The organism is Williamsia sp. Y712, from assembly GCF_059445525.1.
Genome location: NZ_JCAIUN010000001.1, coordinates 2,271,131 through 2,385,819, shown reverse-complemented (window position 1 = coordinate 2,385,819; position 114,689 = coordinate 2,271,131). Strand labels below are relative to the sequence as shown.

The following is a 114,689-nucleotide window of genomic DNA, read 5'->3' as shown; positions in this document are numbered from 1 at the left end:
ACCGGGTGCAGTGGCGCCGGTTCGTGTTGCGGCTCATCACTATTTTCTTCCTCGGACTCATCGGCTACGTCCTGGTTCCCGCGGCTCCTCCATGGGCGGCCGCCAAATGCACCTCGGCCGAACTGGTCGGCGGGCCGGCCTTCCCGTCGTGCATCACCACACCCGAGCAGATCGTGCCCGACAACATCCTCGGTCAAGTGGAGCCCGAACACGAAGGTGCTGCCCCCTACATCGAGCGGATCTCCAGCCGCGGCTGGGAGGTGCTGCACATCGGTCCGGTGCGGGACGTGATCGAGGTCGGACAGGACAAGTCCAATCAGGTCGCCGCGATCCCGTCCCTGCACGCCGGGGTCACCGCGTTGCTCGCCATGTTCATGTGGGGCCGGACGAGAGCGTTCGGGCGCACCGTCTACACCGGCTACGCGATGGTGATGGCGTTCACCCTGGTGTATTCGGCCGAGCACTACGTGATCGACCTGATCCTCGGGTGGGGTCTGGCCGCATTTGTGATGGTGATCTGCCACTACGGCGAAAAAGCCTGGTACAAGCGGAAAGGGCGCGATCCGGTGAGCACCACCGCATCCGCGGCGGCCGAACCTGCGAGGGTGGAACTCAGTCCACCGGATCAGGCAACACTCGAAGGTGTCCACGTCGACCCGGTCGCGGGCGCGGAAGCGGGTCGGGACCGTTGACCGGGGTCTGCGCCCGACTCAGATGAGGCGCAGAGTCGGCGCTGGGGACGGCGGAGACGTGCGAGACCAAGGAGCCACCGGAGGCTTCGCGAACGGCCTCGGCCAGCGCCGTCAGATCGTCCTCATCACGTCCAGGCGCGGCGAATCCACCCGCGCTGCGCAGCATCTCCCAGCCACGCGGAACGGTGATGCGGGTTGCGTGGGTGTCGCACAGATCCCACGAGTGCGGTTCGGGAGAGGTCGCCAACGGCCCGACCACCGCGGTCGAATCTGAATACACAAAAGTCAGCGTTGCGACCGCCGGGTTGGCGCAGCCGGGCCTGGAACACTGACGTGGAAGCCTCACGGGTGGAAGATTATCCCTATCCCCTGGCGGGTCGAAGTAGGACACACCGCACAGACCTGCCTAGACTTGCGACTTATGGCACCCATTCGTCCTCCGCTGGTCCGACCACGGCGTCGACGATCGGTTCGAGGTGTTCCCCGGGTCCGCGATCGTCGTGGTCGTGGCCTGCGATCATCCCTGCTCCCGGTCCACGTGCCGGCCTGGACGAGCCGCTCACAGTCGTTCGACGCGGTGGTTCTGGAAGCCTTTGCCGAGATCGATGCCCGCTGGCACGACCGGCTCACCGGACTGGACATCGCGGTCGACGAGGTGCCGCGGATGCTTCCCCGGGATCCCGACACCGTGCAGTGGCCTGCCGAGGTCACCGCCGACGGCCCGATCCCGCTGGCCCGACTGATCCCGCCGGGCATGGACGCGGACGGCCGGGCGACCAAGGCCCGCATCTTGCTGTTCCGGCGACCACTGGAGAGTCGCGCCAAGAAGGGCGCAGACCTGTTGGACCTCGTCCACGAGGTACTCGTACAGCAGGTTGCCGCCCACCTGGGCGTCGACGAAGACACAATCGACCCGCCGCCCCAATAGGGACAGACGGGTCGCCATGTGCCATAACCGTGACCAGGAGTCGCGGTGTGCAGAAATTATCTTGCAATTGGTTTGTGCCGAAAAGCCAATTGGTTTGTGCCGAAAAGCATTGTGCCGCAACAGTTAAAACTGCGCGGCCATCCCCCGATACCACCCCGTGAACATCACCGACGATCGGTGACCGAACCCCGCCGAACTAGACGATGCCGCGCTTGATGCGCCGGCGCTCGCGCTCCGACAAGCCGCCCCAGATGCCGAACCGCTCATCCTTGTGCAGCGCATACTCGAGACACTCCGCGCGTACCTCGCATCCCTGGCAGATCCGCTTTGCCTCGCGGGTCGAGCCACCCTTCTCAGGGAAGAATGCTTCGGGATCGGTTTGGGCACAGAGCGCCCGGTCCTGCCACTGATCTTCGACGATGTCGAACATCTCGTCGAATGCAGTGGTGACCAAGCTCAGTCTGGGACGTTCGTTCTGACGGTCCTCGGGTGCGTTCAATTGCGAATCGACTTGCGGTTCAAGGCTGTTGGTAGCCATGTGTTCCAGAGCCATCGCCCCGCCTCCTCATCTGGACTTCGAATTGTGCAGTTGGTCAGTCATATTCGAACAAGTGATCGATTCCTATGCCCCGCAACAATTCTCGTTGTCAAAACTGGGAATGACACTGATGTGATTAGACACGGTTTCGGGGGTCCAGGTCAAGCCGCGAGCGAAATTGCTTTACCACCCCATCGGGTGATTCCAGAGTCTCGACACGGCGTTGATGGCCAAAAAGACACTCGTCACGATTCGAACAGTTCGAACACCGCGCAATCGCCGACTGGGGCGCGACCCACCCGATGTTACGTGCCCGCAGTGGCGATGCGGGAGCGAAAGCAGCGGGCAATCCGAGTCCCCGGCGGGCGGCACTAGGGTGGTTCCTTGTGAAGGTGACCGTTCTTGTTGGTGGCGTCGGTGGCGCCCGATTTTTGCAGGGTGTTCGTGAACTCCTTGGACACACGTCGTTCCCCGACGTCCTGGCGGAGGGGCGACCTCCCTCTGAACATGAAGTGACGGCGGTGGTCAACGTCGGCGACGACGCCTGGATGCACGGCGTGCGCATCTGCCCGGACCTCGACACCTGTATGTACACCCTCGGCGGCGGCATCGACACCGATCGCGGGTGGGGCCGCCGCGGCGAGACGTGGCATGCAAAAGAAGAACTGTCCGCCTACGGCGCCGACCCCGACTGGTTCGGGCTCGGTGACCGCGACCTGGCCACCCATCTCATCCGCACTCAGATGCTCGACGCCGGATACCGGCTCAGCGACATCACCGCAGCCCTGAGCAAGCGGTGGGATCCGGGGGTACGTCTGCTGCCTGCCACCGATGACCGGCACGAGACCCATGTGGTGGTCACGCGAACCAGTTCGATCGGGACCGAGGTTTCGGAAGAGAAGGTGGCGATCCACTTTCAAGAATGGTGGGTTCGCCACCGCGCCCAGATCCCGACGCACGGCTTCGCGCAGGTGGGTTCCGACGACGCCAAGGCTGCTCCCGGGGTGCTCGAGGCGATCGCCGAGGCCGACATCATCCTGTTCGCCCCGTCGAATCCCGTGGTCAGCGTCGGCGCCATCCTCTCGGTGCCAGGCATCCGCGGAGCCCTGCGCACCGCATCGGCACCGGTGGTCGGCATCTCCCCCATCATCGGCAACAGCCCGCTGCGCGGCATGGCCGATGAATGCCTGTCGGTGATCGACGTCGAGACGACCGCCGAAGCCGTCGGCAGACACTATGGCGCCCGCAGCGCCAACGGTGTGCTCGACGGCTGGCTCATCGCGCCCGGCGACTCCGCCGACGTCCCCGGCGTGAAAGTCGCCTCAGTGCCACTGTTGATGACCGATCCCGCAACCACCGCGCAGATGGTCCGCGACGCCTGCGATCTGGTGGGTGTGTCCTATGAGTGAGTCCGCGTCGATGAATGAGTCCGGGCCCGGGCCTCACGCCCCTCAGGACCATGCCGCCCCGGGCAGCATCGAGATCATCCCGATCCCGGGTCTGCCCCGCTTCAACCCAGGCGACGATCTCGCCGCGGCGCTGGCCGAGGCCGCCGGATGGATCCGTGACGGCGACATCCTTGTCGTCACGAGCAAGATCATCTCGAAGATCGAGGGCCGCATGGTCCCGGCGCCCACCGATCCGGACGAGCGGGACGCCGCGCGCCGCGCTCTGGTCGACTCCGAGGCCGTCCGGGTGGTCGCGCGCAAGAACCGCACGTTGATCACCGAGAACAAACTGGGGATCATCCAGGCGGCTTCCGGTGTCGACGGATCGAATGTCGGCAGCGACGAATTGGCGTTGCTCCCTGTCGATCCCGATGCCAGCGCGGCCGCCCTGCGGGCATCGCTGCGTGAGCGTCTCAGCGTAAACGTGGCTGTGTTGATCACTGACACGATGGGACGCGCGTGGCGCATCGGACAGACCGATGCCGCAATCGGGGCCGCAGGAATCGCCGTCACGCACCCCTACGAGGGGTCGGTCGACGAGTACGGGAACCCGCTCGTCGTCAGCGAGATCGCTGTCGCCGATGAACTGGCCGCCGCCGCCGACCTGGTCAAGGGCAAGCTCGGTGAGATTCCGGTGGCCGTCGTCCGCGGGCTCGATCCGCGCGAAAATGGAACCACGGCAAGGGATCTCGTACGCCCCGGCGAGGAAGACCTGTTCTGGCTCGGTACTGCCGAGGCACTCGAACTCGGCCGCAGGCAGGCATTGCTGATGCGACGGTCGGTGCGCACGTACACCGACGAGCGGGTACCGGAACAGATCATGCGGGCCGCTTTTGCCGAGGCGCTGACCGCTCCGGCTCCGCACCACAGCCACCCGGTGCGGTTCATCTGGCTACGAGACGACACTCGCCGCACCGCACTGCTCGATGCGATGGCCCGACGCTGGCGTGAGCATCTGACCGACGACGGCAAAACCGAGGTGTCGATCGGCAAGCGTGTGGCCCGCGGTCAATTGCTGTACACCGCACCCGAAGTGGTGATCCCGGTCCTGACCGGCGATGGCCGTCACGACTACCCCGACGATGAGCGCACGGCCGCCGAGCACACCATGTTCACCGTGGCAGGCGGCGCCGCGGTCCAGGGTCTGCTGGTCGCGCTCGCAACGCGGTCGGTGGGTAGCTGCTGGGTGGGGTCGACGATCTTCGCTCCCGAACTCGTCCGCAGCGAACTCGACCTGCCTGCCGACTGGGAGCCGCTGGGTGCCGTGGCGATCGGCTATCCCACCGACCCCACCGACCGGCCCCGCCCGGCCGCGGCCATCGATTCACTGGTGGTGGAACTGTGAGCGGAAAGACCCTGCACGCATCGGCCACCGACCTCCTCACCCGGTGGCAAACCACTGATCCACACCAGGATTCGCTGCGGCACACGGTCTTGGCGTTCTTGGCAGCCGCGCCCCGCGGATGCCTGCGTGAATGCGCTGCGGGCCACATCACCGCATCGACGATCGTCTTCAACTCGGCGCGCACCCATGTGCTGCTGACGCTGCATCCGCGGGTCGGCAAATGGATCCAGCTCGGTGGCCATTGCGAAGAGGGCGACACCACGATCACCGACGCGGCCACCCGCGAGGCCCAGGAAGAGTCCGGTATCACCGACCTGCGGATCGTCGACGAACTCGTCCAGATCCACACCCATCCGATCACCTGTTCGCTCGGGGTCCCGACCCGGCATCTCGACCTGCGATTCGCCGCCTTCGCCGACGATCTCCCGGACGGCTCACTGCCCGAGTTCGTTCAGAGCGACGAGTCCGTCGACCTGGCGTGGTCGCCGATCGACGCACTGCCCGACAACACCGAACACCCGGCGATACCGGACCTGATCACCGCCGCCCTCAACCGGTTCTGACCGCAGGCCCCCGGGCCCCGCGGATCAGACCCGGATACCTTTTCCGATCGCGACCACACCGCCTGCGCTGAACGCGAACCGTTCGCGGTCGCGGGTTTCGTCGACGCCGACGATCTCGCCGTCCGTGACCACAACGTTCTTGTCCAGGATGGCTTTACGGACCACTGCACCCTTACCGACCCGGACACCGGGCATCAGCACACTGCCTTCGACGGTGGCACCGTCCTCGATGATCACGTTGGAACTGACCACCGAGTTGCGGACGGTGGCCGCGGAGATGATGCTGCCCGCCCCCACCATCGACTCCTGCGCGAGTCCGCCTTTGACGAACTTGGCCGGCGCCACGAGGTAGTCGGCCGAGCCGTGGATGGGCCAGCGCCGGTTGTACAGGTTGAAGATCGGGTGCACCGAAACCAGATCCATGTGGGCGTCGTAGAAGGCGTCCAACGTGCCGACATCACGCCAGTAACCGCGGTCGCGGTCGGTGGCGCCGGGAACCTGGTTGTCCTTGAAGTCGTAGACGAACGCCTCGCCCCGCTCGACGAACGCCGGGATGATGTCGCCGCCCATGTCGTGGTCGGAGTCGCTGTTGTCGGCGTCGAGTTTGATCGCCCGCACGAGGGCATCGGCGGTGAAGACGTAGTTGCCCATCGACGCGAAGGTGGCATCGGGGTCGTCGGGGGTGCCGGGCGGATCGGCGGGCTTCTCGAGGAACTGGGTGATCCTGCCGCTGTCATCGGCATCGATGCAGCCGAAGGCGGTGGCCTCACTGCGCGGGACGCGGATCCCGGCCACCGTGCATTCGGCACCTGAGGCGATGTGCGCCTCCACCATCTGCTCCGGGTCCATCCGGTAGACGTGGTCGGCACCGAAGACCACGATGTAGTCGGGCTGCTCGTCGTAGACCAGGTTCAACGACTGGAAGATCGCGTCGGCGCTACCGGTGTACCACCGCGGACCGAGCCGTTGCTGGGCCGGGACCGGCGTGATGTATTCACCGTTGAAACCGGACGGCCGCCACGTCTGGGAGATGTGCCGGTCGAGTGAATGGGATTTGTACTGGGTGAGCACGCACAGGCGCGAGTACCCGGCGTTGACGAGGTTGCTGAGCACGAAATCGATCAGACGGTATCCGCCACCGAATGGGACGGCTGGCTTGGCGCGGTCCAGTGTCAGGGGAAAGAGCCGTTTGCCCTCGCCGCCCGCAAGAACGATCCCAAGGACGTGGCGCTGTGAAATCACCCTCTCAACCTATCCGCCAACCGACTGTGCGGCCATAGAGAGGTGCAGATCTTTTCGAAATCGTTTGGCCCCACCCGATTACACCTGCCGTCCCCGGGCTCTGTGATCTTTCCTGCCACCATTGGCGTACCGCTGTCCACCCGGCTAGCGTCAAGGTCATGCGCGTGGCAATGATGACCAGGGAATATCCGCCAGAGGTATACGGCGGGGCCGGGGTTCACGTCACCGAACTGGTCCGGCACCTGCGCACATTGGCCACCGTTGACGTGCATTGCATGGGTGCACAGCGCCCCGGCGCCGAAGTCCACGGCGTCGATCCGGCGCTGATCGGCGCCAATCCGGCCATCACCACACTGTCGTCGGATCTGCGGATGGCGGTTGCCGCCGAAGGCGCTCAGGTCGCGCACTCCCACACCTGGTACACGGGCCTGGCCGGACATCTCGCCGCGCAATTGCACGGCATACCCCATGTACTGACGGCACATTCACTGGAACCACGCCGGCCATGGAAAGCCGAACAGCTCGGCGGCGGCTACCGGGTGTCGAGTTGGGTCGAGAAGAACGCCATCGAGTACGCCGACGCCGTGATCGCGGTGAGTTCGGGTATGCGGATCGATGTCTGCGACGCCTATCCCCGCCTGGATCCGGAAAAAGTACACGTGGTTCGAAACGGCATCGACACCCAGATCTGGCACCCGGCGGATCCGGCGGAGTCGGATGCCACACTGACCGCACTCGGTGTGGATCCACACCGTCCGATTGCTGCGTTCGTCGGCCGGATCACGCGACAGAAGGGTGTACGCCATCTGGTCGCGGCCGCCCACCACATGGATCCCGATCTGCAGCTCGTCCTGTGCGCAGGCGCACCCGACACCCCCGAGATCGGAGCCGAGATCGCCGCGGCCGTCGACGAACTCTCCCAGACGCGCTCGGGGGTGTTCTGGGTCCGGGAGATGCTGCCCACCAACAAGATTCGCGAAATACTATCTGCGGCAACGGTTTTTGTCTGCCCCTCGATCTATGAACCACTGGGCATCGTGAACCTGGAGGCCATGGCCTGCGGGACGGCGGTGGTCGCCTCAGATGTCGGCGGGATTCCCGAGGTGGTGCGCGATGAGGTCACCGGCCTGCTGGTTCACTACGACGAAGACAAAACCCGCGACTTCGAACACGATCTCGCCCACGCCGTCAACCGGGTGATCGCCGATCCGGAATTGGCCCGGGCGATGGGTGAGGCAGGCCGAGCGCGGGCGATTGCCGACTTCTCCTGGGATTCGATTGCCGAGCACACCCTGCGGATCTACGAATCCGTCTGCAAGACCGCCTGATACACCGCGACGGTCACCGACGCGGTGACGGTCACCGGATCAGGCAACGTGGACAGTTTCGTATCGACCTCGGCCCTGGTGAGATGAAACGCCGACGGGCCCATCAGCACCACGTCCGCGACGTCGTCGTGCGTGAGTTCGATCTGGTATTCCACCAGTGCTCGGTCGGTGCGGACGAAATGCCCGGACATGCTGTTGCCGATGCGTTCTGACTTGTCCTTGTCGACGCCGATCATCCCGACCTCCGACACCAACTCACCCAGGTGCCGCGGCGTCGGGGACACAACCACCAACATTCCGCCCGGGCGCAGTACCCGCGCGAACTCGGAGACGTTCCGAGGCGAAAAGATCGACAACGCAACGTCGATCGCGTCATCGGCGATCGGAAACCGCTGCCATCCGTCGGCCACCACGGCTCCGATGGAATCGGATAGACGACTCAGCTGACGCGCAGCCGACTTGGAAAGATCAAGTCCCACACCGCGTCCGCGGCAAGCCTTGACGGCGGCGGCGAGATAGTGTCCGGTGCCGGCACCGACATCGAGAATTGTTGCCGCAGGAGGGCATTGCCGCGCGACCGCCGACATGATCGGATCGAAGAATCCTTTGTCGAGGAATCGGGTTCGCGCGGCGAGCATGTCGGTGGTGTCTGAGCGAAAATTGCTACCGGCCCCGCCCAACAGAGTGACGTACCCCTGTCGAGCGAGGTCGAAGCTATGGCCCGCCGGGCACCACAGGGTGCGGTCGGCGAGTTCAAGCGATCCTCGGCACACCGGGCAACTCAACAGATCGACCACAGCGGTCAACACGCGTTCGATCGTCTCCTTCAGTTGCCTTTACGGCGTGGCAATCAGGCGGTCACCCCGCGCAATTCTTCCCCCAGTGCTGCCGCCTCGTCCGAGGTCAGCTCGACAACCAGTCGGCCACCGCCCTCGATGGGGATGCGAACAACGATTCCTCGCCCCTCCTTGGTTGCTTCAAGGGGACCGTCCCCGGTCCGTGGCTTCATCGCCGCCATTTCTGCTCCCTTCAGGTTCGCTGCCGCAGTCGGCGTCGAAGTCTGATCTTATTAGGTCGATACCAGTGTTTGCTGACACCGCACGTTCGGTGCTGCGTGGTCGCGCTCCATACTACGGACCGCGGAGCCGTTATTCTTCCCGTTGCGCAGGGCTTTCGGCCTCTTCACGAGCTTGAAGATCGTGCAGTGCGTTCCGAAGCTCGTCGAGTTCGCGGGCGAGTTTCTCGAGCGCCCAGTCGACCTCACCGGTTTTGTAGCCACGGGTCACCTGTGCAAAGCGCAGTGACCGCACGTCCTCACCGGTGATTCCGGCCCGGGGTAGACGGGTCAGAGTGGTCCCCCGCTCCAGCGGGGGAAGATCCTCTGAACGACCGAAGACCAACCAGACGACGGCGAACACCACACCGATCACGACGACCATGATCAGCAGGTACAGCAGAAGTGTCAGCACGTCATCCACTATTCCAGGTCAGCCGGAGTGGTGTTGCGGACCGCTACGCTCCTCGGCATTTTCGAAGGTCATCTCGATGTGACCGACCGACGAGGTCATCAGCGCATGCCGACCCAGCTGCAGTTGCCGTAGCTCGTCTGCGATCGGATGTGACCCGAGTTGCAACCGCGCACCCCCGAGCCGGGTTCGCGTCTCTGCGGTCCGATTGAGCACCCAGGGCGTCTCACGCGTGACACCGCCGATGTGCGAGTACGCGCGAAGCACCGCGGTCGCATCAGAATCCGGAACCTTGAACCCCGGCCGGACCGTGAGCGCGACAATCAATTTTCCCGCTTCGCTCACGGCACCCCTCTTAGTTGCCGACGAATGGTCGACGTCGAAGTCTGCCAACGTTTTCGGAAAACCCCAGATCGCACGGCCTGCGGCGAGTGTGAAGTCACCGTCGACCGGGAGACGATGCACCAGGGCGCGAGCCTGCCCGGTCGCCAGCGCCCGGAGATTTCCCAAAATCGTCGACTTCCCGGGCGTGTCGGGATCTTCGAGCAGCATGCACACCCCAAACTCGTTGTACGGGCCGAGATCTCCGTCCACGTAGTCGACGAACACCAGCATGCACATCGTCCTACCCGGCCTGACCTGCATCACCCGGAGGCCGGTGTCGTCGATCATCGCCTGTGCCGCAACGGCAGAAGCTGTGAACCCGGCCACAAAACAGCTCGCATGACGGATCCGGACCGGCATCTGGACCTCGGTACCGAGCACCTCATAGGACGTCACGAGGTCACCGCATCTGTTGAAATGGTCGAGGTGTCGACGACGCCACGCAATCCTTCAGTGCCGAAGAGTGGTTCGAGCATCGAACTGAAGTCCGGCCCACGACGCAACATCTGGCCGCCGTCGACATTGATCACCTGCCCGGTGATCCAGGTCGATTCGGCGCCGAGCAAGAACAGAGCCAGACCAGCGACATCCTCGACCTCACCCACCCGCTGCAGCGGAGTACTGATCCGGTAGTCCTCACTGAGTGCGGGATCCTGTGTGACGAGCCCGACCAGCTCGGTCCGCGTCAGTCCGGGGCGGATGCCGTTGACGCGAACATTGCTCGCGCCCAATTCGTCTGCGGCCAACGCGACCAGATGATCGACCCCGGACTTGGTGACCCCGTAGGCACCGAACCATCGGTGCGTATTGCTCGCAGCGATCGACGAGATCGCGACGATGGAACCGCCACCGCCCCGAACCAGTTCGCGCGCACCGTGTTTGATCGTGAACATCGTGCCGTTCAGATTGAGGTCGACGGTTCGCTTCCACGCCTCGGTGTCCATCTGGGTGATCGGCCCGATGGTTTCGCTGCCACCGGCACAGGCGACGATCCCGTCGAGGCGGCCGGTACGCTGCGTTGCCGCGGCCACCGCCCCGGCGACCTGCTCCTCGGACGTGATGTCCGCGGGGTGCGCGAACACAGCGCCGTTTCCGGCGCCCGCGTTGAGCGTGGCGGCCACCCTCTCGAGTCTCTCGGCTCCGCGGCCGACGATGGTGACCTGCGCGCCGCGCTCATAGAGCAGTGCCGCGATCCCCTCCCCGATCCCGCTGCCACCACCGGTGACCAGAACTGACTTACCCACCATTGAATCCGACATCGACCCACTCCCCGTAGAACTAGAACATGTTCTAACTACGGTAGCTCGCAAAGCCCGCATACGCGCCACATACACGAAGACGAGCCGCATGAATGCGGCTCGCCTTCGTGGTACCGGCTCGTCTTTGGGGCGCTATGAAGCCCGGCGACCACGGACAGGGACCGGTGGGCGCAGCGTGTTCATCGCCGGCCGATCGGTCAGGTGGACTTCGGTGGTCTTCGGGATGAAGGTGCCATCGGGCTGGATCTTGAACTGTGTGAGGCCCACGCCGGAATCGACTATCCCGCAGCGACCCATCAACGTGCCGACGATCTGACGGCTCATCACTCCGAGCTCCACCAGCGGACGATTGCGGTGTGTCCGAACGCCCAGGTTCACCTGGCCGATGCCCGCCATGCCGTAACGGTCATAGGTGTCGACCAGCAGGCCGATCTCCACGCCGTAACCGGGCGCGAACGGCACCGCACACAACAACTCGCGAGTGCCTGCGTACTCCCCGCCCAGCGGCTGCAGCACCGCGGTCAGTTCGGGTTTGAACGAGGCCAGCAGCGGGCGGGCGACGAGTTCGGTGACCCGGCCACCCCCATTGGCGTCCTCGCCCGCTCCGGTGCGCAACGGACGACGGTAGAACCCCTTCACCAACTGGATCTCGGGGTTGATGAGAAGTGGGCCGAGCAGCTTGGGTACGAACATCGGATCGGGATCGATCAGATCGGAGTCGACAAATGCGATCAGGTCGCCGGTGGCCGCAGCCAGCGAACGCCAGAGCACCTCGCCCTTGCCACGCACGGGTTCGATCTCCGGGACAGCCTCTTCTCGGCTGACAACGCGAGCACCCGCTGCGGTCGCCCGCTCCGCGGTGGCATCGGTGGATCCGGAGTCGAGCACGATCAGTTCGTCGACGAGGGTGCCGAGCAGCGGGCGAATCGAGGCGATCACGTCCGCGACGGTGTCTTCTTCGTTCAATGCCGGCAGTACAACCGACACGGTGCGGCCGTTCTTGGCCGCGACAAGTTCCTCGACGGTCCAGTCAGGACGGTCCCAACTGTGGTCGGCGGCCCAGCGGGCCGAAGGTGAGTCCTGCGGTGCCGATGCGATCGGCGCCCATGCACGTTCGGTTTTTCCGGTGACTTGCTTCCCAGCGGTCATGCCAAACCCCTTACTGTTCGGGCAGGTGGCCTGGTGCCCACTATCGCGGCCACCATGTCGACCACCCTTCGTGTGGCGGCTACCTCGTGGACGCGAAACACCCGGGCCCCCGAGGAGGCTGCCAGTGCCGTCGCGGCCAGAGTCCCCTCCAACCGATCTTCCAGGCCTACACCCAGAGTCTCCCCTACAAAATCCTTGTTGCTGAGCGCCATCAGGACAGGCCAACCGGTATTAACGAGAACGTTCACGTGACGTAACAAAGTCAGCCCGTGATGAGTATTTTTGCCGAAATCGTGAGTCGGATCGATCACAATTGAGTCGCGATTCACGCCCGCCGCGAGGGCTCGATCGGCGGCACCGGTCACCTCGGCGAGGACGTCGGAGACCACATCGGGGTACCGCACGCGGTGCGGGCGGGTACGCGGGACCGCACCCCCGGTATGCGAGCAGACGATCCCGACGGACAGCTCTGCCGCCACCGACACCAGGTCGGGATCGGCTCCGGCCCACGTGTCGTTGATCAGGTCCGCCCCCGCCGCAACCGCCTCGCGGGCCACATCGGCCCGCCACGTGTCGACGCTGATGATGAGGCCGGGGTGCGCGTCGCGGATCCAGGCGATCATCGGCAGCACACGCCGAATCTCTTCAGCAGCGTCCACGAGGTCGCCCGGACCGGCTTTGACACCCCCGATGTCGACGATGTCGGCGCCCTCGGCGACCACCTGATCGACCCGCGACTTGGCGGCATCGTCGGTGAAGCTCGCGCCACGGTCATAGAAAGAATCCGGAGTGCGGTTGACGATGGCCATGACCAGCGCACGATCAGTGGCAACCGGACGGCCACACAGAGTGGGTGACACCGCGACCTCCGGCAGCGGCGCCCCCGTTGTCGGTGTCCCGGGCGGGCCGGAACCCGCCCCGGCAGCACTGGGACGCAAGCTAGCCTCTGGGTACTTTCGCTCCGGCGACATCATTTGGATAGTCATCGTAGAACTTGACATACCCTTCGGCACGTCCGGTCAAAACATAGAGATCGTCATCGCCCACATCGGTGAAACCCTGTTCACGAAGCTCGACCTTTCGGTTCTTGAAGGTCGACGTCTGTTCGAGTTCCGGCACGACCCGGACGAACAGCGGAATCGCATACGACGGCAACTGCTCGTACAGATAGGTGCCCAATTCCTTCGGGTCGAGTTCCGCGCCGTCGCGCAGGGTGATGGCCGCCATCCCGGCTTTGCCGTCGCAGCCGGGGACCTCGACGCCGTAGACCACCACATGGTCGATCGAGCTGACCCCACCCAGCGCGGCCTCGATCTCGGTGGTTGCCACGTTCTCACCCTTCCAGCGGAAGGTGTCGCCGAGACGGTCGACGAATGCGATGTGATTCATCCCGAGGTCGCGGACCAGATCACCGGAGTTGAACCAGCGGTCGCCGGATTTGAAGGCATCAGTGATGATCTTCTTGTTCGACGCGTCGGAGTCGGTGTACCCATCGAACGGAACCTTCGACGAGATCTCCGAGATCAGCAGGCCCGCTTCACCTTTGGCAACCTTGGCCAGCCGGCCCTGTGCGTCCCGCGCGGGTTCACCGGTCTCGTGGTCGTATTCGACGATCTTGAACGGCAGCGGGCAGAACCCGGCAGTCCGGTCGATGTTGAAGACATTGATGAAGGCCAGGTTCAGCTCTGAGGCACCGTAGAACTCAACCACCCGTTCGATCCCGAAACGCCTGGCGAAGTCGTCCCAGATCTCCGCACGCATGCCGTTGCCGACAATGGTCTTGATCCCGTTGGTGGCGTCGGTGGGCTTCTCCGGCTGCGCCAGCAGGTAACGGCACAACTCGCCGATATAGCAGAACGCGGTCGCCCCGTTGAGTTCGACGTCGTCCCAGAAGCCCGAGGCCGAAAACGACTTGCCGATGGCCAGGCAGGCACCAGAGGCCAGCACCGATGACAGCGCGACCGTCAGCGCATTGTTGTGATAGAGCGGCAGCGGCGAATACATCGTGTCGGTGTGCCGGAGGCGCACGCCCATCCCGCCGATACCGTCCATGCTCGTCATCCAACGGTAGTGCGACATGATGCTGGCCTTCGGCAAACCCGTTGTGCCGGAGGTGAAGATGTAGAAGGCCTTGGTCGACGCCGGGAGCTCGGCCGTGACCTCGGGATTGCTCTCGCTCAAACCCTCTGCTTGCGCATCGAGTTCGGTGAAGTCGACTGTGACGGAGGGTAGTTCCGACTTGTCGACGGATTCGAGCACGTCGGACACCTGCGGGTCGACCACCAGCACGACCGCATCCAGGATCCCCACGCTGTGGGACAGGACCTGCCCACGCTGGTTGTAGTTGAGCATCCCGGCCACCGCACCGAGTTTCACCGTCGCCAGCATCACCATCAATGTCTGCGGATGGTTCTTGGCCAGGACCCCGACCACATCGCCGACACCGACACCTTTGCCCGAGAGGAAGTCTGCGTACCGATTGATCTGACGGTTTGCCTCACGGTAAGTGATCGACTCGCCCTCGAACCGGACGAAGGGACGATCCGGGTGCTTGGCGACCACTTTGTTGAAGACCGAGCCGATGGTGCCCTGCGCCTTCGGCCGTCGCAGAACGAGTCCAGGCGCATGCCGGATGACCCCGGGAAGATCCGGGACCATCGCAACGGCGCCCCTGGCCACGTCGACTAGTCCAACACTGGTCCGGTTCTCGCTGACCACATAAGCTCCGATGCTCGTGATTTGTCCTGGCCCAACTATCGGGGTGCTCGCTGAACTATCACGGTAAAGCCCCCGGTGATGAAGGTTACAGATAATCAGAGAGGAACCGCACAACCTGCCAGGGCCTCGGCCACCGTCTTGGTCCGCACCAATCGGTCCAGCGCTGATCTCGAGACGAAACCCGATTCGATCAGGGTCTCCAGCCAGTCGAGCAGCGGCGCATAGTGACCGTCGGGATCGAGCAGTACCACCGGTTTGGTGTGCATCCCGAGGTATCCGGCGGTCCAGGTTTCGAACAGCTCTTCCAGGGTGCCGATGCCACCGGGCAGCGTGATGAAGGCGTCGGCCTTGTCCTCCATCAACTGCTTGCGCTGGCGCATCGTGTCGGTGACCACCAACTCGTCGGCGTCGACATCTGCTACTTCCCTCTCCACCAACGCCATTGGGATGATTCCGATGGTGTGTCCACCGGCCGCGCGGGTGGCGTGGGCGACCGCACCCATCATCGAGACGTTGCCACCACCGGAGACCAGCGTGTGCCCGCCCGCACCGAGTGCGGTGCCCAGTTCGGTGGCCAACGCCAGATGGTGGTCGGCGACCGGGCCGGATGCGCAATACACGCAGATCGCGCTCATGCCTGGTCCTCCGGTGTGCCGGTCTGCTTCTGCACCTCGTGCTCCCGCTGCCGCGACGCCTTGACGATTTCCACCGCTTCGGCGACGGAGTCGGTCACCTGCAGCAACTCGACGTCCGCCACTGACACAAACCCCTGTTCGGTCAGCGTTCCCTTGATCCAGTCGAGCAGTGGTCCCCAGAACTCGGTGCCCAGCAACACGATCGGGAACTGGGTGACCTTGCGGGTCTGTACCAGCGTGAGCGCCTCGAACAGCTCGTCGAGCGTGCCGAAGCCGCCCGGCAGACAGACGAAGGCCTTCGCATACTTCACGAACATCGTCTTGCGGACGAAGAAATATCGGAAGTTGACCCCGAGATCGACCCACTCGTTCAGCACCTGCTCGAACGGGAGCTCGATGCCCAAACCGATGGACAGTCCCTCGTTCTCGCAGGCACCCCGGTTGACCGCCTCCATCAGGCCCGGTCCACCGCCGGTGATCACCGGATATCCGGCCTCGGCCAGCGCGGCACCGAGTTCACGGCCCAGGTTGTAGTACGGGGTGTCGCGCGCGGTCCTGGCCGACCCGAACACCGTGACGGCAGGCGGCACCGTCGACATGTTGTCGAAACCCTCGACGAACTCGGACTGGATGCGCAGCACCCGCCAGGGATCACGCGCAGAGTCCGCCGACCTCAGCAAACGCTGATCGGTGGTCTGGGTTGGGGAGGACGGATCTTCGCGGATCCGCGCTGCTCCGCGATAACTCAGCCGGGTGTCGCGATCAGGAGGTGCCATGACAAAGACGCTAGCAATGTGCAATGCGTCGCGTCCGACAGGCAAGCTCGGCGCAGCCGACCTCAGCCGAGCAGGTACCGCCGCAAGATGTCGGTCACCTCGGTGATCTGCGCGGTGGGCACCCGCTCGTCGCGCTTGTGCGCAAGGTTCGGGTCACCGGGCCCGAGATTGACCGCCGGGATACCCAGCGCAGAGAACCGCGAGACATCGGTCCATCCGTACTTCGCGCGGAACCGGCCGCCTGCCGCGGCAACCAGCTTCGCGGCCGCCGGATTCGACAACCCCGGAAGCGCACCGCCGGCCGCGTCGGTGATCTCAAAGGTGACGGCACCTGAATCGATTGCGGCGGCGAAGACTTCACGAACGTGCGCCGTGGCCTGTTCCACCGAGCGGTCCGGCGCGAACCGGAAATTGACGTCCACGCTCGCCGCGTCGGGCACCACGTTGCCTGCGACCCCGCCGTCGATGCGGACCGCGGACAGGCCCTCGCGATACTCGCATCCGTCGATGTCGACCCAGCGCGGCGAGTAGTCGGCCATCGTCTGCAATACCGAACCGAGTTTGTGGATGGCGTTGTCCCCCAACCACGAACGGGCCGAATGCGCGCGGGTGCCCGATGCGGTCAGGCGCGCCCTCAGGGTGCCCTGGCAGCCGGCCTCGATCTGACCGGCCGTCGGCTCACCGAGGATCGCGACGTCGCCCACGAGCCAGTCGGGCAGCTCGCGTTCGATGAATCCCAGGCCGTTGTACTTGGCCGCGATCTCCTCGCAGTCGTAGAAGATCAAGGTGAGGTCGGCGGTCGGTTCATCGAGCGTGGCCGCCAGATGCAGGAAGACCGCGTTGCCGGATTTCATGTCGACCGTTCCGCAGCCATGGAGCACATCGCCTTCGGGGCTGTTGTGCTCGCGCCGACTCGGCACGTTGTCGGCGATGGGGACTGTGTCGAGGTGTCCGGCGAGCACCACGCGCCGATCGAGACCGCGGTTCGTTCGCGCCAGAACGCGGTTGCCGTGGCGGAGCACCTCAAAACCCTTGGTCTGCTCCCGCAGCGCCGCCTCGACCGCATCGGCGATCGCGGCCTCGTCGTGGCTCTCGCTGGCGATGTCGACAAGCGCTGCCGTCAGGTCGATCGGATCGGCATGCAGGTCCAGGGCTGGGGTGGTCACGGTGAACACCGTAGTCGCCGACCCATGGCGGTCACGAGTCCCCTGATGTCCGAAATGTTCATGACTCGTCACCGCAGCCACAGATAACGTCGATGCCATGACGTCTTCCACATCACCTGTGCCGACCCTCAACGCGATCTCGATCGTTGTCGACGACATGGCCGCGACACTGGCGTTCTACCGCGCTTGCGGCCTCGACTTCCCCGCCGACGCCGACGCCGCCCCGCACGCCGAGACCACTGCCGCCGGCGGGTTCCGGATCCTCTTCGACACCGCGGCCAGTGTGGCCACGTTCAATCCGGGCTGGTCGGCTGCTGCCGGCGGCCAGCGCATATCCCTGGCCTTCGAGTGCTCCGGCCCGTCGGAGGTCGACGCCAGATACGCAGCGTTGACCGCAGCCGGTCATACCGGAGAACTCGAACCATTCGACGCTTTCTGGGGTCAGCGGTATGCGTCCGTCCAGGACCCGAACGGCAACGGCGTCGACTTCTACGCCGCACTCGGCTGATCACCGAACTCCGTCGGTGATCGGTGCGTCACCGCCCGGAACTCGCGGAACATGTGGGCATAATCCGCGTATCCGCAGTGGTGTGCGGTGTCTGAGAGAGCGTGGCCGCCGCGAATCCGCGCCATCGCAACGTTGACCCGCAGGATCCGCTGCAACGACTTGGCGCCGAAACCGTAGTGATGTCGCGACCAGCGTTGCAGCTGGCGGGGACTGGCGTCGATCCGCTGCGCCACCTGCGTGACCGGGGCGCCCGCCACCAACAGCGCCGTGGCCGGTTGCAACCAGCGTGGCGGTGGCCTCACATCGAGTTCGGCGGCCGCATGACGTTGCAATTCGGCGGCCCGATCGGCGGAATCCGCCACCCGCTGGTGCAGGCGGCGGGCCGGACCGGCTCCGACAAGGTCGGCCAGCGCGATCCGCCTGTTCACCAATTCATCTGCGGCGCAACCGAGAACAAGCGGCGCGATTCCGGGATCAAAACGCAGCGCCACCATCTCATCGGCGCCGGACGCGGCCATCGGAGACGTATCCGGGCCGGCGACGAGCAACCCACCGGGTGTCCAGATCAGGTCCATGCAGCCGTCCGCAAGATCTCCGCCACCTCGGATCCACCGGTCCGCGACCACACCGTCGCCGGGACCAGCGTCGATCGCCATTCCTCGTAGGTCACTACGGAAACGGCAACCACCGGTCGAGCTCCGCTCCGCTGCGTCTCCGCCGACATGCTCTCCAGTATCCCGCCACCAGATGCCACGCGTAAACTCCTGCGCGTGACCAATGCATCTGGAGCCTCCGCAATCGGCATCGCCACCATCACCGACTCGGGCGCAGTGCTCGACACCTGGTACCCCTCACCCGAGCTGGGTGAGCAGTCCGCGTCCGGGACCACCGAGCTCGCCGCCGACGAGACCCCCGCCGAACTGACCTCGCTGGTGGGCACCGACGCCGACCGCGGTGTGCGGACCGTTGCCGTCCGCACGTCCATCGTGCTCGCCGACGCCCCGGCCGACGCCCACGATGCGTACCTGCGTCTGCACCTGCTCTCGCACCGGCTGGTCATCCCCCACGGCCTCAACATGGATGGTGTCTTCGGGAAACTGTCGAACGTCGTGTGGACCAATTTCGGTCCGTGCGCCGTCGAAGGGTTCGAGGTGACCCGGGCCAAGCTCAAGGCCCGCGGCCAGGTGACCGTCAACGGTATCGACAAGTTCCCGCGCATGGTCGATTACGTTGTGCCGAGCGGAGTTCGGATCGCCGACGCCGGCCGGGTGCGCCTCGGAGCACATCTCGCCGAGGGCACCACCGTCATGCATGAGGGCTTTGTGAACTTCAACGCCGGCACCCTGGGTGCGTCGATGATCGAGGGCCGCATCTCGGCCGGTGTCATCGTCGGCGACGGCTCCGATGTCGGTGGCGGCGCCTCGACGATGGGCACCCTGTCCGGCGGCGGAAAAGAGATCATCTCCCTGGGCAAGCGCTGCCTGCTCGGCGCCAACTCCGGCTGTGGCATCGCACTCGGCGACGACTGCGTCATCGAGGCCGGCCTCTACGTCACCGCGGGCAGCAAGGTCACCGGCCCGGACGGCACCGTCATCAAGGCGCGTGACCTCTCCGGCAAGAGCAACCTGCTGTTCCGCCGCAACAGCACCACCGGTGCCGTCGAGGTCGTGCCGTGGAAGGGCGACGGCATCGAGCTCAACGCCATCCTGCACGCCAACTGATCGCTGCGAACGAATATCCGCTCGGAATCCACTCCGCCCACCGGCAATTGCCGGTGGGCGGAGTGAACTCGGGTGTCTCGGCGGCCGACCGGACGACGCGGGAGTCAGCAGCCACCACCTCCGCCTCCGCATCCCCCGCCACCACCACAACTGCCGCCGCCGCAACTGCTGCCACCACCACAACTGCTCCCCGACGCCCCACTGTCGCCGCCGAAGGAATCACTGCTGCCGGACGCCCTGGTACGTCGGCGTCGTTGTGGCTGCCCGCTATTCTGCGCGGTCGCGACAACTGACCTGATGAACAAACCGATCAGACCCAGCAGCGCCAGGACAATCACCAATGCGGTCATGACAATCCCTCCCTATCACCTTCTCTTGGTTGTGTAACAGCAAAAACCCTTGTTCTCGAACCGATTCCGACGATCAGTTCACGTCGACCGCGGTGACGGACCCAGGCCCAACGGCGGGTGCTGTTGTAGACCCGTTCCACCGCGAGCCAATCACGCGTGCGCCGGTCGAGGTCGCTGCAGGCTTCCAGCCAGCGCGTGAAGGCGGCGACGTCGTCGTGCGCACACCCACGGACGGGAGACTCATGCGAATAACGCCGAAACCAGGTGCGCCACATATGCAGTTCCGCGAGTTGCGGTCCGGCCCGCAGCGCCGACGAGGCGCGTTTGCCGGTGAGGATATCGCTGGTGAGTGCAGACCCGACCGAGTCGAATCCACTCGGTACCCGCCCCGCCAATAGATCGCCGACGACCTCGCGCTGGCGCTTCGCGAGCGATGCCCTGGCCTCCTCAAGCGCGGATTGTGTGTGCATCGACCCGACCCTTCTCGAGAACTCGGTTGATCACTTCCAGGTCGGCCATCACTGCCGATTCCGTTACCGCACCGTCGCGTTCAAGCAGGATGCCCGGTACCGACAAACCCCGCAGCCGGCAACCGTCGATAAATGCCGAGAGCAGGTCGACCACGTCATCCACCATGTGATCAGCATGCGTGTCGATGTATCTGCCCTCCCGGTAGCAACCACCGGCGGCGTGCACATAGGCGATGGCCGCCAACGGAAATCGGTCGAGTTGCGCGGCCGGATCGCTGCGAAAGGCAACCGCGCAGGCAAACAGGTTCGCCACGTCGAGGACGAGGGACGCCCCGGTCCGTCGCACGACTTCTGTCAGGTACTCCGGCTCGTCGAATTCGTCTTCCGGCCAACTGATCAGAGCGGCGATGTTCTCCAGTGCGAGGGGCACGCCCAGGACATCTTGTGCGCGGGAAATGTTGTCGCACAGCACGGTCAGTGCGCCGCGAGTGCGCGGCGCCGGCAGGAGGTGACCGGCTTCGAGGACGTCGCCGTGCACCGGGTCGGGGGTATCGGCGGCCCGCACAAAGGCGATGTGTTCGCTGACCAGCGGCGCACCGAGTTCGCGGGCCAGATCACGCAGCCGGGCCAGCCGGCCGGCATCGGGGAGGTCGGCACCTGCGAGGCCGAGACCCACACCGTGCGGAATGACCACAACACCCTGATCACGCAGGGCGAGCAGCGATTCGGGCAGGGCGCCGGGTCTCACGTTCTCAGCGACGACCTCGGTGAAATGGAGCGTTCCCGACGCTGCCAGACCGCCCAGTGTCGCGGCTATCGGAGCGCGCCAGGCAATCGACGAACCGGCGATCTGTGTGGCCATGACCCCGCCTCCCACCCGTAGGGAGTGGACAGCGGCGGCCACTTTCAAATCCGTTGTACCGCTGACAATTTCGAAGCTCCATCAGCCGTTGACACAGCTTCTCCGAAAGTTGGCGTTCCGGGGTGACGGAATGGCCTCAGATTCGTAACAAGTGGGAACTACGCAGGTCAGGCGGACAGTCGCTCGGCCGCCGCAGCGATCCGTTCGTCGGTCGCGGTGAGCGCCAACCGGACGTGTTTGGTGCCACGCGGTCCGTAGAAGTCACCCGGCGCCGCCAGGATGCCCCGATCGGCCAGCCAGTCGACCGTGGCGCGACTGTCTTCATCGCGGGTGGCCCAGAGATACAGGCCTGCCGCCGATTCGTCGATGCGCAGTCCGGCACCGAGTACGGCCGCGCGCAGGATCTCGCGTCGGGCCCGGTAACGCTCACGCTGCGCTGCGGTGTGGGTGTCGTCGTCCAGTGCCGCAGCCATCGCACCCTGCACGGGGAACGGCACGATCAGGCCCGCATGCTTGCGGACTGCGAGCAGTTCACCGATCAGCGCCGGGTCTCCGGCAAGGAAACCGGCCCGGTAGCTCGCCAGGTTCGAGGTCTTCGACAGCGAGTGAACGGCCAGCAACCCGGTGAAATCGCCGTCGGTGACCCGTGGATCGAGGATCGACACCGGCTCTGCATCCCAGGCCAGGCCCAGGTAGCACTCGTCGGAGACGACGATCGTGCCGCGTTCGCGCGCCCACTGCACCACCTTGCGCAGATGCTCGACGGGCAGCACCTTGCCGGTGGGATTGGACGGCGAGTTCAGATAGATGAGCGCGGGCGTGCTCGGTCCGAGCTGGGTCAGGGAATCGGCCCGAACCGGTCGAGCGCCTGCCAGCAACGCGCCGACCTCGTATGTCGGATAGGCGATTTCCGGGATGACCACGTCGTCACCGGCACCGATACCCAGCGTGGCGGGCAAACCGGCGATGACCTCTTTGGTGCCGATCACCGGCAGGATCATCGAGTTGTCGAGCCCGGTGACGCCGTGCCGTCGCGCCAACGATTCGCAGGCCGCGGTCCGGACCCTGGCGGTACCGATGGTGACCGGGTAGCCGGGGAAATCCGATGCCGCGTACAGCGCGTCGCGAATCAGCGGGTCCACCGGATCGACCGGGGTACCGACCGACAGATCGACAATGCCGCCGGGATGCCTGCCGGCACGCTCCTTGGCGTCGGCGAGGGTGTCCCACGGAAACACGGGCAACCGCGACGACACCGGGGTCCGCCCCCGCATCGACGTCATCGGTGGTGTCATTCCTCGGTGTTCATGGGTGGCAGTGCCTTCACAAACGGCGAGTCGTACGCGACCTTGCCCAGTTTGCTGGCACCACCCGGGGAACCGAGATCGTCGAAGAAATCGACGTTGGCGTTCACGTACGGCTCCCACTCGTCGGGCACATCGTCTTCGTAGAAGATCGCCTCGACCGGGCACACCGGTTCGCAGGCACCACAGTCGACGCACTCGTCGGGCTGGATGTAGAGCATCCGTTCACCCTCGTAGATGCAGTCGACGGGGCATTCCTCCACGCAGGCCTTGTCCAGGACGTCAACGCAAGGCTCAGCGATGATGTATGTCACCGACAACCCCTCCTCATCATTCAGTTCGGTGCGCGTGGGCTGTACGCGCTCAAAAGCGGGCATGCCTGGCGACTCGAAGGACGACGGCTGCCCGCTTGTCGCCTTCCAGTATCCGGGTCGCCGATTCCAAGTCAAAACCGGCCCCACCGCCTCTGTACCGGGGCGACGGTGTTCGCCACCCGTCGACGGGCGTCGGTTCAAATCAGAGGGGGCCTAAATCTGGACCGAAACACGTTCAAAAGGCACTGTGGTGAGCGTGACCGTGCGACCGAATCTCCAGTGGAACCGAATGTGTTGTTGCTGACCGCAACCTCTCCTCCCCTCATTCGAACCACGTCCAGGAGTCCAACACCGCATGACTTCCACCTTGTCCCGGCCGTCTGCTGCCGGATTGCCCAACCACCACCTGCCGACGCGACTGCGACCGGCTGATCTGCTCCGTCTGACAGATCAAAGTGCCTCCGACGTGCTCGACGGCACCTACGACCACCTCTTGCCGAAACGCTGGGATCGCGAGAACCGCTGGGCCACGCGACTGCACTACGACGACGACGTCGACGTCTGGTTGATCAGCTGGACCCCTGACGAGTCGACGGATCTGCACGACCATGCCGGCTCACTCGGCGCGCTGACCGTGCTCTCGGGCGCGCTGACCGAGTACCGCTGGACCGGGAACCAACTGCGGGCCCGCACACTCGACGAGGGTGATCAGGCCTCATTCCCGCTCGGCTGGGTGCACGACGTGGTCCGCAATCCGAACCTCCCGGTCACCAGCGAACCCACCCTGAGCGTCCACGCGTACTCCCCGCCGCTGACCGCGATGTCCTACTACGAGGTCACCGACGCCCAGTCACTTCGCCGGACCAAGACGGTTCTCACCGACGGCGGCGCGGCATGAGTGTGCAGTCACTTCGCCGCACGAAGACCGCTCTCACCGACGGTGGGGCAGCATGAGCTCTGTGACCACCATCGACGATCTCCTCCTCCGGGCCCGCGCCGGTCTCGACCGGATCAGCGCCCCGGATCTACCGGCGGCACTCTCCGGCGGCGCACTGGTCGTCGACATCCGGCCGGCTGCGCAGCGGGCCGCCGAAGGTGAGTTCGACGGTGCACTGGTGATCGAGCGCAACGTCCTGGAATGGCGTCTCGACCCGGCCTCCGATGCGCGGATCCCCGAAGCCGTCGACCACGACGTCCCGTGGGTCGTGATCTGTTCGCAGGGTTATACGTCGAGTCTGGCCGCGGCGTCGTTGCAACTACTCGGACTGCACCGCGCCACCGACGTGATCGGTGGGTACGAGGCGCTGGTCGCCGCGGGTATCGACGGAATCTAGCGATCGAACGTCAAACGACCTCGCGGACAACGGCATCCGATGCCCGCCGGAGAGCGCCGGACTCCCCGATATAGCTGGCGACCGCACCGACCAGCGGAAGTCCGGACAGCAGTCGCCATGGCTGTTTCGACGACGGCCGCCGCTCCAGTTCACCGAGCACCGCACGCGATTTCTCGAGACCGGTCCACAGCTCCTTCACGAGCGCATCGTTTTCGGCGCTGCGATCGAGTTCTTCGGTCTCGCCGGTCAGCAGCGTCCGCGAGTTAAGGGTCCGACGGCACAGAACTTCGGCCAGCAGGTCGGTCTGCCGATACCGGTCGTCGACGCCGTAGGCGCGGGCGACCGCACACAGCAGGATCGCCTGGTGGCCGAATCCGAGCACGGTCTGAATCGGCAAGCGGTTCACCAGCGCACCGAAGACACCCGGGTACGCGACTCCGGCCGTTGTGATGGCCCCGACCCGGCCGATCCACCAATCGCGACGCTGGTCCGGCGTCCAGTCGGACCACTTCGCGGTACCCGGCAATCCGGTGGCATCGGCTGCCCACACCAGTGGTCCGTCGATGGTGCCGATGGCCTTGGCGACCAGCGCCCGGTCTGATTCCTCCGACTGCCGCTGCGCACCATCGAACGTTCGCCCTTTGATGCCGAACGGATCACTGTCGACCACATCGAGGAGTAGATCGACCACTCCGGTGGTCTGGTAGAGCATGCGCGCAACATCGTTGTCCGAGAGTGCTTTCACGGGCGGCAGCGGAAGTTTCATGCGGTATGCAGACCTTCGCCGACCGGCTCCCGGTCGTCGCCCGATTCGCTCCAGGGACGACCGGTCGGGAGTACATCGGCAGCCAACCCGGTCACCGGGTCGGCCAGTGCCCACACGTGACCGCTGATCCGCTCGTCGATCCATGGGGCGCCTGCCAAGACGTATCTCGGTTGGGCCGCAACACGTTCGGTCAGGACATAACCGGTCTCGGCGGTCATCTTTGCCAGCGAATCCAGATGGGGCCAGGGCCGTTCGGGATTGACGTGGTCGGGGGTCAGTGGTGACACCCCACCCCAATCGTCCACGCCGGCGCCGACCAGCGCCGCACATTCGGCAGGCGACACCAGATTCGGAGGGGCCTGAATCCGCATTCCTGGGCCCAGGATGATCCGGGCCACCGCGACCGCTGCCAGGAACTCGTCGAACTCGGCATCGGCGACGCCGCGCATCGCGGTATCGGGTTTGGCCCGGAAATTCTGGACGATCACTTCCTGGATGTTGCCAAAAGTGTTCTGCACCTTGTGCAACTCGATCAGAGAATCAGCACGTTCGGTGAGGTTCTCCCCGATGCCGACGAGGATTCCCGTGGTGAACGGGACCGAGAGCCGGCCCGCGTCGATGAGCACCTGCTTGCGGACCTCGGGGTCTTTGTCGGGGCTGCCGTAGTGCGCGTTGCCCTTGTCGGTGAAGAGTCGGCGCGCGGTGGTCTCGAGCATCATGCCCATCGAGGGTGCAACCGGTTTGAGGAGCGCCATTTCGTCGGCACTCATCACACCGGGATTGAGATGCGGCAGCAGCCCCGTCTCCTCGAGCACCCGGATCGAGGCGGCCCGCACATAGTCGAGCGTCGAGGTGTACCCGCGCTCGGTGAGCCATTGCCGGGCTTCCGGCCAGCGCTCCTCCGGACGGTCACCGAGTGTGAACAACGCTTCTTTGCAACCCATCTCGGCACCGCTGCGGGCGATCTCGAGTACTTCCTCGATCTCCAGGTACATGCCGTGGCCGTCGCGGGCGAGCTTGCCCGGCACCGTGACGAACGTGCAGTAGTGGCACCGGTCCCGACACAGGCGGGTGAGCGGGATGAACACCTTGCGCGAGTAGCTGATCTGACGCTCGCGGCCTTCGGCGATCAGCCCGGCGTCACGGATATCCGCCGCGATCGCGCAGAGTGCGGAGAGTTCGTCCCCGCGGGCCGCGAGCAGGGTCGCAGCCCGGTCGACATCGAGTTCGATGCCCTCGCCCACCTGGGCGAGCACCTGTCGGATCGCATCGCCATCAGGGCGCACCTCCTCCGTGGCTCCGGTGACGCGCGGCGGCATGGCCGGATCAGGCAGCAGCGTCCGATCCGGTGTGGCAGCGAGAGCTTCGGGGATCTTGGAGGTCACCCTTTAGATAATGCGTCATCGGCGCCGGATCATTCCCCCGACCCCTTCACCACCGGCTTCGGAGTGGCCGTGGCGTCCGACTCGGGGTCGGGCAGCATGCCGGCAAACGCGGCGAACACCGGCACCACCAGACCCAGGCCGAGTAGCAAGAACACCGTCAGATCCTGCGGCACCACGATGTCCCCTCCGGGACCTCCTGCGGCCAACACAAAGAACGCGATCATGAAGGCGATCAGTGCGCCGAAGCGGGCGAACCCTTCAACCAGGGTGGCGCTGCACCACAACAGGATGTAGTTGGCGATCGCCGCGAGCACCGCGCTGATGGGGAACGGAACCGACCCGATGTGTAGCGGCAGAAACGCGAGGGCCAGAACTCCGACCAAGAAGCCGTCGACCCACAGCAGACCCAGCAGGGCCCAGCGCCACCACGTCGAGGCCATCACAGACCACCGAAGAGATCTGTTTCCCGCCCGGACTCATCGGTCGGTCCCTGCTCCCCGGCGACCAGCATGAAGTGTTCCTCGGCAAAAATCGGCTGGATGATGTTGTTCGACAGCGCATATTCGGTGCCCGACGCGGATACGGTCACCTGCGTTGCATGGGCGCTCAGCGCCCGCACCTTGCGATCGTAGACCTCGCGGACGTCGATGGCGGTGGTGATCTCCGCATCCGGGTGACTGGGCAGCTCCCCCGGCTCCGGCATCCGCCAACCCTTCGGCACCCGCGCCACCGCCGCTGCCAGGCCCTCCTCGAGTGCGGACTTCTCGGTGACGGTCCAGTAGAGCTTCGACACCGACCAGCCCTGCTCACCGGTGGCCGCTAGTTCGACGGCCGCGTGAGCGATGGCATGGACCTGGATGTGGTCGGGATGACCGTAACTGCCAACGGGGTCGTATCCGACGACCACCTGTGGACGCAGCTCGCGGATCAGGTCGGCCAGCACCTGCGCCGGCTTCTCGGCGCCCGCGGCGATGAAGGCACGCTCGTGCTCGTTCGATGGTGCGCCCGACATCCCGGAGTCGCGCCAGCGACCGGCACCACCGAGGAACTTCGGTTCCACCGGGGCGAACGGATCGGGGCTCAGTTCGGCCAACGCGTCGGTCAGCTCCATGATCCGGTAGCCACCGAGCTGATCGGCACCGCCGTCGGCGACCAGTCCACTCCACCGGTCACCGATCACCTCGCCCTCCTCCCCCAGCGTGCAGGTGACGACGGTGACCTCGGCGCCGGCGTCGAGATACGTGGCGATGGTGCCGCCGGTGGTGATGGTCTCGTCATCCGGGTGGGCATGAATGAGCAACAGACGATTCATGGGATTTCGGGTTCGCTTTCAGTTACCGGTCTGCTGGCGCCAGAGGGCGGAGTCACCGTAGATGCCGGTCTGCACCGGACCCGTGACCGGGACGCCGGCGACAAGAGGAGAGACGGCGGTGGTCAGAACATCTTGGTACACCGGCAGATACACGGAGCGTTCATCGAGCAGGCGCTGAGCGGTTCGCAGGTCCTCGGCCGGATCTTCCGCCGAGATGGCGCGGGTCGCGATCACCTGCAATTCGGGGTCACACAGGCCCGAGACATTGCTCGTGTAACGCGGTTCGCTGCGTTCGGCCTCTTCGGTCTTCGATGTGGGGGCCTGCGAAGAGGTGGCGGATGGCTCCGCGGCCGACGTGTTCGACGGCTCGTCGCCCGAGTCCGGCGATGCACTCGTCTCGGCGGATTCTTCGGTGCTCAGACATTCGGTGTTCGACGCGAGCGCGGTGGCCGGTGATTCACCGGCCCGGCTCCAGCCAACCACCAGATCGACATCTCCGCCGGTCAGGCTCGAGCTGTACAACTCGGCGGTCGACATCGCGATAGTCGTGGCGCGAATTCCCGCACGGTTCAGCTGGTCGACGATGTTGGCTGCCGCAGCGCCCGTCCGAGGATCTCCGGTGACCGATCCGACCCGGACCACCAGCGGCTGCCCGTCCTCCTGCTCGACCGGCTGTGTGCCGGCAGGCAGTGTCGGCAGATCGCTCGGCGCGGTCGTCGATGTCACCTCGGTGGTGGTCGTCGTGGTCGTGGGGGCTGCACTGGTGCTCGGTGCGCCCGAAGATGTGGGCGGATCGGGTTCCGGCGTCGCCGGGCCGCGCCGGTATCCCGCGGCGGCCAGCCATCCTTCGATCTGCTCGGGGGCAACCACCGGGCGCGGCACCGGGTAGTAACCCGGGTCGGACGGCGCGTAGACGGAGTTGGTGTCCGGGAGCACCTCGGTGTCGTCGGCGGCGGCGAAGGTCACCAGGGCCGTGTCGATGGTTCCCAGAACCGCACGGCGCAGGTCGATGTTCGCCATCGACTCCGTGCGGGTGTTGAGTGTGATGCCCAGGGTCCGGGATTGCGCGACGCGGCCGGTGAGTACGCCACCGATACTGCCGAGAGTGGCCCCGAGTGCCTCGCCTGCGCTGACCGCCACGACCCGGGTGTCGCCGGAGCGCATCGAATCAGCCAGTTGGCTGGTGGTGCCCGCGCGGCGCAATGTCATCCGGTCGACACCGGCCGGTGTCAGCCAGAACCTGTCGTTGCGGATCAGCCGGACCTCGTCACGGCTGTGATCGATGCCGCTGATCGTGAAGGGCCCTCCGGAGGCCGGGAAACCGCTGTCCATGCCGGTCTGGAAACCACCGGGTGCGCCTTTGAGGACGTGCGAGGGCAGCAGGTCGTTGAACAGTTCACGCCAGGCCGGGTACGGCGCCGCGAAGGTCGCGGTGACCTCTTTGCCGCCCGCCGAGCTGCGGACGTCGGTGATCATGCGGTAGCCGGCCGGTGCGCTCACGTTGGGTTGCCGGGACATCTGCTGCCAGAGATAGATGAAATCCTCTGCGGTGATCGGCAATCCATCCGACCACTGCGCGTCCTCGTGGATTTTGTAGGTGACCGCGAACGGGTCGGTACCGGTGACCTCGGCGCTGGTCAGCAACGCCTCGTCCATCAGCCATTCGACCCGGCCGTCCTGCGCTGTCGGCCGGAACGAACTCGGCAGGGTCATCGCCGCCACCGCCGTGGTGACCGCCGACTGATCGGCGGCCAGATGCGGGTTGAACCCGTTGCCGATCGAGTCGGTGGCCACGTACAGCACCCGGCCCGAAGGCTCCGCGGGCTCCGGTGGCACCGAGTTCGTCTGCTGAACCGGCGGCGGCGGATCGGCGACACAAGCTGTCAGAAACAGCAGGCAGGACAGCGCGACCGCGGCCATCGAAGTCGCTGTTGTCCGTCGTCTACCCAAAACTCGATTCCTCTGTCCGCCGGTCAAGATCAGTCGGCCATCGGCGGTCGGTACTCGACCGCCGATGGCGTCCCTGCTAGCTCACGCTCTGGTTACGAGACTTCGCCTTGGACCGCTCGCGGGCGCGGGTGTTGGAGTCGAGATTGACCTTGCGCACCCGGACCACCTCAGGGGTGACCTCGACGCACTCGTCGTCGGTACAGAACTCCATCGCAGCTTCGAGTTCGAGCTTGATGGGCTTGGCGAGCGTCTCCATCACGTCGGCGGAGGACTGACGCATATTGGTCAGCTTCTTCTCCTTGGTGACGTTGATGTCGAGGTCTTCCATACGCGGGTTGATACCCACGACCATGCCCTCGTAGGTGTCGGCGCCCGGCTCGACGAAGAACGTTCCGCGATCGGCGAGCTGGATCATCGCGAACGGGGTGACCGTTCCCGCTCGGTCGGAGACCAGCGAACCGGTGTGACGGGCACGGATCTCGCCGGCCCACGGGCCGTAGCCCTCGAACACGGCGTTGGCGATACCGGTTCCGCGGGTTTCGGTGAGGAAGTCGGTACGGAAACCGATCAGGCCACGCGAGGGGACGACGAACTCCATGCGGACCCAGCCACTGCCGTGGTTGGCCATGTCGCCCATGCGGCCCTTGCGGGCGGCCAGCAGCTGCGTGACCGCGCCGAGGTACTCCTCGGGGACGTCGATGGTCAGGTGCTCGAACGGTTCGTGCAGCTTGCCGTCGACCTGCTTGGTGACCACTTGGGGCTTGCCGACGGTCAGCTCGAAGCCTTCGCGACGCATCTGCTCGACGAGGATGGCCAGCGCGAGCTCACCACGACCCTGGACCTCCCAGGCATCCGGACGACCGATGTCGAGGACGCGCAGCGAGACGTTACCGATCAGCTCGCTGTCGAGGCGGTCCTTGACCATGCGCGAGGTGAGCTTGTGGCCCTTGACGCGGCCGACCAGCGGCGAGGTGTTGGTGCCGATCGTCACCGAGATGGCAGGCTCGTCGACCGTGATCCTCGGCAGGGCGACCGGGTGGTCGACGTCGGTGAGGGTGTCGCCGATCATGATGTCCGGCATACCGGCAACGGCGACGATGTCGCCGGCGACGGCGGTCTCGGCGGGCGTCCGCGCGACGCCGACGGTGATCAGGAGCTCGGTGATCTTGGCGCGCTCGGTGACGGGCTCGCCGTTGACCTCGCGCAGCCAGGCCACGGTCTGGCCCTTCCTCAAGGTGCCTGCGTACAGGCGGACCAGCGCGAGACGGCCAAGGAACGCCGAGGCGTCGAGGTTGGTGACGTGGGCCTGCAGCGGTGCGTCGAGATCACCCTTGGGGGCGGGCACGTACGACAGCAGCACATCGAACAGTGCGTCGAGGTTCTCGGCATCCGGGACCTGACCGTTCTCAGGAGCGACCGTGCTGGCGACACCCGCACGCCCCGAGGCGTAGAGGACCGGCAGATCGAGTGCGAGCTCGGCGGCCGCGGCGGCCTCGTCGTCGACATCCGATGCCAGGTCGAGCAGCAGGTCGTGACTCTCCTCGACGACCTCGGCGATGCGGGCGTCGGGACGGTCGGTCTTGTTGACCACCAGGATGACGGGCAGCGACGCGGCCAGGGCCTTGCGCAGCACGAAACGCGTCTGCGGCAGCGGACCCTCGGAAGCGTCGACCAGCAGCACAACGCCATCGACCATCGACAGGCCGCGCTCGACCTCACCACCGAAGTCGGCGTGGCCGGGGGTGTCGATCACGTTGATGACAACCTCGGTGCCGTCAGGCTGCCGACGGTGCACCGCGGTGTTCTTCGCGAGAATGGTGATGCCCTTCTCGCGCTCGAGGTCGCCCGAGTCCATGACCCGGTCGACGAGTTCCGCGCGTTCCTCGAACACTCCCGATTGCCGCAGCATCGCATCAACCAGGGTCGTTTTCCCGTGGTCGACGTGCGCAACGATCGCAACGTTGCGGAAATTGGGGGCAGAAGTCACTGAAGTTCTCCGGACGTGAAGTGGGCATGTCAAAACAGTCGAGCCTGGTGCTCAAACCACTCAAGGATACGTGGTCCCGCAATGAGAGCGGCGTCACAACCACTGAAGCCCTCAAATTAAGGTGGTGCTAACCTAACTTTCCACTAGGTGCGGGACCTTTGGAAGGCGGATACATGGGCAAGAAGAAGGCGGCAGACGTCTGCGATATGAAGCCGAAAAAGAAGTGCTGCCGCAGTTCAACCCGCTGTCTTCGCTGCCCCGTGGTCATCCACAAGATGCAAAAATACTCCTCTGCGGGCCTATCGAACAAAGAGCTGACCAAAGCCCTCAAAAAAGTTCGAACGCGCGCCGCCTGAGCGTCACCACCGCCGCGGCCCGGATCAGCGCAGCAGCGCGATGAGGTCGTCGAGCCACACCGCATCGGCAGGTACCAGTTCCCCGGCGTCTGCCATCCGCCGGAGGTTATCGGCATCCACCCAGCCGACCGCAGAGTGTTCGTGCGGATGCGGCTCGCCGGCGAGCAGTGTCGCGGCCATCGCGACCAGAACCAGATCCGGGCCCAGCGGTACGGGCTCCCCGATCTGGTCGGCGACCGCGACCGTGATCCCAAGCTCTTCGGCGAGTTCACGTTCGAGCGCCTGGGCCCGGGTCTCCCCTACCTCGAGCTTGCCTCCTGGCAGTTCCCACAACCCGGCCACCTCGGTCGGATACGTGCGCTGGGCAAGTAGCAACCGGCCTTCGCCGATGACCGCGCCTGCCACGACCTCACGCATTGCGGCCCGCTGTTCCCTGTTCCTCGGTCTCCGACTTGGTGAGTGACCCGGCGGGCGGGCCGGAGATGATCGCGATCCGGTTGCGGTCGAGCGCCACCGAGACCTGATCATCGACCGCGAGCCGGGGATCGGCGACGGCATCGACTTCCAGACCGGCGACCGTCACCCGCACCCGGGTCCCCTCGGGCAGTGATGCGACATGCCGGACGACGCCGCGGGCGCCGCCTGCCCCGTCGACGATCGGTGCGGCCAGGACCGCCTCGGGGCGCAGTCCGACCCGAACGGCACCGTCGGGCAGATCGACCGCAACCCGACCGAGCGGGCTGTGTAGAACACCCGCGGAGATGTTTGCTTCGCAGATCGTCGTGCAGCCGATGAACTGTGCGATCCGTTCGGTCCGCGGTGCACGCCAAAGCTTTTCGGGATGATCGTCCTGAACGATCCGACCATCGTCCATCACCGCGATACGATCGGCCATCATCGCGGCCTCGGAATGGTCGTGGGTCACCATGATGGTCGGAGTGCCGGTGGCACCGATGATCTCGGCGATCTGCAGTGCGAGGCGATCCCGCAACTGCCGGTCGAGCGCAGAGAGCGGCTCGTCCAGGAGGAGCAGCCGGGGTCGTGGGGCCAGCGCCCGGGCCAGCGCCACCCGCTGTTGCTGACCACCGGACAGCTCGGCCACCTTCCGGCCGCCGAGGCCGGGCAGGTCGACCAGCTCGAGCAGGTCGGCCACGCGGCGGGTGATGTCGGGCTTGCGCCAGCGCCGGACCCGCAGTCCGTAATCGACATTGTCGGCGACGCTGCGACCGGGCAGCAGCTGACCGTCCTGGAACACCACTCCGAAGTCGCGACGGTGGGTCGGGGTCGGCGCGAGGTCGATCCCGTCGAACGTGATCGTCCCCCCGGACAACGGCTCCAGTCCAGCGATGGCACGGATCAGCGTCGACTTGCCACATCCTGACGGCCCCAGCAACGCCGTGATGGTCGCACCCCCGGTCCCGATCGCCAGATCCAGATCGGAGATGACCACTTCGGACCCATAACCCACTGTCACAGAGGACAATTCGAGCACCTAGAACTCACCTCCCTCGTCCCGGCGGACAACCTCGATGAGGGCCACCACCACCACGGTCACCACCAGCATCATCACCGAACAGGCCATGGCAGTGCCGAAGTTACCCGCACCGGGCCGCGACAGTGACTTGCCGATCAGCACCGGCACGGTGGTGGTGTCGGGGCGCGCCACAAAGCTGGTTGCGCCGAACTCACCGATCGCGATCACAAACGCGAAACCGGTCGCAGCACAGAGCGCTCTGGAGATGATCGGGAGATCAACGGTGCACCAGACCCGCAGGGGCCCGGCACCGAGGGTTGCCGCCGCCTGCCGAAGCCTCAGGTCGACCAGACCCATCGCCGGCACCAGGATGCGGATCACGAGTGGCGTCGCGATCAGCGCCTGCACGGCCGGGACCACAGCGGGCGACGTCGCGACCTCACGAGGCATCGAGCTCAGGATCACCAGATAGCCGAGACCGACCGTCACGGCGCTGACGCCCAGCGGGAGCATCGCAACCCCCGTCGCGACCCCTCCGAACACGCCACGGGCACGGGAGAGAGCCAGGGCACCGAGTAGACCGAGGACCAGCGCGATCAGGGTCGCCCAGAGCGCGCTGATCAGGGAGTACTGCATGGTCTCCCAAGGCGTTTCACCGTTGATCGGTTCCGTCAGCGCCCGGTAGCCGTCCAGATTCCAGCTTCCACCGACCGTGGGCCGGACCGAACGCCAGACCAGGACGGCAAGCGGGGCCAGCAGTACGACCAGGACGAACGTGACGATGGCACCGACCACCACACGCTGCGCCCCTTGCGGTCGGCGGCGACGCCGGGGCGCACCGGCTCCCCGCACTCGGCGGCTCAACACCGCGCTGATCGCGACCACCACGGCGACCACGAGGATCTGGATCATCGACAGGGCCACGGCGGCAGGCAGTTTGAAGAACCCGATCGCCTGCCGGTAAATCTCGGTCTCGAGGGTGTTGTACCGGCCGCCACCGAGGATGAGGACCACACCAAAGCTGGTGGCACAGAACAGGAACACCACCGACGCCGCCGAGGCGATCGCCGGGGCGAGGGCCGGCAGGGTGACCGTTCGCAGCACGCGCCAGCGGTCGGCGCCCAGCGTCCGAGCGGCCTGTTCGGCACGCGGATCGAGTTGGCCCCAGACCGAACCCACGGTACGCACCACAACCGCGATGTTGAAGAACGTGTGCGCCAACAGGATCGCCCACACCGACGATCCGATGTCGAGCCATCCCAGCGGGCCACGCTCGCCGAGTAGTGCCGTGAACGCGATACCCACCACCACGGTGGGCAGCACAAAGGGAATCGTGACGATGACCCGTAGCGCCAGCGCTCCCCGCAGCTCGAAGTTGGCCAGTACCCATGCCACCGGTAGGCCGACGATCAGGGTGAGCACGGTGCTCGCCGCGGCCTGGGCAACGGTGAACCACAACAGATGCGCGGCATTGGCATCGTCGAGCAACCCGACGAGGTCGATGCCCGAGTGATCGCCGAATGCACGAACGGCCAGAGCGACCAGCGGCCACCCGAACATCACCCCCACGAACAACAGCGGAAGCGCGCCCGCGACGGCCACGACGCCTGTTCCAGACCCCCACGCCGAGGGTGGGCGCCGAATGGTTGCGCGAAGGGCCACCGCGGTCAGCGACCCATGGCGGTGCGCCACTCCTGCTGCCAGGCTTCGCGGTTCTCGGCGATGACCTCGAGCGGCATCGTGACAGCAGACTCGGGCTGGGGTGCGAATTGCGCCCAGTCGGCAGGCAGCGGCGTTCCGGTACGGACGGGGTACACGTACATGGATTCGGGCAGAGCGGCCTGGACCGGTTCGCTGAGCAAGAAATCGACCACCTGTTGGGCGCCGTCGACGTTCTCCGCGCCACGCAGGACGCCTGCGTACTCGATTTGCGCGAAGCACGTGTTCAACAGGGCCTTGGTGGTCGGCAGGAAGGCAGGCGACGACGCATACGAGACCACGATGGGCTTGCTGCCCTGTCCCTCCCCTGCGGTGAACTCCTGGTTGTACGCCTCGGTCCAGCCGGGGGCCACACTCACGTCGTTGGCGCGCAGGCGCTCCCAATACCCTTCCCATTCACCGTCGGCCGGATGGGCGGCGATCGTGGCGAGCAGAAATGCCATGCCGGGCGACGAGGTGGCCGGGTCCATCACGACGGTCAGACCCTTGTATCGGGAGTCGGTCAGATCATCGAGGTTCGCGGGCGGTGCGACGTCGCGTTCGGTGAACCATTCGGTGTCGACGTTGACACACACGTCGCCGCGGTCGATCGCGGTCAGCCGATTGGGTTCGCCGAGCGCATATTCCTGCGGTCCGAGGTTGTTGTCCGGGCTCGTATAGGGCTCGATCGCGTCGGCGTCGAGAACCCGGGAGGCAAAGGTGTTGTCGATGCCGTAGACCACATCACCTTGGGGCGAGCCTGCGATGAGCGCGATCGACGACGACAACTGTCCGGCGTCTGCCTCTCGGACCACCTTGAGGGTCAGCCCCGTCTCGTCCTCGAACGAGGCCAGCAGTTCGTCCGGCAGCTCGAAGGAGTCGTGCGTCAGCAGGACCACTTCGTCCGAGGAACCGGAATCGCCACATGCGGTCAGGGCACCGGCCCCGACCGCGAGTGCAACGAGCGCTGCGGCGAGCTGGTTTCGTCGAAGCATCGACCCTCCAATTGGGTTTTTGGTCAGCGAGAACAGCAGGTTGGTTCCGCACACCGCGTGTTCGTCCCGTCATCGTGAATCTAAGCAGGCCCGGGAAGGTTGCCTGGAGTCGGAGCGTGACGATCACATCTGATGCGCCATCAGCGACTTCGGATCGGGCCGACCCTCACTTTCGTGCCCTCAATGTGACATCACAATTGCATCACCGGCACCACTGGTAACTCCAGTCACACGGTATGGTCCCAGGGCGACGAGAACCGGTCCGCCTGCCGACTAGGGCTACTGGCGGCAGAGGAATGAAACGGTTACCGTCAGCACGGCGATAGACTTGTCGAGCCGTGATCAGTCGGGCTCAACGCGAGATGGGACACCACGAACAGTGCTTTTGAACCAGCAGGCAGACCGCAGCCGCGGGCGCTTCCACAAGGCCTCCACAGGCCTGAACGTCCGCCGCGCGGTCACGGCCGTGGCCATCGCCGCCACCGCGGCGTTGACACTGCCCGCTGTCGCATCCGCTGACGAAGCCGCCTTCCCGCCGATACCCGCCAACCTCGAGATCGACGAGGCCACCTTGCAGTCGCTCGGCGCGTTCGTGCCGGCGATCATCGGTTCGGCCGCCACCCCCGGCGCCGACGGCAAGGTCGACGCCAGCCTGCTCTCCAACGCCAAGGTGCTCGCAGCCGATCCGGCGCTGCCGCCGGAACTCGCCGTCATCTGGGACAAGGTCGTCAGCTTCCTCGACGGCTCGGGCGGCGGCGGCCCGGACATCCCGTCCGGCCCTGGCGCACCGGTCATCCAGCAGTTCCTCTACCCGACCATCGGCCAGGGTTGCATCCCCGGCGGCAACTCCATCGGTTCCGCACTTGTGACCGCCGGACCGCAGCAGGCACCGGCCCCAGGCCCCAAGAAGGGCGAGGCCGGATACGTCTACACCAGCCTCGGCACCGGCCCGGCCTTGAACAACGACGCCGCTCCACTGACCGTTGCGTGGATCAACATCGACACCGGTCAGACCGGTCAGCAGAATCTGCGCCGCAATGACCGGATCAATGCCGCAGACGGCCCCGGCACCTTCACCACGATCGTGAAAACCGGTCAGGGCCGCGTGATTTCGGCAATCTACGGCAACGTGACCACCAAGACCGAGGACAAGACCGTGAGCTGCACGATCGTCCCCACAGTCGGACTGGCAGTCATTTAGCCACCCGAGAACTCCACAGCAGGCGTCGACCTTCGGGTCGGCGCCTGTTTTTGTGGCCCGCCACACTCAGCCTGCCACCCCAGATCTGTTGATGCACAGCCGAACACCGGAACGGTCGCGGTTGAGTCACAGGTTGAACTCGCAACTTGCACAGAGCTCCCACACCGTGGTCTTGTGTAACAAGAGCACCATTGGTCACACCTGTCACAGACGTAACAGGTGCGACCCCGCGTCTGTCCAAGGAGATCCATGCCCAGCTCAACGATGATCCGCCGCAGCGCCGCCACACTGGCGGTGGTGGCCTCTGCCGCCCTGCTGTCCCCGGCCATTGCCATCGCGGAACCGGTCGCACCCGACTCGGTGACGCTGACCGCACCAAAGCAGGCCCCTGGCGACGACGCATTGAAGGCCGCGATCGCCGAGCTCGGAAAAGCTGCGGGCGATCCCGCCGCCCTGGCTGCCGCAAAGGCACTCTTGGGAGGCACCGCGCAGATCGAGTCCACACCGGCTGCCGAGATCACAGCGACGCCGGCCGCAGACGCCACCGACCTCGTCGGCTCACTGGCAGCGGCTGACGAGGCTTTGCGCAAACTGGGCATCCAATCCTTCATCAACCCGACCGTCGCCTTCAACTGTGTCGAGGCGACCGAGGACAACCCATTCGGACTGGTGCCTGCCGTCGGCGGCGCCGCACCCGGCCCGTATGTCATCCCCGGAGTGAAGATCCCGGACCTGTTCAAAAACCTGCTTCCCGCGACCTTCTCACCCAACATCGTCGACGACGGTGAAACGCTGTTCGGCTTCTTCCCGTCCGGGATCACCGCCGACGGCGAAGCCACCGGCATGCAGGTCGCCTGGTTCAACGTCAACACGCTCCAGGGTGGGTTCGAGGACATGGCCCCGGTGGGCACCACGATCGTCGACAAACTGATCGAACAGGTGAAGAAGGTCCGCAGCCTGACCCCCGGCGAAGAAGCAACGGTCCGCGCAGTCATCAACCCTGCGGCAAAGGCCATGAGCCTGCCCGGGTCGCGGCTGGCACCGGTCCAGACCGGCAACGGCACCGTGCTTTCCGCCGTATTCGGCACCGTGCAGAACGGTGGCCGCAGTTGTTTCTTCCTCCCGATGATCGGGATCACGCAGGTTTAGTCCGCGTACGCGGACCTTGGTAGGAGAAGTAGTCATGAAGAGTGTTCACAAGCAAGCACTACGCCGGATCGGTACCCGCAGCCTCACCGCCACCGCACTTGCCGCGGTGGTCGCTGGCGGCCTGGGAGCCGCCGGTGTCGCCACCGCAGCCCCGGTCCCGACGGGCGGAACCGCAGGCAAGGTGTTTGCCAACATCGGCCTGCCCGACGATCGTTGGGTGACCGGCGCGGGATCCGCCGACCGCTTCACCTATTGGACGAATGCCGCCACCGACCGCACCGAGCTGAGCAGTGCCGCTGTCTATCTCCCCCGCGGAGAAGCACCCGACGGCGGCTGGCCGGTGGTGGCCTGGGCCCATGACACCGTCGGATTGGCCGACAAGTGCGCACCGTCGTGGTCGGGCAAAACCGAATCGGCCGCAAATTGGAACGACATCACGCCGTGGCTGCAGAAGGGCTATGCGGTTGTCGCCTCCGACTACGCCGGTCTCGGCGTCGAGGGTGCACTCCCCGACCTGCAGACAACCATCAAGGCCCACAACATCGTTGATGCTGTGGAGGCTGCCCATGACATCACCGAAGACCTCTCGGATCAGTGGGTTGTGAACGGGAACGGCAGCGGCGCAACAGCTGCGCTGGCCACGGCCCGCAGCGCAACGCAGATCCAGGGCCCGGAACTGGACTTCCGCGGCGCAACGGTCACCAGTGTTCCGGCCAACCTCGGCGAGCTCGTGCTCAACGCAGGCCCCGAATTCATCCCGGTGCCACTGCCTTCCGACCTGACCGCCGAGGTGCTGTATGCCATCGCCGGTATCCGCGGGTCGCATCCCGAGCTGAACCTCGACTCGTACCTGACCGCAGAGGGCAAGTCGCTGGCCGACAAAGCTGTGACGATGTGCTCGGCCGAGTTGCAACGGGCTGTTGCAGCAACAAGTTTGAATGAGCTGTTCAGCCGGCCGGTGCTGTCGGTCCCGAATCTTCGTCCCATCGTCGAGGCCTACCTCGGAGTGCCCGACACCGGGTACGTCAAGCCGGTGTTCTTCGGCCAGGGCCTGCTCGATACCCAGGTGATCCTGCCGTACACCCTGGAATTCCTGGGCCGGGTCGAGACGTCTAGCCAGTCGACAACCATCCGTACCTACCCGGTGGACGGACAGGGTACGGCCGCGGCAGCATTGCCTGACGCTTCCGCTTTTGTGACCTCACTGTTCGCCCGGTAGACAAGCAGATGCGCCTACCGGCTTGGGAGTTCCCCGAGCGAAAAGTGTTCGTCGCTGCGACGCTGGCGGTTTCGGCCGCCGGCGCCGCGCGGTGGCGGCCCGGTGTGGCCGTCGCCAAGCCCGCCGCCCTGGCCGCGCTGGCCGTCGGTATCGCGCGCGGTGCGCGTGAACGGTCCGGAGTCGACAATGCACTGTTGACCGCGGCCATCGCCGCGTCCGCTGCGGGCGACTACTTCATGTACCGCGAGGAGTTCGCCACCGGCCCCGAGAAGGATCGACAGATCCAAACCGGTGCAACGATGTTCGGGCTCGCGCATCTGTCCTATCTCGGTGTGCTGACGCGGCACGGAGCCCGGCCGGGCAAACGTCGACTGCTCGCGCGCTTCGGGCTGATGAACGAGGTCACCGCACTGCTGGTGCTCAACTCCCCCCGCCTGCTCCCGGTCTTGGGAACATACGGCGCGACGTTGGCGACCATGGCGGCGACCGCAGGCGATCCGGTACTCACCGGCGGGGACTCGAATGACCCCACCCGCCGACTGGTCGTCGGCGGAATCACGTTCATGGCTTCCGATGCGATCCTGATGAATCGTCGATACCTGCTGCGCAACAGGGACGGTCTCCGCGCGGCCGGTGAGGCCTTGGTTCTCTCGACATACTTCGTGGCGCAGATGTTGCTTCTGGACGGCCTGGACAGCGTCAGCCGACGCGCCCACGCCGCCAGGTGAACTCACGCCGGGGCGCGCTAATGTGCCTTCTTCTGCCTCTTGATAGCCGCCTCCACCTCTCCGAGTGAATCCATGTCTTCGAGCTCCATACCCTTGGTCTCGGGCACCTTGCTGTGCACATAGAACCAAGAAGCGAACGCGCAGAATGCAAAGAATCCGTAGATCCATGCCAGTCCCAGCACGCTGTTGAGTTCGGGGAAGAGCAGCGAGATGGTGAAGTTGGCAAGCCAGTTCACGCCCGTGCACACACCCAATGCCACCCCGCGGATGCGGTTGGGGAACATCTCTCCGAGCATCACCCACATCACCGGGCCCCAGGTGGCCGCGAATGCGACCACAAACAGGTTGGCACCGATGAGTGCGACCACACCCCACGGGTCAGGCAGCGAGATGTCGTCACCGGACCCGACCTGCTGCGTGAACGCGACACACGCCATCACGAGTCCGATGAACATGCCCACAGAGCCGATCAGCAACAGCTGTCGCCTGCCGATCCGGTCGACGAACATGATCGCAACGAAGGTCATCACCACGTTGATCACGGCCGTGATGACCGAGGTCCGGAACGATTCGCTTTCGCTGAATCCGACCGACTGCCACAGCGTGGTGGAGTAATAGAAGATTGCGTTGATCCCGACGAACTGCTGCAGCACAGCAATCCAGATACCCACCCACACCAGCGGATGCAGGCCGAACGACGGGCCACGAATGTCCTTGATGGACACCGCAGATTCGCGTTTGAGGGTCAACCGGATCTCTTTGACTCGGGCCAGTGGATCGGCCTCCCCCGTCACTTCGGTCAAAATGCGCGCGGCCTCTTCATCGAGATTGCTACCCACCAGATAGCGCGGTGACTCCGGGATGAGGAGCGCCAGCAGCCCGTAGACCAGTGCCGGGATCACGCCGACGATGAACATCCATCGCCAGGCCTCGAGACCCAACCAGAAATCGTTGGAGGCATTGCCTGCGCTGTCGGCGATCAGTGCGTCCGAGAGCAGGGCAACAAAAATGCCCATGGTGATGGCCAACTGCTGCAGTGATCCGAGTGCACCGCGGTAACGGGCCGGGGCGATCTCCGCGATATACGCCGGGGCGATCACCGACGCGATACCGATCCCGAGGCCGCCGATCACACGCCAGAACAACAGGTCTAGGACCGCAAACGCCAGACCGGTGCCGATCGCCGACGCGATGAACAACGCCGAGCCAAGCAACATCACTTTCTTGCGACCCCAGATGTCTGCCAGCCGACCCGCGAACCAGGCACCGAGGGCACATCCGAGCAGCGCGATCGCGACCGCGAAACCCTGCATGAAGTGATTCAGCTCGAACTGATCGCGGATGGAGTTGACGGCGCCGTTGACCACAGAGCTGTCGAAGCCGAAAAGAAAACCACCCACTGCAGCGGCCACGGTGACCCCGATGACCTTGGCCACGTGGGCTTCTCCGGCCGCCGCCGACGTGGGGTCCTTCGCAGCACCAGTGGACATAGGAATTACACCTACCTTCCGGGCGGAGGCTGTCAGCCCTGACAGGTTTCGCCACCAGCTGACGTTACGCCCTCACTCCACTACGAGTCCGTAAGTCGGTAGAAGACAATCCATCTCTGGCTCGATCACCACCGACCGACGACCCGAGTGTCAGAGGGTCGCCGGTCCGGAGCACGACCGAGCACTGCGGATTGACCTGACTCTTCTGCATTCAACCAGTTCGCCGGGACGCTCTGGGCCCCTCGCGGCACTGCCGATAAGCTGGACCGGCAGTATTTTCCCGGCCACCGGAGGTCCGCATGACCCGCCACATCTGTATCGCGCAAGAACCAGAAGCCGACAAGCTCCTGTCCGTCGACGACTTCGCGCTGGTTGTCGGTATGACCCTGGATCAGCAGTTCCCGATGGAAGCGGCATTCAAGGGCCCGCAGAAAATCGCCGAGCGGATGGACGGCTTCGATCTGCAGAAGATCGCCGCCTCCGATCCGGATGAGTTCGTGGCTCTGTGCTCGCAGACCCCGGCCATCCACCGCTTCCCCGGTTCGATGGCGAAGCGCATCCATGATCTCGCGGTTTTCATCGTCGACAACTACGACGGCAACCCTTCGGCCATCTGGACAGAGGGTGATCCGGACGGCAAGACGGTGCTCAAACGCCTCAAATCCCTACCTGGCTGGGGCGACATGAAAGCCCGCATCTTCCTGGCACTGCTCGGTAAGCAGGTGGGTGTGCAACCGGAGGGCTGGCGCCAAGCTGCCGGGGATTACGGCAACGACGGCGAACGCCGATCGGTAGCCGACGTCGTCGACAATGTGAGCCTGCAGGAAGTCCGGGAGTTCAAGAAGCAGGCGAAAGCTGCAGCGAAGGCTGCCAAGACCGGCTGAGCCGGGCCAAGGCGGTGAATGTGTCCGCGAGTTACGCCAACCCCCTAGGGTGAAGTCATGGATGCCAGATTGGTGATCGAGATCCCGACGCGGTTGGGGTTTGCGGTGGCAGGCGCCGCGCTCAGCGCCGTCGAAGCCACCGTTGCGCTCAGCCGGATCGCCGTGGAGAACGCACACCACGAAATCGCCGTCACGATGGGCATGCGGGCCACACCTGCGTTTCGCAGTCCGTTGCAGCTGCTCAACCAACTCGGTGAACTACTCGAAGAAGACCGCTCACTCGGACGAATACTCTCGCGCGGCGGCCCACTCGACCGACTGCTCGCCGAGGACGGCCTGGTCGAACGCGTCCTCGCCGACGATGGAGTGCTCGATCAGATGACCGAGGCCGGTGGCCCACTCGACCGGTTGCTGTCCCGGGGCGGTCCGGTGGATCGCCTGCTGTCCGAGGACGGAGTGCTCGCCAAACTCACCAAAGAGGGCGGTCTACTCGACCGGATCTCCGAGGACGAAGGTTTCCTCGATCGGCTGACCGTCGAAGAGGGCCTGCTGGAACAACTCGTCGGCGAAGGCGGCGCCCTGGAACGGGCGATCGCACCGGGCGGCCCCATCGACCGCCTGTCCGAACTCGTCGAGATGCTGGCGCAGCTGCCCCCGAGTATCGCGAGCCTCCAGGAGACGGTGCTCGAACTCAATACTGCCGCCGAGGCGCTCAACGAGGCCGTCGCACCGCTCGGAGAACTCGTCGGACGGTTGCCGAAACGGTTGGTGCGCAGCAAGAACGGCCATGAAGAGCGCGACACGCGGCACTAGCGGCCAGAAGCCCTGACGATCTGGTTCCAGGCGATCGAGGCCTGCAACATATCCATGTAGCTGTCGATGTCGTCCATCGCCGACGCAGCGGCATGGACGCTGATCGCAACTGCGTCGCCGATGCCGTGCACACCGTGCGTCACACTCATCACCGGCGAGAGGGCCGGGTAGCCCGCGGTGAACGCGACCGGTCTCTCCCCGAATCTCAGGTCGGCGCCGCCCCGATTCACACTCGACACCACGGTGTTGCCATTGACCGTTTTCGGAATTACGGTCGGATCGAATTGCGCCACACCCCAACGTAGTAGGGGTGCCGGGATCGCCGCGAAGGCCTCGTCGGAGGCCCGCAGCGCCGGATGGCTGTTGCGCAGTTGCCGCTCCCCCAGCGCCTGCGCAATATGCGCCGTACGATCATCCAGCGCGGCCGTCCCCGAGAACAATCCGATACCGACGTTGCGAAAGTGGTTACGTGCCATCGGTTTCCCGAACTTCTCCATCGTCACCTCGGCACCGAGGGTGGTCGGATCCTCCCCGATCGAACGCAGGTGATCGGACAGCGCCAGCGAGATCGCGGTAAGCGCACTGATGGTCACCGTCGGCCCCGGGAAGTCGTCGCGGCGCAGTACCAGGGTGCGGATCGTCCGGTCGCCGTCCGGACGGGTGTTGGTCGACAGCAGCGGTCGACCTTCCGATGGCGCAGGCACCACCCCGGCGGCGACGTCGTCGACCAGTCGGCGATGGGTGCGGGTGGCCTCCACCGCCCGCAGGCCCAGCACCCCGATCTGTTGGGGTAGGCGCACGGCCGCCAGTGCGGCAGCATGCACCACCGAATAGGGCGAATCCACCTCGGCGGTGACCGATTCGCCGGGATCCTGCGGCGCAAAGACCGCGCGGGCCAGGTCCGATGAGCGTCGGCCGTCGGCCAGCGCGTGGCTCACCTGCAGCACAGCCACAGTGGCCGCGAGACCACAGTTCGGCACCCTTTCGACGGCCTCGAACAGATGCAGCCGCCAGGTGCACTCCCGTGCGTCGAGCTGGTCATCGGCCAGTCCCGCCACGACACGCAGACAATCGGACCACTCGGTGGACCCTTCGCTGTGCACCACGATCTGGTCGCGGTCGACGCCGCGGCGGATCCAGTACGGGTAGTCGAGAGCGCAGTCGACGTCGGCAATCCGCAGACCCAGATCGGTTGTCGCCCGCGCGCGGTCGAGGACACCGTCGATCGCGACATCGATCCGGCGCGGCACACCATCAAAGGCATAGAGCAGGAACTGGTCGTTGGGGATCTTGTCCGACATCCAGTACATCTGGGCGTCGACCGGCGCCATTCGCTCCATGAAGAGAACCTACCCAAGCCGTGAGGCACGCACACGAGGTTCCGCGCTCCCCGGTCCGGAGACCTGACAAACCGATGCCATCAGCGGGTGTGCCGATTGTCCGGGACCTTGAGTCCCAGATGACCCCGGAGTGTGTCGGCGGAATAGGCTCCACGGGCAACACCACGCTCGACAAGAATCGGTACGACCTCGGTCCGAAATCGGTACCAGTCCAGCGGATCCTGCACGAACAGATTGAATCCGTCGACGGCACCACTGCGATACCAGCGCTCTATTTCGCCTGCCACGGTCACGGGTGACCCGACGAATCGTGCCCAGTGGTCGATCAGGCTGCGCAGGGTCTGCCGCAACGTCCAACCATTGTCGCGGGCCCGCTGGGCCAACGACACCGCCCCGGCCAAGGATTCGGGCGTGGTGGGGTCGACATCCGGGAACGGCTCATCCAGGTCGTAGTCCGCGAAACCACGGCCACCGAAGATCCGCTTGACCTGGGACAGGAGCCGTTCGATCGGGTAACTGTCGTGCGCGGCGGCGAGAGCGTGCCGTGCTTGCTCGTCTGTGTCGCGAATGATGACACTGAGCCCTGGCACGAACAACAGGTCGTCCGGATCTCTTCCGTACTTCTCGGACCGCGTGAGGATGTCGGACTTGAGTTGTGCCGCCGCGTCTTCGCTCGGTTCGAAACTGAATACGATCTCGGCCACCTCGGCACTGAGATTCCTGCCGTCATCAGAGGTGCCCGCCTGAATGAGGACTGGTTGGCCCTGACTCGAGCGCTGGATGTTCAGCGGGCCGGTCACCGAGAAGAACTCACCTACGTGATCGAGCCTGTGCTGCTTGTCCGGTTCCAGAAACCGCTCAGCTGATTTGTCGGTTGAGAACGCGTGATCCTCGTAGGAGTCCCACAGGCCCTTCACCACTTCGACACTCTCGCCTGCACGCCGATACCGGGTCGCGTAGTCCCCGTGCTCAGTTCGACTGAAGTTGCCTGCGGTCCCGGGATCTTGGCTGGTGACGATATTCCACGCTGCCCGGCCACGGCTGATCAGATCAAGCGACGCCACGCGTCGGGCGATGTCCCACGGCTCGCTGTAGGTGGTGCTGACCGTGGCGACCAGTCCGATTCGCTCAGTGGAGATCGCAACGGCAGACAGCAGAGTGAGCGGTTCCAGCCGATTGAGGTGGTGTGGCGGGAAGCCGGCGTCGATGTACTGGCTGTCGACCACGAAAACGAAGTCGAAATGCGCGTCCTCGGCCTCCCTTGCCTGCTTGACGTACCAGTCGATGTCGATACTCGCCGTGGTCGGGACGTCGGGATGCCGCCACAATTGCGCGCCTGCGTCGCCCGCGCCGATCAGGACGGCACCGAGTACCAGATGACGGTCTGTCATGCAGCGGTCTCCTCGGCCAGTGCGCGACGGAGTTCGCGACGGCGCTCACGACTGACGGTTCCGCCGGACAACGTCGGTGCCGAACCGATCAGCAACGCGGTATACGGGTGCCGGGGATCCTTGATCACCCGTGCGGTCTCGCCGAGTTCGACGATCCTGCCCTGGTACATGACGGCAATCCGGTCGACGAGCGCCGCGACCGCTCCGAGGTCGTGAGAGATGAAGAGTTGCGCGAGGTTACGGGCCCGCCCCAGTTCGTCGAGGAGCTTCAGTATCTGGATCCGGTGCACCGAGTCCAAAGCGCTGACCGGTTCGTCGAGCAGCAGCAGCGATGGGTCGAGGATGATCGCCCGCGCGATCGCGACACGTTGGCGTTGCCCGCCCGACAGTTCCGCCGGTACCCGCGTCGCAAAGCTCCGATCGAGGCCGACGCTGTCCAGTACCTCGTCGACGCGCTTGCTGATCTCGGTGCGGTCATAGGTGCCGCGAACCGCCAGTCCTTCACCGATGGAAACGCCCACTTCGATCTCGGGATCGAGGCTGAGCAGCGGGTCCTGGAACACGTACTGCACGGCACCGCCCAGCCGGTGTATCCGCAGGTCGGCTTTGCCCAGTCCGTCGATGCGCCTGCCGTCGAGTTCGATCGACCCGGTGGTCGGCGTGATCAGACCGAGGACGGTGCGCGCCAATGTGGTTTTGCCGGAACCGCTTTCGCCGATCAATCCGACTTTCTCGCCCGCATCGATATGCAGATCGACACCGTGGAGAATCTGCTTTCGCGCTCTCCGGCTCCCCCGCTCGACGTGAACATCCTGCAGCCGCAGCAGCGGCGCGTTATCCGACACCGGCAATCTCCTTCTCCAGAATCGCTTCGAGACCGTAGTCGCGGTGGTTTTCGACGAGCTGCCTGGTGTAATCGTGCCGAGGCTCTTTCAGCAGTCGTTCCGCCGGTCCGGCTTCCACGACCAAGCCATCTCGCATGACGATCACGTCATCGCAGACCTGCGCCACGACGGCGAGGTCGTGTGACACCAGGACCAGAGCCAGACCCAGCTCGAGGCGCAGGTCGTCGACCAGGTCCAGAACGACGGCCTGCACGGTGACGTCGAGGGCCGTGGTCGCTTCGTCGGCGATGAGCAGTTCCGGTTCCGCGGAGACCGCGATGGCGATCACCACCCGTTGCAGCATCCCGCCCGACAGTTCGTACGGGTACTGGCGGTACACCGAGGCCGGATCGCGCAACCCCATCTTTGCGAACAGTTCCACCGCACGGGCCTTGGCCGCGGCGCGCGAGAATCCCACCGTGGACCGCAGTGCTTCGGCCAGTTGTTCCCCGACTCGAATGGACGGATTCAGGTACGCCGCCGGGTCCTGGAACACCGCCGAGATCCGGGTACCTCGCAGCGGTCGCCAGGCCTTGGCACCAAGGGTGCTGAGTTCGATACCGTCGAATTCGATCGAACCCGTTGTGGCCTCGACCCCGTTGGGCAGGATTCCGAGAATCGCCCTGCAGGTCAACGACTTTCCGCTTCCCGACTCCCCGACGATGCCGAGGGCGCCGCCGCGGTTCAACACGAAGTCGACCCCGCGGACCAGCTCGGTGCCGTCTCCCAGCGCGATATGCAGATCGGTCACCGTCAGCACCGGCCCACTCGGGGTGGTCGCACGGGTTTTGGCGACATCTATTGTTTCAGAAGACATCTGAGGTCAACTCCTGCTTGTCGTTGGTACGTCGCCGACGCGACGTGCTGGTCGCGTCGCGTAGAACATCGGCGATGGCGTTGAGTGCCCAGACCGTCACGACGATCAACAGCGCCGGGACCACCGGAGCCCAAGGTGACTGGTACAGGTACTGCAGGCCGTCTGCGAGCAGTCCTCCCCAGGTGGGATCCGGCGGCACCACCCCGATGCCGAGAAAGGTCAGTGACGCGACGATCACAAGGCTGGTGCCGGTCATCGTTGCGAACGTAACGCCCACTGCCGGTAGCACTTTCTTCACCGCATGGCGCAGCACGATCCATCGAGTGGTCGCCCCCATCAACGCGGCCGCCTCGACGTACTGAGAGTTCGCGACCGTCAGCGCCGCCGCTCGCGTGACGCGGTAGAACGCCGGCGCGATCAGGATGCCGACAGCGAACATTGCCTGTGTCAGACCGTTCCCGAGCAGCGCTGTCATCGCCACTGCAAAGACCAGGAAGGGCAACGTGATGAGTGCATCCATCAGCCGAAGGGTGAACCATTCCACGCCACGGCCGAGGTACACGGAGAGAATCCCGGGGATCACCCCGAGGAGGAACCCTACGAGAACGGACTGCAGGGCAGACAGCACGGAGACAGTCGATCCGGCGAGCACTCGGCTGAAAACGTCGCGACCGACACTGTCCGTACCGAGCCAGTGCTGCGAACTCGGGCCGGCGAGAATGGCGCTGCTCTCTTGCTCCAGCGGATCGAACGGGGCCAGCATGGGACCGAAGACCGCAAGCAGCACGATGACTCCGAGGACTGCCATCGCCAACTGCGCAGACCGATACCGCAAAATCAGTGTGAACATGACGTTTTCACTCCCGTCGCTTGGCTGCCGGAGCAAGGGTGCCCAGCACGATGTTGACAACGAGGTTGCACACCAGGACGAAGACGATGGCGACGACGAGCGCACCCTGCACGATCGGTACGTCACCCCGTAGTGCAGAATCTGCTGCCAGCCGCCCGAATCCGGGCATCGAGAACATGGTCTCCATCACGACCGCGCCGCCGATGAGTGTGGGGATCTTCATTCCCAGGATGGCCAGGGCCGGGCCTGCGCCGTTGCGCAGAGCGTGAACAAAGAGAATGCGCGTCGGACTGATTCCACGCACCACAGCCCCGACGACGTAATCCTGCTCCAGCTCCGCGACCAGTCCGGTGCGCAGTTGCCGAGCGATATCGGCGACCACGTCCATGCTCAGCGCCACCGCAGGCATGGTGATCAACATCAGCCAGCGGCCGGGATCTTCCTCCAGTGGAACGTATCCGGCGGATGGCAACCAGCCCAGCCAGACGCTGAAGACCAAGATCAGACCGATCGAGATGACGAACGGTGGGAGGGTCGAGACCACCGAGGTGTACGCGGTGACCAGACGATCGAAAACGCTCCCCCGATACACCGCGGCGAGCAGACCCAGGCCGATCCCGAATACGAGGCCGATCACCAACGCCAGACCGGCGATCGATGCGCTGACGGCCAGCCTCTGCCCGATCAACTCACTGACGGGGATCTTGTTGAACCACGACACGCCCAGATCTCCGGTGAGCATGCTCGACATCCAGTCGACGTACTGCTGCCAGAGCGGTTTGTCCAAGCCGAACTCCGCGTTGATCCTGGCGATGGTCTCGGGTGTGGCTGCGTCACCCGCGATTCCGGCAGCCGGGTTCATGTCGCTGGCGGCACCGAGCAAGAACGTGATGAGAGTCGAGAACAAAAAGACCGGGACGACGATCAACACCGTGCCGAACACCACTCGCAGCACCGAACGCACCGCGCCCGGCCACCCCGGGAGGGCGAAGGCGCTCCCGGTGTGGCCGGATCCGATCGCGGTCGAGGTCATGAGACCGTGACGCCTTCCCAACGAATCTGAGACGGAAGGATGTTGAGGTTCTTCAGCGCCGGATCCGAGACGATGATCCAGGGGTTGCTGAACAGGTAGTTACTCGGCGACTGCAGCACGCCGGCCTTCACCGCAGCCCACAGACGTGCCTGGTACTGAGGATCTTCGATCGGTGTCGCACGCACGGCATCGAGGGCTGCGACGAACTCCGGTGACGCATGCGGTCCACTCAGGTTCATGATTCCCTCGCTGCCGTACGTTGCGAGCAGGTTCTGAACCGGCGATTCACGACCGATCGTGCCGTCGGTTGCCAACTGTGGATTCTTGGCGATGTAGACCTCGCTCTGCCACGTGGAGGAGCCCGGGGGTACCACCGCGATGGTTGATTCCACACCGACCTTCTTCAGCTGCGCCTGAGCGAGTTCCGCACGGTTGGTGGCAACCGACTGGGCGGTGATGGTCAGCGACAACTCACCCGGGCCGTAACCGGCTTCCTGCAGGAGCCGCTTGGTGCGTTCGGGATCGTAGCTCCACAGCTTTTCGACCTCGGGATTGAAAGCCGGATTGCCCTCGGGGAACGGCTGACTGGTGACGCTACCGAGCCCGGCGGTGATCACGTCGACAAAGGCCTGCCGGTCGAACGCGTACCGAAAAGCCTCTACGACCTTCGGATTGTCGAACGGCGCCTTGTTCAGGTTGATCGACGCATTGTTCGCGGCCAGTGACGGCTCTACGGTTACGGTGAGGCCGGATGCCTCCGCCTGCTTGGCCTGCAGCGCAGGCAATGTCGCGAAGTCGATCGAGCCCGACTGAACGGCCGCGACGAGTGTCGCCGGGTCGGGGGCGACACTGAGCTGGAAGTTGTCGATGTGGATGTTCTCGGCGTCCCAGTAGTCGGGGTTCTTCTCGAAGTACGCGTGATCTTCGGCCACGAAGTCGGTGATCTTGAACGGGCCTGCACCGACCGGCCAGACGCTCAGTTTCTGTGTGTCAGACGCCGCCGCGGGACTCGAGATCGCCCCCGTGCGGCCCGCCACGAGGTAAGGGATCTGGTAGTCGGGCTGTGACAGCTTCAGGGTCACTTCGGTCGGGCTGTCGGCAACCACCTCGGTGACGCCGGCGAGCTGATCTTTGAGGAACGAATCCTCCTGTGTCTTACCGCGGTCGAAGAATGCCTTGACAGCAGTGGCGTCCAGCGCAGTGCCATCGGTGAATGTCAGTCCGTCCCGAAGCGTGAACGTCACCGCGGTTCCGGTGTCGTCATACTTCCAGCTCTGCGCCAGCGACGGCTCCACCTTCCCGTCTTTGTCCACGCGCGTCAGCGATGCGTAGGCGAGGCTGATGGTGTTGATGTCGTTACCGGTTCGGCTCGTCACCGGATCCCACGACGTAGGGAGGCTGAACGCCCATTTGACCTCGGAACTGCCTGTGCTGGCGCTGGTTCCACCACCGCAGGCGGTCGCTATCAGCGCGACGATCAACCCGAGTACTGCGGTGCCGGCACTGCGCCGACTCTTCCTGCTCACTGGATACTCCTGTTGAAGAAATTGGGTGGGATGTGTCAGAGGCTGGCGGAGAAAACACCGGGAAGTGGTGCGGGAGCAATCCCGTCACGCGCAGCTGTGGTGTGACGATTCTCGACGAAGCGCAAACCGAGGTTGTCGCGCAACGTTTTTCCTTCGTATTCCTCCCGGACGACACCGCGCTCTCGCAGGATCGGCAGTACCTCGTCGACGAACCGGCGGAACTGCGCGGGATGCCCGATGTGGATGTTGATGCCGTCGAGTGCCCTGCCATCAAGCCACCGTTGCAATTCGTTCGCGATGGTCTCGGCGCTGCCGGTGAAGGGTGAGAGCTTCGGTGAACTCAGTGCCTCAACTGTCTGTCGCAACGTCAGTCCACGCTCGACGGCCAGGTCGGTGATCTTCTTGGCGTTGGTGTAGAAGCTGCGCTCGGCAAACTTCAGCGCTTCGGTGGGGAACGGAGCATCGAGGTCATACTGGCGGAAGTCGTGCCATCCGAATGGCCGGCCGAGCTCGTTGAGCGACTTGTCGAAGTTGTTGTCCGCCAATTGCTCCGCGCGTTCGATCTCACGCGCATCCTCATCGGTGTCACCGACGGTCACCGATACGCCGGGCAGGATCACGATGTCGTCGGCTGAACGTCCCAATGCCGTGGCCCGGCCTTTGATGTCCGCGTAGAACGCGGCGCCGGCTTCGAAACTCGGCGCATGCGTGAAGATTCCATCTGCGATCCGCGCGCCCAGATCACGGCCCTGCTCGGAGTCCCCCGCCTGGAAGATCACCGGTTGCCCCTGCCTGGAACGCTCGATGTTGAGCGGACCGACGACAGAGAAGTACTCACCACGATGATCCAGGGTGTGCAGCTTGCTCGGATCGAGGAATTGCCTGGACTCCTTGTCACGCGGGAACGCATCGTCCTCGTAGGAATCCCACAGCGCCTTGACGACCTCGACATGCTCCAGTCCGCGACCGTATCTCGTGGCGTAGTCGTAATGCTCTTCGAGGCTGTAGTTTCCGGCGGTTCCCGCATCCCCGCTCGTGACGACGTTCCAGCCGGCCCGACCTCGACTGATGAGGTCAAGCGACGCGAAACGACGGGCAACGTTGAAAGGCTGATTGAATGAGGTTGTCAGCGTTCCGACGAGGCCGATGTTCTTTGTTGCCACCGCCAGTGCCGACAAAAGGGTCAGCGGCTCCAGCCGGTTGAGGTAGTGCGGAGGCGAATCCGGGGTGATGTACTGGCTGTCGACGATGAATACGAGATCGAACTTTGCGTCCTCGGCGATGCGCGCATATTTGATGTACCAGTCGATATCGACACTTGCGTCGCCGGGGATCTCCGGGTCGAGCCATGAATAAGGATGACCTGGACCACCGGTCGGGGTCAGTACCGCCCCCAGCTTGAGTTGCCGCTTGGTCATGAAATACTCCTTATGTGAATGCCGTTGGCGGAGTAGCTCGCCCGTGTTGTCTCGAAGTGTATGAAACAAAAGAACGGATGCAGAGGTTTAGATTCTCCGAGGTTCGAAACATATTTCTATGTTGCGGCGCAGCGCCAGAACATAGTTCGTCAGTCAAAGAACTCGCGTGTCGACTCGACAACCGCGCTGGCGACGAGGCCTGCGAGCTGGCCGATTCCCTCGGCGTCGTCAGGCAATTGGGTCGCCGAGATCCGCAGCAGTTCGCGGTTTGCTGATTCGACGAACGAGCGTGATCCTGCCCCGACCGAGATTCCTTGGCGCGCAAGGGCAACCAGCGCAGCAGTCTCATCCGACACCGTCACCCACACAACCAGACCGTGCGTTCCCGCACGCGCGTCGATGCCACGGGCCACCAGCTGGGCGATCAGCGCGGCGCGGCGCGCGGCGTATCTCTCCTGGGCCACGCGGACAGCGCGTTCGGCGTCGTCGCTGTCGATCAGATACGCCAGTGTGTCCTGCAGAATGCGACTGTTCGATCCGACGCCGTGGCTGCGCAGCCTCATCGCCGCCTCGATCAGTTCTCGAGATCCCCCCAAAACCGAAGTGCGAACGTCGATTCCGTAGGCCTTGCAGTAGCTGCGAATCCGCACGACCCGGTCCGGTAGCGCAGCGCCCATCGTCGGCAGCTCACCCGACCTCAGCGGTCCTATCGAATCATCCTCGATAACCCAGGCCCTGGGGTGGGCAGCAAGAACCTGCGCGAGTTCCTCGGTGCGTTCGTTCGTGACGACGTGATCGACGGCAAACGGGGCGCCCGGCTGGAAGACAAATGCCACTGCGCCGGCCGCCAAGGCCGCATCCAGTTGATCGGGACACGGACCGTCTGCGTCCGCACCGACACCGATCGCATGCAGACCCAGATCCCGAATCGTGTCCAGCACGCCGGGTCCGAGCGGTTCGTCCACGGCAATCGTCGACCCGGGCGGGGCCGCTGCCTCGAGCGCGAGTAACAACGCCTCGGTACCACCGCCCGCAGTCGCCCATGACTGCGGTTCGAACGGCCAGCTTTGCTCGACCGCCCGTTGCAACCGTCGGGTCATCAGTTCGCGGCCGAACACATTCAGGGTCTCCGCCCCGAGACTGGACATCAGCGCATCCGCCAACGACGGCTGTAGGGCCAGGTCGGGTGCGTTCTGCGCGAGATCGACTCCGCGCCAGTCGGCGATTCCCCTCTCGGGCACGCTGTCTCGCGGCGGGAGGACCACGGTCCCCCCACGCCGGCGGGTCTGCACAAATCCCTGGTCTTGCAGTTGCGCCCACGCCTGGACGATAGCGCCGACGGTCAACTCGGTCGTCTTCGCAAGCGAGCGGACCGTTGGTAGACGGTCTCCGACCGAGATCTCGCCCGACCTGATCAGATCGGCAATCGCATCGGCGAGGTTGTTCGTGCGACCAGAGATTCGGCCGCTCAGCCATTCTGCAGCAATCACTTCGGATTCAAGCGCCGCCGGCATCGCCGTTCCCTTCGATTGCTGCGCTGCAGCTCGGACGACCACGGCTATCCGGCGAGCACACCGGCCCGAACGCGATCGATGATGTCAGGCGCACCAGGCAGGCGGAGCCGTTCGAGGAACTGCACGATCTCGGCCGCCACAGATCGGTGGGCAACGTCGTTGAGGATGTCGTGCCGGCCGTCGTTGACGATCACCAGGCGCGCGTTGGGCAGGGACTGGGCCAACCGTTGTACCTCATCAGCCGGACTGATCACATCGGCAGAGCCGTGCACGATCAAGACAGGAACCGATGTTGCGGAAAGAGACTCGTGCGTCACGATCGTCGCCACGTCTTCAAGAGCTCCCCGATCGAGACCGTCGGCCGAGCCGAGTACGCCTCGATGGACCGGGCATGCCGTCCTGATCTCGAGTTCCTCCGCCCAGTCCACGGACGGTGTCACTGCCGAGTCCACAAGAAGTCCGGCAACAACCACACCGGTGACGCCGGGTGTTGCTGCTGCGACTGCCAGAGCCTCTGTGGCGCCGGAGTCGGATCCCACCACGACAATCGGTAACGAAGTATCCGCGTCGGCAGTCGCGCGAAAGCTCGCGTCGAGGTCGCCGTCCACCACTGATACCCGGTACCCGTCGATTGCGATACGTCGAGCAAAACGTCCGTACACCCCGGCATGTTCACCGCGTCCGGCGATGACGATCACCGAACCACGCACAGTTGCTTCCGGTTCCAACCACTCGATGCTCACAGATGTCCTAACCCGAGATTTTCCCCGCACGGGGTTGTCAGGCAACCATCTCGCGGCCGGGCATGGTGAACAAGATTAAGGCTCAGGCCGAACATAACTCGCACATCGGACCTTTCCTTGACCATTTGTTCGGAACATATTCGGTGCCGCCGCGTTGCGGACTTGTCTGAAATCGTGGGCTCCACGTCCTGGACGCCGACAGCACGTTGGAAGATGCTGTACCGGTGACCAGAACAGTCGTCGTGCTCGCGTATGAGGGTGTCCAAGCACTCGACCTGGTCGGCCCTGCAGAGGTCTTCGACACCGCCACACTCCTGCTCCCGGCATCCGAAGGGTATGACGTCGTCGTGGCCTCCCCGACCGGCCGACCGATTCGGACCGGCGGATCGCTCACGTTTCACACCGTGCCGCTACCGGAACCGGGTCCTCACATTCACACGCTGATCATCCCCGGCGGGATCGGGGCCATTGACCACAGTACCGGACCAGCCTGCGCGAAATGGCTGCGCGACAGACGCTTTGGGTCGACACGTGTCGCCACTGTGTGCACCGGGGCCTTCCTCGCAGCCGAAGCAGGTCTGCTCGACGGACTGGTAGCCACCACGCACTGGGCAATGGCCGACGAACTGGGGCTGCGATATCCGAACGTCACGGTCGATCCCGCGGCGATCTTTCGTCGCAGCTCGGACCGGATCTGGACCTCAGCCGGTGTGACATCGGGTATCGATCTCTCGCTTGCGCTGGTGGAAGACGACCACGGCCAGGACATCGCACAGTCGGTGGCCCAGTGGCTCGTGTTGTACCGCCGCAGATCCGGGTTTCAATCGCAATTCGCGCCACCGGTGTGGACGCCGCGGGCACGATCAACACCTATTCGCAACACGCAGGAGTGCATTGAGGCCGATCCCTCCCAGTCGTGGGGTGTGCCCGACCTCGCCCAACGCGCCGGGATGAGCGAGCGGCACTTCACCCGGTTGTTCACTTCCGAGGTAGGCACTCCACCGGGCCGGTACGTCGAGAAGATTCGCGTGGACGTCGCCCGAACGCATCTCGAAGCGTCGGGCGACACCCACGCTTCCATCGCCGCACGATGTGGCTTCCGTTCCGCCGAGGTGATGCGGCGTGCATTTCTGCGAAACCTCGGCATACCACCCGAAACGTATCGCCAATCCTTCTCGCATGCCCCGGAATCGACTGCGCACGACCTGAACCCACCGAAGGGCTGACATGACCCAGATTGCAATCGTCCTGTACCCCGGATTCACCGCACTCGACGTGATCGGGCCCTACGAGGTGCTCCGATTCCTGCCCGCTGCCGACATCAGGTTCGTGTGGCACGAAACGGGGCCCATCGCGGCCGACTCCGGAATCGCGATCCTCGGCGCCACCCACACCTTGGACGAAACACCCTCGCCTGACATCGTTGTGGTGCCGGGCGGTAGTTCGTCGGTGGGAATCCACGCTGGGGATGGAGTGCTGCTCGAATGGCTCGGGCGGGCACATGAATCCACGACGTGGACGGCCTCGGTCTGTGCCGGTTCCGTAATCCTGGCGGCGGCCGGGATCTTGAAGGGTCAGCGTGCCACCAGTCATTGGCAGGCGCTGCCCTCGCTCCGCTTGTTCGGTGTGACACCGGTCGCGGATCAACGCATTGTGTTCACCGAGCGGGTGGTCTCCAGCGCGGGCGTCTCGGCGGGGATCGATCTGGCATTCTCCATAGCGGAAAAGGTCAGCGGGACAACGCGGGCCGAGGCGATTCAACTGGCGATCGAATACGATCCGCAGCCACCTTTTGATGCCGGGCATTTCAGCAAGGCATCGACTTCCGCCCGGGCGCTCGCCATGAGCCTGCTCGCCAGGGAGACGATCAACCCCGCGCATCTGTCCGCATTGACCAAGCTCGCCTGGACGCAAGCGCTCGCGAAGGCACGCGCTCCCAGATCCGGCCGCCCGAGAATCCGCTCCACGTGAAACGATCCGTCCCGTGGGCTCAGTCCCGGGACCCACCGATACCGGCGTCGCGGGCACGGGCCACCGCTTCTGCCCTGGTCCGGGCCCGCATCTTGGCGAGGATCTCACTGACCCGGTTCCGGACCGTCTTCTCCGACAAGAACAGTCGTCGTGCGATGGCGGCATTGTCGAGTCCGGTCGCCATCAGGTCCAGCACTTCACGTTCGCGACCGGTGAGCTCGGGAAAGGCCTGCGGCCCCGACGTCCGATGCCCGTTGGCGGCGAAAAAGCCGACCACCTGTTCGGCGACGCGCGGACCGAAGACGGCATCCCCCCTGGCGACGGCAGCGATGGTGCGCTGCACATCATCGGCCTCTGCTTCCTTGAGGAGGTAGCCGCGGGCACCGGCGCGCAATGCCGCAAAAACCGAGTCCGAATCCTCACTCATGGTCAACACGATGACCGCGACATCGGGGTACAGCTCGGCCACGCGGGCCGTGGCCGACAGCCCGCCGATACCCGGCATCCGCAGATCCATCAGCACCACCTGCGGACGCAGTTCGCCGATGGCCACCAACGCACTTTCGCCGTCCGATGCTTCACCGACCACCACGACGTCATCCATCGCGGCGAGCACCGCAAGCATCCCGGCCCGGAACAGGGCGTGGTCATCGACAACCAATACGGTGGTCACAGATTGACAACCTCTCCTTGTGCCGGAACGGTATTCATCGGGAGCGTCAGCCGTACCACGGTGCCGCCCCCGGCGGCGCCCAGATGCTCGACGCGGCCACCGACCTCGGCTGCGCGTTGCCGCATGCTGGTCAGTCCGACGCCCGGCGCTGGACGCACCGGCATACCGCGACCGTTGTCGCTGACGCGGAGTTCGAGATGGAGATCGTCGCGTTCGACGTCGATTCGCACACGCGACGCAGCACTGTGCCGGACAACGTTGGTGACCGCTTCGGCCGCAATCGCATAGGTGGCCACCTCTGCTGCTGCGGACAGGTCGGCGACATCGTCGCATTGCACCGACCCTTCGATGACGCCGAGCCCGTCCACCAGTTGCCGCAGGGCCAGCGCCAGGCCGAGCTGATCGAGGACCGGTGGACGCAACCCATGTGAGACCGCCCGCACCTGCACCACGGTCTCGCGGACTCGATCACGGATTCCTTTGGCCGTCTGCGCATCCGCCTCGTCACCGCTCTTGCGCAGTGACACCGCCAGCGCATCCATCTGCAGGGCGATCCCAGCCAGGGCAGGTCCCACGCCGTCATGCAGATCATTGCGCAACCGCCGCCGCTCCTCTTCCCGCGCGGCAACGATGCGGGCTCGACTGTTCTCGGTTTCGGTGACCAGCGCAGCGGCGTAGGCCATCATCGCCGCATGCGCTGCGGACTGTTCCAACAGCTCCCGTTCGTCGCCGGTGAATCCTTCACCGGCCCGGCGCGGCGCCACCTCGAGCTGACCGACCCGGCGGCCAAGGGCAACTGCCTCGATGGCGATCACACGTTCGGGCCGCTGCCCCTCACCGACCCGGACCACACCCTCGAAAGCCACATAGGGCAACCGTAATTCGGTTCGCAAGGCCAGGATCAGATCGGCCAATGCCGCGCGGGGCTCCGACGACAACGACACCGCGGCCGAGATCTTCGGAGCCAGCGCCCTCGAACCCCGCAGCTGGGGAAACCACCAATCGTCGATGAGCCGTTGCAAACCGGCCCGAACCGCGAAGGCGCCGAGCACACAGACCACGACCAGCGCGACGCCCGCCCTCGAACCTGCCAGCTCCGGATCGATCTGCCACAACAGCAGCCCACCGCCCGCGGCGACCACACCGACGACCACCACCAGGACGATGGAGCGACTGAGCGCAAACTCGGCGTCCCGCAATCGATATCGCATGACGGCCGCGACCACCGCGACTGGTGGAGCCAACAACGCGATCACGAAAGCGGTGCTGCCGAGGTCGGACTCACCGAAGAGAATGGCCACCAGCAAGCCACCGGCAAGCACGATCCCGCCGACCATGAACCACTGCAACTGTGCCCGCTGCACCCCGACAGCGCGGCGGGTACGTCTGATGACCGCCACAACAGCGAGCGGCGTGGCCACACCCAGACAGAGGAATGAGCAGATGAGGGTCACATAGTTGAGCGCATACAACGCGTCGATCTGAATCGGATTACGCACCGCCGCATCGACATCGGCCCGCTCCGGCACCAGCAGCCGGGCCACGGTGGCCGAACAGGCAAGGGCGATCACCGTCAGCCCGAGGGTCCGCTCGAACCGCGAGCCGAAGCGTCCATCGGGAAAGATCAGTGGCAGCAACGGCAGAACAAAGAAGTAGACGACAAAGCCGAACATCGAGATCCAGTCGGTGAACCCCGCCAGCGGCAGCGGCGTCACCTTCTTGTCCCACACGCTGTACTGGCCGAGAAGCAGATACACACTGATCAACCCGGTGCCGACCAGCAACCAGCCACAACGGTTGCGCGGCTGATGCCACAGCACCGCGACCCCGGCCAGCGGCCACACCGAACCGAGCACCACGTCGCCGACGAACATCGGTTCGGTGTCGGCGCGGCCGGTCAATTCATGATGGAGCAGCACCGCCCCGACCGCACAGGCGACCGCGGTCAGCGCGCAGCCCAGAGCAAGTCGCCGCAGCGCGGAATCGCCCAACCCGTCGGCCCTGTCACGCAACCGGGCGGCAGTGTCGCCGAACCGGTTACCGACCGCGCGGACAGGAGATCTCACCCGCTCATCGTGGCATGCCGAATCCGTTGAAGTCGCTGCTCGGGCGAAGATTCCCGGTGATCCGGGGCAGGTGTCCCTGTTGCCCGGGACGGCTCCCGCCCCACAGTTCTCCCATGTCAACCGACGACAGCGACCGCCCCCGACCACAGGAGAATTGCGATGACCACACCGAGCACCCAGGTTTCGGAGACCGAGAACGATCCGAACACGTCGAAGAGCCGATGGCCCTGGCTGGGCGTGGCTGCCGGAATCGGAGCATTGGCCGGCACGCTGGCCTTCGACCTACATCCGGAGTGGGACGAGGACAAGGCCTACAACGCGGACATTGTCGACGACATCAGTAGCGGCAAGGCCCATGGTTCGATCATTGCCGGTTACCTGACCGTCGCGCTGCTCCTGGTGCTCGCCGCAGCCTGGCGCCGCCATGTCGAGCCGCGTACCCCCGGCAGCACCGCCGCGCGGGTGGTTCCGCTGGCCTTCACCGCCTCGGCAGGCGCCCTGTCCCTTGGCTACGGATGGAAAGGTGCGATGGGTCTGTACAACGGCGGCAACGAGGACGGCACCTTCGACAAGGACGGACTCTATGTCCTCTACGTCCTCAACGACTTCGGCTCGTTCATCGGCTATCTGGGTGTGACCATCGCGGCCGGGGCCATCGCCTGGATGGCCCTGCGCGAGCGCCTGATCTCCCGCTGGATCGGCGTGATCAGCATTCTCGCGCTGCTGCCGGTGATCGGTACCGTCGCGGCATTCGGGCTACCCGGATTCCCGGGTGTTGTCGGCGGCGCCTGGCTGGTGGTCGCCTTCGCCGGACTGGCGCTCGGCAAGAGCACCATCACCCGATGAGCGCAGCGACCATCGATCGGAAGGGTGAAGATCACTGATCTGGACCGGGCGTAGTGTGATGCGCGTCACAATGGGGAGGTAGCCTCCTACCGCCCACAACGCACCCAGGAGTCACGGTGACCGACACCCAGGAACGCCGACCGGATCCACACGTCGACCTGATCCGCACCGACCCCGATCTACCGCCGGTGGCGATCATCGATCGCAGTCCGATGACAGTCGGAAAACGGGTCATCTTCGCGGTGATCGCCATCATCGGCGCGTGCGCCTGGGCGATCATCGCGTTGGTGCGTGGCGAGTCCGTCAACGCCGTCTGGTTTGTCATCGCCGCGATCTGCACGTACATCATCGGATACCGGTTCTACGCGCGGCTGATCGAGATGAAGATCGTCCGTCCGCGCGATGATCACGCCACCCCGGCCGAGGTCCTCGACAACGCCCAGGATTACATGCCCACCGATCGACGGGTGTTGTTCGGCCACCACTTCGCGGCCATCGCCGGCGCCGGGCCGCTGGTGGGACCGGTGCTGGCGTCACAGATGGGCTACCTGCCCGGCACCATCTGGATCATCATCGGCGCGGTGTTCGCCGGGTGCGTCCAGGATTACCTGGTGCTCTCGATCTCGGTGCGGCGACGAGGCAGAAGCCTCGGGCAGATGGCCCGCGACGAACTCGGAGATGTCGGTGGATTCGCGGCGTTGATCGCTGTTTTCGCCATCATGATCATCTTGATCGCGGTGCTGGCCCTGGTGGTTGTCAACGCGTTGGCCGAAAGTCCCTGGGGTGTCTTCTCGATCGCCATGACCATCCCCATCGCGCTGTTCATGGGTGTGTATCTACGCGTTCTGCGGCCAGGCCGGGTGTCAGAGGTCTCGCTGATCGGCTTCGCACTGCTGATACTGGCGATCATCTCAGGACGCTGGGTCGGTGAATCAGGCTGGGGCCGAGACTTGTTCAGTCTTTCGCCCGTGGTTCTGAGCTGGTGCATCATCATCTACGGATTCGCCGCTGCGGTGTTGCCCGTCTGGCTGCTGCTGGCACCGCGCGACTACCTGTCCACCTTCATGAAGGTCGGCACGATCGTGCTGCTGGCACTGGGCATCGTGATCGCCCGGCCGGTGATGCAGGCACCGGCGGTCAGCGAATTCGCGAGCAACGGTGAGGGTCCGGCCTTTGCCGGAGCATTGTTCCCGTTCCTCTTCATCACCATCGCGTGTGGCGCGCTCTCGGGCTTCCATGCGCTGATCGCCTCGGGGACGACACCGAAGATGCTCGAGAAGGAAAGTCAGGCCAGGATCATCGGATACGGCGGCATGCTGACCGAGTCGTTTGTGGCGATCATGGCGTTGATCACCGCCTGCATCCTCAATCAGCATCTGTACTTCGCGATGAACGCACCGGCGGCGGTTACCGGCGGAACCCCGGAAACCGCTGCGGAATACGTCAACGGCCTCCCGGGCCTGCGGGGTGAACCGGCCACCGCCGCGCAATTGGAGGACGCGGCCAGAGCAGTCGGCGAAGAGTCGATCATCTCCAAGACCGGTGGTGCACCAACACTGGCGATGGGCATGGCCGACACCATGCAGAGTGCGTTCGGCGGAGAATCGTTGCGGTCCTTCTGGTATCACTTCGCGATCATGTTCGAGGCATTGTTCATCCTGACAACCGTGGACGCCGGGACCCGTGTCGCCCGGTTCATGCTCTCGGACGGGCTCAGCAACGTGAAGGGCGGCAAGCGTTTCAAAGATCCTTCGTGGCGGCCCGGCGCCTGGTTGTGCACCCTGATCGTGGTGGGCCTGTGGGGATCGATCCTGCTGATGGGTGTGACCGATCCCCTCGGTGGCATCAACACCCTGTTCCCGCTCTTCGGCATCGCCAACCAGTTGCTGGCCGCGATCGCGTTGACCGTGGTGCTGGTGATCGTGCTCAAACGCGGACTGTTCAAATGGGCGTGGATACCCGGTGTTCCGCTGGTCTGGGACCTGGTCGTGACCATGACCGCATCGTGGGAGAAGATCTTTTCGAACAATCCCGCCATCGGCTATTGGCAGCAGCATCAAGATTTTGTCGATGCGAAGGATTCAGGCCTGACCGTCTTCAAAAACGCGAAGACGTCCGGAGAGATCGATGCCGTGATCCGCAATACGTTCATCCAGGGCACGTTGTCGATCGTGTTTGCGGTGCTCGTCCTGATCGTCGTCATCGCGGCAGTATTCGTGTCCGTCAATGCGATTCGCAATCGCGGTCTCCCCACCACCGAGGACGAACCGAGCGAGTCCAGGATCTTCGCACCCAGCGGCATGATCGCAACGCCGACAGAAAAGGAGGTGCAGCGAGAATGGGACGAGTACCTCAAGAAGAAGCCAACTCCGCTGTCTCGATGACCAGGCGCGTCATCGGGGCCGTGCGCTGGTACATCGGGTCGGTGATGGGCGACAACGACTATCAGCGCTACGTCGCACACCACCGCTCACGACATCCGGACACGGCGCCGTTGACCGAGCGTGACTACTGGCGACATCGCTACGCCGCGCAGGACAACAATCCGCAAGGCCGCTGCTGCTGATCGCCGGCGACCGCGAGAACGCCTGCTACGCAGCAGACGTGACCGCGGCACCGTCGCGGCGTGACGGTTCGATGTCGTGCCGTTTGACGAACAAGATGATGGCCAGGATCGGGTACACCAGGATCGGGGCGAAGGCCCCGACGTAGCTTTGGTCCAAGAGAATCGCCGAGCCGCTGAGCAGTGCGAAGTCGAAGAGTCCGTGCAGTACCGAATTGAGGGCGTTGCTGCCCGAGACCCGTCGGGTGAGATAGAAGAAGTATCCGGCGAAGCTGACCATGATCGCCTGCGGGATCGCGGAAGCCCCATTGCCGAAGACGTTTGTCAGGTGGACTGCACCGAAGATCAGGCTGGACCACAACGCAACCCGGCTCTCTCGCAGGCCATGGTTGCGCAGCATGGTCACACCGATACCGCGGAACATACCTTCCTCGCCCCACCCGACGAACTGGGTCGCAACGAGCAGCACAACGATGAACAGCCACCCCTTGTCGGCGAGCGCACTGTAGTCGATGCCGATCAGGATGGCGCCAAGCAGAACAATGGGCACCGCCCACACCCAGCGGTTGACCGGGCGGTCGTCCTTGATCACCGGTCGCCACCAACCCAGCGCTGCGACAACGGCATACGTGAACACCAGGGCGAGCCCGAGTGGGATCACCATCGTGAAGACGACCCCGCGGGTGGTCAGGGTGTCGTCCTCGCCACCCCAACCCGCGATGAGTCGGCCACCGAGCTGGATGATCACCAGGTACACGATGACGACGACCGCGAAGGCAATGTAGGAAAGTTGTCGCCCGCCAATTCGCGGTGCAGTCATGGGTTTCGGTGCGTTCACTACGCCATATTAACGGTGCGCCGCCGACTAACTCAGGGCCGGCGTTGCTGTCCGGCCGAGGTCACCGCCACGCACCCCGGACGTACTGGGGTGCGTATGGCGCCTGGGCCGTATCGAGGCCGAGTTCGTGCGCGGCGCGCAGGGGCCAGGCCGGCTCGCGCAGGGCGGCGCGGCCCAGCAGGACCGCGTCGGCGGCTTCGGAGGCGAGGATCTTCTCGGCCTGTCCTGGCTCGGTGATCAGACCGACCGCGGCAGTCGGCACCCCCGACTGCTCACGAATGGTCCGGGCAAACGGCACCTGGTAGTCCGGACCCACCGGGATCTGCGCCGCGACGTTGCCGCCCGTCGACGTATCGATGAGGTCCACGCCCCGGGTCTCGAGAATGCTCGCAAGTTCCGCACTGTCCTCGGGTGTCCAGCCGCCCTCGGTCCAATCGGTGGCCGAGAGCCGGACGAACAACGGCTTGTCCGGCGGCCACACCGCGCGTACCGCCTCGACGACCTCGATCAGAAAACGTGTGCGACCGGCGAAATCGCCGCCGTACATGTCGTCGCGCTTGTTGGACAGCGGTGAGAGGAACTGGTGGATCAAATACCCGTGGGCCGCATGGAGTTCGATGACGTCGAACCCGGCCTCGTCGGCGCGGCGGGCTGCAGCGACGAACGCCTGGACCAGGCCATCGATCCCCTTGTGGCTCAAGGCCTCCGGGGTGTTGTATCCGTCGAACGCGATCGCCGATGGGGCGCTGGTCACCCACCCTCCGTCCGCAGGCGAGATCGACCCACTGGCCTCGGCGAACGGCGCGTAGGTCGACGCCTTGCGTCCGGCGTGTGCGAGCTGCATCCCGATCGTTGATCCCTGATCGTGGACGAAGTCGACGATCCGTCGCCACGCCTCGGTGTGCCGATTGCTCCACATCCCGGCGTCTTGCGGGCTGATCCGTCCGTCTGCGGTCACGGCCGATGCCTCGGTCATGATGAGGCCGAACCCACCGGTCGCCCGGCTGCCCAGGTGGACCAGATGCCAGTCGGTGGGCAGACCGTCCTCGGCGAAGCAGCTGTACTGACACATCGGCGCCAGCCACACCCGGTTGGCGATCGTCAGTTCGCGAAGTGTGATCGGCGTGAAGAGCGCGGGAAGAGTCATACGCTCCACAACGATCGGGAGTCGTCATCGATTCCGACGGCCGACAGCCGGGTCCACAGTTGCTGTGCGAGTGACACATCCAGGCCGGCGCCGACGAACTCATCGCTCCAGATCCGCTTGTCTGACCGGCGCAGATGCCACCCGATGAGACGTCCGACGTGTGCTTCATCACTCGTCGCGGCGTACAGGATCGGGAGGGCGCCCTCGTCGGCATCTCGGGAGATGGTCGCGTGCGCGAGCGCCATGACCGTCTTCTGCAGGATGCCGGTTGCCGCGTCGTGCATGGGCGTGGTGCTCATGCCGGGATGTGCGATGAAACTGCGGACCGACGACCCCATCCCACGCAATCGCCGCTCGAGTTCGGCGGCGAAGAGCAGAGTCGCAACTTTCGAGCGCACGTACGCACCGTTGGGTGAGTGGTCATGACCGAACGTCAGGTCCCCGAACTCGAGGTCGGCCCGGAACCTGCGATAGAGGTTGGAACCCACGCTGACCACGCGGGCATCATCACCGCGTTCGAGCAGCGGCAACAGCCGGTCGGTGAGTACAAAGTGTCCGACAACGTTGGTGGCGAAGGTGCTCTCGATCCCGTCGACGGTGACCACATGCGGCTGGTTTGCGATGCCCGCATTGAGGACGAGGACGTCCAGCGGGATGTCGTCATCCAGCATCCGGGCAGCAAACGCGTCCACTGAGGCGAGGTCGGCCAGATCCAGTTCGTCGACCCGGCAGCGCGCTTCCGGGTGCTCAAGGCGTATCGCTTCTGCCAACCGCTCCCCTTTGTCGAGATCACGGACCGCCAACACCACCTCGGCGCCGCGTGCCGCGAACTCCCGGGCCACGATCGCGCCCAGACCGCTACTGGCTCCGGTGACGATCACTCGCCTGCCGGTCTGGTCGGGCATCTGATTCAACGTCCAGTGGGTGGTGTTCTCGCTCATCGCTTCTCCTGGTCGTGGAATCGAGATCGAACTGATTCGGATAACTGATCCGCTTCGACAAAGGTAGCAGAAGCGGATAGATCATCCGAATGGATTTCCCCTCCGCTACACTCGCCCCTGTGGACGACATCCAGCACGCACATCGAGGCGAGGGCCTCCGCGCCGATGCGGTGCGCAATCGCGACGCGTTGCTGGCCGCCGCCCGTCACTGCCTCGCATGCGGCGACGACACCCTGGCGATGAACGCATTGGCCAAAGACGCCGGAGTCGGGGTCGGGACGGCTTACCGACATTTCCCCAACCGGCAGGTGCTCCTCGAGGCCCTGGCCGTCGACTCCTTCGACAAGCTGGTCTTGATCGCACGCGAAATCGCGGAAGACCCCGACACCGTGCACGCCCTGGCGCAACTGATCGGATCCGCGATCGAGTTCCAGCTCGACGACCCCGGCCTGGCCGCGGTGCTGGCATCCAAAACCCCCGCCTGCCCGGACACCAAGGAGCTGTTCGGCGAACTGGGACAACTGATTTCGCAGGTTCTCACGCGCGGCGTGCAAGAGGGTGTCATATCGGCCACACTCGACGCCGCCGACATCAAGCATCTGGTCTGCGGCACCGCGTTTGCGGTCCGGACCGCCGGTCGCGACTCGCTGGACAACTACGTCCAGGTGCTCGTCAAAGGGCTACGCGCCTAAACCGTCCCCGCCGGGCCCCGAACGTCAGCGACGAACTCTGAACATGGCGGACATCAACCCCGTCCGGCACGTCATCCATTCTGGGCCGGGCCCGCGGTCACCGCCTCGATCGCATCCCACATCTGTTGCGCCAGTTCACGATCGAGGCCCACGCCCCTGATCTCGTCGCTCCAGATCCGCTTGTCACCCCGTTTCAGGTGCCAGCCGATGAACCTGTCGGTTTCGGCGTGCTCGCTGGTCGCGGCAAAGAGGAGCGGCAGGACACCTTCCTCCGGCTCACGCGCCACCGTCGCATGTGCCATCGCCATCGCCGCCCTTGGCAGAACACCGGTCACCGTGTTGTGCATGGGCGTCTTGGTGAACCCCGGGTGTGCGACGAAACTCCTTACCGACGAACCACTTTCGCGTAGTCGCCGCTCGAGTTCTACAGCGAACAACACCGTTGCCACCTTCGCTCGGACGTAGGCACCGTGTGGCGAATGATCATGCTCGAAGGTCAGGTCACTGAAGTCGACTTCCATCTTGACCCGCCGGTAGAGGTTGGAGCCGACGCTGACCACCCGCCCCGCGCTTGCCCGTTCGAGAAGTGGCAACAGTCTGCCGGTCAGCTCAAAATGTCCGACGACGTCGGCCGCGAAGGTGCTCTCGATACCGTCCGCAGTCAGCAGATGCGGCTGATTGCCGACCCCCGCATTGAGGATCAGGCCGTCTACCGGCTCGTCCAAAACGGCCATTCGTTCGGCGAAGGCGCGCACCGAATGCAAGTCGGTCAACTCTATCTCCCCGACCCGAACACGGGCGTCCGACCGCGCCGCCCGGATCTTGTCCACCACCCGCCGACCTTTTGCGACGTCGCGCACCGCCAGGACCACCTCAGCGCCGCGTTTCGCGAACTCCCGGGCCATGATCGCACCGAGTCCGCTGCTGGCACCCGTGATGATCACCCGCCGTCCACTCTGATCCGGCATCGCTTGCAGATTCCATTGGAAGTACCTGTCAGCCATCGGTGCACCTCCAGACGTCCGATGAACTATCCGGTGCACTTCGAATGTAACCCGTGCGAAAGTTGTCACCGGCAAAGTCGCGATTTGCCGATCCTGGCGGGGTGTCGCCCGTGTCGGTAAGGTCGAGCGAGATCAACAACGATCGATCCGGACGATCGGAACCGTACCCGGAGACCGACAAGACGGTACTTCCTCAAGGAGGGCCGAAAAGTCATGGCATGGTTCGTACTGGTTGTATCCGGGGTACTCGAGGCGGTCTGGGCCACCGCTCTCGGAAGATCTGAAGGCTTCACGCGCCTGCAACCGAGCATCGTCTTCGGTGTTGCGTTGGTTGCCTCGATGGCCGGGCTGGCGTACGCACTGCGAACGCTTCCCATCGGCACCTCATATGCGATCTGGGTCGGCATCGGCGCCGCCCTGACGGTCGCATACGCGATGATCAGCGGCAGCGAGACCACCTCGATCCTCAAGATCGCACTGATCGTGGTCATCGTCGGCGCGGTGATCGGTCTCAAACTGGCGCATTGACGTCAATTACGCATTGGTGCAGTGCGGGTACGTTCAGCCAACCCGGTTCAGCGCGAGTTGGCGGGTGACCACGTCGACGATCCGGTCCGGTGTCGCGTTCAAGCCCCCCGAGACCCACTCGGCGGTCAGTTCCGCGATCCCGCCGACCAGCAACAGCGCCAAGGGTCGGCGATCCTCGACCGGTACCGCGTCGTCGCCGAAAATCTCCGGAATCCTGGCCGCGAGCAGGCCCGCGAACTCGTTGACGATGGCGCGGCGATGTTCGCGGGTGGCGGCCAGACCGAGAGACTCGGTGAGCACCACCCGCCCCTTGCGCTGATCTTCGGTCATGATGGCGATGAAAGCGCTTATCGCCGAACGTATCTGCTGTTCGGGTGCGGCACCCGGGTCGCCAGACAAGGCCTCCAGGACCGCGGCCCGGACCTCGGCGGCGAGCTCGTCGAGCAGATCGCTCATCAACGCATCGAGTCCACCGAAGCTCTCGTAGAAGTACCGCTCGCTCAGCCCCGCCGACCGACAGACCGCAGTCATCGTCGCCCGCTCCGCTCCCACGGACGAGACGACCTCCAATGCGGCATCGAGCAATTGCCTACGCCGACGGCTCACCCGCTCATGCGCGCTTGCGCCACCGTACTTCCGCTCCGAGACCGCCACCGCACCATGTTGACACCCAACACCCATGTGATGCACGCTACACAATCAGGAAGGCACGTCTGTCAGATAGGAAAGTGATCCATATGACCCACAGAACATCGCCCGCGCCGGTCGGCACCAAACCCATCACCGGTAGTCGCAGCGTGCCATTTCTGGGACACGCCTATGCCTACTTCCGTCGGCCACTGGAGTTGATGGACAAGCAATACCGGACCGGCGGTCCGGTGTCGGAGCTGTCGTTTTTGGGCCAGAAGTGGGCGCTGGTGCTCGGTCCCGACGCCCTCGGGGAAGCCATGATCAACCGCGACGGCGCGCTGGTCAACGGTGCCGGTTGGCGCACCCTGATCGGCCCGTTCTTCGATCGCGGCCTCATGTTGCTCGACGGCGACGAACATCGCAGCCACCGGCGCATCCTGGCGAAGGCGTTCACGCGGGAGCGATTGGCGGCCTACACCGAACTGATGCAGCCGACGATCGCCGAACACGTACGCACCCTGTCTGCGTCGGAGCACCACCTCGCGTACCCGACACTCAAGGAACTCACCCTCGACATCGCGACAGAGCTTTTCATGGGCGGCGCAGAGGGCCTGCAACCCGGGGAAATCGATCGCGTCAACCGGTCGTTCATCGACTGCGTCCAGGCCGCGACCTCGATCGTGCGCTATCCACTCCCCTTCACCCGCTGGCGCCGCGGCGTCCGCGGCCGGGCAACGCTCGAGGAGTTCTTCGCGCGGTATCTGCCGTCACGCCGAGAAGGCCTGGGCGACGACGTGTTCAGTGTGTTGTGCCGGGTCGAGGCCGACGGTGAGCGGCTGTCGGAGCGCGACGTCATCAATCACATGATCTTCCTGATGATGGCCGCCCACGACACCTCTACCAGCACCCTGAGCACGGTCCTCTTCGAACTCGGAAAGCATCCGGAATGGCAGGAACGCTGCCGCCAGGAATCGATGGCGCTGCAGACCAACTCCCCCAACCCGGACCAGCTCGGCGAACTGCATGCGGCGACCCTCGTGATCAAAGAGTGTCAACGGTTGATCACCCCGGTCCCGGTCATCGTGCGACGAGCGCGCACGGACACCACCATCGCGGGCCATCACATCCCCAAGGGGACGCCGGTCGCGCTCGGTTTGCACCACAACCATCACCTACCCGAACTGTGGACCGATCCGGAACGCTTTGATCCCGAACGCTTTTCAGATGAGCGTCACGAGGACAAGGCGCACAAGTTCGCGTGGAACCCGTTCGGCGGTGGCGCACATCGATGCCTCGGACAGGTGTTCTCGGATCTCGAGGTGCGGTCGGTGCTGCACCACTACCTACTCAACTTCCGGTGGACAGTGCCCGCGGACAGGCCCGCACAGCTGAGCTGGCTTTCACTGCCGTATCCGACCGACGGCATGCCGGTAGACCTGCGCCGGATCAGCTGATCACGAGCGGTCCGCGGCCGCTGCAAGCGCCAGGTCGGCCAGGAAGTTGTCGGCGAGCGTGCGCACCCGCGTCCACTCCGGGGCCGACGCGAGCGCGTCGAAGGCCACCAGGTGAGAGTTTTCCGGCGAGGAGATCTCCGCCAGGAGTCGATCAAGGGACGCCAGATCGCGACGACAGGCCTCGCTGAGCCCCCACGGCATCGAGGTGGTCAGTTCGGTGAACTGCAGGGCGAGTTCATCGACGCCGACATCCAGACGCTCGAGGAATGCGAGCTGATCGACCGCCGGTGACGCCAGGCGGCGAATGACCGATACGAGCGCTCTCGTCCGCAATTCGCCCCCGCGCAGGTCCACCGATTCCGGCCGCCACCTATCACCCCCATTGCCCTCGATACGCGTCAGCGCATCAAAGCCTTGGGGGCCATCCCCTTCGAACATTCGTGACCATCCTCCGGCGGTTGGCGATCCCTCAGATGCATTAGCTATGCGCTGCATTCTTTACCAAAGTGTGCCATCTTGTCACCCGCACAGTGAAGGGGGCCAGCAAAACGCCGGGATATCTCGGATTTCGCACGTTTTGATCACAGCCCGGCCTCATCGGGCGTCGCAAACTCTCAAGTTCGGGTTCAGACTTATATGTTTGCCGGGACCTGCGCATCGCGCGCTGAAGAGGAGCACCATGCACAAGTCCGGGCACGTAGGTATCGCGATTCGCGCTCGGCAAGTCGTTGTGGTGGCGATCGCAGCCTTTGTCGCCCTGGTATTGATGCCGGTCTCCCCGGCAAGCGCACAATCCATCGTCCAACCGGTTGCCGCCGATCCGAGTGTGATCCGCGCCGACGACGGTCGGTACTACATGTACGCAACCGCCGATGACTGGGGCGACGGTGAAGGCGCACACAACATGACGATGTTCACCTCGTTCGACCTCGTCGACTGGGCCTACGTCGGCGACGTCTTTCCAACCGCTCCCTCATGGCATCCCCCCGGCAATCTGGGCTGGGCTCCGTCGATCCACAAGTCAGGCAGCACCTACACCCTGTATTACTCGCTGTATGACGTGACCAATCCGTGCATCGGTATGGCCACCTCCGAATCCCCGATCGGGCCATGGGCCGATCTCGGCCGACCCGTGTTCTGCGCGAATGATGTTGGCATCAAAGGCACCATCGACCCCTTCCTATGGGATGACGGAACGTCGAAGACGTTGTTTGTCGGAAACTTCCAGGGCATCTACGGTGTCCCGCTGACGGCCGACGGAACCGCACCGTCAGGTACCCCGATCAAGGTCGCCGACGAGCGCTTCGAAGGTCCCGAGATCGTCTTCCGCGATGGCTACTACTACCTCTTCGTCTCGGCAGGCAACTGCTGCAACGGCGCGGACACCGCATACCGGGTCCTGGCCGGCCGGTCCCAATCACTGGTGGGTCCCTTTCTCGACCGCAAGGGCGACGACCTCAACACCGGCGGCGGCGCTCTCCTGCTCGCAGGCAACCAGGCCTGGGCCGGACCCGGGCACAACACCGTTGTCACCGACGATGGCGGAACCGATTGGATGATCTACCACGCGGTTCCACGCGCGGATCTGGAACTGCCCAGTGGCGCTCAGCGGCGCGAGGGCATGATCGACCGCGTCGTGTGGGCGAACGGATGGCCCGAGGTCGGCGACGGTTCGCCGAACTCCACCGGGCCGGCATCGCCCGACGTCAAACTTCCTGTCCGCGTGACACTCACGCCGGAAACCCCCACCAGACTGCCCGAGGCCGGCGGTCCGGTCAACGCCAAGCTGATGATCACCGCACCCGCCGACCAGGCCTACACGGGGCAGATCTGGGTCAACGTCCTGACGCCGGGCGGCACCACTGCCACAACAATTCTCGGACCCGAGGCCGTCGACGTGCCGGCCGGCCAGACGATCGAAAGGGCCGTCTCCTACACGGTGCCTGCGGAGTCCCCCGGCGGCATCTACGGCGTGTTCGGCTTTGCAGGCCCGACCGTCGAGGCACCTGCGGAGATGGGGACGATCACCCTGGTGAAGGACGGACAGGCCCTGCCCCCGAACCCGGGCGGGACGAACTCCTCCCTCGCCTGACGGCGCGGCTCAGGCGGGGGCATGCTCAGGTTCAGGTGCCTCGGCATGCAGGCGCCGGGCGATCGAGTCGAGCAACTCGTCGACGTCGGCGTTCTCGCCACCCGGATAGTCGGCAACGTACTCCGCAAGTCGTTGTCGCTGTGCGGCCAAGAGTCTTTCGGCTTCCTTCACCCCGGCCGGGGTGATCACCGCCAGGCCATGGCCAACGGTGATCAGTCCGCGTTCCTCGAGCTGACGCGCTGTCTCCTCGACCTTGGGCAGCGGGGTCTGCGAGACCTCGGACATCGAACGGATGTCGCGGGTACCTTCCTCGGCGACCCTGCTGACCATCCACGCCTCGCCGCGCGACAACGGGCTGTTCGCGGCATCGACCACCACCTCCCACGCCCGCAGTTTGTCCTCACGGGCGAGTGTGCGCCAGATCTGAAGCCGCAACTCCTCCAGAGATGATCTCTCGCCGGACATGCCAAACGATGTCCCGGCATCCGGCATCTTGGTGACCTCACGCAGTGGAACCTCGGGCAACAGCCAGGAAAGCGCGAAAGCCAGTGCGCCGATCGGAACGGCCACGATGAACACGACCCCGAACGCGTCGGTGTAGCCATCGAGGAACCAATTCTGAACGTCTGGTGGACAACTGCGCAGCGCCGACGACGATGCTTCCAGAACCTCCCCCGAACATCGGCCGACGGCACCTTCGGGCGGGCTGCCGGACAGCTCCGAACTCAATCGGGAGTTGAAGACCGCGCCGAAAACGGCAACACCGACCGCTGCGCCGATCGTGCGAAAGAACGTCGCGCCGCTGGTCCCGGTCCCGAGATCTCGATATTCGATCCCGTTCTGAACTGCGAGGATCAAGACCTGCATCACCATGCCGAGCCCGAGACCGAGCACGAACAGGTACAGCGCGATCGCGATATCCGATGACGACCGCTCCATCGTGGACAGCAGGTACAGACCAACGGTGAAGACGGCGGTGCCGAGGATCGGGAACAACTTGTAGCGTCCCGTCCTACTGATGATCTGACCGCTGCCGATCGAGGTGATCAACAAGCCGATCATCATCGGGATCATGTTCAGACCCGATTCGGTCGGCGATTCGCCGCGCACGGTCTGCAGGAACAACGGCATGAACGTGATGGCACCGAACATCGCGAACCCGACCACAAAGCTGACCGACGACGCCACCGCGAACACCCGGTTGGCGAACAGCCGCAGTGGGATCACCGGCTCCGTCGCGTACTTCTCGACGTACGCAAACGCCGCAATACACACCACTCCGAGTGCGCTGAGCCCCAGTATCAGCGCCGATGTCCAACCCCAGCGATCACCGAAACTGGTCACCAGCACGATGGAGGTCGCGGCAGCAGCGAGCAGGAACACCCCGAGATAATCGATCTTCGGTTTGACCTGCGCTGTCGTGTTCGGCAGGACGAAGAAGACCGCCACCAGAGCGATCGCGCCGATCGGCAGGTTGACGTAGAAGACCCAGCGCCAGCTGAGACTGTCGACGAAAAAGCCGCCGAGCAATGGTCCAGCGACACTGGCCAATCCGAAGACAGCGCCGAACATGCCCTGATAGCGGCCACGTTCACGCGCGGACACCACATCACCAATGATGGCCTGCGCCAGCACGATAAGGCCGCCGCCGCCGACACCCTGCAATGCCCGGAAGCCGATCAGCTGCCACATGGAGCCGGCGAGACCACACAGAGCCGAACCGACCAGGAAGATCACCACACAGAGGATGAACAGTGGCTTGCGTCCGAGCAGGTCTCCGAGCTTGCCCCACAGCGGTGTGGTCACGGTGGTGGCGAGCATGTACGCGGTCACGACCCAGGTGAGGTGGTCGGCTCCACCGAGATCATTGACGATTGTCGGCAGCGCGGTCGACACGATTGTCTGATCGAGTGCCGCCAAGAGCATCGCCAACATGAGTCCACCGAAGATCGCGTAGATCTTCCGCTTGTCGAGTTCACCCGTGGTCGCGTCCGCGTCCGCACTCTTGGCTTCGGTCATGTTCCGGTCCTGTCCTCGTCGACCCGGTATTGACCTCTTGAGTCTCGCAGGTAGCCGCGGCGCATATGCCAGAAAAACGATTCCAAACCCGGTACCGGACCCACGGCGTCAAACCCCCAGTTGTCCCTGCGGCCCCCACCAAGTAGCGTGTCGCGTCGCCAGATGATCAAATCGCTGGGTGTGGCGGCGACCGCACTTGCGGCCTTCGGCGCCACGGCGGCATGCTCCAATCGGACACCGGTCAACGAGGCTGCGGCCTCGGGTGGCGCGGGCGGACCCTACACACCCTTCACAGTGGTCGATCAGTACCAGAACACCATCGCCTTCGACACCCCGGTCGGACGCATCGTCTCGATCATCATCCCGGTGCCGTCCATGATCGCCGGTTCCGATCAGTCGATCGCCCGCAACGTGGGTGTGAACTCGAGCGCGATCGCGTTGGCCAAGAACGGCATGCTCGCCACCATGTTCCCTGGATTCCTCGACACACCAGTGGTTTCCGGCCCCGACTTCGTTCCCAACGTCGAGCAGGTGCTCTCACTGGGCCCCGACGTGGTGATCCAGTGGGGCGACAAGGGCGACGACATCGTGGCGCCGCTGCGCAATGCCGGACTCAAGGTCATCCTGCTCAAATACGGCACCCAGGAAGACCTCGAGGCCTGGATCAACATCTTCGGCGACCTGCTCGACAAGAAGCCGCAGGCCCAGGCGATTCTTGCGGCCATGGCCACCGACCGTAAGGCTGTCGAGTCGATCGCCGCTGCGAACACCGCCAAAGCACCTCGCGTCATGTACTTCTACAACACACCCGAGACCAAGGTGTCGGCAGACAACACCTACATGGACTTCTGGATCACCCTGGCCGGCGGAAAGAACGTCGCCCTCGGAGCCGGCAAGGGCACCAGCGTCGCCGTCACCAAGGAACAGATCCTGACCTGGGATCCGGAGATCATCGTCCTCGGCAACTTCGACCCCACGACTCCCCGAGACATCTACAACGATGCCACCTGGGCGTCGCTGACGGCAGTCAGGAACAAGCGCGTCTACAAGGCACCCATCGGTGGCTTCTCGTGGGATCCGCCATGCAACGAGTCGAACCTGATGTGGCTGTGGGTGGCTCAGGTCTTCTACCCCGACGCCGATCTCGACCTCGATCTCCGCGCGCGCATTCGCGAAACATACAAGTCGCTCTATGCATTCGACGTGTCCGACACCCAGATCGACGGCATCCTGCATCTGGAGAAGAACTCGGTGAGCACGGGCTATGACACGTTCCGCGCTTGACATCCAGGCCCGTGAATCCATACCGGTCAAGGCGCGCAATCTCAACACTTTCCTGGTTCCGGTTGTCCTGACCGTCGGCCTCATCGGTGTGGCACTGGCCGCACTTGCGCTGGGCCGCTACACCATTCCGGTCAATGAGGTCGCGCGCATCCTGATCAACGAGGTCTTCCCCCTGGAACGGACATGGACCGCGGTCGAGGAACAGGTTGTCCTGGGCGTTCGTTTCCCGCGTCTACTGCTGGGGATGCTGGTCGGTGGCGGACTGGCACTGGGTGGTTCAGCACTACAAGCCGTGTTCCGCAATCCCCTGGTCAGTCCGCAGGTACTCGGCGTCTCGTCGGGTGCATCATTCGGCGGCGTCCTGGTGATCATGCTCGGCCTGGGTTCGGTGTTCCTCGTCGGTGGCGCATTCCTGTTCGGTTTGGCCGCCCTGATGATGGTCATGGCGATCGGGAAAACCCGCACGGGCAGTTCAGTCCTCATGGTCGTGCTCGGCGGTGTGGTGACCAGCGCGTTCTTCGCCGCGCTCGTCTCACTGATCACCTACCTCGCCGACCCCTACAGCACGCTGCCGTCGATTGTGTTCTGGCTCATGGGATCATTGGCCACCGCCGATATGGGCAAGGTGGTCATCGCGGCCATCTCGATCCTGCTGGGCAGTGCGGTCATCCTCGGCCTGCGCTGGCGGGTCAACGTGCTCTCGCTCGGCGACGACGACGCCGAAACACTCGGGGTCAATCCACACCGCATGCGCATGCTGCTGCTGGTCATGGTTGCCCTGATGACCGCGGGCGCGGTTGCGGTCTCGGGCGTCATCGGCTGGGTCGGACTGGTCATCCCACACCTGGCCCGGCTCTGGGTCGGACCCGATCACCGGATCTCCATGCCGACAACCTTTGTGCTCGGCGCCGCGTACCTGACGATCATCGACACACTCTCACGCACCATCAGCCCCAGCGAGATCCCGCTGGGGATCCTCACCGCGGTCATCGGTGCGCCGGTCTTTGTTGTCCTCCTCCGCAAATCGAACAGGCAGGCATTCATCAGTGCTTGAGCTAAAAGATCTCGGATTCCATTACCCCCAACAAGATTGGGTGTTCCGTCACACCGATCTGACCATCGCGTCCGGTTCGATCACCTCGATCCTGGGCCCCAACGGCAAGGGAAAGACCACGCTGCTCCGGTGCATCGCCGGTCTCGCCCGCCCGCAGGAGGGCCGCGTGGTCCGTGACGCGAACATCGGATACGTCCCGCAGGCGACGCTGTCGAACGTCGGATACACGGTTTTCGACATGGTGTTGATGGGATGCGCCAAGAAGGTATCGGTGTTCGGCACGCCTAGCAAGGCTGATCTGACGCTGACCGGCCAGTCCCTGCAGCGTGTTGGGATCGAGCACCTCGCCGACTCGAGCTTCGCCGAATTGTCTGGCGGACAACGACAGTTGGTACTCATCGCACGCGCCCTGACCACCAGGTGCACCTTCATGATCCTCGACGAACCGGTCTCGGCGCTGGATCTGAAGAACCAGGCCCGGGTTCTGCGACTGCTTCGCGAACTCGCGAGAGAAGGGATGGGCGTTCTGCTCACCACCCATCATCCCGACCATGCACTGCACCTGAGCGGTGATGCCATCGTGATGTACAGCGCCGAAGAGATCGAGCTCGGCGCCGTGGAAGATCTGGTGACCGGCGAAAACCTCTCGCGACTCTACGACATCGACGTCGCGACCGAGACCATCATCGACCGGGGCGACCCGCGGACGGTGGTGTACACCCGCTACGACAACATCGCGGTGGCCGACAATGGCCACCGCACCAAGGAAAGTGCATTGCAATGACAGCCGAAAGTCTTACTGCCCCTGAGGTTTCAGCCGATTCCGACGCCCTGACCACCACACCCGTCCTCCATCTGGTGATGGGGTCCAATACCGGGATGTCGGGGGGACCCACCACCTCCGGACCGACCTCCAACATCGACATCTACTCACTGGGGTCGGTCGACCTGGGTTCGGTACGCGGACTGATCATCAACGGCAACTGCGACCAGGTCTTCCTCGAACGCGAGCGGGATGTCCTGACCGACTTCGTCGCCGCCGGCGGCCGCGTTGCCGTGATGGGCCATCCGCTCACCGACTTCCTTCCCGGACTCGGGCAGTGGCGCAAGTTCGAATATTCCGGCCCGAAAGACCTTGCGATCCACGCCGGTACCCCCCATCCGGTGTGGGCAGGTGTGGACACTGCCGACCTGAGCTTCCGGCGAGAGGTGTCCGGATTCTACGGTCGCGGATACAGCCAGAAGCTGCCGGAAGGTGCGATCGTCACGAACTTCATCGGCAGGCATCTCCTTCCGATCGACTACGTGTACCCACTCGGCCGCGGTGAGGTTCTCGTCCACGGCGGCATCGATCTCGCTGTCTACCAGGATGATCCGAACACATCGTCGCGTGTGTTCCCACAACTGCTGAGCTGGCTCGCCCAACTCGATGGAAAGGACAACCGATGACCACCATCGAGCCCTTCAACCGCACGGACCGTGCTCCCCTGTCGACCGGCACGCTGGCGATCGTCCACGGCGGCTCGCATTTCCACCTGCAGACCATCAAAGACCCGGCGGTCAAGGCATTTCAGCCGGAATTCCATTATCTACCGGACATCAAGCCGGGCGACCTCGACGGTGTCACCACGCTGATCCTGGCCGACCGTCTGCATCCGGAACTTCTTCGCGCGCATGCCGACGAGTTCTTGGCCATCGCGCAACGTGGCGGAACCCTGGTGGTCCTCGGCGAGAATGCCGCACACACATGGCTGCCCGGTGTCTCGTGGAGTCCACGCCCCACCAACTTCTGGTGGTGGCGCACGGGCGAAGATCCGCTGATCCGCACCCGCAGCCACAACCACGAGGCGTGGAAGTTCCTGACCACCAAGGCGGTGATCTGGCACCACCACGGATTGCTGCACACCGATGCCGATGTGGTGCCGTTACTGGTTTCAGAAGAACCGGATTCAGTCGGCAATCCGCATGATGCGGGAATGATGCTCTTCGAGGACACCACCTCCACCCGCGGCCGCATCATCGCCACCACGTTGGATCCGACCTACCACCACGGCAACAACTTCATGCCGGGTTCGACACGGTTCCTGTACGCCCTGCTGCGCTGGGTCGACCGCACCTGACAGGCGGCGGTCAGGGCCGCACGGCGTGCGGCAAGAAGAATGTCAGGCTTGAACAATGTCGGGCTTGAAACGGCGTCAGGGCTTCACCGGATAGTGGCTTCGAATTGCGATGCGGTTCCACGCATTCATCGCGATTGCCAGCCAGCTGACGGCGGAGACCTGCTCGTCGGTCAACGCCCCGTTGTCCCAATCATCGCGCGCCGGAACAGACAGCCTGGTCACTTCCTCGGCCAGACCCAGCGCCGCCTTCTCCCGGTCGTTGAAGTACTGCGACTCCCACCATGCCGCGATGACCGCGAGGCGATCGGCGGTTTCACCTTTCGCGAGTGCATCCCGGGTGTGCATCCGCAGGCAGAACGCGCACCCGTTGAGTTGCGAGACACGGATTTTCACCAGTTCGATCAGCAGCGGGTCAAGGTCTGCCGCGGCTGCCGCCCCGACGGCGGTCTTATCGAGTTCGGCGACAAGCGCATACGCGTCCGGGTGCTGCTTGCTCAGATTCACGTTGCCCATCGCGGTCCCTTATCTACGCCTACGCCGCGGCCGGCAACCAGGTACGAGCGGCCACAACCAGCGCCTTGACCCCGATCGACAACGTCGGATCGATGACGGGAGCATAGTGCGGTGAGTGGTTGGACGGCACTTTGAGCAGCGCGGGATCCGTCATGTCGCCCGTCGTGAACAACGACGGGTCGGACCCGCCGAGTAGCCAATAGGACAGCGGCGCACCTGAACTCGTGGCGAAGATTCCCACATCCTCGCTGCCCGCACCGGCTCCCGGATCGAGAATGTTGCTCGCTCCCAGCCAACCGGCGAACACGTCCAGGGTCCTACCCAATGCAACCGCATCGTTGGTGACAACGGGGAACCGTTCGATCTCCGTGATCGTCGGTTCCTTCGGTGCCCCGGCGGCCGCAGCCTCACCTTTGACGATACGGTCGACACTGTCGAGCACGCGTTGCCGCACCGGTTCGGCGTAGGACCGAATGTTCAGCTGCAATTCGGCGTCGCCGGGGATGACGTTCGCAGCGTCACCGGAGTGAATGGAGCCGACCGTCAGCACAGCGGTGGCGGTGCTCGGGATCTCCCTGGAGATGATCGTCTGCAACCGAAGCACCGTTGCGGCGGCCAGGACCACCGGATCGACGGAGGCCTCCGGCATCGACCCATGCGCGCCTTTGCCGATGAGATGGACTCGGAGCGAATCCGATCCGGCGTACGAGGCCCCGGCATGACCGGCTATCTTCCCTGCGGGCAACGGGGCGACATGCTGGCCGAGAACGACATCCGGTTTCGGGATCTTGTCGAACAACCCATCATCGACCATGGCCTGCGCGCCGGCACCCAATTCTTCGGCCGGCTGGAAGACGAGTACCAATGTGCCTCGCCACGTGTCGGTTCCGGTCGACAAGACCTGCGCCGCGCCCAGCAGACACGTGGTGTGCAGATCATGCCCGCAGGCATGCGCAACCGGAACGGTTTTGCCGTTCTCATCGGTCGCGGTGACAGTGCTCGCGTAGTCGAGCCCGGTATCCTCTTTCACCGGAAGAGCGTCCATGTCGGCTCGGAGCAATGCCACCGGGCCTGACCCATTCTTCAGCACCCCGACGACCCCGGTCCCGCCGATCCCGGTGGTGACCTCAAAGCCCAGGGCGCTGAGCCGATCCGACACGATCCCGGAGGTGCGCTGCTCCTGGAAACCGAGTTCTGGGTGGCTATGGATATCCTTGTACAGGTCCTGTAGCGCCGGATCGATCGCGATGTCGTCGTGGATGGCCATGGGATGGTCCTTCCCTGTTTGCCCGACTACGGGTTCACACCCGGGCGCCGTCGGCAGCGGCGTTGCTACCACACAGACCCCGTGAAACAACCCTACGACCGAACCACACTTCGGAAAGCAAGATTTGAGAAACCGGCCGCAGCAGTCGCTGTGAAGCGAAGGCGTCTACAGCACAGATCTGAGATCGGCAGTGTCCGGAATGCCCACCTCGGCAATGGCGGTCCGTCTCTCTGGCAAGTGGCGCCACCGCCCGTTCGCCACCGCAACTCCGTTGACCCGCACACCCGTCGGCGCAGCGTCGACGCCGATCAGTTCGATGCGGCGGATCGGCGGCCTGGGCGTCCGGGTGCCGGACCCAGGCGACGACGTCTCGACGGTGAGTTCACGGGTGGCATCGTCCCAGCTGAACATTGTCCAGGAGTACCCCTCCACGAGATGCTCGTTCGAGTGGCCGTCGTCTTGATACAGGCGCGATGAAGCATTGGCACCAGCGAACACCTTCAGCGACAACGGTTCCGCACTGTCGGCAGCCGGGGCCGCCGCACCGGCCAGTGTCGGGATGGTGGCCCCGGCCCGCGCATACACCGGGATGTCGAACAGCGTGACAGCAACATCTCGAATTGCTGGACCTTCGAACACTGCACCATCGAAGATGTTGACCCACTTACCCTCCGGGAACCAGATACGTTTTACCCCGCCACCGGCACTGCGCGGCCGCACCACCGGGGCCACGAGCAGATCATCACCGAGCATGTACTGATGGCGGAACTCGTACGCCTGCTGCTCTTTTGGCCAGTCGAGGTACATGCCACGGGCCATCGGCAATCCGGTGTCGTGCATCACCCGGGCCGCGGTGTAGAGATACGGCACGAATGCCGACCTTATCCGCAAGGTCTCGGCGGCGGCATCGTTGAAGGGTTGCGCGAACTCCCACGGCAGGCGTGGGGTGCCGATGTTCTGGGAATGGATTCGCATGATCGGCGAGAATGCGCCGAATTGCATCCAGCGAACGTATCTCTCGGGATCGGTGTCGCCTTTGAAACCGCCGATATCGTGCGACACGTACCCCATACCGATGTTGCCTTCGGCGTGGGTGAAGACCACTTCGAAGGCGAGGGTCTCCCACGTCGAATAGGTGTCACCGGTGAAGTGGATTGTGTGCCGGTGCCCGCCCCATGGTCCCGGCCGGGTACCCACCATGTCCCAGTACGATGCACCGTTGCGGGCCAGGAGTAGCCATCGGTTTGTCAACGCTTTCGGTCGTCGGCCATACGCCCGCGCGATCCACACATCGTCAGCGATTTCTGCCGGACCCGCTCCGACACACGACTCGTCGATGATCCAGTCCAGCCACCAGAAGTCGACACCTTCGGTCTCGAACGAATCATGCAGCCGCATAAAGGAATCAATATGGCCACGCTTGCCCAGGTCCCAGACATACGAGGGACCCGATGCTCCGGCAACGTCGAGTTCCAGCGCGGAGAAGAACCGGGACGCGGGGGTCAGTGCCGGCTGCAGTGTGCCGCCCGCCCGACTCGACGCGTCACCGAAACGACTGTCGTTGCCGGCGATACTGGGATGGATGTTCAGCCCGACCGCCATCTTCACCTGGTGCGCCCAGGCCAGGAACCGCTGCGGGTCGGCGAACAGCCTGCGATTCCAGCCCCACCCGTTCCACGAGTTGGGTTCTTTGAAGTCCGTGTCGATGATCAGCACGTCCAGCGATGCTCCCACCGACCTGTACTTCGGCACCAGTTCGGCGCGGTAGTAGCGCTCGTCGTAGGGCGCATACCGCGAGAACCAATTCCCGAATGCCTGTCGCGGCAGCAGAGGCGTTGCCCCGGAGAGGGTTCGGTAATCCGCAAGTGCCTGTTTGTAGTCGTCGCCATAGGCGAAGATGTATCCATCGCGGTATCCCGAGGCGCTGCGGCGAGGGACATACACGTCCGCGTCGTCGGGAACGAGGACGGACCGGGTGTCGTCGATGAAGAACCATCCGGCACGCGAGAGCAGTCCGGGTTGCAGCGACGTCTCACCACGAACCGAGTCGAGGCAGCGCAGCCAGCCGCCGAAGTTGTCCGGCGGCAACGGCGGGATCGACGCGGTCCAGACTTCGAGATTGGCGAGAAAAACGGTGCCCGTCACTTCCGGCGCATACTGATCCGAAAGCCATACGGGAGAAACTGTCGCGCCCGAATGCGCCAGATCGACCTCTGGCGCACCGGCATCGAACCGGGACACCGGACAACTCGTCGCCATCGCGTCGGTCTCGAGTCGGACGGAATCTCCCGACTGCAGCACCCGATACTCCGGCGTCCGCGCGGCGCGGTGATGGCCCAGCATCGTCGGACGATCCTCGAACTGCCTGTTCGGCGAGTATTCGTACCGGACCAGACCCGGCGTGATGACGGTCAGCCGAACATTGCCAACGGTGATCAGACCTTGGCCGTCGTCCACCAGATCAATCGCGTCGGCAGCGGCCGCGCCACCCGATACCGATAGAGCCCCCGCCGCTGCGGTGAGACCAATTCCCGCAATCGCCTGTCGCCTGGTGATACCCGCGTGCACACCCGGTGCACCAGTGTCTTCCACACGGCGGAGGCTACCTGCGGACCTGCGGCGATTCTCGGCTTCAACAGAATCTGATCAGCGGCCACAGACCCGTGGCTGAATCTTTTCGAATGTTGTCATTTCAGCCAATGGTGTCGGCATCTTGCCGCCTGCACACTGTCAATCATGAGCGTCGAAGTCTTCGAAATCGTCCTGGCAACAACCATGTTCACATTGGTCGCGGCGTCGGCAATCTCGCTCGCCGTCAGCAAGTGGCGGCGAGAAGTTCGCCCAGGATCGCGCGCGCCAACTGTCGACCACGCCGGAGCCCATCCGCCTGTGCGCACATTTTCGTCATCTCCGTAGCCCGGCAGTGGGAGAATCCGAGCAGGAGGTGTCCTGTGAATACCACCGATTATCTGGTCGTGGGGGCTGGCGCCAGCGGGCTCGCGTTCACCGATTCCCTGCTGAACGAATCGGATGCCGAGATGCTGCTCGTCGACCGACGCACGGAGGTGGGCGGGCACTGGCGCGACACCTACCCGTTCGTACAGCTGCATTCGCCGTCGGCGTACTACGGTGTCGGTTCCAGACCACTCGGGAAAGACCGGATCATCGAGTCCGGCCGCAACAGCGGATTCTACGAGCAGGCGTCCGGCCCCGAGATCCAGGACTACTTCGCGCGGGTCCTCTCTGAAGGGCTCGCACCGTCCGGACGGGTCGCGTTCTTGGGACGACACGACTTCGTGGGCAGCAACGACGGTGTGGCACACCTCCGCGACACGGTGACCGGAGCCGTCACCGATGTCACGGTGCGCCGACGGGTCGTCGACGCGCGCTATCAAGAGGCCTCCGTGCCGGCGACGCACACGCCGTCATTCAGCGTCGAGCCGGATGCTCGATTCGTTCCGATCGGGCTGCTGCCGGAGCGGGCTGGTGACCATCGCCGGTTCACAGTCATCGGCGGCGGCAAGACGGCGGCGGATGCCGGCCTCTGGCTGCTCGATCACGGCATCGCTGCCGACCGGATCCGCTGGATCAGGCCGCGCGACATGTGGTTCAACGACCGGGCCGGGCTGCAGCCGCTCGATCAGGTCGGTGCACTCATGCACGGTTTGGCCGATGAGGCCGAGGCAGGCGCCCAGGCGCACGACCTCATCGACCTGTGCCGCCGGCTCGAGGACGTCGGCCGGCTGATGCGACTCGATCCCGACGTGGAGCCGACCATGTACCGGGGCACGATGCTGAGTCGGCGGGAGCTGGATGAGCTGCGAGGCATCGAGGACGTGGTTCGGCGCGGGCACGTGCGCGCCGTGGGCCCGAGCCACATCCGGCTCGATGATGGCGAGATCCCAACCGAGCCGGACACGCTCCTCGTCGACTGCTCCGCACGTGGTCTCGCGTCCTCGCCTGCGGCGCCGATCTTCGACGGCGACACGATCCGGCTGCAGCAGGTGCGCCACAACTCCCCCACGTTCAACGCAGCACTGCTCGGCTTCATCGAGGCGCACCGCGACGACGATGCCGAGAAGAACCGGCTGGCCCGGCCGAATCCGTTCCCGAGCACCCCGGCCGACATGGCGAACATGCTCACCCGCACCTGGGCCGGCGCCCGCATCTGGCAGAGCGAATCAGACATCCAGCACTGGATCGACGGCAGTCGCCTCAATCTGATGCGCGGGCTCGTCGAGCGGATGGGCGACGAGCATGTGCGGTCGGGGGTAGAGCGATTCGTGACCCACGTCGCCGATGCCACACGCCGGCTGCCCTCCCTGGTGTGAGGGGCTCTTCCGCCGGTTCTCCTCGAAATCCTGAGCCTCAGCATCTTGACTACGGCAGCGACAGTTTCTCGATCTCAGATTCTGACGGCTCCATCCGAGCCGCGTAACTCGGGTCTGGTGCGGCGACATACGCTTGAGCACGATGCCCAACCCACCCACTCCACCCCCATTTCCTTTCCGCCGCACCGGGCGGGTGATCTACAGCTCTCGCGGGCTCTACGGCTTGACCGTGTTCATCGTGCTCTTCGTCATGCTGATCGGAGCATTGGCATACGTCTACGCAGCCAATAACTCCACAACCAATATCGTGGTGATGTTGTGCTTCCTAGGTGTGCTGCTGGCGATGGCCAGTTGGTGCATCTATTGCGGACGCCGCGTCCAGATCTGGGAACGTGAATATGAGCGCGTGATGGGCCACAAGTTCGGCGCATAGTGGCGATAGTTTCTTGCTTGGATCCGGTGGAGCGATGAGTGCGTGGCAAGGCGAAGACAGGCCCGGCTATGGCGCACAACGGAATTCAACCGCGTCACGGCGGTTAGGAAATATTTCCCCTGCGTCGCCGACTGGAGTGGTCAGGCAATCCATGGGTTCACCAGCTCGACCCCAGTGTGAGCGAAGTCCTTGGTGTTCCGAGTTGCACACGTTGCGGCATGTGCTCGACAGATCGCAGCAATCTCGGCGTTGGCCATTGTGATCGGTTCGCGAGTGAAACAGCCTTCGCCGCGTAAGCGGCTGCGCCCAACGCGTGCGCCCCCAAGGAACAGGGATCGTCAGCGAATCACCAGATCAGAGGTTGTGGCACTCAGGGTGATCGGTGCGATCGACTTTCCGCGCATCCACGTGCTCACGAACTGCGCCAGCTCGGGGTCGTCGGCACGCTGCGTGTAGGCCGCGTGCGGGATCTCGATCGCACCGATGAGATGGCGCGGCGTCGAAGTCAGACCCACGTGTCCCGGCGTCATCCGCATGCCGTCCGCGGTGTGCAATTGCACCGGCATTCGGGCACCTGTCCCGGTCACGACCACCGCATCGCGCGTGGTCACCGCGGGGTCGAAGTTCGCGACCTCCAACCGGTACCCAGACGGTCCGGCGTGCAATCCCACCTGGTCGAGCAACCGCGGGTCGACCACGCTGTAGGGCAGGCCGATGTCGATCAGTGTCTGACCATCGACGGCGGCGTCGCGCGACGGCAGCGACGCCGACAGGTTCCACGGCTTGAGCGGGGCCAATGTATCGGCGGAACGATCGGCCGCGGAGTTCTCGAGTGGGCTGCCCTGCAGCGGCGAATCGGTGGGCACGAACGTCCATGACGAGGCATGAATGTCTTTACGCCAGAAGCCGGTACGACCGTTGTCGCGGCCTTCGACTCGCAGCTCACGCTTTTCGACGCCTGGTCCGGTGGAGATCACGGTGATGCTGGACGTGATCTCACCCGGAACCTTCGGTTGTTGAGTCCAATCCGGCGCGGGCAACTGCACCGCCGCCGTCGAACGATCCCAGGTCTCCTGGTTGAGGTCCGTCGCACTCGGCTTACCGGTCTGCGGCTCCCAGCTGTAGCGGAAGAACACCGAGTCCGACCCGGAGGAATCGAAATCGAAAGTCCGCGTGTACATGTCGCCGTAGCGGTTCATCACGAAGGTGGTGGACGCCGCCGCCGACAGCGACACCGATTGGAAGCGTCCACCCAGCGGGCTACCGATCTCATAGCTGTTGTCGTTGGGTAGCCACGGATCGGCGTAGGTGATGCGGCTACCGTCGCCGGTGAGCGCTGGAATCATCGTCATCTTGGCCTGACCGCTGGGATGCACGCGGCCGGCGATGTCGGCGTACTCGCGGTTCGCGGTCGGCGACGTGACGCTGAGCGCCCACCCGCCGGTCCGCGTGTCCGGCAGCGTACGACCCGGTCCCAGCCACAGCAGCGCGCCCCACCCCGACGTCCAATTCCACAGCAACGGTGACTGGGTGACGTTGTCCATGGTGTAGATCCAGCCGTCACGATCAATGCCGACGAGCTCGTCGTCATCGAGTGAGATGGCGGTGATCGCGCCGTTCAGACACGACGGCAGCCGAACAATCCGCCAGGGAGCGCCCGCATCCCGTGGTCGCGTGAGCAGTTCCCCGTCGACGAGGGCGAACTCCCAATAGTGGTTGAACTGCGTGCGCTCGGTGCGCAGATCGACACGAGTAGGGGCATTTGCACCGCGGTACGTGGCGAAGGTGTTCAACCCGGTGCGATCACCGGTGGACGGCGCTCCCGGCGGCAGTTGCGCAGTCCCGAACGGAACACACCCCGCCGGTCCGGCGATGGCAGAGGGCGATGCGATGGCGGTGCCCGTGCCGACGACTGTCACGAGCGCGACAACGGCCCCGGCGAATCGAAGGTTGATGCGGCGGACCAAAGAACAGGGCATGCGAGCACTATGCCATGGGGTCCCCTGCTCGCTGTCCGTTCTACGTACCGAAACCGCTCGACGGTCGCTGGGCGCTGTCAGGCGTCAGATCGGACCGTCCTGTCCAAGGGCGACTCGTACATGTGGCCACGCAATTCGGTACCGACACTCACCTCCGGGCGCAGATCGAGACGGCGCAAGAGCTGAGCGTTCAGAGCGACCACAACAGTCGACACCGACATCAGGATGGCGCCCACCGACATCGGCAGGACGAATCCGATCGGTGCCAGGACACCGGCTGCCAACGGAACCGAGATGAGGTTGTATCCCGCTGCCCACCAAAGGTTCTGTTCCATCTTGCGATAGGTGGCCTTGGACAGCCGGATCACCGAGATGACCGACCGCGGGTCGTCGCTCGCCAGGATCACTCCCGCAGAGCCGATCGCGACGTCCGTGCCGGCACCGATCGCGATCCCGACATCGGCCTGCGCCAGTGCGGGTGCATCGTTGACGCCGTCACCGACCATCGCCGTGACGTGACCCTCATGCTGTAATTCCTGCACCGTGGATGCTTTGTCCTCCGGCCGGACACCGGCGAAGTACCGATCGATACCGAGCGCCTGCGCCACCGACCGTGCGACCGCCTCGGCATCCCCGGTGATCATGACCACCTTCACGCCGAGGTCGTGCAGCGCGCCGACCGCTTGCCGGGATTCCGGACGGATCTCGTCGGCGAGGCGGACTGCTCCGATCAGTTCGTCGTCGGCCAGAACGTGCAGGATGATTGATCCGTCCGCTCGCCATGCGGCCGCCACGTCGACTTCGGCGCGCCCGTGGTTCTCCAGCAGACGGGGGCCTCCGACATGGATCTGACGTCCGTCTACCGTCGCCGAAACACCCACTGCTGGAGCCGAAGTGAAATCCTTCGCGGGCGGGATGGGTAAGCCGCGCTCCTGTGCAGCGCGCACGATCGCCTTGCCGAGTGGATGTTCACTGCCGGCCTCGGCGGCCGCCGCGAGGGTGAGCACGTCGTTGTCCGAGTGCGCGCCGACCGAGTGCAGGCCGATCACAGTGGGCTCACCTTTGGTCAGTGTCCCGGTCTTGTCGAAAAGCACCATGTCGACGGACCGCATACTCTCCAGCGCGAGTCGGTCTTTCACCAACACCCCGCCGCGGGCGGCACGCTCGGTCGCGATCGCGACGACCAGCGGGATCGCCAGACCCAGCGCGTGCGGGCAGGCGATGACCAGCACCGTGATGGTGCGGACAACCGCGTCGTCGGTCTTGTCCAGACCCGTCCAGATCGCCGCGGTGATCACCGCAGCACCGAGTGCGTACCAGAACAACCAGCCCGCGGCCCTGTCGGCAAGACGCTGCGCGCGCGATGATGAGTTCTGCGCCTCAGAGACCAACCGCCCGATCCCAGCCAGTGCGGTGTCCTGCCCGATCGCCGTAACTTCCACCCGCAGACCGGAATCCGTGGCCACCGTGCCGGCGACCACCGTATCCCCCACGCCGCGCGCAACGGTGCGCGATTCGCCGGTGACCATCGATTCATCCATCTCGGCCGTACCGTCGACCACCTTTCCGTCAGCGGGCACGGAGGCCCCGGGCCGCACCAGGACCACATCGCCGACCTGCAGGTCGGACGGCGCCACGACGACGGTCGTGTCGCCGTCGACCCTTTCGGCCTCATCGGGGAGCAGCGCAGCGAGCGAATCGAGAGCCGAGGTGGTCTGTGCCAACGAACGCATCTCGATCCAGTGCCCGAGCAGCATGATCACGATCAGTAACGCCAGTTCCCACCAGAAATCGAGCTCGTGATCAACGATTCCGATACTCGCGGCCCAGGAAGAGACAAATGCGACCGTGATGGCCAGCGCGATGAGCAGCATCATGCCGGGGGCGCGCGCACGCACCTCACTGACGCCACCGGTGAGAAACGGGCGCCCACCCCAGACGTACATGACCGTGCCCAACACCGGAGAGACCCATTCGAGCGCCTCGGAGTCGGGCAGATCGTAATCGAGCAGCGAGGCGAACATCGGAGAGCAGAGCACCACCGGGACGGCGAGGATCAACATGATCCAGAACAGGCGACGGAACTGCGCAACGTGATGAGCATGCCCACCTGGACCGCCGTGATCGGCGTGCCCGGCCGGATGCATGGCAGAACCGTCGTCGTGGACTGAATTGTCAGGGTGATGGCCGGGGTGATCGACGGCCGCCTCGGCGCCCTGGTCACTGCCGCCGTCCCCATGTGTTGGGTCCATCAGCCCTGTGTACCCCTGACAGGAGTCGTTGTGGAGGGCCTTCGGTCACGCATCGCAGGAAAATTTGGACCGAATCCGGCGCCGTACCGCCGATCACCTCCCAGAAACGTCGACCTGCTCGACCCCACCAAACTCGTGCCCGAAGCGCCGCTGAAGTCTGACCACGTTGCAACCGGTGCTGCCGCCCAGCTGCCTGGACGGCAGCACCGTGTTTTTCACACTATGGAGTTGTCAAGGATGCATGCGCGGTCCCGAAAGATCTCGGGTGCGCGGGAGTGGAGAGTCGGTTGAGTCAGGCGGCGAGGATCAGGCCGCGAGGGTCAGGGTTCGGCGGTTGTAGGCCGGTAACGGTTTTCGCTGCGGATCGACGTCGGCCGGTGGGATCAACCACGGGTGCCCATCCGATCCCATGATCACGTCCCAATCGGTGTTGTGGACCGCCATATGGCAGGTGCGGCACAACAAGCACCCGTTCTCGAGCGTGGTGAGACCACCGTCAACGAAGTGGACGATGTGGTGGCAGTCAGACCAACTCGCATGTCCCCCGCATTTCACACAGCAGGTGTCGCGGATGATGATCGCTTTACGGACCAACCCCTTGAACAACCGTTTCGGCGGACTCAAATCGACCGGGACTTCCTGCCCGTCGAGGGTGATCGAGGTGATCGACGAATCACACGCCAACATCGCAGCAGTCGCCTCGGTAACCGGACCCATCCACGGCAACGACGCAGCATCGGGATGATCAGCAGGAACAGTCACATTCACCTCGGTCCGCGGCGCCGACACCAGAGTTTGCCCACCCCCACCGCAATCCAACAGTTGATGCAGGGCATCAGCCCGGCGCTGCGTCGGAGAACGCGGATCATCGGAACCATCCGGTTCGGGACGTGCTCTGGACCAGAAGTCCAACGCGGAGAACAACTTTTCACCGATCACCGCATCCACATCGAACGTCCCGACACAGCGACCCTCACGGACTTTGTATTCGAGGCTGTTCAGTGACCGGTCTTCGGCCGGCGGCGGCCCACCGGTGTCTTTGGCAATCTCGTTACCCAGCGCGCGGGCGGCGGCATTGATCTCTGATGGTGGCGCTCCGGAGATGGCGTGGCTCAACAGTTTCCGCTCGAACCCGATCCGCTGCTCGGCCGTGACAACTTCTTCGGACCGCCCGACAACATGCCCGACACCTTTGACCACCGCATCGACGTGCTCAGACGAGAGAAACCCATCCTTCGAATACCCGGCGGTACGATCCAAACCGACCAGACCCGGACCGATACGTAACCACCGATACGCCGACACCGGCGCTGCACCGTTGGACTGCAACAACTTTGATGTAGTCGAACCGGCCTTACGGGCCATCCCCAACTCGTCGATCACCGCCGCACACACCGCAAGCTGATGCTCGGCCACGTTGCGCAGAGTGATCAGATCCTTCACCACCCCCAGCGCATCGTTCGCGTCATCGGGAATCTCTAGGTCGACAATGTCGTCGACCATCTCGAGAAGTCGCATGGCACAGCACCTTCCAAGGAGAGCAAAACCGGGGTCATCGACCAGGGTGTCTCTGCGGGGAAGGCGTCAGATACGTGATGCTTGTGGTCGATGACTCCACTGTACCGGCTCGAACGCATGTTCGCAAGGGAGTCTTTAGCGAAACCTGTTGACCACCAACATATTTAGGTAGTTTGCCGAAGCAACTCGAACCACCGCCCATTCAGATCATCGAAGGCCCAATACCCGGAATGGGTTCAGCTGCAGCAGCATCGGCTATTCGAATGGCCGGATCAACGACGCCACTGATACCGGATCTTCGGCCGCCCGGCGTGGCCGTAGTCGGTGTGGCGTACCAACGTTCCCTCTTCGGCGAGCCGTTCGAGGTAACGCCATGCCGTCACCCGCGACACCCCGACGATCTTGGCCGCGTCGGCGGCAGTGATGCCACCGACGGTGTCGCGGACAACCTTTGCCACCTCGTCTGCGGTTCCCGGCGCAGCACCCTTCGGTGCGGCGGATCGGTCCGCGCCGGTGCGCAATTCGGCGAAGGCGCGGTCCACCTCGGCTTGACTGGCGGCGTCGGTACCGGCCGGGAGGGCCGCGCGGTAGCGCTGATAACGCTCGAGCCGATCGCGAAAGGCCGCGAAGGTGAACGGCTTCAGCAGATAGGCCAGCGCCCCGTTGGCGACTGCGGCGCGCACGATCTGCAGATCGCGTTCCGACGTGATCGCGATGATGTCCGGCGCGGGGCGTAGCCCGGACAACGCAGACGCGAGGTCGATGCCGGTGGCGTCGGGCAAGCCGATGTCGAGGAGCACCAGGTCGATCGGGGCTCCACTGGCCGATGCCGCGACGGCGGCCTGCATTGCATCCCGGGCGGTATGGACCAGCGCAGCCGCGGTGAATCCGGGGATTCTCCCTAGATAGGTGCTGTGAGCCTCGGCGATCAATGGTTCGTCTTCGACGATGAGCACGTTGATCATCACGCCGCCTTACCGATGCGCACCGTCACGACCGACCCGTATGTCATCTCCGCGGTGAGCGTGCCGCGGTGCCGATCGACGACCTGGGCGACCAGTGCGAGACCCAGTCCACGCCGCCCGTGCTCACTCCCGCCCTTCGTCGAATAGCCGCGCTGCATCGCCTTTGAGAACTCCGCGGGGTCCATGCCGTGGCCGCTGTCAGCGACCTGGATCAGCAGGTCGTCCCCGTCCAGACGGACCGTGACCTCCACCCACGGATCGTCCCGATCGCAGGCGTCGAAAGCGTTGTCGATCAAATTGCCGACGACGGTGACCAGCTCTGGCCCTGACAGCAGCACTTCTTCTGCGTCCGAGGACAATTCGGTGTCATCGGTGATGGTGAAGCCGATACCCCGCTCGTCGGCCTGGGCGCTCTTGCCGAGCAACAGCGCCGCGAGCGCGGGTTCACCGACGGCTTCCGACAGACGGTCGACCAGACGTTGGGACAGTTCCAACTCGGTGGTTGCGAACTTCACGGCCTCATCGGCGCGGCCCATCTCGACGAGCGTCACTATGGTGTGCAACCGGTTCGCGGATTCGTGGGCCTGGGAGCGTAGCGATTCGGCAAACACCTTCATCGAGTCGAGTTCACCCAGCGCGCCCTGCAATTCGGTGCGGTCCCGGATGGTCACGACCTCGGTGTCGGGAGACCGCTCACCGGCTACGTGAGAACGGTTCACCACGAGCACCCGGTCGCCGGTGACGTGGACCTCGTCGCGCGCACCGGGAGAGTAGGAGCGCAAGAAGAGCGGCAGAGACTCATTGTCGATCTCGCCCGACGGCAGGGACAGCAAGCGCCGCGCCTCGTCGTTCGCCAACGCGACACCGCGGCGGTCGCGCACGATCAGTCCCTCCGAGACCGAGTGCAGGATCGCGTCGTGGTGCTCGTACATCACTTGGAGTTCGGTCGGTCCGAGGCCGTGTGTCTGCCGGAGCAACCGTCGCCCGATCGCCCAGATCCCGATCAGTGACACCCCCAATGCGGCGAGCGCGACCAGGATGATCTGCGGAAGCTCGTCCCGCCAGCGCTGCCCGAGAGTCTGCTGGGTGATACCCGCCGACACCAGGCCGATGATTTCCCCCGACGACGAACGGACCGGGGCCACCGCCCTGACGGAGGGCCCGAGAGTCCCGGTGTAGACCTCGGTGAAGGTTCGGCCTTCCAGCGCCGGTCCGATGGTGCCCAGGTAGTCCTGGCCGATGAGGGCCGGGTTGGTGTGAGTGAAGCGGGTCCGATCGGGCGCCATGATCGTGATGAATCCGATCCCGGTGTCCTCGCGAATGCGCCCGGTCACCGGTTGGAGGATCTGCGGCGCGGTACCCGATGCGATTGCCGCTGCCGTCGAGTTCGACTGGGCCAGGGTACTGGCGATACCGAGGACCTGTTGGCGCGCTGCCGAGTCGCTGTCTCGGCGGGCGTCGAGCAAAGCCAGTGCACTCCCCGCTAGCACGATCACCGCGACAACCACGAGTTGCAACACGATGGCCTGACCTGCCAGAGAGCGTGGCACCAATCTCGTCATCGACCTCTCCGCCTGAACGAAATGAACTTAACCGTGACCTCGCTCACTTTGGCGAACACCATTCTTTCAAACCCGTTCCTCGCTGCTTCACAAAGGAAGTCGATCATGACAACGACAGAAGACCGTCCGACACAAGAGCAGCCACCGGCTCCAAAGCGGCGTGACCGGACGCATTGGTTGTACATCGCGGTGATCATCGCGGTGTTCGCAGGTGTGATCGTCGGACTGGTCGCCCCGGGTGTAGGCGAGGACCTCGGTGTTCTGGGCACCATGTTCGTGAGCCTGATCAAGATGATGATCAGCCCGGTCATCTTCTGCACCATCGTCCTGGGCATCGGCTCGGTGCGGGCGGCAGCAACGGTCGGCAAAGTGGGTGGCCTGGCGTTCGGTTACTTCCTGCTGATGTCGACGGTGGCGCTGGCCATCGGGCTCGTGGTTGGCAATCTGCTCAGCCCCGGCAGCGGGCTCACGATCGATCCATCCAAGATGGGCACCGGCGCAGAACTCGCCGACAAGGCCCACGAAGCCGGCGGCACCATGGATTTCATCCAGTCGATCATCCCGACCTCGATGCTGTCGGCATTGACCGAGGGCAGCGTCCTGCAGACCCTCTTCATCGCTCTGCTCGTCGGCTTCGCGATCCAGGCTCTGCCCACCCGCAACGGCGACCCGATCCTGCGGGCGATCGAGTTGATCCAGAAGGTCGTGTTCAAGGTGCTCGGCATGATCCTGTGGCTCGCCCCGATCGGCGCATTCGGCGCCATCGCCAACGTGGTCGGCCAAACCGGTTGGAGCGCGATCACCGAGCTGTTGACCCTGATGCTCGGCTTCTACGTGACCTGCGCGATCTTCGTCTTCGTGATCCTCGGCCTGCTGCTGCGTCTGGTTTCAGGAGTCTCGATCTTCCAGCTGGTCCGTTACCTGGCCCGCGAATACCTGTTGATCTTCGCCACCTCGTCGTCCGAGTCGGCCCTGCCGCGGTTGATCGCCAAGATGGAACATCTGGGTGTCCAGCGCACCACCGTCGGCGTGGTTGTCCCGACCGGATACTCGTTCAACCTCGACGGCACCGCGATCTACCTGACGATGGCATCGCTGTTCGTCGCCGAAGCCATGGGTGACCCGCTCGCCCTCGGTGAGCAGATCTCGCTGCTGGTGTTCATGATCGTCGCCTCCAAGGGCGCAGCCGGGGTCAGTGGCGCCGGACTGGCCACCCTCGCCGGTGGCCTGCAGAGCCACCGTCCCGAACTCCTCGACGGAGTGGGTCTGATCGTCGGCATCGACCGGTTCATGTCCGAGGCCCGTGCGGTCACCAACTTCTCCGGCAATGCCGTCGCAACGATTCTCGTCGGCTCCTGGACGAAGACCGTCGACATGGAGAAGGTCGGCAATGTCCTCTCCGGCAAGGATCCCTTCGACGAGTTGTCCATGGTCGACGACGGAGACGACCGCTGGGACAAGACCGACGACTCGACCACTGCAAAAACGGTAGTCACTGCCTGAGGCGATCGACAACGCTGCGCCGCGGTTCCCCCGGGAGCCGCGGCGCAGAACCAATTCCCTTCTCCCCTAACACCATCCGGCTCCTGTTCACGACCGCGTTCATTCCGATGGCAATCCGCTCCGCTTGGGTCCAGATACTCCAGGAGCACATGCGGGTCAGCGGAGCGAATTGCAGGGATGGTCTCGGCACTATCCCCAAACCTGTTGCAGCGAAGTAGAAGTGGTGCACAATACGGGTACGCCATGTGTGCCAAATCAGTCCGGCGCGTTCGCATGTACAGTGGATCTGTTGGGATCTTCTCAGCCAGCACGCCTTAATGCTCGTCTACGGGTTCCGCAGTGAGCCAGACGCGTAAAACCGCATCCGAGAACGCTGAGTTCAATGTTCGTCGAGTCGGTCGGGTCCTCGTGGGCGGCAGATCTCGGATTGGATCGATCAAATGACTTCTAACAGCACGCCCGGTATTGCCCTCGTCGTAGGCGCAACCGGAATCGCCGGGCAGACCATCAGCGCTGCGCTGGTTGACAATGGCTGGACAACTTACGGTTTGGCGCGGGGACCGCGTAACCCGGTGGATGGCGTCATTCCGGTTGCCGCGGATCTCCTTGATCCCGGATCACTGACGGAGGCGCTGGCCGATGTCAGACCGGACATTGTCTTCCTCACCGCGTGGATGAAGCAGGACTCCGAGGAAAAGAACATCGAGGTCAACAGCGCTACGGTTCGAAACGTCCTGGGTGTACTGGGAGACAAGGACTCGGTACGCCACGTTGCACTCCTGACCGGACTCAAGCACTACCTCGGATCGTTCGACGACTATGCGACCGGCGTCATGGCCGATACTCCTTTTCACGAGTACGAGCCGCGGCTGAACACTCCGAACTTCTATTACGCCCAGGAAGACGAGCTCTTTGCCGCCGCCGAGCGATACGGTTTCGGCTGGAGTGTGCACCGGGCCCACACCGTCTTCGGCTATGCCGTTGGCAACGCCATGAACATGGTGCTGACCCTGTCCGTGTACGCCGAGATCTGCCGCGAAACCGGGGCACCGTTCGTGTTCCCCGGTTCGAAAACGCAGTGGGACGGGTTGACCGATGTGACTGACGCGGATCTTCTGGGTGAACAGATGCTCTGGGCTGCAACAGATCCCAACGGCAAGGACGAGGCCTTCAACATCGCCAACGGCGACGTGTTCCGGTGGCGCTGGCTGTGGCCTCAGGTGGCCGAGATGTTCGGAGTGGAGCCCGTCGGGTTCGAACAGTCGCCGCGACCGCTCGACGACAGAATGGGCGATGCGCCGGAGGTATGGGCCAAGATCGCGCAGCGGTACGGCCTTGCCGAGCCGGACGTGGGACGGCTCGCGTCGTGGTGGCATACAGACAGTGACCTCGGTCGCGACATCGAGTGCCTGACAGACATGAACAAGAGCAAGCAGGCCGGGTTCCTCGGCTTCCGTTCCACGGTAGAGAGCTTTGCCGACAAGGTCAGACGCTATCGGGAGTCCGGCATCCTGCCCGCCAGGTGATGTCGTCAGGCGCAGACGACCGCAGCAGACCCATGTTCATGGGCCTGCTGCGGAGGTCGGTGCGATGATGGCACACATGCCGATGCCCGCACCCCTACCCGTCAAGAACGGCGTCGGACCGACGAGGCTGCGTATCCCCACGTCCGGGCCGTGGACGACGGTCGCCGAGTTCATGGTCGCGACGTTCGACCACCTGGACCCCGTCGATCTGTACCGCCGGTTCGATGACGGCGAGATCGTCGGCACCGACGGCAGTCCGATTGGTCGCGGCACGGCGCTGGGCGGCGCGGACCCCTTCGTCTGGTACTACCGCGATCTACCGGCGGAGGAACCGGTGCCGTTCCGGGAAGAGATCCTGCACGTCGACAACGACCTCGTCGTGATCGACAAGCCGCACTTCCTGCCGACCACCCCGGGCGGGCGGTATCTGCGGGAGTCTGCGCTCGTCCGATTGCGGACGCGCCTCGACAATCCGGACCTGACGCCGATCCATCGCCTCGACCGGGCGACCGCCGGCCTCTTGATGTTCTCCGCCCGCCCCGCCACGCGTGGCGCCTACCAGTCGCTCTTCGAGAAGCGGCGTGTCGTGAAGGTCTACGAGGCGGTCTCGGCGCTGCCGCCGGGGTGGGACCCGGACGCACCGACAATCGCCGGGCGCACAGTTCCTGTCGTCTACCGCAACCACATCGCGGCGCGGCGCGGCGAACTACGGGTCACCATCGATGACCTCCTCGAGCCCAACGCCGAGACAGTGGTCGAGGTGCGGGGCCACGGCGTCAGCGCCTCCGGACGCGCTGTGCTGCACACGATCCTGCGTCCGCACACCGGCCGCAAGCACCAACTGCGGGCACACCTGGCCGCACTCGACATCGGAATCCTCGGCGACACTTGGTATCCCGACCTGATGACAGAGGAACCGGATGACCATGCCCTGCCCATGCAACTGCTCGCACGGGAACTGGAATTCACCGATCCCCTGTTGGGTGAGCCACGACGCTTCATCACCCGCCGGACGTTGAGCGAAGCGCCCATCCCGGAGCACTGACGCGCTCAGACAGTTCGCTAACCCCGATTGAGCGAGACTGCGGCCTGGACCAACGCCTCGAAAGCATCGGCGTCGAGTGCATCCGCCTCGCCGATGTCAATCGCGCGCCGGACCCCCGCATCGAGACTCGCGTTGAACAGCTTCGCCGTGTCCGGCAGGGAGGCGCCCTTGGCAAAGGTCACCTTGATCTTGTCCTTGTAGGTCTCGACTGTGCAGATGAGGCCGTCGAGCGAGAACGTCGGCACGCCATCGGGATTCGAGGCCTTGCGCCACTTTGCTTCTTCGACGACGTCGGGCTCGGCCTGCCTGATCAATGACCTCACCTCGTCGACCCGGGATACCCGCCAATCGTCGCCCATGGGGCCACGGTAACGGAAAGCCCTCCTCAGAGAACCTTCTTCACCACACTCGACTTCAACTGCATCTGCCCGAAGCCCGGCACCTTCGCGTCGATGTCGTGGTCGCCCACTCCATCGGAGATCAGCCGAATGCTGCGCACCTTGGTGCCGATCTTGACCACCCCACCGCCGGCACCTTTGACCTTCAGGCTTTTGACGATGGTCACGGTGTCGCCATCGGCGAGGACGTTCCCGACAGCATCGGTGACGACGCCACCAACATCAGCAGCATCGTCCGCACCGGGCGCCCACTCGTGACCGCACATGGAACAGACGAGCAACGCGCCGGACTCGTACGCGAACTCATTCGCACACTCCGGACACGGAGGAAGAACGTCAGACATTGAACCTGAACTCGACCACGTCGCCGTCGGCCATCACGTAGTCCTTGCCTTCGATCCGGACCTTGCCCGCCGCTTTGGCAGCAGCCATCGAACCGGCGGCGTCGAGGTCGGCGAAGGAGACGATCTCGGCTTTGATGAAGCCTTTTTCGAAGTCGGTGTGGATGACGCCTGCAGCCTTGGGAGCGGTGTCGCCCTTGTGGATTGTCCAGGCGCGGGACTCTTTTGGTCCGGCGGTCAGGTAGGTCTGCAGACCAAGGGTGTGGAAGCCGGCGCGTGCCAGGGCATGCAGGCCGGGCTCGTCCTGGCCGATCGAGTCCAGGAGTTCCTGGGCATCTTCGGGGTCGAGCTCGAGCAGTTCACTCTCCACCTTGGCGTCGAGGAACACCGCATCCGCAGGCGCCACAAGCTCTTTGAGCTTTGCGATGCGCTCGGGATCGGTCAGCACCGACTCGTCGGCGTTGAACACGTAAAGGAACGGCTTGGTGGTCATCAGGTGCAGCTCACGCAGCTTCGCGAAGTCCAGCGAATCCTTCTGCGAGAACAGCGTCTTGCCCGAGTCGAGAACCTTCTGAGCTTCCTGAGCCGCGTTGAGGACCTCGACGAGTTCCTTGTTCTTCCGCGATTCCTTCTCCAGCCGCGGCAGCGCCTTCTCCAGCGTCTGCATATCGGCGAGGATGAGCTCGGTTTCGATCACCTCGATGTCGGAGACCGGGTCGACGCGACCGTCGACGTGCACCACGTCGTCGTCGGAGAACACCCGGACCACCTGACAGATGGCGTCGGCCTCACGAATGTTGGCCAGGAACTGGTTGCCCATGCCTTCACCAACTGACGCACCCTTGACGATGCCGGCGATGTCGACGAACGACACGGTCGCAGGCAGGATCTTCTCGCTAGAGAAGATCTCGGCCAGGCGGTTCAGCCGCGAATCGGGCAGCTCAACCACACCGACATTGGGCTCGATGGTGGCGAACGGGTAGTTCGCAGCCAGCACATCGTTGTTGGTCAGTGCGTTGAACAGGGTGGATTTGCCGACGTTGGGCAATCCGACGATTCCGAGGGTAAGGCTCACGAGCAGCCAGTCTAGTTCGCCGCCGCAAGTCACCCGCGGGCCGTACGACCAGCGGCCCGATTGGGGGCCGCTGGTCGGCGCCGCTAGCTCGTCTCGGGTTCTGCGTTGCCGTTGCCATCGGGAAGGACGAGTTTGGCATCCTTGCCGTTGGCGACCACTGTTTCGCCTGCCCTGATCCCGATCTGTTCGTTCAGGTACCGCAACACGACTGCCACCACCGCAGCCACCGGGACGGCAAGGAAGGCACCGATGATGCCGAAGAGCGTGCCACCGGCCGTCACCGACAACAGCACGATCGCCGCGTGCAGATTCATCGACTTCGACTGCAACCACGGCTGGAGCACATTGCCCTCGAGCTGCTGCACCGCGACGATGATGCCGAGCACGATCAAGGCGGTCCACGGGCCGTTGCCGACCAGCGCCACCAGCACCGCGAGCGCACCGGCGACGAACGCACCGACGATCGGGATGAAACCACCGAAGAACGTGATGATCGCCAACGCGTAGGCCAGCGGCACCCCGAGGATCACCAGGCCGGCGCCGATGAGTACCGCGTCGATCATGCTCACCAGGGCCTGTGTACGGATGAAGCCGCCCAGCGTCGCCCAGATCCGGGACAGCACCTCTGCGATGTGCTCAGAAGCCGGCGCGCCACTGGTCCGGCGCAACCAGGGCAGGAACTTCGGTCCGTCCTTGAGGAAGAAGAACGTCAGGAACAGGACCGTGAACAACGTGATGAGCACCGACGTCGCGGTGGTGACGCCGGTGAAGACGCCGGAGGCGATGGTGGTGCTGGACTTTTGGATTCGGTCGGTTATCGCGTCGACCGCTGTGTTCAGCTGCTCGTCACTGACCCGGAACGGTGGTCCCTGCAACCATTCCTCGATCTCTTCGACGCCGTCGATGGCCTGTGACGCCAGATCACCGGACTGGTCGACAATCGAGGGTGCGATCGCGCTGATGATGCCTGCCACCACCCCAATGGCCAGCAAGAGCACCAGCAGCGAAGACGTCGCCGGGCCGACGCCCTTTTTTCGGAGCCAGCGCACCGGTGGCCACAGGACCGTGCAGACGATGATCGCCAGCACCGTCGGCAACAAGACGACCCAGGCCTCGCCGATGATCCACGCCAGCACCCATGCGCCGCCCGCGATCAGGATCAGACGGAGGGCGTGCTTTGCCAGCCACTGGCCGCCCTCCCCGATGATCTTGCCGCGATTCTTTTTCGTCGTGTCCTGCGCGCCGGACACAATCGTCTTCTCATTCTCGGGCCGCTTCTCGCCCGGTTCGCCCGCAGGTGTTGTTGCCATGCGTTGATGTTCACATGCCGCTCGTCCGGACACACTTCGACCTGCCGAGTCGCCATCAGATGCGTTACGCCTGACTGCGCCATCCTCGACCACGGCGTGCAGGATTCCGGACCCGACGGCGCGCGATGGGCTCTACGCATCCGAGGAACAGTGCTCGCAGCGCCTCGCCGAGTTTCCGCGGCGCGACACTCGGCGCGGTCAAGTCCCGGTAGTTGCCTCAGCCGCGGCGGCGTTGCAGCCAGCGAAGCTTTCCGCCGACGGCAACGTCATCGCGTTGCAGCGCACTCGGATCCCCGGCCTGATCGCACACCTCACCGGTCATCGCCGGCGCAGTGGACAGACCCTTTTCCGCTTCGATCGCCGATCGCACCGACTGTTCGCCGTAGAGACCCATCATGATCTCCACACCCCAACCGGGGAATTGCGACAACGGCGCTTCTTTGCGTCCCCATCGTGTTACGTACATGTGACCACCCTGGCACGCTCATCCCTGCCTTGTCCCCGTTTTCCTGCGGAAAGAGTCTAAATCCGGGACGTTGGTCCCAGACTGGACTCGATACGCAGTGTGATCTGTGCCACAGCATAATTTCCGGGTGCTGTCCAGCCTCCAGACGCTCGAATTGTCGCGTCCGATTTCCGCTAGTCCTGCACCCCGAAGACTGGGACAGTGGTTCCCATGCCCACCGAAACCGCGACGAATCCGAGACAGCTTGATTTCGATTCCTGTTTTCGTGCCCTCCAGGCCAGGGATGCACGATTCGACGGTCAGTTCTTTGTTGCAGTCCGAACCACCGGCATCTATTGCCGGCCCTCGTGTCCGGCCATAACTCCCAAGCCCACGAACGTCTCGTTTGTCCTGACCGCGGCGGTCGCCCAGCAACAGGGGTACCGGGCCTGCCGGCGCTGCCTTCCGGACGCGGTGCCCGGATCGCCGCGCTGGAACGTCAATTCGGACCTGGCATCGCGCGCGATGCGCCTCATCGAGGACGGCCTGGTCGACCGCACCGGTGTGACCGGCCTGGCCGACCACCTGGGTTATTCGCCGCGTCAACTGGGCCGGGTGCTGGGCGAACAGATCGGGGCCGGTCCCCTCGCATTGGCTCGCGCCTATCGCGCGACGACCGCCCGGATGCTGATCCAGTGCACAACCATGTCGATGTCGGACATCGCCTTTGCCGCCGGATTCGCCAGCATCCGCCAGTTCAACGACACCATTCGCGAGGTCTTCGCGCAGACGCCCACCCAGTTGCGCGCCAAGGGCGCACCGCGTCAAGCGGCCGCCACCGGCGCCGCGGTGACCCTCAAGCTTGCTGTTCGGCAACCCTTTTCGCCGCCCTGGTTGCACTGGTTCCTTTCCGCGCATGCGGTGCCGGGCATCGAGAGCTGGGACGGTGAGTTCTACCGGCGTTCGATGCCCCTGCCCCACGGACCGGGTGTGGTCGCCTTGCAGATCAACCCTGATCACGTCCGGGCCGACATCGCACTACACGACATGCGGGATCTCGGGGTCGCTGTGTACCGGATCCGCAAACTCCTCGATCTCGACGCCGACGTGGCGGCGGCCAACGAAGCACTCTGCGCCGACCTCTCGCTGATCCCCTTGATCGAGCGCATGCGCGGCATCCGCGTGCCCGGAAGCACCGATCCGACAGAGCTGTTGATCCGCACCATGATCGGCCAGCAGATCTCGTTGCCTGCCGCACGCACCCACACCGGAAAGCTCGTCGCCGCACTCGGTGAGCCGCTGGAAAATCCCCTCGGCGACATCACCCACCTGTTCCCCACCGCCGCGGCGATCGCCGAACACGGAAGCGAGGTCCTGACCGGCCCCACCGCGCGGACCACTGCCGTGAGCGGCGTGGCCCGCCAGATCGCCGACGGAGCCCTGGTGATGCATGCCGGCATGCCCGCCGCCGACGTGCGCGCCCAACTCGTCGCACAACGCGGAATCGGTATCTGGACAGCCGACTACGTCGCGATGCGCCTGCTGAACGATCCGGACGTCCTGTTGCACACCGACCTAGTGGTCCGACGGTCGGCAGCCGACCTCGGCATCGACCTCAGCAGAACACAGCACTGGTCGCCCTGGCGCTCCTACGTGTCGATGCACTTGTGGCACAACGTCATCGCCCGCAGCTCTCCCCTCCTGTCCAACGGCTCGACATCCGTCTCACCACGAAAGCAGGTCTCATGAGCACCGCAGCCTGGTCCACCATCGCCACCCCCACCGGTCCGTTCACGATGATCATCAACGACGACGCCGAAGTCCTCGCGTCGGGCTGGTCCGACGATGCCGACTACCTCAATGTCCTGATACACAAGTCAATTCGCCCATTGACGCTCGTCAACAAACCCGACCTGGGCGCGGTGACCACTGCCGCCGAGCGATACCACCAGGGCGAGGTGACCGCCATCGACAGCATTCCCGTGCGGCAACGGTCGGGCGAATTCCTCGAGCACGCCTGGGAGGTGCTGCGAACGATCCCGGCCGGGTCGCCGGTCAGCTACACCGAATACGCCGCCCTCAGCGGTCGCCCGGCCGCGATCCGAGGGGCCGCGAGTGCGTGCGCCCGCAATGCGGCGGCCCTGTTCGTGCCCTGTCATCGCGTACTGCGCTCGGACCGGTCGCTGGGCGGGTTCCGCTACGGCCTCCCCATCAAGTCCTGGTTGTTGGCTCACGAGGGACCTGACACGCCGAGTCCGCAGTTGTGAGGGCATCGGCCGAGTAGATCTCTTCGCCCCTGAGATCTCGCACCAGCCGCAACCGGTTGTGTCAGACCTCTGATGCACCATCAACACCATGAGTATCACCGCAGTCATACTGCTGATCGTCGGACTGGCGGCCGGGTTCGCCTTGGGTTGGCTGGTGCAAGCCAACAAGTCCGGGTCCGAGGTGGCTGTCGCCCGCGCCGAAGCCGATGCCGCCCACGCCAACCACGACCTGCTGGTCCGATCACTGTCTGCCGCCAGCGAAGATGCCGCACGCCGGCAGTCGGGAGCGATCGGGCAGCAGGTCTCCCACATCGTCGGACCGCTGCGCGAGACGCTCGATTCGCTGGCCGGGGAGCTCCGGCGCACCGAACGCAACCGGATCGCCGCGTATGCGGGGCTGACCGAGCAGGTCAGCGGTATGCGCGAGACCTCCGAGCATCTCGGACATCAAGCGCAACAACTGGCAGGCGCGATGCGCTCACCTCAGGCCCGCGGGCGATGGGGCGAACTCCACCTCGAGCGGGTGATCGAGGCGGCGGGGCTGCAGCGCCATTGCGACTTCACCACACAGGTCAGCGGCACCACCTCCGACTCCTCGAAGGTGCGGCCGGATCTGGTGGTGCACCTCGCGGGCGGACGCGACGTGGTGATCGATGCGAAGGTCCCACTGTCGGCGTACCTCGAAGCCGCCGACAGCACTGACCCCGCCTTCCGCACGCAGGCCTACCGCGCACACGCCAAAGCGTTGCGCACCCACATCCAGCAGCTCTCCTCCAAGTCGTACTGGGAAGCGCTGCAGAGCTCGCCGGAGTTCGTGGTCCTCTTTGTCCCTGGTGAGGCGATCCTCGAAATGGCCTGCCGCTCGGATCCCGAACTGATCGACTACGGCTTCACCAACAACGTGGTGATCGCCACCCCCACCAGTCTGGTGGCGCTTCTTCGCACGATTGCCCTCGGCTGGCGGCACGAGGCGCTGACCCGCGACGCCCAGCAGATCCATCAACTCGGCAAAGAGCTCTACCAGCGCATCGGCATGGTGAGCAGGCACATGGACAAACTCGGCGGATCGCTCACGAAAGCTGTGGAGTCGTACAACAGCGCCATCGGCACCATCGATTCGCGTGTAACGGTCACCGCGCGCAAGCTCTCCGACCTCGACGCCTTCTCCGATCTCGAGGACCTCGAGCCCCCGGTGGCCATCGACGCACAGCCCCGACGTACCGGAATCGGCCTCAGCTGACCCGATCGGCTGCGGATTTCGTCGTGCGCTAGCCACTTGACTGAGCAACTTGGATGCACGGATCCGATTTTCCTAGTGAACTTCAAGCCCACTCCAAGCGGTTCAGGCCAACCTGATTCCAGTCGCCCTTCACCCCTGGAGTCGTTCACATGTATGTCAGCCACGATCGTCGGTCCGATGTCACGGCCAGCACCTGCTCGGGCAGTGTTGTTGTCGGAGGATGGCTCCTCACCATGGCCGCCGTCGCGGCATTTGCGTTCACCACCGGCGACACCTTGCGCGACGGACCCGACGCCGTCCTGGTGAGCCACACGAATGCGTCCTTCGACCAGAGTCTGTCGGCCGCACGCAGGACCTCGCCACGCATCGCCGAGACCGGCCTCGACGGCACCCTTGCACCGCCCCCGGAAACGCCCACCACGTCCATTGCCCCCAGGGGAACCTGCGGCACACACGCGACGACCTCCACCACCGGAAGCGTGCGGCGGGTCAGCAACCGCGAAATGACCTCTCGGTCGACCCACGTCCACAGCGGGGCGGGGATCTCGCGGATCACGGCCTCGGCGTGCCGCGTGGGTTCGTCACCGAAGCTGAACATCAGCGGGGTTTCCACCCCCTCTTTCAGCCGGGCCGCCGGAGCCGCACGTCCCGTCCGGACGGAACCGGCAGTGAAGTGACCCACGGCATCACGCGCGTTCAGTACCGGATTTCTCAGGATTTACCGGTACGGTCGGTATGTGATTTCTGGGCCACGCTCGCGCTCGGGGGTTCCCCTCGATGAGCAATCCGCACTTCCCACCGCACCAGGTGTGCCATGGTGGGGCGCTGTGCTGCTGGCAGTCGGCCTGACCTCGGTCGGAGCAGTGATCGTTGTCGCAGGCGATGACGAAGCACTCGGCTTTGCATTCAAGGCGCTCTACATGATCGGCTGCATCGCTGCGGTACTCGCCGTCCGGCGCCGCGCACTGTTCACTGCCGTCGCACAGCCACCGCTGGTTCTGTTCGGTGTGGCAGTGATCACGCTTTACTTCTTGGTGTCGGCCACCGATTCGGGGCTGAAGAAGCTCGTCTTCAATGTGGCCTTGCCGATAGCGAAACTGTTCCCGGTGATGGGGTGGACGTTCCTCATCGTTCTGGCCATCGCCGCCGCGCGGATCTGGCTGACACATCCCACGAACGCCGGGAAGGTCGTCAAGACCGGCGACCGCAAGACCTCCGCGTCCAAGTCGCCGAAGAAGAGCGCAGGCACGTCGGCGGCACGCTCGGCAGACAAGACCCGGACCGACAAGACCCGAAGCAGTGCCGCGAAGGCGCCCCGACCGCAACCCCGCCCGGCAGTGGCCGACAGCGACGGCCCGGCGTCCACGGCGGTCCCCAGGCCCCGCGTGTCCCAGAACCCACGGCCGCCTATCCGCACCACTGATCCCCGGTCCCGGGCAACCGAACCCAGAATCCCCGAATCTCGAATCCCCGAACGCGGAGATGATCTGGGCGGCCCGCCGCGACGCCGACGTGCGGCCCCGGAAGTGCCCGAGGCCCGGACGCGCCGCGCAGCACCCTACGACGACCGGCAGCCGCCGCAGCCACCCGGCGCACGGGCCTACCGCGCGCCCGAAGAAATCATCTACGCGCCACCACCCCGGATCCGCGACCGCGACCTGCGCTGAACGCGTAGCCCGCCCGTCCAGTCAGGTCAGACCGCCAGTTCGAGGGTCTGCCGAGCCGCCCGCCCCAGCTCGACGCCGTAACCCGGACCGTGGCCGACCGCATGTACCGCCAGCGGGTGTAGCTGGTGCAGAGCGATGCGTTCGGGCCAGCCGTCGACCAGCTGGTACTCCTCTTCATAGCCCGCGATGACCGCATCGAGGGCCGGGCAACCGAAGAGCGCGAGCATCGCCAGGTCGGTCTCACGATGCCCACCATGGGCGGCCGGATCGATCATCACCACGCCATCGGGTGTCCACATCACGTTGCCGTTCCACAGATCACCGTGGATGCGGGCCGGCGGCTGCCCATCATCGAACACCCCGGATGCGATGAGCTCGCAGGCCTCCCGGGTGTCCGATTCGTCGGCGCGCCGCAGGTTCCCGGCGGCCACGGCATCATCGACAAACGCGAGTACGCGTTGCTGGGCGTAGAACTCACCCCAGTGCGCGGTCGGGGTCGATGGCATGGGCCGGTTCCCGATGAAGATCTGACCGGAGAATCCGGCCGGAGCACTACCGAAAGCATCGGCACCACACCCGTGCATCCGGGCCAGCATCGCGCCGAACTCCTGCGCATGTCGTCGGGTCGGTGCCGCAGTGGTCAGTCGGCGCAGTGTGATGTGGTCGTCCCCGACGTCGAGTACCTCCGGAACCGGTGCCCCGGCATCGGCAAGCCACCGGAGGCCCGCTGCCTCGGCGGCGAAGAAGTCGCGAGGAGCGTCGGATCGATGTTTACGGAATTCGCGTGAGGTCACCGCTCCAGCGTGCCGGAACGGGACCGGTCCCACTACCATTTGTGCATGGCCAGCCTGCAAGAGCGAATCATTGCCGAACTCGACGTCTCCGCGACCATCGACCCCCAGCAGGAGGTGGACCGTCGGGTGGACTTCCTCAAGCAATACCTCCTGAGCACCGGCACCAGCGGGTTCATCCTCGGTATCAGTGGCGGGCAAGACTCCTGCCTGACCGGCCGACTCTGTCAATTGGCCGTGGAATCCGTGCGTGCCGAGGGTGGCAACGCGACGTTTGTCGCGGTGCGGCTGCCCTACGGCGAACAGGCCGACGAAGAGGACGCCCAGATCGCACTGAAGTTCATCGACCCCGACCGCTCAGAGGTCTACAACGTCAAACCCGGCTCCGACGCCACCGCCGAAGTGGTTGTGCAGACGCTCGGTGAGCCGCTCCGAGACCTGGTGCGCGGCAACATCAAGGCCCGCGAGCGAATGATCCTGCAATACGCAGTTGCCGGGCAGGAGAACCTCCTGGTTGTCGGAACCGACCACGCCGCCGAGGCGGTCAGCGGATTCTTCACGAAATACGGCGACGGCGGAGTCGACGTCACGCCGTTGACAGGTCTCACGAAACGTCAAGGCGCCCAAATCCTCTGGCATCTGGGTGCCCCCGATTCGGTCACAACCAAGGTCCCGACCGCCGACCTCGAGGACGACCGCCCGGCACTGCCCGACGAAGAGGTGCTCGGCGTGACGTACAGCCAGATCGACGACTATCTCGAGGGCCTGGAGGTCGATGCCGAGGTCGCCGAACGCATCGAATCGTTGTTCCTGCGCTCGGCGCACAAGCGCACCGTCCCGGTCACCCCTTTTGACGACTGGTGGAAGAGCTAGCACCCGAATCCGACGCAGCGGCAGATGCTTCGAGACTTCGCGCACTGACCCGGGCGATGTGATCGAACTGGTTGTTCGCGATCCGCATGACGATCTCGTAGGGCAACGCGAACTTCCGGGACATCCAGTACCCGAACCGGATGTCGAACGAGGTGTACACCATGAACCGGTTTTTGCGTACACCCTTGAGGATGGCGTCTGCCGCCTGCTCTGGGGTCACCGCAACCTTGTGGAATCGCCCGATCTGCCGCGCGATGACCGGGTTGTCACGGTCGACCCCCGCGATCTCCACGGTGTTGACCAACGGGGTGTCGACCCCACCCGGACAGACGAGCGAGACGCCGATCTTGTGTCGCCGCAGGTCCATTCGTAGAACCTCGGACACACCGCGGATCCCGAACTTGCCGGCACTGTAGGCAGCGTGCCACGGCAGTGCCAACAGGCCCGCCGCCGATGACACGTTGACCAGATGGCCCCCGCGACCCCGCCGGATGATCTGCGGGACAAAACACTCGATGATGTGGATCGGTCCCATGAGATTGACATCGACCATCTGCTTCCAATGGCGATGTTCGAGGTTTTCCACTGTGCCCCATGCTGATACGCCCGCGATGTTCATCACTACGTCCATCACGCCGACCTCGGCATCGACCTGCTGGGCGAACCGCTTGACCCACTCGTAATCGGAGACGTCGCCGGCGCGGTGGAAGACCACCTTGCCGTCGGCGCGACGCACCTGCGCAGCCGTCTCGTCGAGGTTCGCCACATTGATGTCGGTGAGGACCAGTGCCGCACCTTCCCTGGCCGCCGCCAACGCGGTGGCCCTGCCGATCCCGCTTCCGGCACCGGTGATCAGTACCCGCTTGGCTCGCAGGTCTTTCACAGGAGGTTTCATCACCAGTAGGTCTTTGACGCTCATACCTCAACCCTACGGGTCATATCTGTTCTCAGATGGGGAGTTTGCCGCCAAAGATCTCGTAGACGACCGAGAGCATCGCCTCCAGGACCTGCGACGCCACATCGTTGCCCTGCGTTGCCAACAACCCCTCGATTCCTTCGGAATCCTCGGCTTCGAGCAGCGAACTGATCAGCGGCAGAAGCGACTGCAGACCGGTCAGGTCAATACCTTCGGACTCTGTCCCGGACCCCGGCACCGTCGACGGTGCGCTCGTTCCGTTCTCACTGCCGAGCGGCTGGCTCGGCAGGCCCATACCCGGAGCGACCGTGCGTGTCGGTGTTGCGGACTTGGGTGTTGCGGACTTGGGTGCAGTGGTCTTCGGCGCTGCGCTCGTCGGTGCGGCCGTGGTCCGCGCTGCCGTTGTCGGGGCAGCGGTTGTCGGGGCAGCGGTGGCCGGTGCCGGTGCAGCCGGTGCCGCAGGGGTCGGTGCAGCGGTGACCGGAGCTGGTGAGGCCGGCGCTGCCGTCGTCGGGGCTGCTGTCGTCGGTGCCACCGCGGTCGGTGCGGCAGTCGTCGGGGTTGCTGCGGTCGGTGCCGGCGTGGTGGCCGTATCCCCCGTCAGCAAGAACCTGATCATTCCGTCGATCAGACCGATGGCGTACTTGATCTGGCCATCGGGACCGGTGAGTGCCGCGGCGTCGGCGGGATTGGACAGATTGCCCAGCTCGACGAAGACGTTGGGCACCTTGGTGAGGTTGGCCGCGGCGATATCCGCCCTGGTCTGCAGGCCGTCCTGCGCACCGGCGTAGTTCGCGGGCGCCAGCCCGGCGTCCTTGAACGCATCACGCATCAGTCCGGCGGCATTGAGGCCGGGACCGGACTGCACCTGCTGCACCGTGGCATCAGGGACCGGGAGCTGGGGAACGATGATGTGGAAGCCACTCTTGCTCTCGTCAACTCCGGGAGAGGTCGAGTCGGCGTGAACATTGACTGCCATATCGGCATTCGAGGCGTTGGCCGCGTTGATCCGCTCGTCGATGCACCCGCCCCAGCCGGTGTCGTCCTGACGGCTCAGGACCACCTTGGCGCCCTGGCTTTCCAGGCCTGCCTTCACGAGCTGGGAGATGTCCCAGTTGACCTTGTGTTCGGCCACACCATTCGCGCTGGTGGCGCCGGTGGTCTGACAGTCCTTGGTTCCGCCTCGGCCGTCGGGTACCGGCTTGTTCAGGTCCTGACCCGCGGACGAACCCTGATGTCCGGGATCGATGAAGATGGTCTTTCCGACAAGCGAATCACCCTGTGCCGGGGCGGGCTCGGCTGACGCCGTCGCCGGCATCGCGATCAGTGAAGCGGCGAGGGCCAAGGTGGTGAGCCCGGCGACGCGCATGTTCTTCTTGGTCACGGTGTTCCTTTCGCGTGCGCCGAAAAGGGCCGGCGCGGCCTTCGGACCGATCGGTTGATGGTGTGGCCGGCCAGGACTCGACTCGGACGCCACTTACGCAACTTCAGTCACAGAATTCACTTCTGTAACAGTGAACCAGTCCTTGAGACTTTTGGGAAATGGGTGTCCGCTACGTCCGAAACCGTTGTCAGGTCGTGACCCGGCCGATGCTCAATCGTTCGGTCGCAGCCGATGACGACGCAGTTATCACCGGGTAGCCTGCGCCGCCTCGGCCGGCGGGCTGTTCGAGTCGGTGGCTCGAAATCCGTCGATCGCGAGGGCGGCGAATCGTCGGGCGGCAGTGGTCCGCCCCTCCAGTCGCGCTGTGGCCAGTCCCCGCCCGGCGAGCAGGACGAGGACAAAATCGTCTACGACAAAATCTGCGCGAAGCGCGCCGGCATCCTTGGCTCGACGGGCGATACCGGACAGTTCGCGCAACACCTCGCGGCGATGCGCCGCGAGATCGATCGCCGCCGGCTGGGCCGACATGAACGCGTCCGTGAAGCCCTGGTTCTGTGCGTTGAGGACAGCGAGGCGCTCGATGACTGTGCAAAATGCCCGCCATGGATCGGGATCATCTACCGCATCGCGAACGATTCCTCGACAGGCATCGAGCTCGTCCATGAAGGCCTCGACCATGAGCGCGTGCTTGGTCGGAAATCGCCGGTAGAGCGTCGCCGGACCGACTTGGGCGTGGCGTGCGATCTGACGCATCGTGACCTCGAGTCCATCGCGGGCGAACAGCTCGCGCGCCGCGGACAGGACGCGATCCCGGTTCTCTTGTGCGTCTACGCGAAGCACCTGAGGCAATGTCTCGTCCATCTCTCTCACTTTAACGATGTGGACGCCTGCGTCCACTAACTTTCGATCCGGGGGCATTCCCCCGACAATTCGCGGAATCAGTTGAGGAGCAACCCAATGCGCGCAGTGACCATTCGAACCTTCGGCGACCCGGACGGCATGGAGATCGTCGATCTGCCGGAACCGACTCCCGCCACCGGCGAAGTTCTGATCCGTACCGAAGCGATCGGGGTCGGCGGTGTCGACGTCATGATCCGGCGAGGCACGCTCGGCGGACCCGACTTCGCCGAAGGCATGATCGCGGGCAGTGAGGTCGCAGGCATCGTGACCGCGGTCGGCGACGGTGTCGACTCGTCGTGGATCGGCCGCCGCGTCTGGGCGTTCACGGGCACCACCGGTGGATACGTCGAGCAGGCGGTGGCCGCCCTTGACGACATCGTGCCGCTGCCGTCCGAGCTCACTTCTGTCGACGCCGTGACCCTCGGAAGCGCCGCGCCCGTCGCACATTTCGGTCTCGGCCGCGCACACCTGGCCAAAGACGAGACCGTGCTGGTGCGCGGGGCGGCGGGCAGCATCGGCATCGCAGCCGTGGAACTCGCGGCCCGGGCCGGCGCCGGGGCGGTCGCGGTCACCACGTCGTCCACCAAACGCGGAAATCGACTGCGCTCGTTCGGGGCCACCCATGTCCTCGATCGAGCCGGAAACAGCGATGCGGCCGCGCCCACCGAGTTCGACGTGATCCTCGACATCGTCGGCGGCCCGGCCCTGCCGTCTTTCATCGACAGACTCGCCCCGAACGGCAGGCTGATCGCCGTAGGTGTCGTCGGCGGGTTTCCACCGGCAGACTTCGGTACCGCGCTCCTCGGCGCATTCCGGAAATCGATCTCATTCGGCACGCTGAGTCTGGACACGGTGCCACGGAACGAACTCGCCCGCGTTCGCGCAGAGCAGTTCGACGCGGCGTTTCGGGGCGACATCCACGCCGTGGTCCACGACGTCCTGCCGTTGAGTTCTGCCGTCGATGCGCACCGGCTCATGGATGCCGGCGAGGTGTTCGGACGGATCGTGCTGGTGCCGTGATACTGCGCACCGGATCGGCCTAGCGCAGGTAGCGGGTGATGCTGAGCATCGACTGCTCGTCGACGCCACGTGCGGTGCGGCATCCATCGAGCCCCGAAAGAACCTGTGCCTCATCGATTCCCGCGCCGATGATCACCAGCTCGGTGCGACGCGACTCCCCCGGTTCCCACTTCTGTGCATGCACGCTGACGTAGTTGCCGACGGTGTGGACGAGATACTTGCGCCGGTGTCCCGCGACATCGAAATGCACAAACCCCTTGATTCGAAAAACTCCGGCAGGCGGTCGTTCCAGGAATGCGGCAAGCGCGCGCGGATCCATCGGACCCGACTCGGTGAAGGTGACCGCCTGATAGTCGTGATGCAGGTGCGCACAGTGGTCGTCTGCGTCGTCTGCCTCCATCAGCAACTCGTCCAGGCCCAGCTGGCGCGGGCCGTCGTCGGGCACCTGGCGGGGCGTCAGGTCGGTCAACAATCCCAGATCGACTGCGGAGTCGCGGGTTTCGATGATCGGAGCAGTCGGATTGTGTGTCCGGGCGACCGCACATGCTGTGTCGATCACCTCTTGCCCAGCGAGGTCGACCTTGTTGAGCACGATCAGGTCGGCAAGTGCCAGATGCTGATCGATCCGGGCGTGCTGAGCGCGGGTGTCAGCATAATTCGCGGTGTCCACCAGGTACACCAAGCCGCCGTATTCGACGCGAGAATTGGTGCTGCCCACCACCATTCGGACCAGATTGCGCGGCTCCGCGAGCCCGCTGGCCTCGACGACGATCAGGTCCAAGCCGGCCTTCGGCGCCGTCAACGCCTCGAAGGTCGCATCGAGTCCGTCGTCGTCGACGGTGCAACACATGCAGCCGTTCCCCAGCGCGACGGCGCCGTCCACCTGACCGGCCACCAGCATCGCATCGATGTTCACGGACCCGAAGTCATTGACCACCACACCGATTCGCAACCCCGAACGGGTGCGCAGCAGATTGTTGAGGAGCGTTGTCTTCCCGGCACCGAGAAATCCGGCAACCAGCAGAACCGGAATCCTCCTCACGCGTCCCTCATACCTGGGCGTCGGCCGCACACTGCTCGCAGACCACCACCAGTTCCCGGCCGCCGGGATCGGGGTAGTTCGCGACGTTCTTCGTCTCCGCGCCACAGCGGGTGCAGGCCCCGATGACCTTCGCGTGGTCGGAGAAGTCCAGGCTCATCCGTTTGTCGAACACATACAGCGAGCCGTCCCACAGACCGTCGTCTCCGTACTTCTCGCCATAGCGGACGATGCCACCGTCGAGTTGGTACACCTCGTTGAAGCCACGGTTGCGCATCAGCACCGACAACACCTCGCAGCGCACGCCGCCGGTGCAATAGGTGACAACCGGTTTGTCCTTGAGGTGGTCATACTCGCCGCGCTCGATGAGGTCGATGAAGTCGCGGGTGGTCTCGGTCGGCGGTACGACCGCATCGCGGAACCGGCCGATCTGGGCCTCGAGGTGGTTGCGGCCGTCGAAGAAGACCACGTCGTCGCCCCGTTCGTCGACCAGTTTGTGGACGCCTTCGGGGCTCAGGTGGGTGCCGCCGCCGACCACTCCGGACTCGTCGACCTGTACTTCACCGGGCGTACCGAACGTGACGATCTCGGGGCGCACCTTCACGCTCAGGCGAGGGAAGTCGTCGCCGAGCCCGTCGGACCACTTGATGTCGGCGTTCTTGAACGCCGGGTAGGCCCGCGTTCCGCGTACATAACGCTTGACCGCACCGATGTCGCCGCCGACCGTGCTGTTGATTCCGTGCTCGGAGATGATGATCCGGCCCGTGACCCCGACTGCTTCGCA

At 64.6% G+C, this 114,689-nt stretch carries 112 protein-coding genes, 1 pseudogene and 1 riboswitch (2 of these 114 running past the window's edge); of the genes and pseudogenes, 44 read left to right on the top strand and 69 right to left on the bottom strand.

What is annotated here, in order from left to right; translation table 11 throughout:
• Positions 1–692 carry the 3' portion of a phosphatase PAP2 family protein gene (locus tag AC1D75_RS10870; RefSeq protein ID WP_495515236.1) on the top strand. 526 nt of this gene lie to the left of the window's left edge, so only the last 692 of its 1,218 coding nucleotides appear in the window; its start codon lies off the left edge, out of view; it ends in the stop codon at positions 690–692.
• Here the strand turns inward: AC1D75_RS10870 and AC1D75_RS10865 are convergent.
• Entirely contained in the window at positions 613–1,038 is a 426-nt protein-coding gene (locus AC1D75_RS10865; protein WP_495515235.1) for a DUF3499 domain-containing protein, read from the bottom strand. The genes AC1D75_RS10870 and AC1D75_RS10865 overlap by 80 nt on opposite strands.
• Before the next feature lie 75 nt (positions 1,039–1,113).
• On the opposite strand from AC1D75_RS10865, the gene AC1D75_RS10860 reads away from it, so the two are divergent.
• Positions 1,114–1,620 carry a metallopeptidase family protein gene (locus AC1D75_RS10860; protein ID WP_495515234.1) on the top strand — a complete coding sequence of 169 codons (507 nt, stop codon included), beginning with the start codon at positions 1,114–1,116 and terminating at the stop codon, positions 1,618–1,620.
• 196 nt (positions 1,621–1,816) lie between these two features.
• Here the strand turns inward: AC1D75_RS10860 and AC1D75_RS10855 are convergent, their stop codons facing one another.
• A complete protein-coding gene (locus AC1D75_RS10855; RefSeq protein ID WP_028462746.1) occupies positions 1,817–2,050 on the bottom strand; it encodes a WhiB family transcriptional regulator in 234 nt (77 codons plus the stop codon).
• Positions 2,051–2,544: 494 nt separating this feature from the next.
• Between AC1D75_RS10855 and cofD the strand changes: the two genes are divergently transcribed.
• Genes cofD through AC1D75_RS10840 form a run of 3 tightly spaced genes read left to right on the top strand, consistent with a single transcriptional unit; the run spans position 2,545 to position 5,514 of the window.
• Complete coding sequence (cofD, locus tag AC1D75_RS10850) at positions 2,545–3,567, top strand: 2-phospho-L-lactate transferase (protein WP_495515233.1); 1,023 nt, start codon at positions 2,545–2,547, stop codon at positions 3,565–3,567.
• Between the two features lie 10 nt (positions 3,568–3,577).
• Positions 3,578–4,951, top strand: coding sequence for a coenzyme F420-0:L-glutamate ligase (locus AC1D75_RS10845; RefSeq protein ID WP_495516045.1), 1,374 nt, complete (start codon positions 3,578–3,580; stop codon positions 4,949–4,951).
• Positions 4,948–5,514, top strand: coding sequence for an NUDIX hydrolase (locus tag AC1D75_RS10840; RefSeq protein WP_495515232.1), 567 nt, complete (start codon positions 4,948–4,950; stop codon positions 5,512–5,514). Before AC1D75_RS10845 ends, AC1D75_RS10840 begins: the two co-directional genes overlap by 4 nt.
• A 24-nt stretch (positions 5,515–5,538) precedes the next feature.
• On the opposite strand, the gene glgC is transcribed toward AC1D75_RS10840, so the two are convergent.
• A complete protein-coding gene (gene glgC, locus AC1D75_RS10835) occupies positions 5,539–6,756 on the bottom strand; it encodes a glucose-1-phosphate adenylyltransferase (protein ID WP_495515231.1) in 1,218 nt (405 codons plus the stop codon).
• Positions 6,757–6,914: 158 nt separating this feature from the next.
• On the opposite strand from glgC, the gene glgA reads away from it, so the two are divergent.
• The gene (gene glgA, locus AC1D75_RS10830) at positions 6,915–8,084 is read left to right on the top strand and encodes a glycogen synthase (protein ID WP_495515230.1); all 1,170 of its coding nucleotides are present in this window, start codon (positions 6,915–6,917) and stop codon (positions 8,082–8,084) included.
• Here glgA and AC1D75_RS10825 read toward each other — a convergent pair.
• The 11 genes from AC1D75_RS10825 to dapE form a co-directional block, all read right to left on the bottom strand.
• Positions 8,057–8,893 carry a putative RNA methyltransferase gene (locus AC1D75_RS10825; protein WP_495515229.1) on the bottom strand — a complete coding sequence of 279 codons (837 nt, stop codon included), beginning with the start codon at positions 8,891–8,893 and terminating at the stop codon, positions 8,057–8,059. The two genes, glgA and AC1D75_RS10825, sit on opposite strands and share 28 nt — an antisense overlap.
• A 41-nt stretch (positions 8,894–8,934) precedes the next feature.
• Positions 8,935–9,102 (bottom strand): DUF3117 domain-containing protein, encoded by a 168-nt coding sequence (locus AC1D75_RS10820; protein WP_023963302.1) that lies wholly within the window; start codon positions 9,100–9,102, stop codon positions 8,935–8,937.
• A gap of 130 nt (positions 9,103–9,232) precedes the next feature.
• Complete coding sequence (locus AC1D75_RS10815) at positions 9,233–9,553, bottom strand: DivIVA domain-containing protein (RefSeq protein WP_495515228.1); 321 nt, start codon at positions 9,551–9,553, stop codon at positions 9,233–9,235.
• A gap of 18 nt (positions 9,554–9,571) precedes the next feature.
• A complete protein-coding gene (locus AC1D75_RS10810; RefSeq protein WP_495516044.1) occupies positions 9,572–10,294 on the bottom strand; it encodes an acetoacetate decarboxylase family protein in 723 nt (240 codons plus the stop codon).
• A gap of 32 nt (positions 10,295–10,326) precedes the next feature.
• Positions 10,327–11,193 carry an SDR family oxidoreductase gene (locus tag AC1D75_RS10805; RefSeq protein WP_495515227.1) on the bottom strand — a complete coding sequence of 289 codons (867 nt, stop codon included), beginning with the start codon at positions 11,191–11,193 and terminating at the stop codon, positions 10,327–10,329.
• Between the two features lie 132 nt (positions 11,194–11,325).
• On the bottom strand, positions 11,326–12,342 hold the full coding sequence (locus tag AC1D75_RS10800; protein ID WP_495515226.1) for a glucosyl-3-phosphoglycerate synthase: 1,017 nt from the start codon (positions 12,340–12,342) through the stop codon (positions 11,326–11,328).
• The gene (gene folP, locus AC1D75_RS10795; protein ID WP_495516043.1) at positions 12,339–13,151 is read right to left on the bottom strand and encodes a dihydropteroate synthase; all 813 of its coding nucleotides are present in this window, start codon (positions 13,149–13,151) and stop codon (positions 12,339–12,341) included. The genes AC1D75_RS10800 and folP overlap by 4 nt, the downstream gene beginning before the upstream one ends.
• A 130-nt stretch (positions 13,152–13,281) precedes the next feature.
• Positions 13,282–15,000: a long-chain-acyl-CoA synthetase gene (locus AC1D75_RS10790; RefSeq protein WP_495516042.1), complete on the bottom strand. Its 1,719-nt coding sequence runs from the start codon at positions 14,998–15,000 to the stop codon at positions 13,282–13,284.
• Between the two features lie 155 nt (positions 15,001–15,155).
• Entirely contained in the window at positions 15,156–15,695 is a 540-nt protein-coding gene (locus tag AC1D75_RS10785) for an LOG family protein (RefSeq protein ID WP_495515225.1), read from the bottom strand.
• Positions 15,692–16,471: an LOG family protein gene (locus AC1D75_RS10780; RefSeq protein WP_495515224.1), complete on the bottom strand. Its 780-nt coding sequence runs from the start codon at positions 16,469–16,471 to the stop codon at positions 15,692–15,694. Before AC1D75_RS10780 ends, AC1D75_RS10785 begins: the two co-directional genes overlap by 4 nt.
• 62 nt (positions 16,472–16,533) lie before the next feature.
• Entirely contained in the window at positions 16,534–17,646 is a 1,113-nt protein-coding gene (gene dapE, locus AC1D75_RS10775; protein ID WP_495516041.1) for a succinyl-diaminopimelate desuccinylase, read from the bottom strand.
• An 88-nt stretch (positions 17,647–17,734) separates the two neighbouring features.
• On the opposite strand from dapE, the gene AC1D75_RS10770 reads away from it, so the two are divergent.
• The gene (locus AC1D75_RS10770; RefSeq protein ID WP_495515223.1) at positions 17,735–18,145 is read left to right on the top strand and encodes a VOC family protein; all 411 of its coding nucleotides are present in this window, start codon (positions 17,735–17,737) and stop codon (positions 18,143–18,145) included.
• Here AC1D75_RS10770 and AC1D75_RS10765 read toward each other — a convergent pair.
• Complete coding sequence (locus tag AC1D75_RS10765) at positions 18,127–18,801, bottom strand: helix-turn-helix domain-containing protein (RefSeq protein ID WP_495515222.1); 675 nt, start codon at positions 18,799–18,801, stop codon at positions 18,127–18,129. The two genes, AC1D75_RS10770 and AC1D75_RS10765, sit on opposite strands and share 19 nt — an antisense overlap.
• A gap of 114 nt (positions 18,802–18,915) precedes the next feature.
• Between AC1D75_RS10765 and dapD the strand changes: the two genes are divergently transcribed.
• Both dapD and AC1D75_RS10755 read left to right on the top strand, forming a co-directional pair.
• Positions 18,916–19,866, top strand: a complete 951-nt coding sequence (gene dapD, locus AC1D75_RS10760) for a 2,3,4,5-tetrahydropyridine-2,6-dicarboxylate N-succinyltransferase (RefSeq protein ID WP_495515221.1) — start codon at positions 18,916–18,918, stop codon at positions 19,864–19,866.
• Positions 19,867–19,928: 62 nt separating this feature from the next.
• Positions 19,929–20,159, top strand: a complete 231-nt coding sequence (locus AC1D75_RS10755) for a hypothetical protein (protein WP_495515220.1) — start codon at positions 19,929–19,931, stop codon at positions 20,157–20,159.
• Between the two features lie 53 nt (positions 20,160–20,212).
• On the opposite strand, the gene AC1D75_RS10750 is transcribed toward AC1D75_RS10755, so the two are convergent.
• The 4 genes from AC1D75_RS10750 to fdxA all read right to left on the bottom strand — a co-directional run bounded on the left by AC1D75_RS10750 (position 20,213) and on the right by fdxA (position 23,166).
• On the bottom strand, positions 20,213–20,686 hold the full coding sequence (locus tag AC1D75_RS10750; RefSeq protein ID WP_495515219.1) for an SCO6045 C-terminal-like domain-containing protein: 474 nt from the start codon (positions 20,684–20,686) through the stop codon (positions 20,213–20,215).
• Positions 20,664–21,590: a multinuclear nonheme iron-dependent oxidase gene (locus AC1D75_RS10745; protein ID WP_495515218.1), complete on the bottom strand. Its 927-nt coding sequence runs from the start codon at positions 21,588–21,590 to the stop codon at positions 20,664–20,666. The genes AC1D75_RS10750 and AC1D75_RS10745 overlap by 23 nt, the downstream gene beginning before the upstream one ends.
• 125 nt (positions 21,591–21,715) lie before the next feature.
• Positions 21,716–22,831: a succinyldiaminopimelate transaminase gene (dapC, locus tag AC1D75_RS10740; protein WP_495515217.1), complete on the bottom strand. Its 1,116-nt coding sequence runs from the start codon at positions 22,829–22,831 to the stop codon at positions 21,716–21,718.
• An 8-nt stretch (positions 22,832–22,839) separates the two neighbouring features.
• Positions 22,840–23,166 carry a ferredoxin gene (fdxA, locus tag AC1D75_RS10735; RefSeq protein ID WP_331887121.1) on the bottom strand — a complete coding sequence of 109 codons (327 nt, stop codon included), beginning with the start codon at positions 23,164–23,166 and terminating at the stop codon, positions 22,840–22,842.
• A 355-nt stretch (positions 23,167–23,521) separates the two neighbouring features.
• On the opposite strand from fdxA, the gene AC1D75_RS10730 reads away from it, so the two are divergent.
• Together AC1D75_RS10730 and AC1D75_RS10725 are read left to right on the top strand one after the other, a co-directional pair.
• Positions 23,522–24,064, top strand: a complete 543-nt coding sequence (locus AC1D75_RS10730) for a cysteine dioxygenase (RefSeq protein WP_495515216.1) — start codon at positions 23,522–23,524, stop codon at positions 24,062–24,064.
• A gap of 52 nt (positions 24,065–24,116) precedes the next feature.
• A complete protein-coding gene (locus AC1D75_RS10725; protein ID WP_495515215.1) occupies positions 24,117–24,500 on the top strand; it encodes a rhodanese-like domain-containing protein in 384 nt (127 codons plus the stop codon).
• 10 nt (positions 24,501–24,510) lie between these two features.
• On the opposite strand, the gene AC1D75_RS10720 is transcribed toward AC1D75_RS10725, so the two are convergent.
• The 6 genes and pseudogenes from AC1D75_RS10720 to typA form a co-directional block, all read right to left on the bottom strand.
• Positions 24,511–25,266, bottom strand: coding sequence for a hypothetical protein (locus AC1D75_RS10720; protein WP_495515214.1), 756 nt, complete (start codon positions 25,264–25,266; stop codon positions 24,511–24,513).
• A gap of 17 nt (positions 25,267–25,283) precedes the next feature.
• Positions 25,284–26,585 (bottom strand): annotated as a pseudogene (gene cofG, locus AC1D75_RS10715) (7,8-didemethyl-8-hydroxy-5-deazariboflavin synthase CofG); the annotation flags it as partial.
• A 95-nt stretch (positions 26,586–26,680) separates the two neighbouring features.
• Entirely contained in the window at positions 26,681–27,091 is a 411-nt protein-coding gene (locus AC1D75_RS10710) for a hypothetical protein (RefSeq protein ID WP_495515213.1), read from the bottom strand.
• Positions 27,091–27,963 carry an N-acetyl-1-D-myo-inositol-2-amino-2-deoxy-alpha-D-glucopyranoside deacetylase gene (mshB, locus tag AC1D75_RS10705; protein ID WP_495515212.1) on the bottom strand — a complete coding sequence of 291 codons (873 nt, stop codon included), beginning with the start codon at positions 27,961–27,963 and terminating at the stop codon, positions 27,091–27,093. The genes AC1D75_RS10710 and mshB overlap by 1 nt, the downstream gene beginning before the upstream one ends.
• A gap of 18 nt (positions 27,964–27,981) precedes the next feature.
• Complete coding sequence (locus AC1D75_RS10700) at positions 27,982–29,883, bottom strand: ABC transporter family substrate-binding protein (protein ID WP_495515211.1); 1,902 nt, start codon at positions 29,881–29,883, stop codon at positions 27,982–27,984.
• 106 nt (positions 29,884–29,989) lie between these two features.
• The gene (gene typA, locus AC1D75_RS10695; RefSeq protein ID WP_495515210.1) at positions 29,990–31,900 is read right to left on the bottom strand and encodes a translational GTPase TypA; all 1,911 of its coding nucleotides are present in this window, start codon (positions 31,898–31,900) and stop codon (positions 29,990–29,992) included.
• A gap of 173 nt (positions 31,901–32,073) precedes the next feature.
• Between typA and AC1D75_RS10690 the strand changes: the two genes are divergently transcribed.
• Positions 32,074–32,256, top strand: a complete 183-nt coding sequence (locus AC1D75_RS10690) for a hypothetical protein (protein WP_495515209.1) — start codon at positions 32,074–32,076, stop codon at positions 32,254–32,256.
• Positions 32,257–32,280: 24 nt separating this feature from the next.
• Here AC1D75_RS10690 and AC1D75_RS10685 read toward each other — a convergent pair whose 3' ends face one another.
• From AC1D75_RS10685 to AC1D75_RS10670, 4 genes are all read right to left on the bottom strand, one after another.
• Positions 32,281–32,673, bottom strand: a complete 393-nt coding sequence (locus AC1D75_RS10685; protein ID WP_495515208.1) for a (deoxy)nucleoside triphosphate pyrophosphohydrolase — start codon at positions 32,671–32,673, stop codon at positions 32,281–32,283.
• Positions 32,666–33,748 (bottom strand): ABC transporter ATP-binding protein, encoded by a 1,083-nt coding sequence (locus AC1D75_RS10680; RefSeq protein WP_495515207.1) that lies wholly within the window; start codon positions 33,746–33,748, stop codon positions 32,666–32,668. Before AC1D75_RS10680 ends, AC1D75_RS10685 begins: the two co-directional genes overlap by 8 nt.
• The gene (locus AC1D75_RS10675) at positions 33,749–35,332 is read right to left on the bottom strand and encodes an ABC transporter permease (RefSeq protein ID WP_495515206.1); all 1,584 of its coding nucleotides are present in this window, start codon (positions 35,330–35,332) and stop codon (positions 33,749–33,751) included.
• Positions 35,333–35,397: 65 nt separating this feature from the next.
• Positions 35,398–36,423, bottom strand: coding sequence for a thiamine ABC transporter substrate-binding protein (locus AC1D75_RS10670; RefSeq protein ID WP_495515205.1), 1,026 nt, complete (start codon positions 36,421–36,423; stop codon positions 35,398–35,400).
• Positions 36,424–36,862: 439 nt separating this feature from the next.
• Here AC1D75_RS10670 and AC1D75_RS10665 point away from each other — a divergent pair, with 439 nt between their 5' ends.
• The 4 genes from AC1D75_RS10665 to AC1D75_RS10650 all read left to right on the top strand — a co-directional run bounded on the left by AC1D75_RS10665 (position 36,863) and on the right by AC1D75_RS10650 (position 40,720).
• Positions 36,863–37,624, top strand: coding sequence for an Rv1157c family protein (locus tag AC1D75_RS10665; RefSeq protein WP_495516040.1), 762 nt, complete (start codon positions 36,863–36,865; stop codon positions 37,622–37,624).
• A gap of 249 nt (positions 37,625–37,873) precedes the next feature.
• Positions 37,874–38,773 (top strand): hypothetical protein, encoded by a 900-nt coding sequence (locus tag AC1D75_RS10660; protein WP_495515204.1) that lies wholly within the window; start codon positions 37,874–37,876, stop codon positions 38,771–38,773.
• A gap of 34 nt (positions 38,774–38,807) precedes the next feature.
• A complete protein-coding gene (locus AC1D75_RS10655; RefSeq protein WP_495515203.1) occupies positions 38,808–39,992 on the top strand; it encodes a lipase family protein in 1,185 nt (394 codons plus the stop codon).
• Between the two features lie 8 nt (positions 39,993–40,000).
• Positions 40,001–40,720, top strand: a complete 720-nt coding sequence (locus tag AC1D75_RS10650; protein WP_495515202.1) for a lysoplasmalogenase family protein — start codon at positions 40,001–40,003, stop codon at positions 40,718–40,720.
• Between the two features lie 17 nt (positions 40,721–40,737).
• On the opposite strand, the gene AC1D75_RS10645 is transcribed toward AC1D75_RS10650, so the two are convergent.
• Entirely contained in the window at positions 40,738–42,210 is a 1,473-nt protein-coding gene (locus tag AC1D75_RS10645; RefSeq protein ID WP_495515201.1) for a sugar porter family MFS transporter, read from the bottom strand.
• 299 nt (positions 42,211–42,509) lie between these two features.
• Between AC1D75_RS10645 and AC1D75_RS10640 the strand changes: the two genes are divergently transcribed.
• A complete protein-coding gene (locus AC1D75_RS10640; protein ID WP_495515200.1) occupies positions 42,510–43,094 on the top strand; it encodes an HhH-GPD-type base excision DNA repair protein in 585 nt (194 codons plus the stop codon).
• Positions 43,095–43,151: 57 nt separating this feature from the next.
• Positions 43,152–43,907, top strand: coding sequence for a hypothetical protein (locus tag AC1D75_RS10635; protein ID WP_495515199.1), 756 nt, complete (start codon positions 43,152–43,154; stop codon positions 43,905–43,907).
• Here the strand turns inward: AC1D75_RS10635 and AC1D75_RS10630 are convergent.
• The 10 genes from AC1D75_RS10630 to AC1D75_RS10585 form a co-directional block, all read right to left on the bottom strand.
• Entirely contained in the window at positions 43,904–45,247 is a 1,344-nt protein-coding gene (locus AC1D75_RS10630) for a WS/DGAT/MGAT family O-acyltransferase (protein ID WP_495515198.1), read from the bottom strand. The two genes, AC1D75_RS10635 and AC1D75_RS10630, sit on opposite strands and share 4 nt — an antisense overlap.
• A gap of 80 nt (positions 45,248–45,327) precedes the next feature.
• Positions 45,328–46,638 (bottom strand): NtaA/DmoA family FMN-dependent monooxygenase, encoded by a 1,311-nt coding sequence (locus AC1D75_RS10625; protein ID WP_495515197.1) that lies wholly within the window; start codon positions 46,636–46,638, stop codon positions 45,328–45,330.
• Positions 46,635–47,483 carry an ABC transporter ATP-binding protein gene (locus tag AC1D75_RS10620; protein ID WP_495515196.1) on the bottom strand — a complete coding sequence of 283 codons (849 nt, stop codon included), beginning with the start codon at positions 47,481–47,483 and terminating at the stop codon, positions 46,635–46,637. The genes AC1D75_RS10625 and AC1D75_RS10620 overlap by 4 nt, the downstream gene beginning before the upstream one ends.
• The gene (locus tag AC1D75_RS10615; protein WP_495515195.1) at positions 47,473–48,339 is read right to left on the bottom strand and encodes an ABC transporter ATP-binding protein; all 867 of its coding nucleotides are present in this window, start codon (positions 48,337–48,339) and stop codon (positions 47,473–47,475) included. Before AC1D75_RS10615 ends, AC1D75_RS10620 begins: the two co-directional genes overlap by 11 nt.
• Complete coding sequence (locus tag AC1D75_RS10610) at positions 48,329–49,189, bottom strand: ABC transporter permease (protein ID WP_495515194.1); 861 nt, start codon at positions 49,187–49,189, stop codon at positions 48,329–48,331. The genes AC1D75_RS10615 and AC1D75_RS10610 overlap by 11 nt, the downstream gene beginning before the upstream one ends.
• A 7-nt stretch (positions 49,190–49,196) precedes the next feature.
• Positions 49,197–50,222, bottom strand: coding sequence for an ABC transporter permease (locus AC1D75_RS10605; RefSeq protein WP_495515193.1), 1,026 nt, complete (start codon positions 50,220–50,222; stop codon positions 49,197–49,199).
• Positions 50,219–51,748, bottom strand: a complete 1,530-nt coding sequence (locus tag AC1D75_RS10600) for an ABC transporter substrate-binding protein (RefSeq protein WP_495515192.1) — start codon at positions 51,746–51,748, stop codon at positions 50,219–50,221. The genes AC1D75_RS10605 and AC1D75_RS10600 overlap by 4 nt, the downstream gene beginning before the upstream one ends.
• A 35-nt stretch (positions 51,749–51,783) precedes the next feature.
• Positions 51,784–53,166, bottom strand: a complete 1,383-nt coding sequence (locus AC1D75_RS10595) for an LLM class flavin-dependent oxidoreductase (protein WP_495515191.1) — start codon at positions 53,164–53,166, stop codon at positions 51,784–51,786.
• 149 nt (positions 53,167–53,315) lie between these two features.
• Entirely contained in the window at positions 53,316–54,680 is a 1,365-nt protein-coding gene (locus AC1D75_RS10590) for an aminotransferase class I/II-fold pyridoxal phosphate-dependent enzyme (RefSeq protein WP_495515190.1), read from the bottom strand.
• Positions 54,681–54,724: 44 nt separating this feature from the next.
• Positions 54,725–55,423 carry an alpha/beta hydrolase gene (locus AC1D75_RS10585; RefSeq protein ID WP_495515189.1) on the bottom strand — a complete coding sequence of 233 codons (699 nt, stop codon included), beginning with the start codon at positions 55,421–55,423 and terminating at the stop codon, positions 54,725–54,727.
• 224 nt (positions 55,424–55,647) lie between these two features.
• On the opposite strand from AC1D75_RS10585, the gene AC1D75_RS10580 reads away from it, so the two are divergent.
• Both AC1D75_RS10580 and AC1D75_RS10575 read left to right on the top strand, forming a co-directional pair.
• Positions 55,648–56,649: a GlxA family transcriptional regulator gene (locus tag AC1D75_RS10580; RefSeq protein WP_495515188.1), complete on the top strand. Its 1,002-nt coding sequence runs from the start codon at positions 55,648–55,650 to the stop codon at positions 56,647–56,649.
• A gap of 1 nt (position 56,650) precedes the next feature.
• Positions 56,651–57,394: a DJ-1/PfpI family protein gene (locus AC1D75_RS10575; RefSeq protein WP_495515187.1), complete on the top strand. Its 744-nt coding sequence runs from the start codon at positions 56,651–56,653 to the stop codon at positions 57,392–57,394.
• Between the two features lie 19 nt (positions 57,395–57,413).
• Here AC1D75_RS10575 and AC1D75_RS10570 read toward each other — a convergent pair whose 3' ends face one another.
• Together AC1D75_RS10570 and AC1D75_RS10565 are read right to left on the bottom strand one after the other, a co-directional pair.
• A complete protein-coding gene (locus AC1D75_RS10570; protein WP_495515186.1) occupies positions 57,414–58,067 on the bottom strand; it encodes a response regulator in 654 nt (217 codons plus the stop codon).
• Positions 58,064–60,133: a sensor histidine kinase gene (locus AC1D75_RS10565; protein ID WP_495515185.1), complete on the bottom strand. Its 2,070-nt coding sequence runs from the start codon at positions 60,131–60,133 to the stop codon at positions 58,064–58,066. Before AC1D75_RS10565 ends, AC1D75_RS10570 begins: the two co-directional genes overlap by 4 nt.
• 159 nt (positions 60,134–60,292) lie before the next feature.
• On the opposite strand from AC1D75_RS10565, the gene AC1D75_RS10560 reads away from it, so the two are divergent.
• From AC1D75_RS10560 to AC1D75_RS10550, 3 genes are all read left to right on the top strand, one after another.
• Positions 60,293–60,979: a hypothetical protein gene (locus AC1D75_RS10560; protein WP_495515184.1), complete on the top strand. Its 687-nt coding sequence runs from the start codon at positions 60,293–60,295 to the stop codon at positions 60,977–60,979.
• A gap of 116 nt (positions 60,980–61,095) precedes the next feature.
• Entirely contained in the window at positions 61,096–63,363 is a 2,268-nt protein-coding gene (locus AC1D75_RS10555; protein ID WP_495515183.1) for a carbon starvation CstA family protein, read from the top strand.
• Positions 63,360–63,545, top strand: coding sequence for a YbdD/YjiX family protein (locus AC1D75_RS10550; protein ID WP_495515182.1), 186 nt, complete (start codon positions 63,360–63,362; stop codon positions 63,543–63,545). The genes AC1D75_RS10555 and AC1D75_RS10550 overlap by 4 nt, the downstream gene beginning before the upstream one ends.
• A 25-nt stretch (positions 63,546–63,570) precedes the next feature.
• Here AC1D75_RS10550 and AC1D75_RS10545 read toward each other — a convergent pair whose 3' ends face one another.
• The 3 genes from AC1D75_RS10545 to AC1D75_RS10535 all read right to left on the bottom strand — a co-directional run bounded on the left by AC1D75_RS10545 (position 63,571) and on the right by AC1D75_RS10535 (position 66,468).
• Positions 63,571–64,380, bottom strand: a complete 810-nt coding sequence (locus AC1D75_RS10545; RefSeq protein WP_495515181.1) for a CPBP family intramembrane glutamic endopeptidase — start codon at positions 64,378–64,380, stop codon at positions 63,571–63,573.
• A 61-nt stretch (positions 64,381–64,441) separates the two neighbouring features.
• Positions 64,442–65,527, bottom strand: a complete 1,086-nt coding sequence (locus tag AC1D75_RS10540; protein WP_495515180.1) for an NADH:flavin oxidoreductase/NADH oxidase — start codon at positions 65,525–65,527, stop codon at positions 64,442–64,444.
• Positions 65,524–66,468: an SDR family NAD(P)-dependent oxidoreductase gene (locus AC1D75_RS10535; RefSeq protein WP_495515179.1), complete on the bottom strand. Its 945-nt coding sequence runs from the start codon at positions 66,466–66,468 to the stop codon at positions 65,524–65,526. Before AC1D75_RS10535 ends, AC1D75_RS10540 begins: the two co-directional genes overlap by 4 nt.
• Positions 66,469–66,587: 119 nt before the next feature.
• Here AC1D75_RS10535 and AC1D75_RS10530 point away from each other — a divergent pair, with 119 nt between their 5' ends.
• Complete coding sequence (locus AC1D75_RS10530; RefSeq protein ID WP_495515178.1) at positions 66,588–67,160, top strand: TetR/AcrR family transcriptional regulator; 573 nt, start codon at positions 66,588–66,590, stop codon at positions 67,158–67,160.
• 71 nt (positions 67,161–67,231) lie between these two features.
• Here AC1D75_RS10530 and AC1D75_RS10525 read toward each other — a convergent pair whose 3' ends face one another.
• Positions 67,232–68,164, bottom strand: coding sequence for an SDR family NAD(P)-dependent oxidoreductase (locus tag AC1D75_RS10525; protein ID WP_495515177.1), 933 nt, complete (start codon positions 68,162–68,164; stop codon positions 67,232–67,234).
• Positions 68,165–68,289: 125 nt separating this feature from the next.
• Positions 68,290–68,356: riboswitch (guanidine-III (ykkC-III) riboswitch) on the top strand.
• 21 nt (positions 68,357–68,377) lie between these two features.
• Here AC1D75_RS10525 and AC1D75_RS10520 point away from each other — a divergent pair.
• On the top strand, positions 68,378–68,692 hold the full coding sequence (locus AC1D75_RS10520) for a DMT family transporter (protein ID WP_495515176.1): 315 nt from the start codon (positions 68,378–68,380) through the stop codon (positions 68,690–68,692).
• A gap of 33 nt (positions 68,693–68,725) precedes the next feature.
• On the opposite strand, the gene AC1D75_RS10515 is transcribed toward AC1D75_RS10520, so the two are convergent.
• Positions 68,726–69,373: a TetR/AcrR family transcriptional regulator gene (locus tag AC1D75_RS10515; RefSeq protein ID WP_495515175.1), complete on the bottom strand. Its 648-nt coding sequence runs from the start codon at positions 69,371–69,373 to the stop codon at positions 68,726–68,728.
• Positions 69,374–69,429: 56 nt separating this feature from the next.
• Here AC1D75_RS10515 and AC1D75_RS10510 point away from each other — a divergent pair, with 56 nt between their 5' ends.
• On the top strand, positions 69,430–70,776 hold the full coding sequence (locus tag AC1D75_RS10510; protein ID WP_495515174.1) for a cytochrome P450: 1,347 nt from the start codon (positions 69,430–69,432) through the stop codon (positions 70,774–70,776).
• Here the strand turns inward: AC1D75_RS10510 and AC1D75_RS10505 are convergent, their stop codons facing one another.
• A complete protein-coding gene (locus AC1D75_RS10505) occupies positions 70,777–71,214 on the bottom strand; it encodes a hypothetical protein (RefSeq protein WP_495515173.1) in 438 nt (145 codons plus the stop codon).
• A 241-nt stretch (positions 71,215–71,455) separates the two neighbouring features.
• Here AC1D75_RS10505 and AC1D75_RS10500 point away from each other — a divergent pair, with 241 nt between their 5' ends.
• Positions 71,456–72,868, top strand: a complete 1,413-nt coding sequence (locus AC1D75_RS10500) for a family 43 glycosylhydrolase (RefSeq protein ID WP_495515172.1) — start codon at positions 71,456–71,458, stop codon at positions 72,866–72,868.
• A gap of 9 nt (positions 72,869–72,877) precedes the next feature.
• Here the strand turns inward: AC1D75_RS10500 and AC1D75_RS10495 are convergent, their stop codons facing one another.
• A complete protein-coding gene (locus tag AC1D75_RS10495) occupies positions 72,878–74,887 on the bottom strand; it encodes an MDR family MFS transporter (RefSeq protein WP_495515171.1) in 2,010 nt (669 codons plus the stop codon).
• Between the two features lie 162 nt (positions 74,888–75,049).
• Between AC1D75_RS10495 and AC1D75_RS10490 the strand changes: the two genes are divergently transcribed.
• The 5 genes from AC1D75_RS10490 to AC1D75_RS10470 are packed head-to-tail and all read left to right on the top strand — an operon-like array spanning position 75,050 to position 79,345.
• Entirely contained in the window at positions 75,050–76,171 is a 1,122-nt protein-coding gene (locus tag AC1D75_RS10490; RefSeq protein WP_495515170.1) for an ABC transporter substrate-binding protein, read from the top strand.
• Complete coding sequence (locus AC1D75_RS10485; RefSeq protein WP_495515169.1) at positions 76,152–77,225, top strand: FecCD family ABC transporter permease; 1,074 nt, start codon at positions 76,152–76,154, stop codon at positions 77,223–77,225. The genes AC1D75_RS10490 and AC1D75_RS10485 overlap by 20 nt, the downstream gene beginning before the upstream one ends.
• A 40-nt stretch (positions 77,226–77,265) precedes the next feature.
• Positions 77,266–78,009 carry an ABC transporter ATP-binding protein gene (locus AC1D75_RS10480; protein WP_495515168.1) on the top strand — a complete coding sequence of 248 codons (744 nt, stop codon included), beginning with the start codon at positions 77,266–77,268 and terminating at the stop codon, positions 78,007–78,009.
• Positions 78,006–78,674: a hypothetical protein gene (locus AC1D75_RS10475; RefSeq protein WP_495515167.1), complete on the top strand. Its 669-nt coding sequence runs from the start codon at positions 78,006–78,008 to the stop codon at positions 78,672–78,674. The genes AC1D75_RS10480 and AC1D75_RS10475 overlap by 4 nt, the downstream gene beginning before the upstream one ends.
• Positions 78,671–79,345 (top strand): hypothetical protein, encoded by a 675-nt coding sequence (locus tag AC1D75_RS10470; RefSeq protein WP_495515166.1) that lies wholly within the window; start codon positions 78,671–78,673, stop codon positions 79,343–79,345. Before AC1D75_RS10475 ends, AC1D75_RS10470 begins: the two co-directional genes overlap by 4 nt.
• 75 nt (positions 79,346–79,420) lie before the next feature.
• On the opposite strand, the gene AC1D75_RS10465 is transcribed toward AC1D75_RS10470, so the two are convergent.
• From AC1D75_RS10465 to AC1D75_RS10455, 3 genes are all read right to left on the bottom strand, one after another.
• Positions 79,421–79,858: a carboxymuconolactone decarboxylase family protein gene (locus AC1D75_RS10465; RefSeq protein WP_495515165.1), complete on the bottom strand. Its 438-nt coding sequence runs from the start codon at positions 79,856–79,858 to the stop codon at positions 79,421–79,423.
• Between the two features lie 19 nt (positions 79,859–79,877).
• Positions 79,878–81,125 carry an amidohydrolase gene (locus tag AC1D75_RS10460; protein WP_495515164.1) on the bottom strand — a complete coding sequence of 416 codons (1,248 nt, stop codon included), beginning with the start codon at positions 81,123–81,125 and terminating at the stop codon, positions 79,878–79,880.
• 165 nt (positions 81,126–81,290) lie between these two features.
• Positions 81,291–83,717, bottom strand: coding sequence for a glycoside hydrolase family 31 protein (locus AC1D75_RS10455; RefSeq protein ID WP_495515163.1), 2,427 nt, complete (start codon positions 83,715–83,717; stop codon positions 81,291–81,293).
• A 144-nt stretch (positions 83,718–83,861) separates the two neighbouring features.
• On the opposite strand from AC1D75_RS10455, the gene AC1D75_RS10450 reads away from it, so the two are divergent.
• From AC1D75_RS10450 to AC1D75_RS10440, 3 genes are all read left to right on the top strand, one after another.
• Positions 83,862–84,041: a hypothetical protein gene (locus AC1D75_RS10450; RefSeq protein ID WP_495515162.1), complete on the top strand. Its 180-nt coding sequence runs from the start codon at positions 83,862–83,864 to the stop codon at positions 84,039–84,041.
• 35 nt (positions 84,042–84,076) lie between these two features.
• Positions 84,077–85,456 carry an NAD(P)-binding protein gene (locus AC1D75_RS10445; protein ID WP_495515161.1) on the top strand — a complete coding sequence of 460 codons (1,380 nt, stop codon included), beginning with the start codon at positions 84,077–84,079 and terminating at the stop codon, positions 85,454–85,456.
• Between the two features lie 142 nt (positions 85,457–85,598).
• Positions 85,599–85,889, top strand: a complete 291-nt coding sequence (locus AC1D75_RS10440) for a hypothetical protein (protein ID WP_495515160.1) — start codon at positions 85,599–85,601, stop codon at positions 85,887–85,889.
• Positions 85,890–86,227: 338 nt separating this feature from the next.
• On the opposite strand, the gene AC1D75_RS10435 is transcribed toward AC1D75_RS10440, so the two are convergent.
• The 5 genes from AC1D75_RS10435 to AC1D75_RS10415 form a co-directional block, all read right to left on the bottom strand.
• Positions 86,228–87,868: a hypothetical protein gene (locus AC1D75_RS10435; protein ID WP_495515159.1), complete on the bottom strand. Its 1,641-nt coding sequence runs from the start codon at positions 87,866–87,868 to the stop codon at positions 86,228–86,230.
• Between the two features lie 77 nt (positions 87,869–87,945).
• Positions 87,946–90,120 (bottom strand): heavy metal translocating P-type ATPase, encoded by a 2,175-nt coding sequence (locus AC1D75_RS10430; protein WP_495515158.1) that lies wholly within the window; start codon positions 90,118–90,120, stop codon positions 87,946–87,948.
• A 306-nt stretch (positions 90,121–90,426) separates the two neighbouring features.
• Positions 90,427–91,638 carry an HNH endonuclease gene (locus tag AC1D75_RS10425; RefSeq protein WP_495515157.1) on the bottom strand — a complete coding sequence of 404 codons (1,212 nt, stop codon included), beginning with the start codon at positions 91,636–91,638 and terminating at the stop codon, positions 90,427–90,429.
• A 272-nt stretch (positions 91,639–91,910) separates the two neighbouring features.
• A complete protein-coding gene (locus tag AC1D75_RS10420) occupies positions 91,911–92,603 on the bottom strand; it encodes a response regulator (protein ID WP_495515156.1) in 693 nt (230 codons plus the stop codon).
• Positions 92,603–94,165 carry a sensor histidine kinase gene (locus AC1D75_RS10415; RefSeq protein ID WP_495515155.1) on the bottom strand — a complete coding sequence of 521 codons (1,563 nt, stop codon included), beginning with the start codon at positions 94,163–94,165 and terminating at the stop codon, positions 92,603–92,605. Before AC1D75_RS10415 ends, AC1D75_RS10420 begins: the two co-directional genes overlap by 1 nt.
• 105 nt (positions 94,166–94,270) lie before the next feature.
• Between AC1D75_RS10415 and AC1D75_RS10410 the strand changes: the two genes are divergently transcribed.
• The 3 genes from AC1D75_RS10410 (at position 94,271) to AC1D75_RS10400 (ending at position 98,239) form a co-directional block, all read left to right on the top strand.
• Positions 94,271–95,668 (top strand): cation:dicarboxylate symporter family transporter, encoded by a 1,398-nt coding sequence (locus tag AC1D75_RS10410; RefSeq protein WP_495515154.1) that lies wholly within the window; start codon positions 94,271–94,273, stop codon positions 95,666–95,668.
• Positions 95,669–96,108: 440 nt separating this feature from the next.
• The gene (locus tag AC1D75_RS10405; RefSeq protein ID WP_495515153.1) at positions 96,109–97,194 is read left to right on the top strand and encodes an SDR family oxidoreductase; all 1,086 of its coding nucleotides are present in this window, start codon (positions 96,109–96,111) and stop codon (positions 97,192–97,194) included.
• A 64-nt stretch (positions 97,195–97,258) separates the two neighbouring features.
• Positions 97,259–98,239: a pseudouridine synthase gene (locus AC1D75_RS10400; RefSeq protein ID WP_495515152.1), complete on the top strand. Its 981-nt coding sequence runs from the start codon at positions 97,259–97,261 to the stop codon at positions 98,237–98,239.
• 17 nt (positions 98,240–98,256) lie between these two features.
• On the opposite strand, the gene AC1D75_RS10395 is transcribed toward AC1D75_RS10400, so the two are convergent.
• From AC1D75_RS10395 to AC1D75_RS10375, 5 genes are all read right to left on the bottom strand, one after another.
• Complete coding sequence (locus AC1D75_RS10395; RefSeq protein WP_495515151.1) at positions 98,257–98,598, bottom strand: DUF1801 domain-containing protein; 342 nt, start codon at positions 98,596–98,598, stop codon at positions 98,257–98,259.
• 26 nt (positions 98,599–98,624) lie between these two features.
• Positions 98,625–98,981 carry a zinc ribbon domain-containing protein YjdM gene (locus tag AC1D75_RS10390; RefSeq protein ID WP_495515150.1) on the bottom strand — a complete coding sequence of 119 codons (357 nt, stop codon included), beginning with the start codon at positions 98,979–98,981 and terminating at the stop codon, positions 98,625–98,627.
• Positions 98,974–100,053: a redox-regulated ATPase YchF gene (gene ychF, locus AC1D75_RS10385; protein WP_495515149.1), complete on the bottom strand. Its 1,080-nt coding sequence runs from the start codon at positions 100,051–100,053 to the stop codon at positions 98,974–98,976. The genes AC1D75_RS10390 and ychF overlap by 8 nt, the downstream gene beginning before the upstream one ends.
• 83 nt (positions 100,054–100,136) lie before the next feature.
• Positions 100,137–101,363 (bottom strand): AI-2E family transporter, encoded by a 1,227-nt coding sequence (locus AC1D75_RS10380; RefSeq protein WP_495515148.1) that lies wholly within the window; start codon positions 101,361–101,363, stop codon positions 100,137–100,139.
• 217 nt (positions 101,364–101,580) lie between these two features.
• Positions 101,581–101,829: a hypothetical protein gene (locus AC1D75_RS10375; protein ID WP_495515147.1), complete on the bottom strand. Its 249-nt coding sequence runs from the start codon at positions 101,827–101,829 to the stop codon at positions 101,581–101,583.
• A gap of 210 nt (positions 101,830–102,039) precedes the next feature.
• Here AC1D75_RS10375 and AC1D75_RS10370 point away from each other — a divergent pair, with 210 nt between their 5' ends.
• The 3 genes from AC1D75_RS10370 to AC1D75_RS10360 all read left to right on the top strand — a co-directional run bounded on the left by AC1D75_RS10370 (position 102,040) and on the right by AC1D75_RS10360 (position 105,315).
• A complete protein-coding gene (locus AC1D75_RS10370) occupies positions 102,040–103,557 on the top strand; it encodes an AlkA N-terminal domain-containing protein (RefSeq protein ID WP_495515146.1) in 1,518 nt (505 codons plus the stop codon).
• Positions 103,554–104,075: a methylated-DNA--[protein]-cysteine S-methyltransferase gene (locus AC1D75_RS10365; RefSeq protein ID WP_495515145.1), complete on the top strand. Its 522-nt coding sequence runs from the start codon at positions 103,554–103,556 to the stop codon at positions 104,073–104,075. The genes AC1D75_RS10370 and AC1D75_RS10365 overlap by 4 nt, the downstream gene beginning before the upstream one ends.
• A gap of 88 nt (positions 104,076–104,163) precedes the next feature.
• Positions 104,164–105,315: a DNA recombination protein RmuC gene (locus AC1D75_RS10360; protein WP_495515144.1), complete on the top strand. Its 1,152-nt coding sequence runs from the start codon at positions 104,164–104,166 to the stop codon at positions 105,313–105,315.
• A 145-nt stretch (positions 105,316–105,460) separates the two neighbouring features.
• Here the strand turns inward: AC1D75_RS10360 and AC1D75_RS10355 are convergent, their stop codons facing one another.
• On the bottom strand, positions 105,461–105,928 hold the full coding sequence (locus AC1D75_RS10355) for a hypothetical protein (RefSeq protein WP_495515143.1): 468 nt from the start codon (positions 105,926–105,928) through the stop codon (positions 105,461–105,463).
• A 124-nt stretch (positions 105,929–106,052) separates the two neighbouring features.
• Between AC1D75_RS10355 and AC1D75_RS10350 the strand changes: the two genes are divergently transcribed.
• Positions 106,053–106,982 (top strand): DUF6542 domain-containing protein, encoded by a 930-nt coding sequence (locus AC1D75_RS10350; RefSeq protein ID WP_495515142.1) that lies wholly within the window; start codon positions 106,053–106,055, stop codon positions 106,980–106,982.
• Between the two features lie 26 nt (positions 106,983–107,008).
• On the opposite strand, the gene AC1D75_RS10345 is transcribed toward AC1D75_RS10350, so the two are convergent.
• Positions 107,009–107,815 (bottom strand): fructosamine kinase family protein, encoded by an 807-nt coding sequence (locus AC1D75_RS10345; protein WP_495515141.1) that lies wholly within the window; start codon positions 107,813–107,815, stop codon positions 107,009–107,011.
• A gap of 6 nt (positions 107,816–107,821) precedes the next feature.
• Between AC1D75_RS10345 and nadE the strand changes: the two genes are divergently transcribed.
• Positions 107,822–108,646 (top strand): NAD(+) synthase, encoded by an 825-nt coding sequence (nadE, locus tag AC1D75_RS10340; protein WP_495515140.1) that lies wholly within the window; start codon positions 107,822–107,824, stop codon positions 108,644–108,646.
• Here the strand turns inward: nadE and AC1D75_RS10335 are convergent.
• The 3 genes from AC1D75_RS10335 to AC1D75_RS10325 all read right to left on the bottom strand — a co-directional run bounded on the left by AC1D75_RS10335 (position 108,615) and on the right by AC1D75_RS10325 (position 111,807).
• Entirely contained in the window at positions 108,615–109,565 is a 951-nt protein-coding gene (locus AC1D75_RS10335) for an SDR family oxidoreductase (protein ID WP_495515139.1), read from the bottom strand. The genes nadE and AC1D75_RS10335 overlap by 32 nt on opposite strands.
• A gap of 28 nt (positions 109,566–109,593) precedes the next feature.
• Complete coding sequence (locus tag AC1D75_RS10330) at positions 109,594–110,946, bottom strand: N-acetylmuramoyl-L-alanine amidase family protein (protein ID WP_495515138.1); 1,353 nt, start codon at positions 110,944–110,946, stop codon at positions 109,594–109,596.
• A gap of 246 nt (positions 110,947–111,192) precedes the next feature.
• Positions 111,193–111,807 carry a TetR/AcrR family transcriptional regulator gene (locus AC1D75_RS10325; protein WP_495515137.1) on the bottom strand — a complete coding sequence of 205 codons (615 nt, stop codon included), beginning with the start codon at positions 111,805–111,807 and terminating at the stop codon, positions 111,193–111,195.
• A gap of 96 nt (positions 111,808–111,903) precedes the next feature.
• On the opposite strand from AC1D75_RS10325, the gene AC1D75_RS10320 reads away from it, so the two are divergent.
• Positions 111,904–112,866 (top strand): zinc-binding dehydrogenase, encoded by a 963-nt coding sequence (locus tag AC1D75_RS10320; protein WP_495515136.1) that lies wholly within the window; start codon positions 111,904–111,906, stop codon positions 112,864–112,866.
• Between the two features lie 19 nt (positions 112,867–112,885).
• Here AC1D75_RS10320 and AC1D75_RS10315 read toward each other — a convergent pair whose 3' ends face one another.
• Both AC1D75_RS10315 and trhO read right to left on the bottom strand, forming a co-directional pair.
• Positions 112,886–113,908 (bottom strand): CobW family GTP-binding protein, encoded by a 1,023-nt coding sequence (locus AC1D75_RS10315; RefSeq protein ID WP_495515135.1) that lies wholly within the window; start codon positions 113,906–113,908, stop codon positions 112,886–112,888.
• Between the two features lie 7 nt (positions 113,909–113,915).
• Positions 113,916–114,689, bottom strand: partial view of an oxygen-dependent tRNA uridine(34) hydroxylase TrhO gene (trhO, locus tag AC1D75_RS10310; protein WP_495515134.1) — the 3' portion only. The gene runs 84 nt beyond the window's last position; only the last 774 of its 858 coding nucleotides appear in the window; its start codon lies beyond the right edge, outside the window; its stop codon occupies positions 113,916–113,918.

Coding starts and splice junctions, on each gene's coding strand:
- AC1D75_RS10860 (WP_495515234.1), top strand. CDS start 1,114: ATGGCACCCATTCGTCCTCCGCTGGTCCGACCACGGCGTCGACGATCG.
- AC1D75_RS10855 (WP_028462746.1), bottom strand. CDS start 2,050: ATGTTCGACATCGTCGAAGATCAGTGGCAGGACCGGGCGCTCTGTGCC.
- AC1D75_RS10845 (WP_495516045.1), top strand. CDS start 3,578: ATGAATGAGTCCGGGCCCGGGCCTCACGCCCCTCAGGACCATGCCGCC.
- glgA (WP_495515230.1), top strand. CDS start 6,915: ATGCGCGTGGCAATGATGACCAGGGAATATCCGCCAGAGGTATACGGC.
- AC1D75_RS10820 (WP_023963302.1), bottom strand. CDS start 9,102: ATGGCGGCGATGAAGCCACGGACCGGGGACGGTCCCCTTGAAGCAACC.
- AC1D75_RS10810 (WP_495516044.1), bottom strand. CDS start 10,294: ATGCCGGTCCGGATCCGTCATGCGAGCTGTTTTGTGGCCGGGTTCACA.
- AC1D75_RS10805 (WP_495515227.1), bottom strand. CDS start 11,193: ATGTCGGATTCAATGGTGGGTAAGTCAGTTCTGGTCACCGGTGGTGGC.
- AC1D75_RS10800 (WP_495515226.1), bottom strand. CDS start 12,342: ATGACCGCTGGGAAGCAAGTCACCGGAAAAACCGAACGTGCATGGGCG.
- folP (WP_495516043.1), bottom strand. CDS start 13,151: ATGGCCATCGTCAACCGCACTCCGGATTCTTTCTATGACCGTGGCGCG.
- AC1D75_RS10790 (WP_495516042.1), bottom strand. CDS start 15,000: ATGGTCCCGGATCTTCCCGGGGTCATCCGGCATGCGCCTGGACTCGTT.
- AC1D75_RS10785 (WP_495515225.1), bottom strand. CDS start 15,695: ATGAGCGCGATCTGCGTGTATTGCGCATCCGGCCCGGTCGCCGACCAC.
- AC1D75_RS10780 (WP_495515224.1), bottom strand. CDS start 16,471: ATGGCACCTCCTGATCGCGACACCCGGCTGAGTTATCGCGGAGCAGCG.
- AC1D75_RS10770 (WP_495515223.1), top strand. CDS start 17,735: ATGACGTCTTCCACATCACCTGTGCCGACCCTCAACGCGATCTCGATC.
- AC1D75_RS10765 (WP_495515222.1), bottom strand. CDS start 18,801: ATGGCGATCGACGCTGGTCCCGGCGACGGTGTGGTCGCGGACCGGTGG.
- AC1D75_RS10750 (WP_495515219.1), bottom strand. CDS start 20,686: ATGCACACACAATCCGCGCTTGAGGAGGCCAGGGCATCGCTCGCGAAG.
- dapC (WP_495515217.1), bottom strand. CDS start 22,831: ATGACGTCGATGCGGGGGCGGACCCCGGTGTCGTCGCGGTTGCCCGTG.
- AC1D75_RS10730 (WP_495515216.1), top strand. CDS start 23,522: ATGACTTCCACCTTGTCCCGGCCGTCTGCTGCCGGATTGCCCAACCAC.
- AC1D75_RS10725 (WP_495515215.1), top strand. CDS start 24,117: ATGAGCTCTGTGACCACCATCGACGATCTCCTCCTCCGGGCCCGCGCC.
- AC1D75_RS10720 (WP_495515214.1), bottom strand. CDS start 25,266: ATGAAACTTCCGCTGCCGCCCGTGAAAGCACTCTCGGACAACGATGTT.
- AC1D75_RS10710 (WP_495515213.1), bottom strand. CDS start 27,091: ATGGCCTCGACGTGGTGGCGCTGGGCCCTGCTGGGTCTGCTGTGGGTC.
- mshB (WP_495515212.1), bottom strand. CDS start 27,963: ATGAATCGTCTGTTGCTCATTCATGCCCACCCGGATGACGAGACCATC.
- AC1D75_RS10700 (WP_495515211.1), bottom strand. CDS start 29,883: ATGGCCGCGGTCGCGCTGTCCTGCCTGCTGTTTCTGACAGCTTGTGTC.
- AC1D75_RS10690 (WP_495515209.1), top strand. CDS start 32,074: ATGGGCAAGAAGAAGGCGGCAGACGTCTGCGATATGAAGCCGAAAAAG.
- AC1D75_RS10685 (WP_495515208.1), bottom strand. CDS start 32,673: ATGCGTGAGGTCGTGGCAGGCGCGGTCATCGGCGAAGGCCGGTTGCTA.
- AC1D75_RS10670 (WP_495515205.1), bottom strand. CDS start 36,423: ATGCTTCGACGAAACCAGCTCGCCGCAGCGCTCGTTGCACTCGCGGTC.
- AC1D75_RS10660 (WP_495515204.1), top strand. CDS start 37,874: ATGCCCAGCTCAACGATGATCCGCCGCAGCGCCGCCACACTGGCGGTG.
- AC1D75_RS10655 (WP_495515203.1), top strand. CDS start 38,808: ATGAAGAGTGTTCACAAGCAAGCACTACGCCGGATCGGTACCCGCAGC.
- AC1D75_RS10650 (WP_495515202.1), top strand. CDS start 40,001: ATGCGCCTACCGGCTTGGGAGTTCCCCGAGCGAAAAGTGTTCGTCGCT.
- AC1D75_RS10645 (WP_495515201.1), bottom strand. CDS start 42,210: ATGTCCACTGGTGCTGCGAAGGACCCCACGTCGGCGGCGGCCGGAGAA.
- AC1D75_RS10640 (WP_495515200.1), top strand. CDS start 42,510: ATGACCCGCCACATCTGTATCGCGCAAGAACCAGAAGCCGACAAGCTC.
- AC1D75_RS10635 (WP_495515199.1), top strand. CDS start 43,152: ATGGATGCCAGATTGGTGATCGAGATCCCGACGCGGTTGGGGTTTGCG.
- AC1D75_RS10630 (WP_495515198.1), bottom strand. CDS start 45,247: ATGGAGCGAATGGCGCCGGTCGACGCCCAGATGTACTGGATGTCGGAC.
- AC1D75_RS10625 (WP_495515197.1), bottom strand. CDS start 46,638: ATGACAGACCGTCATCTGGTACTCGGTGCCGTCCTGATCGGCGCGGGC.
- AC1D75_RS10615 (WP_495515195.1), bottom strand. CDS start 48,339: ATGTCTTCTGAAACAATAGATGTCGCCAAAACCCGTGCGACCACCCCG.
- AC1D75_RS10610 (WP_495515194.1), bottom strand. CDS start 49,189: ATGTTCACACTGATTTTGCGGTATCGGTCTGCGCAGTTGGCGATGGCA.
- AC1D75_RS10605 (WP_495515193.1), bottom strand. CDS start 50,222: ATGACCTCGACCGCGATCGGATCCGGCCACACCGGGAGCGCCTTCGCC.
- AC1D75_RS10595 (WP_495515191.1), bottom strand. CDS start 53,166: ATGACCAAGCGGCAACTCAAGCTGGGGGCGGTACTGACCCCGACCGGT.
- AC1D75_RS10590 (WP_495515190.1), bottom strand. CDS start 54,680: ATGCCGGCGGCGCTTGAATCCGAAGTGATTGCTGCAGAATGGCTGAGC.
- AC1D75_RS10575 (WP_495515187.1), top strand. CDS start 56,651: ATGACCCAGATTGCAATCGTCCTGTACCCCGGATTCACCGCACTCGAC.
- AC1D75_RS10560 (WP_495515184.1), top strand. CDS start 60,293: ATGACCACACCGAGCACCCAGGTTTCGGAGACCGAGAACGATCCGAAC.
- AC1D75_RS10550 (WP_495515182.1), top strand. CDS start 63,360: ATGACCAGGCGCGTCATCGGGGCCGTGCGCTGGTACATCGGGTCGGTG.
- AC1D75_RS10540 (WP_495515180.1), bottom strand. CDS start 65,527: ATGACTCTTCCCGCGCTCTTCACGCCGATCACACTTCGCGAACTGACG.
- AC1D75_RS10535 (WP_495515179.1), bottom strand. CDS start 66,468: ATGAGCGAGAACACCACCCACTGGACGTTGAATCAGATGCCCGACCAG.
- AC1D75_RS10525 (WP_495515177.1), bottom strand. CDS start 68,164: ATGGCTGACAGGTACTTCCAATGGAATCTGCAAGCGATGCCGGATCAG.
- AC1D75_RS10520 (WP_495515176.1), top strand. CDS start 68,378: ATGGCATGGTTCGTACTGGTTGTATCCGGGGTACTCGAGGCGGTCTGG.
- AC1D75_RS10515 (WP_495515175.1), bottom strand. CDS start 69,373: ATGGGTGTTGGGTGTCAACATGGTGCGGTGGCGGTCTCGGAGCGGAAG.
- AC1D75_RS10510 (WP_495515174.1), top strand. CDS start 69,430: ATGACCCACAGAACATCGCCCGCGCCGGTCGGCACCAAACCCATCACC.
- AC1D75_RS10505 (WP_495515173.1), bottom strand. CDS start 71,214: ATGTTCGAAGGGGATGGCCCCCAAGGCTTTGATGCGCTGACGCGTATC.
- AC1D75_RS10500 (WP_495515172.1), top strand. CDS start 71,456: ATGCACAAGTCCGGGCACGTAGGTATCGCGATTCGCGCTCGGCAAGTC.
- AC1D75_RS10495 (WP_495515171.1), bottom strand. CDS start 74,887: ATGACCGAAGCCAAGAGTGCGGACGCGGACGCGACCACGGGTGAACTC.
- AC1D75_RS10490 (WP_495515170.1), top strand. CDS start 75,050: ATGATCAAATCGCTGGGTGTGGCGGCGACCGCACTTGCGGCCTTCGGC.
- AC1D75_RS10485 (WP_495515169.1), top strand. CDS start 76,152: ATGACACGTTCCGCGCTTGACATCCAGGCCCGTGAATCCATACCGGTC.
- AC1D75_RS10475 (WP_495515167.1), top strand. CDS start 78,006: ATGACAGCCGAAAGTCTTACTGCCCCTGAGGTTTCAGCCGATTCCGAC.
- AC1D75_RS10470 (WP_495515166.1), top strand. CDS start 78,671: ATGACCACCATCGAGCCCTTCAACCGCACGGACCGTGCTCCCCTGTCG.
- AC1D75_RS10465 (WP_495515165.1), bottom strand. CDS start 79,858: ATGGGCAACGTGAATCTGAGCAAGCAGCACCCGGACGCGTATGCGCTT.
- AC1D75_RS10460 (WP_495515164.1), bottom strand. CDS start 81,125: ATGGCCATCCACGACGACATCGCGATCGATCCGGCGCTACAGGACCTG.
- AC1D75_RS10450 (WP_495515162.1), top strand. CDS start 83,862: ATGAGCGTCGAAGTCTTCGAAATCGTCCTGGCAACAACCATGTTCACA.
- AC1D75_RS10440 (WP_495515160.1), top strand. CDS start 85,599: ATGCCCAACCCACCCACTCCACCCCCATTTCCTTTCCGCCGCACCGGG.
- AC1D75_RS10435 (WP_495515159.1), bottom strand. CDS start 87,868: ATGCCCTGTTCTTTGGTCCGCCGCATCAACCTTCGATTCGCCGGGGCC.
- AC1D75_RS10430 (WP_495515158.1), bottom strand. CDS start 90,120: ATGGACCCAACACATGGGGACGGCGGCAGTGACCAGGGCGCCGAGGCG.
- AC1D75_RS10425 (WP_495515157.1), bottom strand. CDS start 91,638: ATGCGACTTCTCGAGATGGTCGACGACATTGTCGACCTAGAGATTCCC.
- AC1D75_RS10420 (WP_495515156.1), bottom strand. CDS start 92,603: ATGATCAACGTGCTCATCGTCGAAGACGAACCATTGATCGCCGAGGCT.
- AC1D75_RS10415 (WP_495515155.1), bottom strand. CDS start 94,165: ATGACGAGATTGGTGCCACGCTCTCTGGCAGGTCAGGCCATCGTGTTG.
- AC1D75_RS10410 (WP_495515154.1), top strand. CDS start 94,271: ATGACAACGACAGAAGACCGTCCGACACAAGAGCAGCCACCGGCTCCA.
- AC1D75_RS10405 (WP_495515153.1), top strand. CDS start 96,109: ATGACTTCTAACAGCACGCCCGGTATTGCCCTCGTCGTAGGCGCAACC.
- AC1D75_RS10400 (WP_495515152.1), top strand. CDS start 97,259: ATGATGGCACACATGCCGATGCCCGCACCCCTACCCGTCAAGAACGGC.
- AC1D75_RS10395 (WP_495515151.1), bottom strand. CDS start 98,598: ATGGGCGACGATTGGCGGGTATCCCGGGTCGACGAGGTGAGGTCATTG.
- AC1D75_RS10390 (WP_495515150.1), bottom strand. CDS start 98,981: ATGTCTGACGTTCTTCCTCCGTGTCCGGAGTGTGCGAATGAGTTCGCG.
- AC1D75_RS10380 (WP_495515148.1), bottom strand. CDS start 101,363: ATGGCAACAACACCTGCGGGCGAACCGGGCGAGAAGCGGCCCGAGAAT.
- AC1D75_RS10375 (WP_495515147.1), bottom strand. CDS start 101,829: ATGTACGTAACACGATGGGGACGCAAAGAAGCGCCGTTGTCGCAATTC.
- AC1D75_RS10370 (WP_495515146.1), top strand. CDS start 102,040: ATGCCCACCGAAACCGCGACGAATCCGAGACAGCTTGATTTCGATTCC.
- AC1D75_RS10365 (WP_495515145.1), top strand. CDS start 103,554: ATGAGCACCGCAGCCTGGTCCACCATCGCCACCCCCACCGGTCCGTTC.
- AC1D75_RS10360 (WP_495515144.1), top strand. CDS start 104,164: ATGAGTATCACCGCAGTCATACTGCTGATCGTCGGACTGGCGGCCGGG.
- AC1D75_RS10345 (WP_495515141.1), bottom strand. CDS start 107,815: ATGGTAGTGGGACCGGTCCCGTTCCGGCACGCTGGAGCGGTGACCTCA.
- nadE (WP_495515140.1), top strand. CDS start 107,822: ATGGCCAGCCTGCAAGAGCGAATCATTGCCGAACTCGACGTCTCCGCG.
- AC1D75_RS10335 (WP_495515139.1), bottom strand. CDS start 109,565: ATGAGCGTCAAAGACCTACTGGTGATGAAACCTCCTGTGAAAGACCTG.
- AC1D75_RS10325 (WP_495515137.1), bottom strand. CDS start 111,807: ATGGACGAGACATTGCCTCAGGTGCTTCGCGTAGACGCACAAGAGAAC.
- AC1D75_RS10320 (WP_495515136.1), top strand. CDS start 111,904: ATGCGCGCAGTGACCATTCGAACCTTCGGCGACCCGGACGGCATGGAG.